Origin of the sequence: Nonomuraea monospora, from assembly GCF_039531895.1 — a bacterium.
In the GTDB taxonomy this organism is placed as follows: domain Bacteria; phylum Actinomycetota; class Actinomycetes; order Streptosporangiales; family Streptosporangiaceae; genus Nonomuraea; species Nonomuraea monospora.
Genome location: NZ_BAAAQX010000015.1, coordinates 1 through 113,079, shown reverse-complemented (window position 1 = coordinate 113,079; position 113,079 = coordinate 1). Strand labels below are relative to the sequence as shown.

Below are 113,079 nucleotides of genomic sequence, written 5' to 3'. Positions count from 1 at the left end.
TCGGTCGCGAACGGCGCCAGCTCCTTCATGTTAGGCACGTCGACCTTCTGGAAGAGGCCGTCCTTCTGGCCGAGCGCGGCGAAGTAGTCGGAGATGAGCACCACGTCGGCCTCAGGCTCGCCCTTGGCGAGCTTCAGCTTGGACAGGCGGTCGGAGTTGGAGCCGGTGTCCAGCTCGACCTTGATCCCGGTCTGCTTGGTGAACGGGGTGACGACCGCCTGCTCGAACTCCTTGACCCCGAAGGGGAAGGTGCTGACGACGATGGTCTGCTGGTCGGCCTGCTCCTGACCGGAGCCGGAGCCGGAGCATCCGGCTGCGGCGAGCACGGTCAGGGCAGCGGCCAGTACGGCACGGCGCGTGAGCATGGGGAGGTTCCTTCTTTCAGCGGGGGAGAGGGATCAGGTGGTCGTCGGGCGCGATCACCGTGACGCGCGATCCGGGCTGCGGGGCGGGCCCGCCGCGTACGTCGGCGAGCAGCCTGACGGTGGCGCCCGACGGGTCGGCCACGTCGAGCGAGACCAGCAGGTCGACGCCGCGGAAGGCGACGTCGGCCACCGTCCCCTCCAGGCCGTCGTCACCCTGCCCGGAGATGCGCAGGTGTTCGGGCCGGATGGTCAGCGGGGTGCCGTCGGCGGCGGTGAGGAAGTTCTCGTAGCCGAGGAACTCGGCGACGAAGCGGTCGGCGGGCCGGGGGAAGACCTGCGCGGGGGAGCCCTGCTGCACGATCCTGCCCTCGTTCATGATGACCATCTCGTCGGACATCTCCAGCGCCTCGTCCTGGTCGTGCGTGACGAGGATGACCGTCAGCTCGGTCTCCGCCTGGATGCGCCTGATCTCGGCCCGCATCTGCACGCGCAGCCGCGCGTCGAGGTTGGACAGCGGCTCGTCGAGCAGGAGCAGCCTGGGCTTGATCGCGATCGCCCGCGCCAGGGCGACGCGCTGCTGCTGCCCGCCGGAGAGCTTCTTGGGCTTGCGGTCGGCCAGGTGCGCGAGCCCGACCAGCTCCAGCGTCTCCATGACCCGCGTACGTCTCTGCGCCGACGGCACCTTGCGCAGCTTGAGCCCGTACCCGACGTTGTCGGCCACCGACATGTGCGGGAACAGCGCGTACGACTGGAAGACCATCCCCAGGTTCCGCTTCTCCGGCGGCGTGCGCGTGCTGTCGGTCCCGTCGATGCGGATCGTCCCCGACGTCGGGGTGGAGTAGCCCGCGATCATCCGCAGCGTGGTGGTCTTGCCGCAGCCGCTCGGCCCCAGCAGCGTCGTCAGCTTCCCGGACGGCACGGCGAGGTCGATCCCGTCCACGGCGGTGAAGGAGCCGAACCTCTGGGTGACGTCGATCAGCTCGGCGGCGGCGGTCATTGGTTGATCCCTCCGAAGATCTTGGCGAATCCGACCGTGCGCTCGGCGATCACGGCGATGACCACGGTGGCGGCCAGAATGAGGGTGGAGGCGGCGGCGACCATCGGGTCGTACGACTGCTGCACGTAGTCGAGCATCGTGACCGGCAGCGTCCGGAAGTCGCGGCCCTGCAGCAGGAGCGAGAGCGGCACGTTGTTGAAGGACGTGACGAGGCTGAGCAGCCCGGCGGAGAAGATCCCCGGCCGCAGGACGGGCAGCGTCACGTTGAAGAACGCGCGCAACGGCGAGGCGCCGAGCCCCCGGGCGGCCTCCTCCAGGCCGGGGTCGGCCAGCGCGAGCGAGGCGCCGGTCACGCGCACCGCGTACGGCAGCATCAGCGCGGTGTGCCCGACCAGCAGGGTGCTGAAGTTGTCCAGGTCCAGGCCGACCATGAGCTGCTGGAACAGCGCGAGGCCGACGACCAGCTCGGGCACGATGAGCGGCGACAGGAACAGCCCCTCGACCAGGCCCTTGCCGGGCAGTTTGCCCCGGTGGATCGCGAGCGTGGCGGGCACGCCGATCAGCAGCGCCAGCACGGTGGCGAGCAGGGCGAGCTCCAGGCTGGAGAGCGCGGCTTGCATGAACGGCTCGTAGCCGAGCGCCTCGCCGAACCAGCGCAGTGAGATCCCCTCGGGCGGGAACCGCAGCGTGCTGCCCGCCGTGAAGGCGGTGGCGACCACGAAGACGATCGGCACGATCATGATGACGTAGCCGATGACCGCGAGCGCCGCCGTGATCGGCCGCTTCATGAGGTGGCCCCTCTCCGCCCGATCAGCGAGGACAGCCCGGAGACCAGGAAGACCAGGACCGTCATGATGAGCGCCGTCGCCGAGGCGGAGGCCCAGTCGATCGTGGTGCTCGCGTAGTTGAACAGCTGCGTGGACAACATCCGCTGGCTGGACCCGCCGAGCAGGTACGGCGTCGTGTACGCGGTGACGGACCCGGCGAAGACCAGGGTGGCGGCGACGACGATGCCCGGCATGGTCAGCGGGATGACGACGTTCCACATCGTCTTGATCCGGCCGGCGCCGAGGCCGCGCGAGGCGTCGTCCAGGCCGGGATCGACCTGGGCGACGGCGGAGTAGCAGGAGATGATGGCCAGCGGCAGGAAGAGCTGGGTCAGACCGAGGACGATCGCCAGCTTGGTGTAGAGCAGTTGCGGTGCCACGTCGACGATCCCCAGCTCGACGAGCAGCCGGCCGAGCGCCCCCTTGGAGCCGAGGATGACGAGCCAGCCGAACGTGCGCACGACGTTGCTCAGCATCAGTGGGAAGATCGCCACTGCCAGGAAGACCCCGCTCCAGCGCGACGAGGAGCGGGCGAGCCAGTAGGCGATGGGAAAGCCGAGGACGACACAGATGACCGTGACAGCCAGGGCCAGCCCGACCGTGCGTCCGATCACCTCGAGATCGTAGGGATCCGTGAGCATCTCGCCCAGCCGCGCGAAGATCTCGCCGGTCTGTACGTCCGGCGGCGCGAAGAGCATCGCGGCGGAGGGGATGAGGAAGCCCGCGAGGAGAAGGACGAGACCGGGCACCAGCAGGAGGGCCGAGTTGCGGGAGATGTCGGCGTCCTTTCTCGGTGGCGTACGCTGAGTGGAACCGGTTGCGGAACCGGTTGCATCGCCCTGACCATAGATTATGAGGGCCCTGCCGCACAAACTTCTGTGTTAACCGCCTGTAACGACTCAAGGAGCACAAGTGCCGACACTGGCGGACGTCGCCGCGCTGGCCGGGGTTTCCAAGGCGACGGCCTCCCGCGCCCTCAGCCGGCCGGACCTGGCCGCGCCGGAGACGGTGGCCCGCGTCCGCGCAGCCGCCGAGCAGCTCGGATTCGTGCCCAACAGGGCCGCCACGCAGCTCGCCGGGGGCAAGACCGGCGTGGTCGCCGTCGTGGTGCCCACGCTCGACAACACCTTCTTCACCCCCATCATCGGCGGCGCCCAGGCACGGGCGGCCGAGTCGGGCATGCAGCTCACCATCGCGGTGCACTCACTGGAGCACCAGGCCCAGCTCGCCGCCGTCGAGCAGCTCTCGCGGCAGGTGGACGGGTTCCTGCTCACCGCGCCCCGAGGTTCGGACGAGATCGTGCGGGCCGCGGCGTCGTACAAGCCGACCGTGCTGATCGACCGCGAGATCGACGGCATGACCTCGGTCGTCGCCGACACGGCCACCGCCTTCGGCGCGCTCGTCACCTGGCTCGCCGACAAGGGCCACGAGCGCATCGTCTACCTCGGCGGCCCGGCCGGCTCCTGGCAGGACCGCCAGCGCCAGGCCGCCATCAGGGCCGCGGCCGAGCCGGGCGGGGCGCGGCTCACCATGCTGGGTCCCTTCCCCTCGACGTTCGCCGCCGGGGTCGAGTCGGCGCAGGCCGTGGTGGCGGCCCGCGCCACCGCCGTGGTGCCCTACTCCACCTCGATCGGCCTCGGCCTCATGTTCGCCCTGCTCCACCGGGGGATCCGCGATGTGGTGGTCAGCTCGGAGCGCATGGTCGTCGAGAGCCTCGGGCTGACCGGCGTCCCCTCGATCGACGTGGACGGGGAGAGACTCGGCGAGGTCGCCATGGGCCGGTTGATGACGCTGCTCGGTGAGCGCGGGGAGGCGCCGCCGCCCACCACGAGCCGGCTCGCCGTCCCGATCAGCTAGGCGCCGGTGAAGGTGGCGTGGAGCGCCTTGGCCTCGGCTTCCGTGAGCAGGGCGCGGGCCGACAGCCAGGCCGCGGCACCCGCCGCGTCCAGCGCCGTCGTCACGGTCTCGCCGGACAGCAGCTCCAGCACGGCCTCCTGTACGGGGCCAGGGGTCGTCAGTACGCTGCCCGCCAGCACCACCGGGCCCGACACGTGCACCCGGCGCAGGGTCGCCACGAGATGCCCGGCCGCCTCGTGCGCGATCTTCGTCGCCAGCGGGTCGCCTGCCATGGCGGCCTGGCTGACCAGGGAGGACAGCGCGGCCAGCCGCATGTGGTCGGCCTGGGCGAGGCGGACGATGCGGGCGGCGGCGGCGCGCGGAGTGGTGGGCCGCTCGGCGCCCAGGAAGTGCTGGGCTACCAGGGCGAGGAGCAGCCCCTCGGTGCTCTCCCCGTGGGGAACGAAGAGCAGGCCCCCGGCGTTCTCCCCGCCGGAGACGTCCATTCCGTCGAAGGGCCGGAACAGGGCCGATACCGGCAGCTCGCGATCCAGCGCCGCGATCACCGCCTTGGCCGCCCGCCGCCCGATCCAGAACCCGGACCCCACGTCACCCAGCAGCCACCCCAGCGCGTCCCCGACCCGCTCCAGCTCGTACCCCACGACCCGGGCCGCCCCCGCCCCCGTCCCGGACAGCAGCAACGTGCCGTCGGGCTCGGCGGAGCCGGCGGCGTAGGCGATCGTCAGGTCGCCCTCGTACCGGGGCGGCGCGGCGATCCCGTGCTCGGCCCAGACCCTGGCCAGCTCGGGCACCATCTCGGCGACGTCCCCCGCCATGCCGACCCTGGAGGCGACCACCCGCGGCCCGCCGCCGGACGGGAGGGCCGCCGACAGGGCCTCGCCGACGGCCGCGGACGCCTTGCGCAGCCCGTGGGCGGTGGGATTGCCCGCACCGGCGCGCGCGTACCCGACCCGGGTGCCGTCGAGTGCGTGCACGGCGACGCGCGTGGAGGTGGCGCCGGCGTCGACGCCGATCACCAGCCCCGGCTCACTCATGACCGGCAGCCCGCGGCCGGCCTGGGCTGTGGCGGGCGGGACTAGCGATTGCGTCACGGTCCGAGTCTGGGGGTTGACGCGACCAGGAAGCAAGAATAATTTTCGCCAGAAGACCGAGTATTCGGAAGGAATATTCGTGACTTCTGGAGCGCTCGCGCGCGTCGAAACGGAACTGCCCGGCCTGCCGGAGGCTCTGCGCAGGGTCGGCGAGGTCATCCTCGGAGATCCCGCCGAGGCCGCCCGGTCGACCATCATCGCCCTGGCCGAGCGGGCGGGCAGCTCGCCCGCCACCGTGACCAGGTTCTGCCGGGCGTTCGGGTTCTCCGGGTACGCCGAGCTGCGCGTAGCGCTGGCCACCGAGACGGGCAGGGCCGCGCAGGCCGGATGGGGCGCCGGCGTCGGGCACGAGATCGGCCCCGACGACCCGCTCGACGCCGCGATCGAGGTCATGGCCGCCGCCGACACCCGGCTCATCCAGGACACCGCCGCCGGGCTCGACCTCGACGTGCTGACCCAGGTGGCCGACGCCATCGTGGCCGCCCCGCGCGTGCTCCTCGTCGGCGTCTCCACCAGCGGGATCGTCGCGAACATGCTGGAGGGCTGGCTGCGCCGCATCGGCATCCCCGGCTGGAGCGCGGGCGACGCGCACGTCGCGCTGTCGGAGGCGGCGCTGATGAAGGCCGGCGACGTGGCCATCGGCATCAGCCACCGCGGACGTACCCGCGAGGTCATGGAGACGCTCGCCGAGGCGAGCAGCCACGGCGCGCTCACCGTCGCCGTCACCTCCTTCGCCCGCTCGCCGCTCGCCGAGCTCGCCGACCTGGTGCTGACCACCGCGAGCAGGGAGACCACGTTCAGGCTCGGCGGGCTGGCCGCCGTGCACTCGCAGCTTTTCGTGCTGGACGCCGTGTACGTCGCGGTCGCGCAACGCACCTACGAACGCACGAACGAGGCGTTCGAGCGCACGATCAGCGCAGTCGAGAGCCATCGGGTGGAGAGGAGCCCATGACGTACGCAACCAAGGTCCTGGATCTGGCGCGCCAGGTCGCGGAGAGCCAGGCCGAGCCGGTGAGCCGGGCGGCGGCGCTGCTCGTCACGTCCCTCAGGGCAGGCGGCGTCGTAAACGCTTTCGGTTCCGGGCACTCCGAGGCCATCGCCATGGAGATCGCCGGCCGGGCGGGCGGCCTCGTCCCGAGCAACCGTCTGAGCCCCAGGGACCTCGTGCTGTACGGCGGGCAGCCGCCGAGCGTGCTCACCCCGGAGCTGGAGCGGGACCCGGCGGTCGCCCGGCAGATCTACGACCTGGCGCCGGTCGAGCCGGAGGACGTGTTCGTGCTCGTGTCGAGCTCCGGCGTGAACGGCACCGTCGTCGAGCTGGCCAGAATCGTCAAGGACGGCGGCCACCCGCTGATCGCGATCACCTCGGTCGAGCACAGCACCCGCATGACCTCCCGCCACCCGTCGGGCGGCAAGCTGCTCGACCTGGCGGACGTCGTCCTCGACAACGGCGCGCCGTACGGCGACGCCATCCTCGACCTGCCCGGCGGCGGCAGTTACGGTGCGGTGTCCACCATCACCTCAGCGTTGCTGGCGCAACTGGTGGTCACCGAGGCGGTGGACGCCCTCGTCGCGCTCGGCGAGACACCGCCCGTCTACCTGTCGGTCAACGTGACCGGAGGAGACGAGCACAACAAGGCCCTGGAGAGCCGCTACGCAGGGCGCATCAGACGCGGAAAATGAAAGGTCAGGAGTAGTCACCATGGCTCACACCCCCCATATCAGCAGGCGCGAACTCCTGCGCGGCGCCGCGCTCGTGCCCGTCGCGGGCGCGCTCGCCGCGTGCGCCACGCCGTCGGCCCCGCCTGCCGCCACCAGCTCGGCGGCCCCGGCCGCGACCAGCGCGGCCAACCCGTTCGGCGTGGACGCCAAGAAGCCGCTGGAGGTCTGGATCTTCGACGGCGGCTTCGGCCAGCAGTACGCCACCGACATCCACCAGCCGCTGTTCAAGAGCAAGTACGCCGGCATCGAGATCAAGCACAACTCCACCAAGGAGATCACGAAGGTTCTCCAGCCGCGCTTCGCCGGCGGCAACCCGCCCGAGGTCATCGACAACTCCGGCGCCAACAAGATGGACTTCGGCGCCCTCGCCCAGGACGGCCAGCTCGCCGACCTCGGCCCGCTGCTCGACGCCCCCTCCTGGGACGACCCCGCCGTCAAGGTGCGCGACACCATCGACCCGTCCGTCATCGAGATCGGCACCTACGACGGCAAGTTCAGCGTCGTCGGCTACGTCAACTACATTCACGGCATCTGGTACTCGCAGAAGGTCTTCAAGGACAACGGCTGGGAGATCCCCAAGACGTGGGACGAGTTCCTGGCCCTGTGCGAGACCATCAAGAAGTCCGGCAAGATGGCGCCCTTCACCTACGCCGGCAAGCACCCGCAGTACGCCTACGAGCCGCTGCTCACCATGGCCGCGAAGATCGGCGGCAAGGAGGTGCTGACCAACCTGGACAACCTGGAGGACGGCGCTTGGAAGCAGGAGGCCATCAAGACCGCGGCCGAGAACATGGCCGAGATCGGCTCCAAGTACCTCCTCCAGGGCACCGCCGGCCTCGACCACGTACAGACGCAGACCGCGCAGAACAAGTACCAGGTCGCGATGCTCCCGTGCGGGTCCTGGCTGGAGAACGAGCAGAAGTCGACCACACCCGAGGGCTTCGACTACGCGATGTTCCCCATCCCGGACATCACCGGCTCCGACGCGATGCCGTACGGCACGCTGCACACCCAGCCGGGCGAGGAGTTCATGGTCTCCGCCAAGAGCGCCCACCCGCAGGCGGGCATGGAGTACCTGCGGGCGATGCTCTCCAAGAAGGCGGCCGGCGAGTTCAGCACCCTGGTCAAGACCGTCACCGTGGTCAAGGGCGCCAGCGAGGGCCTGACCATCTCCTCCGGCGTGACCAGCGCCTCCGCGGCGGTCGCGGCGGCGGGCGCCAACACCGTCTACTACCGCGCCTTCGCCTGGTACGGCCCGCTCAACGACGAGGCCAAGGCCGCCACCGGCGAGCTGATGACCGGCGGCCTCACCCCTGACGCCTACCTCGAGCGCATGCAGAAGAAGGCCGACGAGATCAAGAGCGACTCCTCGATCAAGAAGTACAAGCGCTGATGCTGTTCAACAGATATCGCCGTGGGCTGTTCATCGCCTCGTTCCTGGCAGCCCCGGTGATTCTCTACGCCATCTACGTGATCTCGCCGAACATCCAGGCGTTCTACATGGCGATGACCGACTGGCGCGGCGTGTCCGCCACGCCCAACTTCATCGGCCTGGACAACTTCCAGCGGGTGCTCGGCGACAGCGTCTTCTGGAAGGCCGTCACCCACAACCTCGGCCTGCTGGTGCTGCTGCCGGCGATCACCATCATCATCGCCCTGTTCTTCGCCTACCTGCTCAACCTGGGCGGCGACAGGGGAGTGTCAGGGATCCGCGGGTCCACCTTCTACCGGGTGGTCTTCTTCTTCCCGCAGGTCCTCGCGGTCACCATCGTGGCCGTCCTGTTCCAGCAGGTGTTCCGGCCCGACGGCAGCGGCATGCTGAACGGGCCGCTGATGGCGCTCGGCCTCGAACCGGTCGGATTCCTGTCCAACTCCGGCATCGCGTTCTGGTCGGTGCTCGGCGTCCTGGTCTGGCAGGCCGTCGGCTTCTATGTCGTGCTCTTCTCCGCCGGGCTGGCCGGCATCCCGAGGGACGTGTTCGAGGCCGCGCAGATCGACGGAGCCAGCCGGTTCACCCTGTTCTTCCGCATCACGCTCCCGCTGCTGTGGGACACCGTCCAGGTCGCCTGGGTCTACCTGGGCATCCTGGCCATGGACGCCTTCGCGATCGTCTGGGTGATGACCCTCCAGCAGGGCGGCCCCGACTGGTCGACCACGGTCATGGCGGCCGAGATCTACCGGAACGCCTTCGGGTACTTCCGCTTCGGATACGCCTCCGCCCTCGGCGTCGTGATGTTCCTCTTCACGGTGGGCTTCGCGATCCTTTCGCTGCGCCTGTCGCGGCGCGAACGAATCGAGTACTGAAAGATGGCAACGACAACCCCAGTGGCGTCCGCGGGGACGCCGTCGAGGAGCGCCGCCCGCGCGGAGCGCAAACGGCGCCTCGGTCCGCTGGGTGTGCTGACGCACGCCACGCTGGCGATCTGGACCCTCCTCGTGATGGTGCCGATCGTCTGGACGTTCCTGGCCTCCGTCAAGAGCGAGGACGAGATCTTCGGCGCCGCGTGGTCGCTGCCGTCCACGCTGCACTGGGACAACTTCGCCAGGGCCTGGGAGCAGGCGCGCATCGGCCAGTACATGCTCAACAGCGTCATCATCGTCTCGTTCAGCACGTTCGGCACGATGCTGATCGGGTCGATGGCGGCGTACGTGCTGGCGCGCTACCCCTTCCGGGGCAACCGCGTGATCTACATGCTGTTCGTCGCCGGCATGGCCTTCCCGTTCTTCCTGGCGCTGAGCCCGCTGTTCTTCGTGGTGCAGAACATGGGCTCGGTGCCGGTGATCGGGCCGTTCATCGGGCTGAACACGTACGCGGGCACGATTCTGGTGTACATCGCGTACTCGATGCCGTTCACGATCTTCTTCCTGTCGGCCTTCTTCCGTACGCTGCCGACCGGGGTCGCGGAGGCGGCCATGGTCGACGGGGCCTCGCACACCCGGGTGTTCTTCCAGATCATGCTGCCGATGGCGAAGCCGGGCATCATCAGCATCACCATCTTCAACATCCTGGGTCAGTGGAACCAGTACCAGAAGCCGCTGATCCTGCTGCAGGACCGGGAGAAATGGGTGCTCACGCAGGGGATCGCCGACATCTCCACCGCGGCCGGCTACGACGCCGACTGGGCGGCCCTGTTCGCCGCCCTGACCCTGGCCATCCTGCCGATGCTGGTCGTCTACACCGTCTTCCAGCGCCAGATCCAGTCCGGCCTTACTGCCGGGGCCCTGAAATGACTCGTGCGCCGCGGCCGGTCCGGCCTCGCCTCGCCCCGCTCCGCCTCGCCTCGCCTCGCCCCGCTCCGCCTCGCCTCGCCTCGCCTCGCCTCGCCTCGCCTCGCCCCGCCTCGCCTCGCCTCGCTCCGCCTCGCTCCGCCTCGCCCCGCCTCGCCCCGCCCGCGAGAGTGCTGTAGGGGCTTGTGCGCCGGGGCGGGTTGGCCTCACCTCGCGAGAGAGCCGAAGTGACTCGCGCGCCTGAGTGGGCCCGGCTTCACCCCGCAAGCGCGCCGAAATGGCTCGCATGCCGGACTTCACCGGCTTAGGGTGCGGAGTGTGACTGGCGACATCCGCGCGTTGCTGGCCCGCCACTTACCCGACTACCGGGTCCGTTCCGTCAGCCGGCTCGGCCACGGCCTCGACAACTTCGTGTACGAGGTCAACGACGAGCTGCTCGTACGGCGGAGCAGAGTGGCGGACCCCCAGGCCAACCGGCAGGAGGTCGCCCGCCTGGCGGCCGTCAGAGAGCTCTCCCCGCTCCCCGTCCCCGAAGTCGTCTTCGCCGACGACGAAACCGGCACCATCGCCTACCGCAAACTCCCCGGCACCCCCCTCAACCAGCACCGCAACGGCAACCTCACCCCGGCCGCCCTCGCCGAGCCACTCGGTGCCTTCCTCAGCGCCATCCACGGCGCCATCCCCGGCACCATGCGCGACCTGGCACCCCTCGACGTCTACCCCGCACCCACGCTCCTCCAGGACGCCGAACTCGACTACCGCGACGTGGAACAACACGTCCCCGAAGCCCAGCGCCCCCTGGTGGAGCGCTTCCTGCACCACGACCCACCCGACGAACCCCCCTCCCTGCGCTTCTGCCACAACGACCTCGGCGCCGAACACGTCCTCGTAGACCCCGCCACCAGCACCATCACCGGCATCATCGACTGGACGGACGCCGCCATCACGGACCCCGCCCACGACTTCGCCCTGATCTACCGAGACCTCGGCCCGGACGTCTTCGAGCTCACCCTGGAGCACTACGAATTCACGGTGACGGAGGAGGACAGGGAGCGCATCCTGTTCTACGCACGGTGCGCACTGATCGAAGACCTGGCGTACGGCCTGAGCACCGGCCCCCGCCACTACGCCGACGCCGCCCTCACCCACCTGCCCTGGACCTTCCAATAACGCGCACCCACCCGTTGCCCGATGGGGTGGCCGGCCGTTGGGATCCCGCCCCGAAAGGTCCTCGCTGCGCTCGGGCTGTCCTCCCCAAGCCACCCACCCGTTGCCCGATGGGGTGGTTGCCCGTTGGAAGCCCGCCCCGAGCGGTCCTCGCTTCGCTCGGGCTGTTCCCCTGGGACGCACCTGCGGCGCGCAAGGTCATCACAAGCCGGCGCTTCGCGCCTCGGGGCTCAGCCGCTTCTCCCAGTCGGGGCCAGCCCCGACCCCTGTAGGTCTTCGCTTCGCTCAGGCGCCCCATACAAACCCACGCTTGCGCCCGCGCGGATCCATCGACCGGCACGTTGAGATGCCGTTCAGCCTTGGCCGCAAGCCGTGGCCGCAGAAGCCGCTCATGGTTCCTCTGCCTCGAATCCCGCAACCGCCGGTCGTTCCACCCCAGCGCGCTCCGCCAGCTCCGCCTGACTCAACCCCAACTGCCCACGCCGCAGCCTGACGGCCTCACCCAACTCGAACCGGATCCTGGCCGCTTCATACGCCGCTCCGGCCCCCGGCCGACTCATGACCTCGAATCTCTTCTCAGCCCAATTCCTACGCTCTCCCACTCCACTCACTCCCCCACCAGCAGGGGGTCCCGCTGCACACGCACGATTCCGGCCGAGTCACGCATCCGCTGCCTACGAAGGTCAGGGCGCAATGGTTGCGGACCGTCACCAGGTAACGGCCCACAACGCAAGGTAGCCCTACTCGCCGACGGTCGCCGTCCAGTTCCCCCGCTTCAGGCTGATCACCCCCGCCGGGCTGACAGCCACCCTCGCACCGCGAATCGGCAGCTCACCCTCCCTGAGCCACTGCTCCCGCACCCGATCCAGCAGGCCGTGAAGCCGACGCGGCCCACCCTGATGGACGATCACCTTCCCACCCCGCTCCTCGGCCCGAACCCACGACCCATCCTCATGAGCCATGAGCGCGACCCGATCGGCCTTGTCGTCGTAGGTGATGAACCGATGCTCGATCCCCGGCGCGAGCAGCTCCATCATCGTGTCCACATCCCAGGCCTCGACCACGTCCATCACCGGGTAGGGGCTGGCCTCGACCTGCTCGCCGTCCTCCACGCGAGCGCGGGCGAGGACGGCGAGCAACTGGCCGCGCGCCGGATAGTCGGCGCCGGACCGGGTGCGCATGAACCCGGCACGGTCCCACTCGACCCGGCCGGCCGCCCCGCCGTCCTCCTGCTTGTCGGCGGTGATGATCAGGCTCGTGCCGGCGATCGTCGTCACCAGCCGCCCGCCCGTCCGCAGCCCGTGCAGCCAGGACGCGGGGATCGGCTTCACCCCGACGGTGGCGACGATCCGGTCCCCTTTCCAGTCGATCGGGCCGGTGGCGTCCGCCGTCAGGAAGGCCGGGTGGTAGCCGATCTCGTCCAGCCGCCGGTCGGCGGCTTCTGTGAGGTACGGGTCCACGTCGATCGTCGTGACTCGCGTCTGCCCGAGGCGGGCGCACAGGAGAGCGGTGCCGTAGCCGGTGCCGGTGCCCACGTCCAGGACGGTGGAACGGGCGTCGAGGGAGGCGTGCCGGTACATGCTCACGAGCAGGCCGGGCAGGGTGCTCGACGACGTCGGCGCTCCCTGGAGGCGGGCGCCGGGTTCGGCGTGGTCGGCGTGGACGCCGGAGACCCGGGCGACGAGGGTCCAGTCGCGGTAGGCGGCGGCCAGCCAGCGTTCGTGGTCGTCGTTGCCGACGCGTAGTTCCCACCCGTCCTGAGTGCTCGCCCACCAGCGGGGGACGAACGGGTGGCGTGGGGTGCGGGCGACCAGTTCGCGCCATCGCGAGCCGGGCGGGGTCATCGTGCCGGCGAGGTGGCGCGCTTGGTCTCTCCAGGAGTGCATGGGCGAATCTTCGCTCGCCGCGTCCGTGCTGGTCACCGGTTTCCCTCCGTGGGGAGGCGAGGGGCGGGAACGGGCAGTACGAGGGCGTTGCCTTCGCAGGTGGTTTCGGCCGGTTTGCAATCATTGCTGTCTGATGACGGTTTGCAGTCGCTGCCTCGTCGTCGAGGCACTCGCGCGAGCAACTCGTGCCAGGCCGCACCGTCGAGGAGGTCGCCCAGCGGGGTGGTGCGGACGTTCCCGGGGGAGGGCAGGAAGCGGGACAGGACGCACATGCGTACGTCGCCGTCCCAGGAGACGGCGGCGCGGCCGTCGCCGCACTGGCCGCACAGCTCACCGATGTCCGGCTCCTTGCGCAGGTGGCCGGTGGCGCGGCCGACCGCACGCACCCGGTCCACGGGGCCGACCCGAGGGAGGCCGAGTGTGATCATCTCGGCGCGAGCCTCCTGGGCGCGCTGCGCTTCCTCGCCGAGATCGACGACCGCGACCTTGAGCGGGATGGCGCGTTCCAGGGCAGCCACGATGTTGGCCCTCGTCTGGGCGTGGCTGCCGGCCCGGCCGGTGATCTTGTCGTGTTCGTCGGGCATGTCGCTGTAGTACGACGTCGCCAGCGTCACGTTCGGGTGTGAGTACAGCTCCCACAGAGGGGCGGTGACGCGGATCAGGTTGGAGTAGACCTGGACGCGCAGCCCCACGCCGAGGGCATGCTCGGCCAGGCGCAGGAAGTCCGGATGCAAGGTCGCCTCGCCGCCGATGAACTGGATCGTCGTGATGCCTGCGGCCGGGGCGGTGTCGATGAGGTGCTCCCAGTCAGCGCGGGTCATCGTGCCGTGGCCCTTGGTGGGGCCGGCGTCGGCGTAGCAGAGGCTGGGGCACCGCATCTGGCATCTCTGGGTGAGTTCCAGTTCGAGGAACCACACGGGGGCCAGGCCGGACCTGGTCGTGATGGCCGGGACAGCCGTCATGATGGCGCTCTTTCGTGAGACGGGTCTGGTTCAGGAGGCGACTGACCGCCGGGAGGCCCGGGGCGGTCTGCCTCTTCTCAGCCATGGGATCGTCACATTGGGTTACCGTGGGAGATGTTGCCTGTTGCCTCCGGTCGGTGGGCAACAGCGGTCAACAGGTCAACACGCTCTCGGACACGGGCAGGCAATGACGACCTTCGGCGAGAAGATGCGGGCGCTGATGCAGGAGCGCGGCGTCTCGTTGCGCCAGTTGGCCAAGCTCATTCACTATGACGCCGGATACCTGTCGAAGGTCGCGAGTGACGTTAAACGCCCGTCTTCGTCAGTGGCTCATCGGCTCGAAACGGCCTTGGACGCTGAGGGCGAGCTCGTGAAGCTGGTGCCGAAGCGCGCAGTTGCGGAGCCCCGGGTGCCGGAGGCCGGAGCACCGATCCAGGCGTCGGGCTCTCTGCCTGCGCCGGTTGTGGACCCACTGGTCGACCGCCGCATGCGGCGCCTGTCCGCAGGCCAGACCGAGGAACTGCTCTCCGACATGAGGGAGCAGTGGCACGTGCTCGTGCGGACGGACAACCTGCTGGGATCGCGCCATGCCCTTGGCGGCGTCTGCACTCAGCTCGCCATCCTGGTGGCCTTGCTCTGCCACATACGCCCACCGCTCCGGCGGGCAACCCTCCGCCTCGCCGCCAGATACGCCGAGTCCGCAGCATGGCTGTATGGGGATGCCGGGGATCCCGCCGCCGGCCGCCGCTGGGCGCGGACCGCGATGGAATGGGCGCTGGAGGCCGGTGATCGACCGATGATCGCGTGGGCGCTCTTCCGCCGTAGTCAGCAGGCACAATCCGAGGGCAACGGGGCGCAGGTGGTCGGCCTTGCCGAGGCGGCATGTCGCGAACAAGGCGATGCGGCGGGCCCGATGATGGCTGCGATCCTGCAACAGCAGGCACATGGATGGGCACTGGACGGGGCCGAGGCGGCGTCTCATCGGCTGCTCGATCGCGCGCACGAGTACGCGACCACCGGCGACGCGGGAGACGCGCGGTCGGGCCACGGCTCCTTCTGCACGCCCGCCTATGTCGAGATGCAGCGCGGGTGGGTCTGGCTCACGCTGGGGGGACACGAGCGAGCCGTGAAGGCGTTCGAGGCTGCGATCGCAGATCTGTCGCCGACATATCAGCGTGATCGTGGCCTGGCTCACGCCGGACTGTCGATCGCCCTAGCCGCGGAGGACAAGCCGGAGGCCGCAGCCCTGGCGGCTGCGCAAGCGCTGGCTGTCGCCCAGGACGGCGGATCGACCAGAATCTTCTCCATGGTCACTTCGGTCGCGCCTCGACTTGTACGCCATGCTCACCTGGACCCGGTCGCGGAGTTCCTGGCCGAGCTGAACGCCACCTCCGCGCTCTGATGGCGTCGTCGGCGGAGATGGTGGCGATGCGACGTGCGATCGCCCTGTCCGCGATGGGACTCGGCACGACGAGCCCGAACCCGCCGGTGGGGTGTGTGATCCTCGGGCCGGACGGCCGCGTGACCGGCGAGGGCTTCCACCGGCGTAAGGGTGAGGCGCACGCGGAGGGCAACGCCCTGGCCGCAGCCGGTACGGCGGCGCGCGGCGGAACCGCTGTGGTGACCTTGGAGCCTTGCAACCATGTGGGCCGTGCTCCGGCCTGCCGGGCGTTGCTGATCGAAGCTGGGATCACGCGCGTGGTGGTCGCGTTGATCGACCCCACGTCGCGAGGTGAGGGCGGTGTGGCCGAACTGCGCCGGGCGGGGGTGGACGTGGAAGTCGGCGTTCTGGCCGATGAGGCGGAGCTGGTGCTGGGGCCCTGGCTGACCGCGTTGCAGCGCGGTATGCCGTTCGTGACATGGGCGTACGGCGACGACCGCGAGGTCCCCGGCCTGGACTCGCGCGGATACGACGCTGTGCTGGGCCCGGATGGGCAGTTGCGGGAGGGGGCGCCTGGTGGACATGGCGACGCGTTCGCTCTACCTGATGAGTTGCCGCAGGGCGAGCCCGGCGAGGGGCTGCAGAACCTCTATGCGGCCGGGGTCCGATCGCTGCTCCTACTAGGCAGCCGTGAGCTTGCAGAGTCGTACGCCGCTGGAGGGCTGGTCGACGAGGTGCTCGTGTGGTTGCCCGGACCTGAGGCCTCCTCGCAGGGGGAGGAGCCGACTCCTCCGGCGGGCTTCCGCGTCACGGCCGTGCGGCGCGTGGGAGATTACGTGCTGCTGCGGGCACAGCGTCAGGGCGGAGAACCCATCCCTCTGTAGTCATAGGACGACTCCGAAGCAGTCCGGAAAAGCGTTCGCGGAGCGCTCGGCTGGTCTGCTTAGCTCCCTGCCATGACATCGTCCACCTGGGTAGGAGACCGCGTCCGGCTGCGGGCCAGGGAGCCCGAGGACTGGGAGGCGTTCCACGCCTTCGACGAGTACTCCGACGCCGTCAGGAACGGCTGGCGGCTGTCGCCGCCGAAGTCGGTCGCCCGGGCGAAGAAGGAGATGGCCGAACGCGCGGAGCAGGAGCTGGATCTCGACGAGTTCTCCCTGGTGATAGCCACGAAGCAGGACAACGAGGCGGTCGGGTCGATCAACACGCACGAGGTGGACCGGGTGCACGGCACCTTCTGTTACGGGATCGCCGTCGGGACGCCGCACCACCGCAAGGGGTATGCGAGCGAGGCGGTCGTCCTGCTTCTGCGGTACATGTTCTTCGAGCGGCGGTTCCAGAAGGCCGAGGCGCGGGTGTACAGCTCCAACGAGGCGTCGCTGGCGTTGCATCGGCGGATCGGGTTCGTGGAGGAGGGCCGCCGGCGCAGGTGTCGCTACGCCAACGGCCGCTACGACGACGAGTTCCTGTTCGGGATGACAGTCGAGGAGTACACCGAGCGTTACGGCTGATGGGTCAGCCCGCCTGCCCGGCCTGCGGGCGGGTGCCGACGGTCCAGACGGGGGTGCCGTCGACGTGGGAGACGCGCCAGCCTTCGGGGGTGCGGACCGTCTCGTAGTGGAAGCGCTCGCTCAGCGTGTACTGGGGTGCCGGGGCGTGTTGTCCCTCCGGAGTGAAGGTGACAATGACGTCGGCTCGGACGGTGGCGTGGTCGCCGTCCAACCGCACGATGGGGTTGTGGACGAAGTGCTGGACCCGGTGGCCGGTCGAGTGGCCGCGGGTGGCCTGGGCGACGACGGCGTCGCGGCCGGAAGCGAGGCCGCCAGGGGTGCGGACGCTGATGTCGTCCGCGAAGACGGAGTGCAGGTCGGCGAAGCGGCTCTCGTCCATGCAGGCGTAGAGGCGGTAGATGAGCTCGGTGACGTCCGTGCGTTGGTCTGTGGTCATGATGTCTCCATAACGTTGGCGGAACCAATGTTCGTCATACTAACGATACTCCGAGATTGTTGGATGCGCCAATGGAGTGGGTAACCTTGATCGGGTGGAGAGAGCTCAGGACCCGATTCCGCATCGGCTGCGTGGCCTGCCGAGTCGGCTCATCAACGGGGTCGCGATGTCCGCCAACCGGCTCGTCGACCAGGCGCTCGGCGGGGCGGGGCTACGCCGGTACCACTACTCGCTGCTGGCCGCGCTGGAGGAGTTCGGGCCCGCCAGCCAGGCCGCGCTGGGGCGGCGTACCGGCATCGACCGCAGCGACATCGTCGCGACCGTGAACGAGCTGGCCGGGCGGGGGCTGGTCGAGCGCAGCCCCGACCCCGACGATCGGCGGCGCAACGTCATCACCGTCACGGCGGCGGGGGCGCGGCAGCTTGAGGAGCTTGACGGGTTGCTGGCCGAGGCGCAGGACGCGTTGCTCGCGGCACTGACGGCGGGTGAGCGTGAGCAGCTTGTCGGGCTGCTCACGCGGGTGATCGACCACCACACCGCCCCGCATTAGCTTGGGGAGACGGGCTTCCATTCGTGGACGAGGAGGCCGAGCAGCACCTCGTCCAGGAACTCGCCCATCACCCAGGCCGAGGAACGCAGCACGCCCTCCCGCACGAAGCCGTTGCGCTCGGCGGAGCGCAGCATCGCGAAGTTGTCGGCCAGCGTCTCGATCTGCAGCCGCCGCAGGCCGCGCACCACGAACCCGTACTGGCACAGCACCGCGACCACGTCCGTGCCGTAGCCCTTGCCGCGGGCGGACGGCCGCAAGCCGAGCCCGATGTGGGCGGAGCGGTTGTGGGTGTCGATGCCCCACAGCACCGCCGTGCCCACCAGCGTGCCGCCCGCCAGCTCCACCACGGAGAACGGCACGTGTCCCTGCTCCTTGTCGTCCACCAGGAGCGGCGAGTCCTTGGAGCCCGGCGTGATCGGACGCCATGGCGTGGCCTGGGCCCGGGAGTGGGTGACCGGGTCGTCGTAGAGCTCGGCTTGCAGGATCGGGATGTCGTCCTCGTGCCGGGCCCTGAGCCCGACCTTGTTGCCCCTCAGCATGCAGGCCTTCCTATCCGACCGGGCCGACGGGCGGCAACCGCATTCCGGTCCATCCTGAGGGTGTCGGGGCGTCGGGGGCGTAGGCGTGTCGGGTGTGGCCGGGGCGTCAGGGCGCCAGGGGCGGGCAAGGGCGGGCGGCAGACCGACAGGGCGTCAGGTTGTGAGGGTGGACCGCAGGCGGCGCGTCGCCGTGACGACGTTGGCGAGCGACGCCTCGACCTCCTCGTACGTGCGCGTCTTCAGCCCGCAGTCCGGGTTGACCCAGACCCGCTCCACCGGCAACGCCCCCAGCGCCCGCCCCAGCAGCGCCTCCACCTCGTCGGCCGACGGCACCCGGGGTGAGTGGATGTCGTACACGCCGGGCCCGAGCCCCCGCCCGAACGCCGACACCGCCCCCAGGATCCGCGCCCCCGACCTGGCCGACTCGATGGTGGTGACGTCGGCGTCGAGGCCGTCGATGGCGGCGAGGATCTGGTCGGCGTCCGAGTAGCACAGGTGCGTGTGGATCTGGGTGCGGTCGCCCGCCCCGGAGGTGGCCCGCCGGTAGGCCGCCACCGCCCACTCCAGGTAGTCGGCCTGGGCGGCCCGCCGCAGGGGCAGCAGCTCGCGCAGGGCGGGCTCGTCCACCTGGATGATCGACGTCCCGGCCGCCTCCAGGTCCCGCACCTCCTCCCGGATGGCGTCGGCGACCTGGAACACCACGTCCCGAAGCGGCAGGTCGTCGCGTACGAACGACCAGGCGACGATCGTGACGGGGCCGGTGAGCATGCCCTTGACCGGCTGGGTGGTGAGCGACTGCGCGTACGTGGCCCACCGCACGGTGATCGGCGCGGGACGGCTGACGTCGCCGTGCAGGATCGGCGGCCTCGTGCAACGGGACCCGTACGACTGCACCCAGCCGTTCCTGGTGACCGCGAAGCCGTCGAGGTGCTCGGCGAAGTACTGCACCATGTCGTTGCGCTCCGGCTCCCCGTGGACGAGCACGTCGAGGCCGAGCCGTTCCTGGACCCGGATCACCCGCTCGATCTCCGCCTCGACGCGCCGCTCGTAGTCGGCCTGCGAGAGGGCGCCCGAGGCGACGGCGGCGCGGGCCGCGCGCAGCTCGCCGGTCTGGGGGAAGGAGCCGATCGTGGTGGTGGGGAGGGGCGGCAGGCGCAGGTGGCCTGCCTGGGCGGCGGCACGGACGGGGTAGGGGGAGCGCTCCTCCACCGGCACCGGCTCGGGCAGCAGCGCCACGGAAGGCTCGTGCTCGTCGTGGTCCAGCAGCACGCCGGCGTGCTCGACAGGGCCGGGAGAAGCGCCGCCGTGTTCGGCGGTGCCGCGCAGGCGGGCCTCGGCCAGGGCTACCACCTCGGCCACCTTCTCCTCAGCGAACGCCAGCCGCCCCCGCAGCCCCGCCTCCAGCTCAGCCTCATCCGCGAGCGAGTAGGGCACGTGCAACAACGAACAGGACGTGCTCACCACCACCTGCGAAGCACGCAAGGCACCCAGCGCGGCCAGCGCCCGCTCAGGGGAGGTCCGCCACACGTCCCGCCCCGACACCACCCCGGCGACCACGATCTTGCCGCCGAGGCCCCCGAGGTCGGCGACGGGGACGGAGCCCCGTACGAGGTCGAGCCCGATGGCCTCCACCGGCGTCCCGGCCAGCACCGGCAGCGACTCCCCGAGCTCGCCGAAGGAGGACGACACGAACAGCCCAGGCCGCTCAGCGACGGCCCCCAGCCGCTCGTAGGCGACGCGAACCGCCGCCAGCTCCTCCGCCGTGCGGTCGCCCACCAGGGCGGGTTCGTCGAGCTGTACCCATGCGACCCCTTCGGCGGCCAGCGCGCCGAGCAGCTCCTCGTAGCAGCCGAGCACCTCGTCCAGCCGGTCAAGGGCCGACCCGAGCAGCAGGAACGTCACGGGCCCGACGACCACGGGCCGCGTCTCGAAGCCGAGCGCCCGCGCCTCCCGCACCTCGCCCAGCGGCTTGCTCGCGTCCAGCTTGAACACGGTGTCGGCGTCGATCTCGGGCACCAGGTAGTGGTAGTTCGTGTCGAACCATTTGGTCATCCGCAGCGGCGCCAGCCCGTCGGTGCCCCTGGCCATGGCGAAGTAGGGGTCGGGGGCGTCGCGGTAGCGGGCGGGCACCGCCCCCAGCAGCACCGCGGTGTCCAGCACGTGGTCGTACAGCGAGAAGGTGTTCGACGGCAGCCCGGCGAGGCCCAGCTCGGCCAGCTGGCGCCAGGTCTGCTCCCGCAGCCCGGCGCCTGTCCGGTCGAGGTCCGCGCGGGTGGAGCGCCCGCTCCAGTACGACTCCAGCGCCCGCTTCAACTCCCGCCGCGGCCCGATCCGCGGATATCCGAGCACGGTGGAGGCGGGAAACGACGTGGGAATGGAGGACATCTCTTCAGCTCCCTAGATCTGTTCAGGTCGCTGGCATCCTGCCGACCACCCTCGACGTGGTGCACGATGTATTGGTGCTGCTTATGCTCAGGGAGCTCCACTGCTTCACCAGAGTCGCGGAACGGCTCAGCTTCTCGACGGCCGCCGCCGACCTGGGGATGTCCCAGCCGGCCATGAGCCAGGCCATCACCCGCCTTGAACGGGCCACGGGCACCAGGCTGTTCGAGCGCTCCGCCCGCGAGGTGCGGCTCACGGCCGAGGGCAAGGCGCTGCTGCCGCACGCCGAGCAGGTGATCGAGTCGGTGCGGGCGTTCGAGGCGGAGGCGGCCCGGCTGGCGAGGCCGACCATTCATCTGGCTTATCCACCGCTGGTGGGCACGCTGGCGGCGCGGATCGTCAGGCGGCTGGCGGGCCGCACCCCGGCGATCGGGGTGGAGCTGCGCGCGGCCGGCCGGGGTGAGGCGGCGCGGGCGTTGTCGGACGGCGAGGTGTCGGCGGCGATCCTGGCCACGCCGGCGCCCGCGCGGTTCGTGACGGCGGCCAGGTTCCACGTCACCGTCGATCGGCTGGCCGTCCCCGCCGGGCACCGGCTGGAGTCGCGCCCGCGGGTGACGGCGGACGAGCTGGGCGGACACGTACTTCTCACCCCGGGCACCCGCCCCTGGCCCGGGCTGCCCGGCCGCTCCCGGCTGGTGGCCGACGACGACTTCGGCGCCGCGCTCGACCTGGTGGCGGCGGGCGCGGGGCTGCTGCCCATCCCGCAGCTCCTGGCCAGGACCGTCAGGCGGGAGGACGTGCGGTTCGTGCCGCTGGAGGCGGGGGACCTGCGCATCACGTACGCGCTGGCGTGGTCGAGGGAGCGGGTCACCCCGGAGCTGATGGCCCTGGTGCAGGCCGTTCAGGACGCCCTGTGGACCAGGTGAGCGGCAGGCCCGTCACATGGACTGAACTACAGGCACGTCACTGGGTGACCGGCAGGTTCTTCAGTGCCTCGCGGCGGCTGAGGCCCGAGATGCCCTTCGCCTTGACGTAGCGCACCACCTCGCCCGGGTTCGTCTTGGCGTATTCGCGTAAGGCCCACCCGATGGCCTTGCGGGCGAAGAAGTCGTTGTCGGACAGGCTCGGCTCGATGCACGCGTACAGCAGCGCGGTGTCCGTGCGCGACTTGAACCGGTTCTGGCACAGGATGGAGGTGCGTCGCTTCCACAGGTCGCCGTCGTGCGCCCACTCCAGCATGAGTGGCCGCATGGAGTCGGGGAAGGTGGCCAGCAGGCCGCCGATCCGGTGGGTGGCCAGCTCGTCCACCAGGTCCCACCAGGCGCCTGAGACGATCATCTCCTCGTACATCGGCACGGTGTAGAGGGTTTGGAAGTCGCGGTAGAGGTGGTAGCCGGACAGCTCGATGGCGGCGTAGCGCTCCTCGCGGTACTCGGCGTCCCGCCACAGGGTCAGCACCGCGCGCCGCCACTCGGGCGCGCTGTAGAGCCGGTGCTCGGCGAAGACCCGGCGCAGGGCAGTCCGCCTGGGCACGGCCTGCACGCCGAGGAACGGCATCGCCGACTTCATGTAGGCCTTCATGGCCTCGGCCTTGCCCGGCTCGGCCGCCTCCTGCAGTGCCAGCCGCACCGCCTTGCCGAGGCTCATCCCTGCTGGGTGGTGCGCTCGCCCGTCGCGAGCCCGTCGAAGAGCACCGTGATGTAGTGCTCGGCCAGGCCCGTGGTGTTGAGCCTGCCGCCGGGGCGGAACCAGCGCACGGCCACCCAGATGGTGTCGCGGATCATCCGGTAGGTGAGCTTCGGGTCGACGTCGGACCTGAACAGCCCGGCGGCCTGCCCGGCCTTGATCTGCGAGACCCAGATCTGCTCGACCTCGTCCTCGGCCTTGACCAGGTAGTTGAAGCGCTCGAACTGGCGCAGGTAGTTCCAGTCGTTCTGCATCACCGTGATGGCGGCGCGGTGCGGCTCCAGCGTGCCGAAGCCGATGCGGACCATCTCCGACAGCACCGTGCGGGCGTCCGCGCTGGTGTCGAGGGCGGCGCGGTAGCGGGCGATCAGGTCGTCGAGGAAGGTGGAGAGCACCTCGTCGACGATCGTCTCCTTGGAGTCGAAGTGGTGGTAGAGACTTCCTGAGAGGATGCCCGCCTCGTCGGCGATCTCGCGTACTGTCGTGGCTTGGAAGCCCTTGCGCGCGAAGAGCTCCGCGGCGAGCTTGACGAGGTGGTCACGGCGCTCGGACGCCGACCCCGACGAGGTGGTGCGCTGGCGTTTCGCCGAGGTGGTGGTCGTGCCGGAGTTCTTTCGCGTGGTCACGTTCCCATTATGGGCCCTAGGACAATCGCTTGTTCGCCTAACTGGCCCAGCTCATGCGGCGTTCCCGTAGAGACCAAGCGCTTGCTACGATGCGTGGATGAGTGAGGCGTACATCGTCGGCGCCGTCCGCACCCCGATCGGGCGCAGGAACGGCGGCCTGGCCGGAGCCCACCCCGCCGACCTCGGGGCGCACGTGCTCAAGGAGCTGATGTTCCGCGCCGACGCCGACCCCTCCGCCGTCGAGGACGTGATCTTCGGCTGCGTGGACACCATCGGCCCGCAGGCGGGGGACGTCGCCCGCACCTGCTGGCTGGCCGCCGGGCTGCCGGAGGAGGTGCCGGGCGTGACGATCGACCGCCAGTGCGGCTCCTCCCAGCAGGCGCTGCACTTCGCCGCCCAGGCCGTGCTCTCCGGCACGAACGACCTGGTGGTGGCCGGGGGAGTGCAGAACATGTCCATGATCCCCATCTCCTCGGCGATGCTGGCGGGCCGGCCGCTCGGCCACGACAGCCCCTTCTCGGGCTCCAAGGGCTGGACGGAGCGGTACGGCACGCAGGAGGTCTCCCAGTTCGCCGGCGCCGAGATGATCGCCGCCCGATGGGGCATCTCCCGCGAGGAGATGGAAGCGTTCGCGTACGAGTCGCACCGCAGGGCGCTGCACGCCATCGACGCCGGCCACTTCCACCGCGAGATCGCCCCGTACGAGGGCGCCACCACCGACGAGGGCCCGCGCAGGGACACCACCCGCGAGAAGATGGCCGCGCTCAGGCCGCTCACCGAGGGCGGCACCCTGACCGCCGCCCTGGCCTCCCAGATCTCCGACGGCGCCGCCGCCCTGCTCATCGCCTCGCCCAGGGCCGTACGCGAGCACGGCCTGACCCCGCGCGCCCGCGTGCACCACCTGTCGGCACGCGGCGACGACCCGATCATGATGCTGTCCGCCCCGATCCCGGCGACCGTGCACGCGCTCGGCATGACCGGCATGTCCATCGACGACTTCGACGCCGTCGAGATCAACGAGGCGTTCGCCCCTGTCGTGCTGGCCTGGATCAAGGAGACCGGCGCGAACCCGGCCAGGGTCAACCCGAACGGCGGCGCCATCGCGCTCGGCCACCCGCTCGGCGCGACCGGCGCCGTGCTGGCGGTCAAGCTGCTGCACGAGCTGGAGCGCACGGGCGGCAGATACGGCCTGCAGACCATGTGCGAGGGCGGAGGACAGGCGAACGTCACCGTCATCGAGCGCCTGACTCCCGCACCATGAAGACATGGCGAACCCGTTCACTCTCGGCGTCGCCTCCGGCGAGCCGCTGCCCGACGGCGTGGTGCTCTGGACGCGATTAGCCGTCGACCCGCTCGGCACCGACCCCCGGCGCCCCGGCGGCATGGCCCCCAAGGCGGTCGAGGTGAGCTGGCAGCTCGCCGAGGACGAGCGCTTCACCCAGGGCCTGCGCCGGGGGATCGCGCAGGCTCTGCCGGTGTGGGCGCACAGCGTGCACGCCAGGGTCGCCGGGCTCAAGCCGGGCACCGACTACTTCTACCGGTTCAAGGCCGGCAGCCAGCAGAGCCCGGTGGGACGCACCAGGACGGCCGACGACCCGGCCTCGACCCGGCCGGTGCGGTTCGCGGTGGCCAACTGCCAGCGCTACGAGCACGGCTTCTACACCGCCTACCGGCATCTCGCGGCCGAGCGGCCCGACGTCGTCTTCCACGTCGGCGACTACATCTACGAGTCGCGGCAGTCGGCCCGCGTGGTGCGCGCGCTGGGGCCGCTGCCGGGTGAGACGAGCCGGCTGCACGAGTACCGCCAGCGTTACGCCCGCTACCGGACCGACCCCGATCTGCAGGCCGCGCACGCCGCCGCGCCCTGGGTGCCGACCTGGGACGACCACGAGGTGCTGGACAACTACCGGGGCCGGGGGGACGGGTCGGCGGCGTTCCTGCGCCGCAGGGGGGCGGCGTACCAGGCCTACTACGAGAACCAGCCGATCAGGGTGCGGCCCGAGGACGGGAACCTGCAGATGTACCGCAGGCGCACGTACGGGACGGTCGCCGACTTCATGGTGCTCGACGCGCGGCAGTACCGCGACGCCACCACCATGCTGGGGGCTGCGCAGGAGCAGTGGCTGCTGTCGCGGCTGGTCACCAGCCCGGTCAGGTGGCGGGTGCTGGTGCAGCCGCTGTTCTTCGCCCGCCGGCTCGTGCCGGGGCCCGCGCCGAACCTGCGCCCCGACTCCTGGGACGGCCATCCGGCGCAGCGCGCCCGCATCCTGGGGGTGAACGCGCCGGGGCTGGCCGTGTTCAGCGGCGACGTGCACAACGCGTGGGCGGGGGAGCTGAAGGCGGACTTCCTTGATCCGGGGTCGGCCACGGTCGGGGTGGAGTTCGTGGGCAGCTCGATCACGAGCCAGCCGCCCGAGACCGACGGGCCCGCCGTGCTGGCGGCCAACCCGCATCTGAAGTTCTTCGACGACCGGCGCGGTTACCTGTCGTGCACGGCCGGCCCCGAGGAGCTGCGGGTGGCCTTCCGCGCGGTGGACTTCGTGGACCGCCAAGGGGCTCCGGTGCGTACGGTGGGAGAGTTCGTCACGAAGGGGAGCGGGCTGACATCTGAAAATGCCTCTAGCAAATAGGAAACTTTCCTATTAGATTTCGGGTCATGCCCATGAGCGGTGACCTGCTTCGCCTTGCCGACGCCGTCCTTTTCCCCGGCTTCCCCGGCCACACGCCGCCCGACTGGCTGCGCCGCCGGCTCGGCGACGGGCTGGCGGGCGTCGCGCTGTTCTCGCGCAACATCGCGGACCCCGGCCAGGTGGCCGAGCTCACCGCCGCGCTGCGCGCCGAGAACCCGGCGGTGCTGGTCGGCACCGACGAGGAGTCGGGCGAGGTCACCAGGCTGGAGGTGGCGACCGGCAGCAGCCGCCCCGGCGCGTACGCGCTCGGCGTCGTGGACGACGTGGTGCTCACCGAGTCGCTGGCCAGAGACCTGGGAAGCGAGCTGGCCAGGGCCGGCATCACGATCGACTTCGCGCCCTCCGCCGACGTGAACTCCAACCCGGACAACCCGGTCATCGGCCTGCGCGCGTTCGGCTCCGACCCGTCGCTGGTCGCCCGGCACACCAGGGCGTTCGTCCGCGGGCTCCAGTCGGCCGGGGTGGCCGCCTGCGCCAAGCACTTCCCCGGGCACGGCGACACCGCGGTGGACTCCCACCACGGCGTGCCCGTCGTCGCCGAGAGCGGGATCGAGGACGCGCTGCACCCTTTCCGCGAGGCGATCGAGGAAGGCGTCAAGATCATCATGACGGGGCACCTCCTCGTGCCGTCGTACGACGCCGAGCGGCCCGCCACGCTCAGCCCCAAGGTGCTCACCGGGCTGCTGCGCGAGGAGCTGGGGTTCGACGGGCTGATCATCACTGACGGCATCGAGATGGCCGCGGTGTCGGGGGCGTACGGGATCGGGGGCGCCTCCGCCCGCGCCATCGCCGCGGGCGCGGACGCGATCTGCGTCGGCGGCGAGCGTGCCGACGAGGCCACCGCCGCCGGGATCCGCGACGCGATCGCGTCCGCGGTGACCACCGGACTGCTGCCCGAGGAGCGCCTGGCCGACGCCGCTCGAAGGGTCCGCGAGCTGGCCGCATGGGCCGCCTCCTCGGGCAGCCAGGCACCCTCCGGCGGCCGGATCGGCCTGGACGCGGCCCGCCGGGCGATCCGGGTGACCCGCCGCTCCACCGCGCCCGTCCTGCCCATCGCGGGTCAGCCGTACGTGGTGGAGCTGGTCCCGGTGATGAACCTGGCCATCGACAAGAACACCCCCTGGGGCGTCGGCGAGCCGCTCGCCCGCCTGCTGCCCGGCACGCAGGTCACCCGCCTGGCGTCCGGGGAGGCCACGGGGCCGGAGCTGGAGCGCCTGATCGGCCTGGCGGAGGGGCGTCCCCTCGTCGTGGTGGTCAGGGACGTGCACCGCTACGCCTGGCAGTCCGAGGCCCTGCGGCACCTGCTAAGCGCCCGCCCCGACGCCGTGGTGGTGGAGATGGGCCTGCCCGTCCGCTCCGACCTGGGCGCCGTGCACGTCGCCACCCACGGCTCCGCCGTCGTCTGCGGGCAGGCCGCCGCGGAGGTGCTGACCGGTAGGCTCTAGCCCGTGAATTTCGACGGCGAGGATCTGTCCCGCAAGGCCCTGGGCGACCGGCTGCCGCCGGGGGAGATCCACGTGTTCCGCGAGTGCGACCTGACCGAGACCGACCTGTGGGGCGCCTCGCTGGCCGGGGCGCGCTTCGAGTCGTGCGTGCTGGAGCAGACCGACTTCCGCAAGGCGGACCTCGACGGCGCGGTGTTCACCGGCGGGGGCGGGATGCGCACCAGGTTCAACGACGCCGACCTCATCGACGCCGCCTTCACCGACGTGGACCTGTCGTCGGCGCAGTTCGCCGGGGCGCTGCTGACGGACGTCTCGTTCGCGGGCTGCCGCATGATCGGTGCCGCGCTGACCGGGTCGCGCGGCACCGGGTTCAAGCTGAGCCGCTCCAACCTGACGCTGGCCAACCTCGGCGGCTGCTCGCTGCGCAAGGAGCACGTCGAGGGCGTGCGCTTCGACGACGCCGACCTGTCGGGCTGCGACTTCACCGAGGCCGTGCTGGACGACTGCCGCCTGCGCGGCACCCGGCTGCTGAACACCAAGTTCACCAAGGCCGACCTGCGCGGGGCCGACCTGGGCGAGCCCGGCGACGACAAGCTGCGCGCGTTCGCGGGGGCGATCATCAACCAGACGCAGGCCAACGCCATCCTCGCGGCGCGCGGCATCACCGTCCTGTGAGGTCCAGGCGGTCCAGGGCGGCGCTCGCCTCCGCCATGATCCGTTCGATCAGCTCCTGGCAGGACGGCAGATCGTCCAGCACCGTCACCACCTGACCCGAGGCCATCACGCCCAGGTCCACCCGCCCCTCCACCATGGCCGCCCGCAGCAGCACCGGCGTGTTGGCCGCCTGCAGCACCTGCGCCCAGGTCAGCTCACGGCCGCGCCGCATCCGGCGTCCCTCGCGCAGCATCGAGCGCCACGACAGGCCCGACAGGCGCTTGAATCGCGCCCCGTTCACCACCGCCCTGACCAGCCGCGCACGCTCCAGCGAGGCCACGAACGGCGTGCTCAGCACCCGGTGCGGCACCCCGTCCACGTTCCTGGTCACGACCGTCTCCCGCGCCGCCAGGTAGAGCTTCTTCACCTCGTCGGGCACCGGCGAGTCGCTGGTCAGCAGGAAACGGGTGCCCATCGCGATCCCGCACGCCCCGTACGCCAGCGCCGCCACCAGCCCCCGGCCGTCGAAGAACCCGCCCGCCGCGACCACCGGGATGTCCACCGCGTCCACCACCTGCGGCAGCAGCAGCGTGGTCGCCACGGGCCCGGTGTGCCCGCCGCCCTCGCCGCCCTGCACGATGACCGCGTCCGCGCCCCACCCGGCCACCTTCTCCGCGTGCCGCCGCGCCCCCACCGACGGGACGACCAGCACGCCCGCGTCCTTGAGCCGGGCGATCAGCTCACGGCGCGGCGCCATCGCGAACGACGCCACCCGCACACCCTCGGCGACCAGCACCTCCACCCGCTCGGCCGCGTCGTCGGCGTCGGCCCGCAGGTTCACGCCGAACGGGTTGCCCGTCCGCTCCTTGACCCGCCGGATCGCCGCTCGCATCTCGGGCACCGACATGGTGGCCGCGCCGATCACGCCCAGCCCGCCCGCCTGCGACGTGGCCGCCGCCAGTCGGGCGCCCGCGACGTACCCCATGCCGGTCTGCACGATCGGATACCGGCAGCCGACCAGCGCGGTCAGCGCGGTTCGCACGCCGTCACCTCAGACCACGCAGTGCGGTCCTCGCGCCGCCACTTCAGGCCACGTAGTACGGCCCTCACGCCGCCACCTCCCGGTCGCGTAGCCGGTCGGGGTCGAGGCTGTCCAGGACGCGCAGCTCCTCGCCGGTCGGCTCCCGCGTCTGGGCGACATTTCCGGAAATGTCGTGCAGCTCGAAGTCCGTGGCCGCCACCACGTCGTCCACGCTCACCCCGGGATGCACGGACACCAGGCGCATCGACCCGTCAGCCGTCCCGAAGTCCAGCACGGCGAGGTCCGTCACGACCCGCCGCAGCTCGAACGCACCCCGGTCGGTGCCGAGCCCGCTGACCATGTCCACCTGGGGGACGAACACCCGCTTCGAGTGCCGGGGGATCCAGTAGCTCGTCGGATCGCACCGGGTGTTCCCCGGCGCGCCGCGCACCCCGAGCAGTTGCGCCCTGGGCCGCGCCCAGTCGCCGATGCAGGAGATGTTCGTGTTGCCGTACCGGTCGATCTGACTGGCCCCGAGCATGACGTGCCGCCGCCCGTTCAGCACCAGCCACAGGTGATCGCGGAACGGCAGCCACCCCTCCACCACCTCCGGCGGCTGCCCCAGCGCCGGCACGTCGCCGGTGAGCAGGCAGACGCCGTCGTGGGTGAGCAGGTCCGGCTCGAACGTCAGCCGCGCCAGCCGCGCCGCCAGCACCGTGATCGCCCCGCCGATGCCGGCGGCCAGGATCTCCCCGTCGCCCCTGAACGCCTCCGCGCACGCCACCACACAGATGTCAGCCCTGCTCACGGAAGCCCTCCACGTACCGCCGCTGCGCCGCCTCGTCACGCCCGTAGTCGGGCTCGCACGCGGTGAACCCGGCCCCGCCCGGCGCCTCCACCACGCCCGTCACCATCGACCGGCTGATCAGCAACGACTGCACAGGGCCCTCCTTGAGCAGATCCGCCGTGTCCACCAGCCGCTCGCACGAGACGTAACACCGCCCGGCCGCCTTGGCGTACAGGTCGTCGAAGTACGGGTCGGGCCCCAGGTACTGGGCGTTGCCCCTGGCGTCGGCCCTGTTGAGGTGCACCAGCGCCACGTCCAAGGTCAGCGCGGGCACCGCCACCAGCTCCTCCCCGTCCCCGTACGGCGAGCGCACGGTCCGCAGCTCCGGGTTGACGCGCAGCACGTCCGAGCCCAGCCCCGCCCGCGTCGGCAGGAACGGCAGCCGGTGCGCCGCCGCCAGCAGCCCGAACATGAACATGCCCTCGTCGTACTCGGTGAACTCGATCTCCCCCGCCTGCCTGGCCCGCCTGAAGCCGGGCTCCAGGGGGATGGAGTCGAGCGTGACGAACGGGGCCACCACCCTGCGCACCTTTCCCGCCGCGCACAGCACGCCGACGTCGGGCCCGCCGTAGGAGACGATCGTCAGGTCGCGCGCGGGGGACTCGGCCAGGGCCTGGACGAGGGCCATCGGCTTGCGGCGCGAGCCCCAGCCGCCGATCCCGACCGTCATCCCGCTCTCCACCGAGGCGGCCACCTGCGCGGCCGTCATCACCTTGCCGCTCACTCGAAGCGCTCCCGGTGCTCGTCGCCGATGCCCATGAGGTTCAGCTCGAAGGTGAAGCCCTGCTCGAAGCGGTAGCTGCGGTGGACGTCGACCGGGTCGATGCCGTTGAGCGACTCCTTGGCCCGGCGGATCACGTACGGGTCCTTGGCCGCGATCTGCTCGGCCACCTGCAGCGCCGCCTCGCGCAGCTTGTCGCGTGGCACCACCTCCAGCACCGAGCCGAACGCGTGCAGTTCGGCCGCGGTGACGTTCCTGCACGTGTAGACCATGGCCCTGACGAGGTGCTGCGGCACCAGCCTGGCCAGGTGGGTGGCCGCGCCCAGCGCGCCCCTGTCCACCTCGGGCAGCCCGAAGTAGGCCTCCTCGGCGGCCACCACGATGTCGGCGTTGCCCGCCAGCCCGATGCCGCCGCCCAGGCAGTAGCCGTGCACGGCCGCGACGACGGGGACCGCGCACTCGTAGACGGCGGCGAAGGCCGCGTGACACGCCCGGTTCGCCCCGACGAGGGCGGTGAAGCCCTCGGTCCGCCGCATCTCCTTGATGTCCACCCCGGCGTTGAAGCCGCGCCCCTCGGCCCTCAGCACGACCACCCTGGTCGCGGGGTCGTCGCCGGCCTGACGCACCGCCCGGGCCAGCTCCTCCCAAGCCCGCACCGGCAGGGCGTTCACCGGCGGCACATCCATGATCACTTCGGTGATCGGCCCCGCCCGCAGTGAGATCCCCAATGTACCTCCCTAACGCTTGCTTGGTACGGTAGCAAACGTGACCGTGACTTACGACTACACGGGCAGGTCCGTCCTGGTGACGGGAGGCACGAAGGGGATCGGCGCGGGCATCGCCGCGGCGTTCCAGGCGGCGGGCGCCGAGGTGACCGTCTGCGCCCGCACCGAGCCCGAGCACGTCGCGCACCGGTTCGTGCGGGCCGACGTGCGCGACCCCGACCAGGTCGATCGGCTGATCGGCGGGCTCGGCCGGCTCGACGTGGTGGTCAACAACGCCGGCGGGTCGCCGCCCGCCCCGGTGGACGGCACCTCGCCGCGGCTGCACGCCCGCGTCATCGAGCTCAACCTGACGGCGCCGCTGCTGGTGGCGCAGCGCGCGTACCCGCTGCTCGCCGAGTCCGGCGGTGCGGTGGTGATGATCGGCAGCTCCAGCGGCGCCCGGCCGTCCCCCGGCACGTCCGCGTACGGCGCCGCCAAGGCGGGGCTGCACCACCTGGCCCGCTGCCTGGCCGCGGAGTGGGCGCCGCTGGTCCGGGTCAACACGGTCGTCGTCGGCCTGGCCGCCACTCCCGATGCCGCCGCGCACTACAACGGGCGTTCCGAGCTGGACGGCAGGGCGATCCCGGCGGGGCGCATGGCCACGCCTGACGACGTGGCCCAGGCCTGTCTGTGGCTGGCCGCGCCCGGTTACGTGACGGGCGCCGAGGTGCGGGTGGACGGCGGCGGCGAAGTCCCCGCCTGGCACCACCTGGTCTCTTGAACGCTGTCACCGCAGGGCTGAGCGGGCCGTCGGTTGCAGCCGCAGTCGCTCGGTGGGTGCGGTGAAGCGGTGCTCCAGCATCGGCAGGTCCACCTCCCGCTCCTCCTCCGCCGTCTCGAACCGGGCGAACCACACGAAAACCTGCACCCCGGCCCTCACGGGCAGTCGCGGAAAGGTGTTCTCCGCGTCCTCGGTCTCCAGGCAGGCGACCGGCTCGACGCCCGCCTCGGCGAGCGCGGGCCTGGCCTTTCGGTGGAAGAGTTCGGCGAAGTCGTCCCCCTCAACGTGGTGGATGGTCGCTACGTAGAGTGACGACGGCGGGGTGGCCCCGACCGGCGGACGCTCCCACGAGGGGAAGTCCGGACCCGCAGACCGCAGCAGCAGCACGTCGTCGGAGTCGATCATGGTGGCGTTGGCGGCGTCGCGGTTGGCCTGCCACACGGGCCCGCCGTAGAAGGCCTCCAGCGCCGCCTTCCTGCTCGCCATGTCGGGGAAGGCGCGCAGCCAGGGGAAGGTGTCCGGCTCGCCGACCTCGCGAAAGCTTCCGGTGATGCGCATCCCGGCGGCTTCCTGCGTCTCGATGAACTCCCGCTCGAACAGCGAGATCAGCGTGTCCCGGCGTCCCGGCAGCAGGGTGTAGCGCCGTAGTTCGTGGATCATGCGGCGACGGTAGGCGCGGGTCACTGACACCTCGTGTCAGCGTAAGTTCCGAACTATGTTCTGACTACTCACTGCTACCAATTGACCACGAGAGGTTATATGCTCGCACTGACCTTGATCCGCTGAGGTCAAAGAAGCCCCAGGGAGCGGTGGTGCGTCAGGGCCCGGCCGCCGCCATCCCGCGGAGCTTCTCCCGGAGGCGAAGGAGCAGAAGTGATCAGAAAGGCGTGCGCCGTCGCGGCCGTGCTGGCGGCGGTGGCCGGTGGCGCACTACTTGCGGTTCCCGCTCACGCTGATGACGACTGGGCCGGTCCCCTGACCGGTGACACCTGGTCCGCCAACCAGAGTGGCAACAGCGACTCGTCCCAGTCGGGCAACAACTTCGGTGACGTCCTCGGCCGCAACCACGGCGAGGGTTACTCGACGAACGTCAACAACGTCAACGGCTTCGCCACGACCGCCACCAACGGCGGCATCGCGGTGACGTACGTCTTCGACTGACCGGCTGACGTCCGAGCACAGCATTCGGAAAGGACATCGACATGATGAAGAAGCTCTGCATGACCGGCATCGTCGCCGCCGCGGCGGGCGTGACCTTGCTGTCGGCCCCCGCCTACGCCGACACGAACGCCGGCAACTCCAGCTCCAACAGGGACTCCTCGCAGTCGGGCAACAACTTCGGCAACGTGCTCAACGCCAACGTCAACGGCCACGGCGCGACCGGCGTCAACAACGTCAACGGCAACTCCGTCACCGGCACCAACGGCAGTGACGTGGTCGTCGACGACGTGCACGACTAAGCGCGGCCCCGGTTGACCGGGCGGGCGCGCGGCGCCGCTGAACGCCGCTGAACGTCGCAGCGCGGCGCGCCCGTGACGCGTGCGAGCCGGGTCAGAAACGGCCCGGCTCGCGCCCCCTTAACATCTCTATGTGACTATTTGTGCCTATGTGACCAGTGCTGATGCCGACGCCGACGACGAGCAGGAGCCGATGCTCGCCGCCTGGCGGGAGGCCGGCATCGAGGGGCGCGTCGAGCGCTGGGACGACGCGGCCGTCGACTGGAGCTCCTACGACGTCGTGGTCGTCCGCTCCGTGTGGGACTACGTCCTGCGGCGCGCGGAGTTCCTCGCCTGGGCGCGCCGCGTGCAGTCCGTCACGAGGCTGCTGAACCCGTACACCGTGCTCGAATCCAACACCGACAAGACGTACCTGCGGGACCTGGGCGTGCCGATCGTGCCCACCCACTGGTCCTCGCGGGAGCTGCCCGACTGGCCCGAGTACGTCGTCAAGCCGTCCGTCTCCGGCGGCGCCCGCGACACCACCAGGACCGCCGACCGCGCCGAGGCCGCACGGCTGGCGGCGGAGCTGGAGGCCGCGGGGCGCACGCCGATGGTGCAGCCGTACCTCGACATGGTCGAGTCGGAGGGCGAGACCTCGCTGCTGTACTTCGGGGGCCGCCTCAGTCACGCCGTCCGCCGCAGCCCCATGCTCGCGGCCGGGGCGACGGACGCTGACAACGCGCGGGCGCAGTTCCGCACCCCAGCCCCGGACCAGGTCGAACTAGCCGAGAAGGTGCTCACCGCCATACCCCATGTCCTTCTCTACGCCAGGATCGACCTGGTCCGGCTTCCCGACGGCCGGCCCGCCGTCATCGAGGCGGAGCTGACCGAACCGTACCTCTACCTGAGCCACGAGCCGGGCGCGGCGGCCCGCTTCGCCGCCGTCCTGCGCGAACTCCTCTAGATCAGCAGGAGATCCCGCCGTCCACCGGGATGACCGTGCCGGTGAGGTACGCGCCCGCCCGCGACGACAGGAAGATCGCGGCGCCCGCCATGTCGTCGGGCCTGCCGATGCGGCCCAGCGGCACGTTGCCCGCGATGACCTCGCGCGTGCCGGGGTCGTCGAGCGCGAAGGCCATCATCTTGGAGTCGAACGGCCCGGGGGCGATGGCGTTAACCGTGATGTGCTCCTTGGCCAGGCGCTTGGCCAGGTGCCGGGTGAGCATGTGCACGGCGGACTTCGTCGAGGAGTAGGCGAAGCTCTCCAGCGCGGGCACCTTGATGCCGTCGATCGACCCCACGTTGATCACGCGGGCCGGGTCGTCCGCGCTGGCCGCCTCCCTCAGGCGCGGCAGGAACCGCTGGGTCAGGTAGAAGACGCCCTTGACGTTGATGTTCCACAGCTTGTCGAAGGCGTGCTCCGGATATTCCTCCAGCGGGGCGCCCCAGGTCGCGCCCGCGTTGTTCACCAGCACGTGCACGGGGCCGTCCACCGCCGACACCAGCCGCTCCAGCCCCTCGGGCGTGGACAGGTCGGCGGGGACGGCGAAGCAGCCCAGCTCGGCGGCCGTCTTCTCGACCTCGGCCGTCTTGCGGGCGGAGATGTAGACGGTCGCCCCCGCCTCCATGAACCCGGCGGCGATCATGCGTCCGATGCCGCGCGACCCGCCCGTGACGACGACGGTCTTGCCTTCCACTGAGAACAGAGTCATGTTCTGGGAGCATGCCATACCGACTGGTCGGTTGCCATCTCTCAGACGCCCGGCAGCCGCCCGTTGCGGAACAGGTCCACGAACCGCTGGTGATCGTCCCTGGCCTGCGCCCCGTACCGGTGGGCGAAGTCCACCAGCGTCCCGACGAAGCCCGCCCTGTCGCCGTCGATCACCGCCACGATCGCCTCCTCCGTCGAGAAGTCCACGAGATCGTGGCTGGACTCGTCGTCGGCCACCGAGTGCATGCGCGCCACCGCCCGCCCCAGGTCCTGGATGATCGAGCGCAGCTCGTCCGGCTCGTTGACGTCGTCCCAGTCCAGGTCGGCCGAGTACGGCGACACCTCGGCCACGAGCTGCCCCACCCCGTGCAGCGTGGTGTAACCCAGCCACGGATCGGCGTAGGCCTGCAGCGCCCGCTGCGACTCGGCCGTGCGATGCCCCTGGTGACGGAAGTAGGAGGCCACCTTCTCGTCGGTGACATGCCGCGCCACCGCCGGCACCGCCGCCTGCTTCATGTACAGGACGACGTCGTTCTCCAGCGCCTGCGAACGCCCTTCGAGCAGCAGGTTGTACGACGGCAGCCCCGCAGACCCGATCCCCACGCCCTTGCGCAGCGCCACGTCCTTGATCACGTGCTCGACGGGGCTGACCGTCACGGGCAGCGTGGTCAGGTAGTCGGCGAACGCGTCCAGCACCGACTGCCGCGTCGCCGCGTCCACCGGCTCGCGCCCCTCCATGAGCGCGAAGCGCCGGTCGTAGTCGTCGATCACGGTCTCGGCGTCGAGCAGGGCCACCCGGGTGCTCAGCCGGGCGCGCTGGAGCACCCGGTGCAGCGTCCCGCTGGTGGTGGCCAGCGTCAGCGCGCCGATCGCGTCGTCCCCGCCTGCCGCGATCGCGGCCAGCTCCACCAGGTACGCGCCGGCGAAGTCGGTCACCAGCACGCTGATCGAGTCGTCGGACAGCGCCTTGGCGTACCCGAGCAGCGCCACGCTGGCCGCGAACCGCTTGAGGTCCCAGACGTACGGCCCCACGTACGCCTCGTCGAAGTCGTTGACGTTGAAGACCAGCTCGCCGGAGGCGTTCATGTACGTGCCGAAGTTCTCCGCGTGCAGGTCGCCGTGGATCCAGACCCTGCTGGTCGGGCCGTCCAGGTAGGACTCGTCGGCGTACGCGCCGACCATGTCCGCGTAGAACAGGCAGGCGCTGCCCCGGTAGAAGGCGAACGGCGAGGCCGCCATCTTCCGGAACTTGCGCCTGAACGCCGCGGGGTCGCGCTTGATCGACTCGCCGAACTCCGTCATCAGGACATCGAGCAGGAATGAGGAGCGTGTGCCCATGTTTCGGACACTAGATCCGGAATCCCCTGCCGCATACCCCGATCTTTCCCTGACAGGTGCTAGTCAGGGTCGGGCCACCGGGCGGGCGCTGCGCGACAAAGCCCAGGTCCCCGCTGTGCCGAGCGCCATCGTGAGCGTTCCGAGCAGCGCGCATTGGACGACCGCTGTCGCCCACATCACGTCGGGCAGGTACGCCAGCATGGGCAGCCGGGTCGCCAGCAGGACCAGCCCGGCGGCCGACAACGCCAGCGCCCGCGACGGGGCTTGGCGGCGAGCCAGCACGACCGCCGAGGCCGCCGCCCACGCGGGGATCGCCGCGCCGTAGTCCAGCCACAGGTAGTAGCCCATCGGCTCGGGCGAGCCCGCCGCGATGGCCGACATCGTCAGGCCCATCAGCGCCGCGCCCGCCACCAGGGGCGACAGCGTGAGCGGCCACGAATGGCGGTGCGGGGTGACGTCGCTGTGGAAGCCGATGAGCAGCGCGAGCGGCGGGGCCAGCAGGAACAGCAGGTTGCCCAGGTCGTGCAGGGGTGTGAGGGCGGCGGAACCGTTCTGCGCGAGCGAGAGGGCGTAGCTCGTCAGCGAGGGCACGAGGCTGACCAGCGCGGCCACCTTCGCGGTGCGGACGTGGCCGCGCATGAGCGTCACGAACGCGACGATCGAGCAGCCGGCCGCCGCCAGCACGCCGATGAAGGCCAGCCGGGCGGCCGACTCCGGCGCGCCGATCAGGGCGGGCTCCGAGCCGAGCAGGGCGGCGCGGACCAGATCGACCATGGAGAAGGCGGCCGTCGCGCCCATCCCCAGCAGCGCGAACAGCCGGACCGCTGCCCCGCGTGCCACCTGACCGGGAGTCGCGCCGGCGGCGCCGAGGCGCACCCGGGCGGACAGGGCCAGGACGCTGGCAATCTCGCCCCACCTGGGGCGCGGGTCGTCCTCGTCGGGGACGTCGCCCGACAGCTCCATGAACGCGGCCACCATCTCCTCCTCGCGGCCGGCGCGGTAGGAGGCGGGAAGCAGGCGCAGGGTCGAACGGTAACGCCGCTCCAGCAGACTCATGCGCTGCGCCTCGCCGCCGTCGCGCCCGCTCGCGCGCTCCACCTCGCCGCCGTCGCGCCCGCTCATGCGCTGCGCCTCGTCGGCGTCGCGCCCGCTCGCGCGCTGCGCCTCGTCGGCGTCGCGCCCGCTCGCGCGCTGCGCCTCGCCGCCGTCAGGCCCGCGCCTGCGGCCCGACTCGCCGTCATGGGGCACGCTCGCGTGGACCGGCACGTCTTCGGGGGGCGCGCTCGCGTGGGCCTGCGCGTCTTCGCGGGGCGTGCTCGCGTGGGCTGGCTCGCCATCACGAGGCCCGCTCGCGTCGTGGCGCTCGTTCGCGTGCTCGCTCATGCGGCTCCTCCCGCCGTCCTGGCCCGCAGGCGGGTGGTGGCCGCGGCGGCGGTGGCGGCCATCCTGGCGGCCTCCGCCTGCAGCGCCGCGGCGCCCTCGTCCGTCAGCCGGTAGTAGCGCCGCAGCCGCCCCTGCTGCGCCTCCTCACGATCCAGCACCACCAGCCCCGCGGCCGACAGCCGGTCGAGCACCCCGTACAGGGTGCCGATCTTGAGCTGGACGCGCCCCTCGGACAGCCGATCGACCTCCTGGACGATCCCGTACCCGTGCCGGGGCTCGTCCACCAGCGCGGTGAGCGCCAGGAACATGGGCTCCGTCATATTCATGAGCCCACCATATCTTGTGAGACAAGATATCGTCAGGGGTGCTGCGAAGAAACCGAGACGACCTCACCGGTCATGTACGACGCGTACTCGCTTGCCAGGAAGACGATCACGTTCGCCACCTCCCAAGGCTCCGCCGACCGCCCGAACGCCTCCTTGGCCGCCAGCTCCGCCAGCAGCTCCTCACTCGTCACCTTGGCCAGGAACGGATGCACGGCCAGCGACGGCGCCACGGCGTTCACCCGGATCCCGTGCTCGGCGGCCTCCAGGGCGACGCACCTGGTCAGCGCCATCACTCCCGCCTTGGCTGCCGCGTAGTGCGCCTGCCCGTGCTGGGCCCGCCAGCCGATCACGGAGGCGTTGTTGACGACGGCGCCGCAGCCTCTGGGGATCATCAGGCGCAGCGCCTGCCTGGTGCAGCGCATGGTGCCGTTCAGGGTGACGTCGATGACGGCTTGCCACTGCTCGTCCGTCATCTCGGCGAGCGGCGCCGTACCGCCGAGGCCGGCGTTGTTGACCAGGACGTCCAGCCGCCCGTGCGCCTGCTCCACCGCCTCGAACAGCGACTCCACCTGCGCCTGCGATGTGACGTCGCATGGGACGGCGAGCGGTTTGACGCCCGTCAGCTCGGCGAGCGACTCGGCGGCGGCAGCCAGGCGGCGCTCGTGCTTGTCCGAGACGACGATCGTGGCGCCCTCCTCGGCGCAGCGCCTGGCCGTGGCGTAGCCGATGCCCGCCCCCGCCGCGGCCGTGACCAGCGCGACCTTGCCGTCGAGCAGGCCGTGGGCCTTGGGGTAGGACGGTGACATGGGCGACTCCCATCAGCGGGTCCAGGCGGTCCAGGCGGGTCCAGGCGGGTCCAGGCGGGTCCAGGCGGGTCCAGGCGGGTTCAGGCGGGTCCAGGCGGGCGGCCGATCAGCGGGGCAGGCCGAGGGTCCGTTCGGCGATGACGTTGCGCTGGATCTCGCTGGATCCGGCGTAGATGGTGTCCGCGCGGCTGAACAGGTAGAGCCGCTGCAAATCGCCCAGCTCCCCGCCCGCGCCCGCGACCAGCCCCGCCCTCCCCTGGACGGCCTGAGCCAGCTCGCCCAGCCTGCGGTGCCACTCCGACCAGTACAGCTTGGCGATCGACACCTCGGGCCCTGCGCCGGGGCGGAGCATCCGCAGCGCGTTGAGCCGCATGACGCGCAGCTCCAGCCACGACCTGACGAGCCGGTCGCGCAGCACGGGGTCGTCGATCGCGCCGGTCCGCTTGGCGGTCGCGACGACCGCGTCCAGCTCCCGCGCGAACCCGATCTGCTGCCCGAGCGTGGAGACGCCGCGCTCGTACCCGAGTGTGGCCATGGCGACCCGCCACCCGTCGCCGGGGGCGCCGAGGAGGTTGCCCGCCGCCGTGCGCGCGCCGTCGAAGAACACCTCGTTGAACTCGGAGGTGCCGGTGAGCTGCACGATCGGCCGGACCTCGACCCCGGGCCCGCGCATGGGGACCAGCAGGTACGACAGCCCGTGGTGCCGCCGCGAGCCCTCCTCCGTACGGCACAGCACGAAGCACCAGTCGGCCCACTGCGCGAACGACGTCCACACCTTCTGTCCGGTGATCACCCAGTCGCCGCCGTCGAGGCGGGCCCTGGTCTGGACGTTCGCCAGGTCGGAGCCGGCCTCCGGCTCGGAGTAGCCCTGGCACCACAGCTCCTCGCCGCGCTGGATCGGCGGCAGGAAGCGGTCCTTCTGCTCGTCGGTGCCGAAGTCGAGGAGGGTGGGGCCGATGAGGCCCTCGCCGATGAGGCCGAGCCGGGCGGGGGCGCCGGCTCTGGCGTACTCCTCGTGGAAGGCGACCTGGTCGTCGAGGGAGGCGGCGCGCCCGCCGTAGCGGCGGGGCCAGCCCAGGCAGGTCCAGCCGTGCGCGCCGAGGTGGCGTTCCCAGGCCCGCCGCAGCTCGTACGCCTCGTGCTCGCGCCCGGGGCCGCCCAGCCCCCTGGCGCCGGCGAACTCGCCGGTCAGGCTCTCCTCCAGCCAGGCCCGCGCCTCCTCACGAAGGCTCAACGAACCCCCCGTAGCCGCCCTGGAAGAACACCAGCGGCCCGCCTTCGGCGTGCGTGTCGAGCTGCAGCACCCTGGCCACCACGATCACGTGGTCGCCGGCCGGGTGCTCGGCCTCGATGGCGCAGTCGAGCCAGGCCAGCGCGCCTTCGAGTACCGGGTTGCCGCCGGGGGAGACCGTCCAGGACAGGCCGGCGAACTTGTCGCCGCCCTTGGTCGCCATCTGCGCGCACACGGCCTGCTGGTCCTCGGCCAGCACGTTCACGGTGAGCGCCTTGGCGCCGCGCAGCCTGGGCCAGCTCGTGCTGGTGTAGGCGACGCAGAACGCCACGAGGGGCGGGTCCAGGGAGACGGAGGTGAAGGAGTTGGCGGCCAGGCCGCACGGCTGCCCGTCCATGGAATCGACGGCGGTGATCGCCACCACGCCGGTGGCGAACCTGCCGAGCACCTGCCGGAAACGGCGGCTGTCGAGGTGGCCGTTCTGGCTGTGGTGCGGCTGCCCCGTCGGCATGGCGGCTCCGTTGCGAATCCTGCTGCGCTGGTGGGGCGCCGGAAGGCTGCGGCAGCCGTCCGGCGCGATGAGCCGGGCAGCGTGTGTGCTCATGGTCCGCCTCCTCGGTGCGCCGACGACGTCATCATACCAAGCGCTTGCTTGGACGGTAGGGGGAAGCGGGAAAAGGTGTCAAGTCGCACTACCGGACCTGCGTTGACAGGCTGGAAAGAGCCTGCCTACCGTGACGCATGTGCCCAAGCGCTTGCTTGAATTCCCGGATCGCACCGCCATCGCCGGCATCGGCTGGACGCCCTTCTCCAAGAACTCCGGCGTCAGCACCCTGACGCTGGCCTGCCGCGCCGTGCTCGCCGCGCTGGAAGACGCCGGGCTGACCCCCGGCGAGGTGGACGGCCTGGCCACCCACCGCGTCGGCGACTCGGCCCCGCCCACCCTGGTCGCCCCCGCGCTGGGGCTGACCGACCTGTCCTGGCACCTCGACCAGTTCGGCGGCGGCAGCGTCTCCCACGCCGTCGTCGGCCAGGCCGCGCTCGCCGTGGCCGCCGGCATGGCCGAGACCGTCGTCTGCTACCGGGCCATCAACGCCCGCTCGGAGTTCCGCATGGGCGGCACCGGGCGGGGTCTGCCGGTCAGCCCCGAGGTGCAGTACCAGGCCCCCTACGGGTACGTCGCGCCGCCCCAGCAGTTCGCCATGTACGCCCGCGCCCACATGCTGCGCTACGGCACCACGGCCGAGCACTTCGGCGCCCTGGCCGTCACCCAGCGCGCCAACGCCGCCAAGAACCCGCGCGCCCTCATGCGCGACCCCATCACCCTCGACGACTACCTGGCCAGCAGGTGGATCGCCGAGCCGTTCCGCCTCCTGGACTGCTGCCTGGAGACGGACGGGGCCTGCGCCGTGGTGGTCACCACGGCCGAGCGTGCCCGCTCGCTGCGCCGCCACCCGGTGCTCGTCTCGGCCGCGGCCTGGGGCGGCGGCACCTCCCACCTGGCGTGCGACGACCCCACGGTGACGGCCGCCGCCGCCCTCGCGCCCCGCCTGTACGCGCAGGCCGGGCTCGGGCCGCCGGACATCGACGTGGCGGAGCTGTACGACTGCTTCACCTACTCGGTGATCGTGCAACTGGAGGACTACGGGTTCTGCCCCAAGGGCGAGGGCGGCCCGTACGTGGCCTCGGGCGCCACCGCGCCGGACGGCGAGCTGCCGGTCAACACGCACGGCGGCTTCCTGTCGGAGGGCTACGTGCACGGCGTCAACCACATCGCCGAGGCCGTCTCCCAGCTCAGGGGCGAGGCGGGGGACCGCCAGGTGCCGGGCGCCGAGGTGGCGCTGTCCACGGCGCAGCCCGGCTACATCCTGCCCGCCACCTCGGCGCTGATCCTGAGGAGAGCCTGATGCCCGGTTACCGTCCCGAGCCCGACCGCGACTCCCGGGAGTGGTGGGAGCGGGTCGCCAGGCGGGAGTTCGCGGTCCAGGAATGTGACGCGTGCGGCACCCTCCGGTTCCCGCCGCGGGCGTTCTGCGCGGCCTGCCGTACGGAGGGGTGGACCTGGCGGGAGATGACCCCGGAGGGAAAGGTTGAGAGTTGGATCGTCAGCCGTCAGCCCTTCGTTCCCGGGGCCCGCGAGCCATACCTAGTGGTAATGGTTCGTTTGAAGGCCGTTCCCGGCTGTCTGGTGTACGGAAACTGGCGCGCGGCGCGGCAGCCCGAGGCGGGGGAGCGGGTTCGCGGGGTGTTCACGCAGGTGGACGAGGAGTTGACCTTGCTCGACTGGATGCCGGAAAGCTTCAGCTCGATCCACTCCGGTGAAAATCCGCCCGCCGGTTGACCTTGCTCCGGAAATTGGATTGGTACCGGAAAATCCCACCAGTCCCACCATCACGAAGCTGCCCCCGGGTTGGCCCTCCAGGGTTGATGATGTGTGGCAAGCAGGCCGTCGTCGGAGCGGACGACCCGGACTTGGTGGCAGACGTGAGCGATTCGGAATCGGCGGGCTCGGCCGGAAGGTCGCGCGGCCCGCCCCGCGGGCAGAGAAAAAGCCCCCATCGGGACGATGGAGGCGGCGGTCGCTCGGCTGGTCCTCGGAGGAAAACGCGTCCTGGCGGGCGTGGGGGACCCGCCAGGACGCGTTTCCTGCCCCGCGTACGACGGCGCCAGGACTCCGGCGAGGGATGGAGTCCTAGACCGTTGACTCGCACACGGAGTCGATGGGGGAGCGCGAAGGTCCCTGCTGCCGGCAACGTGCGGCGATGCGTTGAGCTGCTCCAACCGGGTCATCGATGCGAAGCGCGACGGGGGCGCCACCCTCCTTGTTCCCGACTAAGGATCCGTCGTCGCAGCGCACGGTCAGCTCAGTCAACGCCGATGGCGCGGGCATGCCGTCGCCAAAGCTCTGGTAGGTGTGGGTGAACCCCTGGCGAGTCAACGCGTAACGCAGTAAACGTGTTGCTTCGCGGGGGTCATGCCAGGGCAGGTATGGCGTACCCGTGCGGACCGGCAACACTGGCCTTCACCCCCTCACCGGCCTTTAGATGGATTTGTACCAACGAATGGATGATGGGCCGGTGGAGGCGGTTCGGTCAAGGGGTTGTGGCCTGCTAGAACCAGATCGTCTAAATTGTTGGAACAAAAGGGGTGAAAGTGGCAAGGTCGGTGCTGTATCAGCAGGTGGCTTCGGAGTTGCGACGAGCCATCTACTCGGGTGTCCTCGGCCCCGGGGCACAGCTACCGACCGAGGCGCAGCTCATGGAAGACCATGGGGTGAGCAGGAACACGGTGCGGCTGGCCCTCGGCGAACTCGTCAACGAGGGTCTGGTCACGCGTACGCCGCGGCGCGGCACCGTGGTCCGCGACAGAAGGCCGCTGCTGATCTATCCGCAGCGGGAGCTGGAGCCGCAACCCAGCGGGGAGTTGCGCGAGGCGTTCGCCTACGCCGTCGCGCAGGAAGGCCGAGCCCCCAGCCAGTACATCGAGGTGCTGACGGTGTCTCCCGTCGAGGAGATCGCCAGCAGGCTGGAGTTGGCCGACGGCGAATTGGCGGTGGTGAGACGCCGTCTGCGTTTCGTGGACGGACAGCCGTACAACACCAACGATTCCTACTACCCCCGCGATCTGGTTGCCGACTCCGAGATCGCCAGGCCCGGAGACATCGCGCGAGGGGCGAACCGGGTGCTGGAAGAGCTGGGACATGCGCAAGTCCGCGTTGTGGACGACATCTGGGCCCGCATGCCCAACCAGGAGGAAGCCGAACGCCTCCAACTTGAACTCGGTACACCAGTAATGGTGTACGTCAGAGTGGGGTACGACGGGGCAGACATGCCAGTCCGTGTCGCCGTGTCGGTTTTGCCAGCCGACAAACATCTGATCAGATACGAGCTCGATCGCCGCTGACGAGCTCGTGGGTGAAGGGGTGATCCCGCCGGCCGGGCGCAGCGAGAAATAGCCGCCTCGCTGGCCTGGGGGAGTCGTGCATACTCCCCTAAATCGCCATTTATCCATATATATCGGATAAAGGCCCCATTTCGCCCTTGTGCACCGTGGTGTCATCACGCTGTGCGCAGGAGCGGACACCCAAGGCAATGAAGGGTACGGCTATGCACACGAACACTCTCCTTCACCCGCTCTCACTGCGCAGAGCGGAACCCGCGGACCTTTCCGGCGTACTGACGCTGCTCGCCGACACCGCCGAGTGGCTGCACACGCAGGGAGTGCGGCAATGGCCTCGCGGAGGGTTCGGCGCCGAGCGGATCGAGCCGCTCATCGAGGAACGCGTGCTGTTCCTCCTGGACGACGAGCTCAGATATCTGGACCCCGACGAGTCGGCTCCGCCGGTGGCCACCATCGCCCTCGACGATCACGCGGACCCGGAGTTCTGGACCCCTGCCGACGATCCGGGGGCGGCGCTCTACATCCACAAACTGGCCGTCGCCCGGCCGTGGTCGGGCTCCGGCCTCGGAGACGCCCTGCTCGACTGGGCCTGCGCCGCCGCCTTCTCGGCGGGCCTGCCCTGGCTCCGGCTCGACTGCGCCAAGGGCAACCCACGGCTGCAGGGCTACTACCGTGAGCGCGGCTTCCGCCACGTCCGCACGGTGGACCTGCCTCACCGATCATCGGGAGCGCTCTTCCAGCGTCAGTCGGAGGACGTGTCGACCACGGTCTTCCGCGATCTCACGGTGGCAGAGCTGATCAGCGCGTGACCCCGCACGAGTGAGGCCCGGCCCGTCACGGCCGGGCCTCACCCGTCACGCTTCGAGCCCCAGCAGGCGGCCGAGCAGGTCGTCCATCATGTTCTCGAACAACGGCAGCGGGTCGTCGAAGGCGAACGCCTGGTGGGCGTAGACGGCCATGCAGAGCAGCCCGTAGATCTGCCGCCAGCAGGCGAACATGAGGAACACCACGCCGAGCGGGAACCGCAGCCCCACGTGGGAGCGGTAGGTCTCCAACTGCGCCGCCAGGGCGGGGTCGAGGTCCTCGTCCGCCGGATACGTCAGCCGCCCCTCGCGCCAGAGCCGGTCGAACAGCGCCCCGAACATGCCGCCGAGCTCGCGCGCGATGACCACCGGGATGTCGTCGTGCGAGGCGGAGATCTTCGGGAAGTGGGCGCCCATGAGCAGGTCGAACTCGACCTTGTTGGCCATCGACCAGTCGAGCACGGCCCTGGTGGCGGCGTAGAGCTGGGCGCGGACGTCGTCGGGGCCCTGCCGCCGCACAGCCGAGCGGACGACGTCCATGAACTCCGCGTTGACGTCGTCGTAGAGGGCGCGCAGCAGGCCGGGCCGGCCGTCGAAGTAGCGGTAGAGGGCCGGAGGCGTCACCCCGATCTCGCGTGCCACGGCCGCGAGCGTGAGGCCCTCCACGCCCTCCTCGGCGGCGATCCGCCGGGCGACGGCCTTGGCGTCGCGTTCGAGCTCGGCCCTCAGTCGTTCCCTCCGCGTCAACGCTGCCACCCGCCCATCTTGGCAGGCCCGCGGCCACCTTGCGGTGATGGAGCAATACATGGTTAATAGTATTCACTCTTTTAAGATCCATCATTGTGGAGGCGTGCATGGGTATGTGCGGACGCGGCGGCCGGCGGGCGGCGGCGGTCATGGTCCTTCTGGCGATCACCGGCTGTACGGCGCCGTCCACCCCCGCGGCCCCACCGGCCCCGAGTGACAGCCCCACGGTGGACGTGCGCAAAGCGGCTCTGGCGGAGACCGCCAAGAGCCTGCCCGCCGCGCTCACCGCCACCGGGTACGTCGTCTGCTCGCGCAAGGGCGACGACCACTGGCAGGTGGCGGCCTACAGCGACGACTTCCGCAGCCGCACCGCGTACTTCGCCGGTGACACGCTCGACCCCCTCCTGGCCGCGATCGTGGCCGAGCTCGGCCAGGGCGAGGCGGTGGTCCGCAACCCGTGCGGGGACGACGGCGACCCCGGCGTCAGCCCGCTCTCGCCGGACGGCCGCAGGCTCGCCGTGCAACTGAACTTCCCCGAGACCAGCGACCCGTCGCACGTCGGCTGGCTCGACCTCGGCACGGGAGCGTTCACCGACATCACCGAGAGCTCGAACAAGAAGGGGTACGTCAAGGAGACCTTCTCCGACAAGAATCCCGGATTCGCGGCGGACGGCTCGCTGTGGTTCCTGCGCGACTCCCAGCGGTACTTCTCGGCGGACGCGAACGGCCTGCTCACCCAGCGCCGGCTCAGCCTGGCCTGCTTCAGCCACGGGAGCGAGGAGAACAAGTACCGCGTCGTGCGGTCGGTCGCCGTCCTGTGCCCCGCCACCGTGCACCCCTCGGGCAGGTTCGCGGCCGACCCCCGGCGGGTGTCCGCCGGGCTGAGCACGGCCGCGGGCTTCGAGCTCGACGTCCTGGCCGACACGGTCGAGTCGTACAGCGACGCCCCCGACTTCAGCGCGTTCTCCATGCAGATCGCCGTGCGCGGCGCCGGCGGCCTGCGCGACTGCGCCCCCGAGGCCTGGATCGACGCCACCGAGCTGCTCTGCTCGGGAGCGGGCAACAGCTACTACACCGTGGCGATCGACGGGCGGCTGGCCCGCGGCGACCTCGAGTACGCGCAGGACACCAAGGTCGCACCGAAGACCGAGATCGCCCCGGCGACCGAGACGCAGATCTACTCCACGGCCCTGACCAGGGACCGCGGCTCCCTGATCGTCGCGGCCGGCGACGACGACGGCCCCGCCACGCTCTACCGCCTCGACCTGACCACACCAGGGGACCCGGTGGAGATCGGCCCCGTCCCGGCCGAGTCGAGGGACGGCTTCACCCTCATGGACAACTACCAGCAGCCGGTCGGTGGCAGCGGCCTCGCGGATCGTGACCAAGGAGCAGGGGCTCGGACGTAATGACACAAGGGGTCAGACCGCCATATAACCTCTCCTGCATGACCGGATCCCTGCTCGAGGTGATCGCGCTCAACGTGCGCGACGCCGTGGCCGCCGAACAGGGCGGCGCCGACCGGCTCGAGGTCGTGGCCGACATGGCGGCCGACGGGCTGACCCCCGCCCCGGAGACGGTCGCCGCGATCGCCGCCGAGTGCCCGCTCCCGCAGATGGTGATGCTGCGCTGCGACGCGAGCTTCACCGCCGACCCCGACGTCGTCGAGCGGCTCAGCCGCGACGCCAAGGCGCTGAAGCAGGCGGGCGCGGCCGGGTTCGTGTTCGGCTTCCTCGACGGCGCGGGCGCCGTGGACCTGACCGCCACCGAGGCGCTCATCCACGCCGTCTCGCCGCTGCCGTGGACGTTCCACCGCGCCGTCGATCACGCCGCCGACGTGCAGGCCGCCTGGCGGGCCGTGCGGCTGCTGCCGAACCTGGCCACCGTGCTCACCTCAGGCTCGCCCACCGGCGTGGGCGACGGCCTGCCGGTGCTGAAAACGCGTGCCGACGCGGGTGACGGGTCGATCGTGCTGGCCGGCGGCGGGCTGCGGCCCGCCCACGTGCCCGCGCTGCTCGACTACGGCATCCGCGCCTTCCACGTCGGCTCGGCCGTGCGGGCGAGCTGGTCGGACCCGGTCGAGTGGCGTCTCGTACGCCAGTGGCGGGCCCTGGTAGAGCGCGACTGACAGGCAGGTCAGGGCAGGGCGGCGTCCGCGCGGCGCAGGGCCGCCGCCAGGGTGCGGATCGTGGCGGGCTCGTCCATCACGCCGCCACCGGCAGACCGCCGCTCCTCCCACGCCAGCACCCGCTCCCGGTACGACTCGTACCGCGCCAGGTGGAAGGCGTACACGGTGGCGAACCGGCTCACCAGATGCGACGGATGCATGTCCCACCCCTGGTAGAAGCCGTGCCGCAACGAGTGCCTGACCAGCTCGGCGTGCCGCCGCCACAGCCCGTGCACGTCCACCGCGCGGTCGGAGGCGGGCGAGGCGGCCAGGGAGCCGTCCGACAGCTCCACCCCCGTCCCCGCGAAGGCCGTCTGCATGACGTGCCGCGCGTGGTCGCAGGCGGGATGGTCGAGCCGCTGCTCGTGCGGCGGCAGCCCCAGCGCGGCCGTGTAGTCGAAGACGCCGAAGTGCGCCGCCGCCAGCCGCCCGCCCAGCGACTCGTTCAGGTCGCCGCGCAGGAACGGCAGCGTCTGCGGCGCCTCCACCTGCATCTCGAACCGCAGCCGTGTCCCGAGCCCGCCCTCCAGCTCCTCCAGCACGCTCACGAACTGCCCGAGGTAGGCCTCCATCAGCACCTTGGGGAAGGTCACCGTGAACCCGCCGGGCAGCTCACCGACCTGCCCGGCCACCCCGGTGACGAACCCGTGGAGCGTGCGCGCCGACCGCTCGGGGTCGCCGTCGGCGAACGACTTCACCCGGGGCCCCCACCGCCTCGGCAGCGTCCCCGCCGCGTGCATCGCGGCGATCGCCTCGACGGCCTGCGTGACGTGGCCGTCCTCGACGGGGCCGGGCCGCACGCCGTAGCCGTCCTCGAAGTCGACGCGCAGGTCCTCGACCGGCTCTGTGGACAGCTTGCGCAGCAACATCTCGTGCACCACGGCGGCGAGCCCGGACGGCACGCCGAAGACCTCGGCCACCTCGTCGGGCCCGGCCAGGTGCGCCTTGAGCAGCGACAGCGCCTGGTCGCCCCACTCGGTGACGGTGCCGGCGGAGAAGCGGTCGGCCGGCACGTACACCGTGTGCACGGGCTGCCAGCCGGGCCGGGCCTCGGGGTAGCGGGACTGCTGCAGCCGGTACGCCTCGGCGAAGCCCTCAGGGACGGCAGGCACGGAGCATGGCCTCCAGTCCGACGAGCTTGACGCGTTCGCCCCGGTTGAGCGACTGGGCGAGCCGCGCCTCTGCCGCCTCGATGGCCTGCCACTCCTCGTAGGTGATCGGCCGGACGCCGCGCTCTGCGAGCAGCGCGTCGATGCCGCCGGAGCCGACGCGCTCGCCGCCGTCGAGGTCGGCCAGCAGCGTGCGTACGGTCTCCGCCGCGTCGGACTTGTTGGTGCCGATCACTCCGGTGGGCCCGCGTTTGAGCCAGCCCGCCACGTACTCGCGGTCGCGCACCCGCCCGGCCTCGTTCGGCACGGTCATGCTCTTCTCGGAGAACGGCACCCCGGGCAGCGGCACGCTCTGGTAGCCGACCGAGCGCAGCACCATGCCGACCGGCAGCGTCTCGTACTCGCCGGTGCCGACCACGCGGCCCTCCTCCGACAGGCGGGTGCGTTCGAGCTTGAGCCCCTCGACCCGGTCGGCGCCGAGTATCTCGACGGGCCGCATCCAGAAACGCACGTCCAGGCGGCGCGGGCGGCCCACCGGCTCGCGGCCGGCCCAGCCCTGCAGCACCTTGATGTTGCCCTGCACCTGGCGCGGGAAGTCGCCGCCCAGCACGACGGCCTCGTCGGGGCGCACGCACACGTCGGCGTTGGCCAGCTCGCCCAGCTCGCGCAGCTCCTTGAGGGTGAACTTGGCGTGCTCGGGGCCGCGCCGGCCGACCATGTGGATGGCCTTGACCTCGCTCTCGCCGAGCCGCTGCAGCACCTCGTGCGGCACGTCGGTGGCGCGCAGCTCGTCGGCCGTCTTGGCCAGGACGCGCACGACGTCCACGGCGACGTTGCCGACGCCGATCACCGCGACCTCGGAGGTGTCGAGCGTGAACCGGCCGGGATCGACGTCGGGGTGGCCGCAGTACCAGTTCACGAAGTCGGTCGCGGCGACGCTGCCCGGCAGGTCCTCGCCGGGGATGCCGAGCTTCCTGTCGACCATCGCGCCCGTGCAGTAGACGACCGCGTCGTAGACGCCGAGCAGGTCCTCGACCGACACGTCGGAGCCGAGGCGGACGCCGCCGAGGAAGCGCACCTGGGGCAGCTCCAGCACCTTGCGCAGGTAGTTCGCGATCGACTTGATCGAGGTGTGGTCGGGCGCCACGCCGTACCTGACCAGCCCGTACGGGGTCGGCAGCCGTTCGACGACGTCGACCTCGACCGGCTCCGCCGACTGTTTGACCAGCGCCTCGGCCGTGTAGATCCCGGCGGGGCCCGACCCGATGACCGCCACGTGCAACGTCACGCCGCCTCCCTATGCCGGTCTACGTGCGACACGTCCCACCAGACGTAACCGGCCAGTGTGATCGATGTATCCCCGGTCGCCGGTGCGGATGAACCCGTCCTTGGCGAATACCGCATGATCGGTGCTCCTGCCAACGTAACCGCTCATGACGGCTTCCGAGCGGAGAAGCACCTCTCCGTGGTCCTCGTCGGGCAGCGCGCGGCCCTCCCCGTCCCTGATGGAGACGTTCACGCCGGCGCGCGGCCTGCCCACGCTGAGCTCCGCGTCCTCGGGCGGGTCGTCGGGCGCGGTGCCGAGCCCGAGCCCGGCTTCCGTGCAGGTGTAGCGGTTGCAGACGGGCACGCCGTACCTGGTGCGCAACGCCCTGATCAGCGCCGGGGTGGCGGGGGCGCCGCCGGCCAGGATGAGGTTCAGCGCCGGCAGGTCCTCGCGCAGGTCGAGGATGCGCGACAACTGGTACGGGGTGCCCTGCAGCACCCCGATCTTGTGGTCGCGCAGCACCCGCATGGCCGCGTCGGGGCTCCACTGGGGCACGACGTGGCAGGTGCGCCCGGTCTGCAGGACCACCGGCAGCCGGGTGACGAAGCCGAGCTGCCCCAGCGAGTGCGGCACCAGCCTGGCGTCCCCGGTGCCCCACCGGAGCCCGGCCCCGTGGGCGCGGATCGCTTCGAGCTGGCGGTTGCCGAACACGACCCCCTTGGGCGGCCCCGTCCTGCCTCCGGTGAACGTGATGACCACCGGTCGCGCGGGGTCCGGCGGGAACGGCGGCGGTGGCGGCTCGGGCCTGCGCAGGCCGGTGAGACGGACGGGGTCGTAGGTCAGCGGCGAGCGCCGGCCCCTGTCGATGGGCAGCGTCACCACGTCCAGCCCGGTCAGCGGCGGCAGCACGCTCGGCGCGGTGATCACGATGGCCGGGTCCAGGCTGGTCAGCAGCCCCAGGCGCTCCACCCCGATCCCGGCGGTGACCGCGCCGATCTTCGCCGCCGCCACGTAGCAGATCACGAACTCGGGCCCGTCGGGCAGCGCCAGCACCACGACGTCGCCGATGCGGGCGCCACGATGGGCGAGCCCGGCGGCGACCTGGTCGGAGAGCCGGTCGAGGTCGGCGAAGGACAGCAGGGCAGAGCCGGTGACGACGGCCGCGCGCCCCCCGAACCTACGTGCGGCCTCACCGGCGAGCAGGCGCAACATGGCGGCTCCCGGACGAGGGCGTGCCTCCACGCTACTCCGCTACGCCTGGTGACGGCGCAGGGTGACCTTGTCCACCTTGCCGTTGGCGTTGGTCGGCAGCGCGTCCAGCACGACGATCCGCCGGGGCACCTTGTAGCCGGACATGTTGGCGCGCGCCCACGCGAGCAGAGCCCCGGGGTCGGCCGTCATGCCGGGCCTGGGCACCACGTAGGCCAGCCCGGACTCGCCGGAGACCCTGTCGGGCACGCCCACCACCGCGACCTGCGCCAGCGAGCCCTCCCGCAGCAGCAGCGACTCGACCTCGGCGGGGGAGACGTTGAACCCGTTGACGATGTAGAGGTCCTTCTTGCGGTCCACGATGGCCAGGTTGCCCGCCTCGTCCAGCACGCCGACGTCGCCGGTGTGCAGCCAGCCGTCCGCGTCGACCACCTCGGCCGTCCGCTCGGGCTCGTCCCAGTAGCCGCGCATCACGCCGTAGCCGCGCTGCAGGATCTCGCCGCGCTCGCCGGGCGCGACCGGCTTGCCGTCGTCGTCCACGACCGCCACCTCGATGCCCGGTACGGGCCTGCCGGTGGTGTTCGCGATCACCTCGATGGGGTCGCCCGCCCTGGTCATGGAGACGACCGTGCCCTCCATCAGCCCGTACGCGTTGATCATGCGTTGCAGCCCGGCCTGCTCGACCAGCCGCCTGATCAGACTGGCGGGCACGGCGGCGGCCCCGCAGATGGCGACCCGCAGCGACGAGACGTCCCAGGAGCCGCGGTCCAGCTCGTCCAGCATGCGGTGGAACAGCGTGGGCGGCCCGGCCAGCACCGTGACCCGCTCCTCGGAGATCAGCGACATCAGCGCGTCAGGCGTGAAGACCGCGACCGGGATCATCGTGGCGCGGCGCAGCACGCAGGCGACGAGCCCGGCGTTGAGCCCGAACCCGTGGCTGAACGGCGCGATCACCGGGTAGCGGTCGTGCTCGTCGAGGGCGACGATCTCCGACCAGTCCCAGTAGCCGCGCAGCACCTGGGAGTGGTCGATCATCACGCCCTTGGGCGTCCCGGTGGTGCCGGAGGTGGACATGATCTCGCACAGGTCGTCAGGCCGTACGGCCAGCGCCCGCTCCTCGGCCTCCTGGACGGGCGCCGGCGCGCCGCCCCCCACCTCGGGCACGACGTGCCGCAGGCCGGGCAACTCGGGCAGCAGCGCCGCCAGGGAGTCCTCCGCGACCAGCACCTCGGCGCCGGTCTTGGTGAGGAGCTGGGCGGCCTCGATGCCCTTGTAGCGGGGCGACAGCGGCACGATCACCGCTCCCACGTCCCAGATCCCGAACGCGTGGACCACCCAGTGGGACGAGTTCACCCCCCACAGCGCCACCCTGTCACCCGGCCGCACGCCGAGCGCGATGAGCCCGCGCGCGACCCGCGAGGCCGCCTCGCGCAGCCCGGCGAGCGTCAGCCGCGGGCCCGCGGGATCGGCGATCACGACCTGGCCCGGATGGCGTCCGGCCTGGTCGCGCAGCATGCGGGGGAGCGTCCCCCAGTCCGGCATCGATCCCATCGGCTGCCCCTTAGGTGATGAGCGCTCGGTCCCTTCCGAGGTGGTGGCCGCGCAGGTCGTTCACGGTGCCCGGCGCGGGCGTCTCGGAGACCTCCTGGGCGATCTCCACGGCGATCGACACGGGGGTCAGCGCCCGCACGGCCTGCTCGATCCGCGCCTTCCACATGGGGTTGCCGACCAGGCTCCGCCGGGCGAACGTCACCGTGAGCGCCGCCGTGTCGAGCGTCCCCTGACGGCTGATCGCCAGCTCCCACCCCGCCACGCCGTCGATGCGCGACAACGCCTTGTCGATGCGCGGCAGCGCCAGCCACACGCCCCTGACCAGCACGTGCTCGCCTGCCGTGTGAGCCGGAGCGGGGACGCCCTCGGCGTCCGTGACCCTGGCGACGAGCCCGATGCGCAGCACGGCGTCGCCGAGCGTCGAGTGCGCCGTCGGGGTGACGACCAGCTCGGCAAGCCCGTCCCCGTCCGGGGGGCCGTCCTTGGCCAGCGCGGCCAGCCCCAGCACGCCGTCCGCCAGCGGGCGCAGCGGCTCCTCCTCGGAGCCGCGCCACGCCAGCGCGCCGCCGCTGAACGGGCTGGCCAGCACCTCCGTGACCGTCGCGCCGAACTCGCCGGCCAGGTGCCCGAGCGTGCGCTTGGCGGCGATCTCGCCGGTCAGCACGATGTTCCTGAGCCCGAGGTCCAGCGGGTCCAGCAGGAACTCCAGATGCAGGCGGGCCAGGAAGTCCATCGCGCCCGTCGGGGTCGCGACCAGCGTGGTGGCCTTCAGCGCGCTCAGCGCGTGGTGCAGGCGCATCCGGCCGCGCGGGCCCACGCAGGCGGCGGCCCCTGCCACGTCCGCCGCCGCCGACGTCCACAGCGCGCCGGCCGGCTCGGCGAGGGCCACCACGACGCGGTCGCGCTCGCCGACCCCCGCCTCGCGCAGCGCCGCCCCCGTCAGACCCGCCGCCGCCGTACGGTCGGCGGGGGACAGCGGGAAGACGCTGGACACGTCGGGGGAGACCAGCAGCAGCCCGGTGGCCGAGCCCGCGGCGGCCCCGAGGTCGTCCCGGGTCAGCCAGCGTGCCATCAACGCATCACGTCCTTCATGAACAGGGAGATCGACTCGCACACCCGCTCGTGCGCCAGGCCGCCCACCTGCGCCTGGATGATCAGGTCGGTCGCGCCCGCCTCGGCGATCCTGGCCAGGGCCTTGCGCGAGCCCTCCACGTCGTCCACGACCACCATCAGGTGCTCGCGCAGCGTGGCCATCGCCTCCTCCGGCGGCAGGCCGGCGGCGAGCTGGCCGAGCACGCGGTGGGTGGCGTGGCGGGCGTCGTAGTAGTCGGGCGGGGTGACGAGGTTGACCTGGCGGCGGATGTACCACAGGACGGGGTCGGCGGCCGTGGCGGTGGCCTCGTCGCGGGTGGGGGCGACGTGCCAGGGGATCATCAGCGCGACGCGGCGGGTGGCGGGGTCGTAACCGTGCTCGGCCAGGCACTCCCGATATCGCGCGATGTCGGCGGCGACGTCGTCGATGCCCTTGAGCATGGTCATGCCGAGCAGGTTGTAGCCGTGCCTGGCGGCGGCCAGATACCCCTCCAGCGAGGTCGAGGCCACCCAGACGGGCGGGTGGGGCCGCTGGGCCGGACGCGGGTAGACGGCCACGTCGGGGATCTCGAAGAACTCGTTGGACCGGCTGACGGGCTCGCCGTCGGCCTGCCAGATGGCCAGCGTGGCCTCCAGGGAGTCCTCCCAGATCTGCCGCGACTTCTCGAACGGCCGCTGGAAGGCCTGGTACTCCAGGGGGGACGCGCCCCGCCCGGTGCCGAACTCGACCCGGCCGCCGCTCAGGACGTCGAGGGTGGCGACGCGCTCGGCCGTGCGGATCGGTGACTGGAACGGCAGCAGCACCACGCCGAGCCCCAGGCGGATGCGCTCGGTGCGCTGCGAGATGGCGGCCAGGACCAGGTCGGGCGCGGAGGAGTGGGAGAAACCCCTGGTGAAGTGGTGCTCCACGAACCAGGCGGCCTCGCAGCCCAGCCGGTCGCCCAGGACGACCTGGTCGATCACGTTCTGGAACGCCTGCTGCTCGACCTCGCGGGTGCGACCGCGTACCTCCAGCTCATACCCCAGGCTGATCCGTAGGGACGACGTCATCGCGCCTCCGGCGAAATAGGAAACCAAGCGCTCGCTTGGTAGAGCGTATCAGCGGCAAAGACTTGCGGGAAGGGCGCGGCGGCGATCAGAGTGGATGCCTGTGAAGCGAAAGCACGCGTTGCGGCGGCCGAAGAGCGGCACGTCTCCGGACCAAGGCGACGACCTCTCGCTCACCAGCGCCCGCCGGTACGAGGCGTTCGGCCGCGTGATGGCCGCGCTGGCCTCCGAGGCCGAGTTCATCGAGTCGTGCCGCGACCTGACGTGGTGGCGCGGCGCCGACCACAGCTGGCACATCGAGTGGCGCGACGGGCCCTTCGCCTCGGAGGTGGCCGCCCTGCTGGCCGACCAGGTCCGCGACCCCGACTACGACGGCTCCCTCGTCACCCGCGCGGGGCCCTCCGACGGCGGGTCGGCGGTGCTCGACGTGATGGGCGTGCGGTTCGAGCTGCGGGCCGTCGATCCGATGGGGCGGGCGGGGGTCCGCGCGCGGCCGGGCCTCTGGCGGCTGGCCGAGGCCCTCGACACCACCCGCCGCACCAACACCCGCCACCCCTGGGAAGAGCTCCTCGGCGGCTGACCCACCCACCCCGGCCCGGGCTCACGTCACGCGCCTCACGTCACGCGCCTCACGTCACGCGCCTCACGTCACGCGCCTCACGTCACGCGCCTCACGTCACGCGCCTCACGTCACGCGCCTCACGCCACGCGCCTCACGCCACGTCGTGCCCGCCTCGCCGTCGTGCCCGCGTCGCGTCGTGCCTGTGCCGGTGAATCGGCCGGGCTCGGCCTTCACTGCCTTCGTCGTCCAGAAGGACCTCGCCGGAGTACGGCGGGGGCGTGGGCCAGGAGTCCTCAGCCCGTCCCGAGGGCGTGCGCGGCCAGCCGGGCGCGGTGGCCCTGCGGCGGCCCGAAGAGCTGCGCGTCCGAGGTCGCCCGCTTGAAGTACCGATGAGCGGGATGCTCCCAGGTGATCCCGATCCCCCCGTGCACCTGGATGTTCTCCCCGGCCGCCATCAAATAAGCCTCCGTGCAGTACGACCCCGCGACGGCCGCCGCCACCTCGTCCTCGGAAGCCGCCCCCGCCGCCGACCGCGCCGACTCCACCACCAGCAGCAGATCGGCCAGCTTGTGCTTGATCGCCTGGAACGACCCGATCGGCCGCCCGAACTGGTGCCGCCGCTTGGCGTGCTCGACCGCCATCTCCAGGCACCGCCGCGCCCCGCCCGCCTGCTCGGCCGCCAGCGCCGCGATCCCGAGGTCGCGCACCCGGCTCCACGACGCCGCGTCGCCCAGCCGCCGCACCGGGACGCCGTCGAAGTCGAGCCGCTGCAACGGCCGGCTCTCGTCCATGGTGACGTGCCGCGTCCGCCGCGTGGGTGCGGCCTGGACCAGCGCCCCGCCGGCGTAGGCGAGCACCAGCTCCCCCTCCAGCGCGTACGGCGCCACCCCCGTGAGCACGTCCCCGTCGAGCCGCAGCTCCCCGTCGCCCGGCAGCACCACGGTGGCGCTCGCCCCGCCCGCCAGCTCCTCCAGCAGCTCGTCCGCCCCGCAGGCCGCGGCGGCCTCCACCGCCATGACGGCCGACTGCAGGAAGGGGTGCGGTGACAGCACCCGCCCCAGCTCCTCCGCCACGGCCGCCATCTCGGCAGGCCCGCAGCCCGCGCCGCCGTGCTTGGCGGGCACGAGCAGCCCGGCGATCCCCACGTCCCGGGCGAACGCCTGCCAGGACGCGCCGGGACGGCCGGCCAGATAGTCGCGGACGGCGGCGCGAAGCTCATCGGCGAGTGCCACGCGACAGATCATAACCAAGCGGTTGCTTGTTTTTGAATGGACATGACCGAAATTTGCCTTTTTTGTATGGTCACATAATCTGGATGTGGTCATCCCCAGACAATTCACGGGGAGGGGTTGACCAGGGAAATGGACATGAACAACACCACCATCGACTACGCCGACTTCGCCGAATACGACCGGCGGCAGCGCGCCATCGAACGCCATTTGCTGGCGGCCTTCGCCGGCGGCCTGGCCGTCGGCTTGACCGGCATGCTCATTTCCGGGAACGGCCCCGCCTGGCTCGGCCAGGTCTACGACCCCTACGCCTATCTCGCCCTCTCGCTGATCGTCGGCGCCACCGCGTCCGGGTTCGGCTGGGCGCTGGTGACGACGTTCCTGGCGGCGGTGTCCACGCTGGTCGCCGCGATGGGCACGGGCGCGCTGCGCGGCGACGAGGCCTTCGACGTGATCGGCGGCAGCGCGGCCGGGCTCAACTGGACGCTCGCCCTGCTCGTGGGGCTGGGGCTGCTCGCGTACGCCACCCGCAGGAACGACGGCTGGGGCGACGTGGCGGCGGGAGCGGTCGGCGCGGCACTGATCGCCGACGTGGTGGACCGGGCGACGCCCGGGTTCATCGACAGCGACCAGTCGTTCTGGCCCGGCCCCGCGGTGGCGGTCGGGCTGGCGTCCGTGGTGCTGGTGCTGGGGCTGCGCAGGAACGCGCGGGGACGGGTGCGGGCGCTGGCGGTGTCGGCGGTGTTCGCGGGGCTGTTCACGGTCTGCCTGGCCGCCTTCGTCGCCGGCTGGATCCCCCTGGCCGTCTGAGCCCGCCAGGATAAGCCCGAGCGCGGGGCTCCTCCGACTCGATAGCCTGTAGACCTCTGCAGTCCTCTGTAGTCCTCTGCAGTCCTCCACATCCAGGTTCGAGCAAGGAGTAGCCGTGTTGCTGCGCATGTCGTCGTTGTTTCTTCGCACCCTGCGGGACGACCCGGCAGACGCGGAAGTGCCGAGCCACAAGCTCCTCGTCCGAGCCGGCTACGTCCGCCGCGTCGCGCCCGGGATCTACTCCTGGCTCCCCCTCGGAAAAATGGTCCTGGAGAACGTAGCCAAGATCGTCCGCGAGGAGATGAACCGCATGGGCGGCCAGGAAGTGCTCTTCCCCGCCCTGCTGCCCCGCGAATACTACGAGGCGACCGGCCGCTGGACCGAATACGGCGACACCCTGTTCCGCCTTCAGGACCGCAAGGGCGCCGACTATCTCCTCGGCCCCACCCACGAGGAGCTCTTCACCGACATGGTCAAGGGCGAATACTCCTCGTACAAGGACTATCCGGTCACGCTCTACCAGATCCAGACCAAGTATCGCGATGAGGCGCGGCCCAGGGCCGGCATCCTGCGCGGCCGTGAGTTCCTGATGAAGGACTCCTACTCCTTCGACCTCGACGACGACGGGCTCAAGCGCTCCTACGAGCAGCACCGCGAGACCTACATCCGCACCTTCGACCGCCTCGGCATCACCTACAAGATCGTCTTCGCGACGTCGGGCGCGATGGGCGGCTCCGCGTCGGAGGAGTTCCTGGCGCCCACCCCCACCGGCGAGGACACGTTCGTCGCCTGCCACTCCTGCGGCTACGCGGCCAACGCCGAGGCCGTCGTCACCACCGCCCCCGCCGCGCGCTCCTTCGACGACCTGCCCGCGCAGCAGGTCATGGACACCCCCGACACCCCCACCATCGAGACGCTGGTGTCGTACGTCAACGAGCACCACGGCCTGTCCGTCACCGCCGCCGACACGCTCAAGAACGTCGTCGTCAAGGTGACCACGCCCGGCTCCGACAAGGTCGAGACGCTCATCGTCGGCGTGCCGGGCGACCGCGAGGTCGACTTCAAGCGCCTGGAGGCGTCACTGGCGCCCGGCGAGCCCGCCATCTTCGAGGCCGCCGACTTCGCCAGGCACCCCGGCCTCGTCCGCGGCTACATCGGCCCGCAGGTCCTGCGCGAGCTGGGCATCCGCTACCTCGTCGACCCCCGCGTCGTCACCGGCACGTCCTGGGTGACGGGCGCCAACGAGCCCGGCAAGCACGCCGCCAACGTGGTCGCGGGCCGCGACTTCACCCCCGACGGCACCATCGAGGCCGCCGAGGTCCGCGCGGGCGACCCCTGCCCCCGATGCGGCTCCGAGCTGTCCATCGACCGCGGCATCGAGATCGGCCACATCTTCCAGCTCGGCCGCAAGTACGCCGACGCCGCCGGCCTCGACGCGCTCGGCCCCGACGGCAAGCCCATCCGCATCACCATGGGCTCCTACGGCATCGGCGTCTCCCGCGCCGTGGCCGTCATCGCCGAGCAGGCCCACGACCAGCTCGGCCTGGTGTGGCCGCGCGAGGTCGCGCCCGCCGACGTGCACATCGTCGGCACCGGCAAGGAGAACCAGGTGGAGGCCGCCCTGGAGCTGGGCGCCGAGCTGGAGTCGCGCGGGCTGCGCGTCCTGGTCGACGACCGGCCGCAGGTCTCGCCCGGCGTCAAGTTCAAGGACGCCGAGCTGCTCGGCCTGCCGACGATCGTGGTCGTCGGGCGCGGGCTGTCGCAGGGGGTCGTGGAGCTGCGCGACCGCGTCTCGGGCGAGAAGTCCGAGATCCCCCTCGCCGAGGCCGCCGACCGCGTCCTGGCCGCCGTCAACGCCTGACCCTCCCGTACGGACGGAGCCCTTCCTGCCCGGGGAGGGCTCCTTACCGGCGAGCTCACGGCGGGCTCACGGCAGGCCCAGCCGCGAGCTCACCGGCGGGCGAGGATCGCGGCGAAGAAGTCCTTGACCGGCCCGAGCAGCAGCATCGGCTCGTGCCCCACGCCCGGCACCACGTCGAACCGCACGCCGATGCCGTGCTCCTCGAAGTTGTCCCGCAACGCCATCAGCCGCTCCACCCGCGTCACCCCGAACGCGTCGGCGCCCTCCATCCAGTTGGAGTCGCCCGGGTTGTTGATCTCCCAGGTCTCGACGTCCGCACTGCCGACGACCATCTGCACGGGCACGTCCCGAAGCTCCGCCACCCCCGGCGCACGCCCGAACTCCTCCTCGAACCCCAGCAACCCCACCCACCACGGGCTGTCCCGGTCGATGTAGGTGATCCGCCCTGGCGCCCCGATGGACACCCCGGCCAGCCGCTCGGGATGCAGATAGGCGAACCGGTGCACGAACTGCCCGCCGCCCGAGAACCCGTGCAGCAGGAACCGTTCCGTCCGGACGTTGAAACGCTCGCCCACCTCCTCGACCATGGCCAGCAGGGCCAGATCGAAGCGGATGTCGCCGTAGCGCAGGAACTTGAAGTTGTGCAGGTCCTCCGGGTCCTGCCCGATGCCGGCGGGGAACAGCGGCGCCAGCACCAGGCAGCCGTGCTCCTCGGCCCACCTCGCGAAGTGGTCCCGGTACTGCGGGCCGCGCCGCCCCGTCCCGTGCTGCAGGACGACCAGGGGGAGGGGCTCGCCGCCCGGGGCGTGCGCGGACGGCACGTACAGGCAGTAGGAGAACCTCTGGTCGTGCCGGGACGCGAAGACGGTCGTGGCGCCCGCCGAATAGAAGCCGGTCGGATGTCTGACGACGTGCAGTTCCTCAGCCATGAGGCGACAGCCTGCGGGAACGCTGGCCGGTCCACAAGCGGATTGACGCCTGCGCGGTAATCTGCAGGGTGGCCGTCACGCTCATCGTCGACACCCCCGGCTCATCGAACATCCGCGACCCATCGGACGCCGCCTCCCACAGCACCGTGCCCATCGCCGTGCAGCAGTCGCCGCTGGCCGAGCTGTGCGCCTGCCTGCACGCCCTCGACGAGCCCGGCCACCACCCCCTCAGCGCGGGCTGGGTGGCCAGGGCGCACGCGCGGCTCGGCGCGGGCCTGCTGGCCACCGCCGCCGGCTGGGCGCCGCTCTACGGCGCCTTCCGCGCCCGCTATCTCCTCCCGCTGTCCGCCGGTCACCGGCGCACTCTGGAGGACGAGCTGCGCGAGGTGGCCGAGCTGCCCATCGGCGACTTCGTGGCCATGACCGTGCAGGCGCTGATCGGCATGAACGAGACCGAGCTGGCGCCCCGCCTCAGCGACGAGACCCTGCACAGGCTCCGGCTGATCTCCTCCAGCCGCCAGGAGATCGGCGGCCGGCTGCGCGCCGACCCGCACGGCGTACGCGCGGAGCTGCTGGACTTCCTGGCCGCCTTCGCCCGCGCCGCCTTCTCCGCCGAGTGGCCCGCCCTGCGCCGCACCCTCGGCCACGACGGCGCCCTGCGCGAACGCGACCTGCGCAGAAGAGGCGCCCTGACCCTGTCCGGCCTCCCGACCGCCACCCTGTCCGACTTCCCGACCGCGACCCTGTCCGGCTTCCCGGCCGCCACGGCGGGCGCCCCGTCGGGGCGGCGCCTGCGCGTCGTCTTCGACAAGCTCTACAACGCCACCGCCCGCGTCACCGCCGCCCGCCCCTGCCTTCTCGTCCCCACCGTCCACGGGCGGCCGCACTTCGTCATCAAGCACTACCCGGGCTATCCGGTCGTCATCCAGTACAGCGTCGACGCCGCGGAGACCCCCAGCCTGGACACCGCCCGGCGCCGCCTGGCCGCCCTCCAGGACCCGACCCGGCTGCGGCTGTGCCACGCCATCCTGCGCAACCCGGTGGCCACGTCCGAACTGGCCACTCAGCTCGGGATGACGGCGCCGCAGGTCTCCCGGCACCTGCGGCGGCTGCGGGAGGCGGGGCTGGTGCACACGCACCGTCGCGGGCCGGTCGTCTACTACCAGCTCGACGCCGACGCCGTGCAACGCCTCGGCCGGGACCTCCTGTCGGTCCTGTACCACTGACCGCCGCACACACCGCTCAGCCGCCGGCGGACCCCGCCGACGGCGAGGCGGGCGGCGATGCCGCCACCGGCATGCCGGGGAAGGCCGCCGGCGGATCGGGCTTGAAGCTGTACGCCCGGGTCACCGCCTGCTGCATCGCCACCGCCGCGTGCTCCCGCACCTTCACATCCCGCGCGGACACCAGCTCCAGATAGGCCGCCGCCACCCCGTTCTCCAACCGCACCGCCAGCTTGACGGCCAGCTTGGCGTCGGAGGGGAAGAACGGCAGCGCGTAGGAGGCGTCAGGCTCGGCGGGCCGCCCGCCCCGGGTCGTGATGAGCGTGCGGAGCCGATCGCGCTGCGCCCGGTGCGCGTCGTAGGCCGCGCTCATCCGCCGCCGCACCTCCCCCGAGGTGCGCGCCGCCAGCAGCCCGTACGCGAACACCGCCGCGTGCTCGGCGGCCAGGGCCTTGCGCAGCTTCTCCATGTCGTCGGCAGAGCTCACCGAGAACCTCACAGGGACTTAGGAAGGGCGACGGCGTGGGCGGCCTCGCAGGCCCCGATGCTGGCGATGAGCTGGGCCACTCCGGGCGAGACGCCGCCGAGCTGGCGTGGCCGCGCGGCGGCGGCCTTGCGCTCCAGCTCCCGCAGCCGCGACAGCGACGCCTTGACCGGCGAGGCAGTAGGGGAGGGAGAGGCCGAAGCCGAGGCGGCGGGGACGTACTTGCGCAGCTCGTCCAGATGCGCCTGGTGCCGGTCGCGGAACGGCCCCAGCTTCTCGGCTCCGTCGCTGATCAGCGACGAGTAGAGCGCGATCGTCCGCTCCTTCTCCGCGATGAGCCCCTTGAGCAGCACGGTCTCGGGCGAGTCGGGCGGCGGGGAGGCGGCCGGCCGCGCGGGCCCTGAGTCGCTGCAGCCGGTCAGCCCGGCTGCCCCGCCCGTCAGCAGGGCCCCGCCCGCCAGCAGGACCCGACGGGAGAGCTGACGCGCGCGCACGGACTCGAACCTCCAGGTGTCACCGGCCCGTTGAGGCCTCGGTAGCATCGTACGGCCAGTGCCCGCGATCGCCGTCCGGCGACGCTCCGCCATTCGACCGTGACGAGTGGCGCTCTCTCCGTGCCCTCATACGGATAGGGTGTCAACTGTCGTCGCTGGCTGAGCGGCCAGACGGCGGGAGAGCCAGAGGCGAGGTCCGCCCGGCTGAGACATGACAATAGGGGAGGTCGATATGGGCAGCGCATCACCCCGCGACCACCTGATGAAGCTCCTGGAGCCCGTGGTCAGCGCGGAGGGCCTCGACCTGGAGGACATCACGGTCACCCAGGCAGGCAAGAGACGGCTGTTGCGCGTGATCGTGGATCGTGACGGCGGCGTGAGCCTCGACGACGTGGCCGACGTGAGCCAGGCCGTCTCCACGGCGCTGGACGACGACGACGCGATGGGCCAGGCGGCGTACACGCTGGAGGTGTCCTCGCCGGGCGTCGATCGCCCGCTCACCGAGCCGCGCCATTGGCGGCGTGCCGCCAAGCGGCTGGTGAAGGCGGAGCTGAGAGACGGATCCGTGGTGGAGGGCCGCATCGTGGCCGCCGACGAGAGCGGCGTCGACCTCGACGTCTCGGGCGCGCCGCGCAGGCTTGTTTTCGAGGACCTGACCCGCGGACGGGTGCAGGTGGAATTCCGCCGAATCGACGACGTCGACGGCGACGAAGGCTAAGGGGGAGCCGTCGTGGACATCGACATGAGCGTCCTGCGCAGCCTGGAGCGGGAGAAGGACATCTCCTTCGACCTGGTCGTCAAGGCGATCGAGGACGCGTTGCTGATCGCGTACTTCCGCACCGACGGCGCCGCGTCCAAGGCGCGGGCGGAGCTCGACCGGGGCAGCGGTCACGTCACGATCTGGGCGGCCGAGCTCGACGAGGACGGCGAGGTCGTCAGGGAGTTCGACGACACGCCGAACAACTTCAGCAGGATCGCCGCGACCACCGCCAAGCAGGTCATCCTGCAGCAGTTGCGCGACGCCGAGGACGAGATCAACTTCGGCGAGTTCGCCAGCCGCGAGGGCGAGCTGGTCTCCGGCGTGATCCAGCAGGGCAAGGACCCTCGCGTGGTGCTGGTCGACCTCGGCAAGATCGAGGCCGTGCTGCCGCACGCCGAGCAGGTGCCGGGCGAGGAGTACGTGCACGGCGAGCGCATCCGCGCCTACGTGGTGCAGGTGAAGAAGGGCCACAAGGGCCCGTCCGTCACCCTGTCGCGCACGCACCCCGGGCTGGTCAAGAAGCTGTTCGCGCTGGAGGTGCCGGAGATCGCCGACGGCACCGTGGAGATCGCGGCGGTGGCGCGCGAGGCGGGCCACCGGACGAAGATCGCCGTCAGGTCGCGCAAGCAGGGCGTGAACGCCAAGGGCGCCTGCATCGGCCCGATGGGCTCGCGGGTGCGCAACGTGATGACGGAGCTGCACGGCGAGAAGATCGACATCATCGACTGGTCGGAGGATCCGGGCGAGTTCGTCGGGAATGCGCTGTCGCCGGCGCGCGTTTCCCACGTCGAGGTTCTCGATCTCGACGGCCGGGTCGCGCGGGTGACGGTGCCCGACTACCAGCTCTCGCTGGCGATCGGCAAAGAGGGACAGAACGCCCGGCTGGCCGCGAGGCTCACGGGGTGGCGGATCGACATCCGGCCCGATACACAAGCCGAGGACGCCGCCGGTTCCGTAGATGCGTCAACACGGTAAGCTGGAATATGGTGGCCGAGCGGTCCCACAGCGCACCTGTGTGGGCTGCCGGGCTCGCGAGGCTAAGTCCGAGCTGCTCCGTCTGGTGCGGGTCGAGGGCCAAGTGGTCCCTGACCTGCGCGGACGGCTCCCGGGTCGAGGTGCATCGCTGCACCCGGCCCTGAGCTGTCTGGAGCTTGCCGAGCGGCGCCGAGCGTTCCCGCGCGCGTTCCGCGTGCCGGGGCCGCTTGACAGCTCGCCCGTGCGAGCGCACCTGGAGGGAGACCAAGAAATGTCATGTAGGACGCCGAGTTGATGGGCGGAGTCAGATTGCTATGAGCGCCTGATGAGCACGCGGCGATGAAGACGTCAAGGTAGCGACGGTCCGGACGGCACAGCCAGCCTCCCGGGCCGAGTAAGGGAGTGCAGTGGCGAAGGTCCGGGTATACGAGCTCGCTAAGGAGTTCGGCGTAGAGAGCAAGGTCGTCATGGCCAAGCTCCAAGAGATGGGAGAGTTCGTCCGTTCGGCGTCCTCGACCATCGAAGCGCCGGTGGTCCGCAGGCTCACCGAAGCGCTAGGGGTCTCCAAGGGAGGCTCCTCGAGGGGCGGCGGTCAGTCGTCCAACAAGCCGCAGCCGCCAAGGGCTGCGCCCCGGCCGGCCGAAGGCCAGGCCGGTAACGGTGCCGGGCAGGCACCGGTTCCCGCTCCACCGCGTCCGGGCCCCAAGCCCGGTCCGCGTCCCGGCCCGCAGGGCGGCGGTCAGCAGGGCGGCCAGCAGGGTGGTCAGCAGGGTGGCCAGCAGGGCGGCGGTCAGCCGCGCCCGCCGGTGCCGATGCCGCACCAGCAGCCGCAGCAGGCCCCCGAGGCCGCTCGCGGCGAGACCTCCGGTGCCCCGCAGGCGCGTTTCGAGAGCGGTGCGCCCGCTCGGCCGACCCCTGGCCCGCGTCCTGGCGCGCCCGCCGGTGGCGGTCCGCGTCCCGGTCCAGGCCCCAAGCCCGGCCCGCGTCCCGGCGGCCCCGGTGAGCGTGGCGGCGAGCGCGGTGGTGAGCGCGGCGACCGTGGTGACCGCGCTGAGCGTGGCGACCGCGGCGACCGTGGTGGCGACCGCGGCGGTTCGGCGCACGCGCCGCGTCCCGGCGCGCCCGCCGGTGGCGGTCCGCGTCCCGGCCCCGGTCCGCGGCCTGGTCCGCGTGGTCCGCGTCCGGGCAACAACCCGTTCTCGTCCAACGCCAGCGGCATGGGCCAGTCCCGTCCGCCGCGTCCCGGTGGCAACCGCGAAGGCGGCGGTCCCGGGCAGCGCGAGCGTCGTGACGGCCCGCCGCGCGACGGCGCGATGCCGCGTCCGCCGCAGGGCCGCGGTGGCGACAGGCCCACTCCTGGCCCGCGTCCCGGCCCGCCCTCCGGTGGTGGCCCGCGTCCGGGCCCCGGCGGCGGTGGCGGCGCGGGCGGTCCCCGTCCGGGTGGCCCGCGTCCCAACCCGATGATGATGCCGCAGGGTCGTCCTGCCGGTCCCGGCGGCGGTGGCCGTCCGGGTGGCGGTGGCGGCGGTGGCGGTCGTCCCGGCGGTGGCGGCGGTGGCCGTCCCGGTGGTGGCGGCGGTCGTCCGGGTGGCGGCGGCGGTTTCGCCGGTCGCCCGGGTGGCGGCGGCGCCGGTCCGCGCACCGGCACCGGTGGTCCCGGCGGCGGTGGCGGCGGCGGTGGCTTCGGCGGCCGTCCCGGTGGCGGTGGCCGTGGCCGTGGTGGCGGCACCGCGGGAGCCTTCGGGCGTCCCGGCGGCCGTCCCGCGCGTGGCCGCAAGTCCAAGCGTCAGAGGCGCCAGGAGTTCGACAACATGTCGGCGCCGGCGATCGGCGGTGTGCAGGTCGCCCGTGGCAACGGCGCGACGATCCGCCTGCCGCGCGGCGCGTCGCTGTCCGACTTCGCCGACCGCATCGGCGCGAACCCCGCCTCGCTCGTGCAGATCATGCTGCACCTGGGCGAGATGGTGACCGCGACGCAGTCGGTGAACGAGGAGACGCTGCAGCTTCTCGGCCAGGAGCTCGACTACGACATCCAGGTCGTCAGCCCGGAGGAGGAGGACCGCGAGCTTCTCGAGGCCTTCGACATCGAGTTCGGCGAGGACGAGGGCGACGAGGCCGACCTGGCCGCGCGTCCGCCGGTCGTGACCGTCATGGGTCACGTCGACCACGGTAAGACCAAGCTGCTCGACGCCATCCGCAAGACCAACGTGGTGGCGCGCGAGGCGGGTGGCATCACCCAGCACATCGGTGCTTACCAGGTCGCCGCCGAGCACGAGGGCGAAGAGCGGAAGATCACCTTCATCGACACCCCGGGTCACGAGGCGTTCACCGCCATGCGTGCCCGAGGCGCCAAGTCCACCGACATCGCGGTGCTGGTGGTCGCGGCCGACGACGGTGTGAAGCCGCAGACGATCGAGGCTCTCAACCACGCCCAGGCGGCCGAGGTGCCGATCGTGGTCGCGGTCAACAAGGTCGACAAGGAGGGCGCAGACCCGAACAAGGTCCGTGCCCAGCTCACCGAGTACGGCCTGGTGGCCGAGGAGTACGGTGGCTCGACCCTCTTCGTCGACATCTCGGCGAAGAACGGCACGGGCATCGACAACCTCCTCGAGGCCATCCTGCTGACCGCGGACGCCGAGCTCGACCTGCGGGCCAACCCGACGATGGACGCCCAGGGCATCGCGATCGAGGCGCACCTCGACCGTGGCCGCGGCCCCGTCGCGACCGTCCTGGTCCAGCGCGGCACGCTGCGCGTCGGCGACTCGATCGTGTGTGGCGAGGCCTTCGGCCGCGTCCGCGCGATGCTCGACGACAACGGCGAGCCGGTCGAGGAGGCCACGCCGTCGCGTCCCGTCCTGGTGATGGGTCTGACGGCGGTGCCGAGCGCCGGTGACAACTTCATCGTGGTCACCGACGACCGGATGGCCCGGCAGATCGCCCAGCAGCGCGCGGCGCGCAAGCGCAGCGCCGACATGGCGAAGTCGAGCCGTCGCCGCACCCTCGAAGAGCTGTTCAGCGACCTTGAGAAGGGCCGCGTCGACGAGCTCAAGCTCATCATCAAGGGTGACGTGTCCGGTTCGGTGGAGGCCCTGGAAGACGCCCTGCTCAAGATCGACGTCGGCGACGAGGTCAGGCTCCGTGTCCTGCACCGCGCGGTCGGCGCGATCACCGAGTACGACGTCAACCTGGCCGTCGCCGACGACAACGCGGTCATCATCGGCTTCAACGTCCGGCCCGAGCCCCGGGCGCGCGACCTGGCCGAGCGCGAGGGCGTCGACATCCGCTACTACTCGGTCATCTACCAGGCGATCGAGGAGATCGAAGCGGCGCTCAAGGGCATGCTCAAGCCCGAGTTCGAAGAGGTCCAGATGGGCACCGCCGAAGTCCGCGAGGTCTTCAAGGTGCCGAAGATCGGCAACGTCGCCGGTTCGCTGGTCCGCTCCGGTCTGATCGTCCGCAACAGCAAGGCCAGGGTCATCCGCGACGGCGTCGTCATCGCGGACAACCTGACCGTCTCGTCCCTGCGTCGCTTCAAGGATGACGCGACCGAGGTCCGCGAGGGCTTCGAGTGCGGTATCGGTGTCGGCTACAACGACATCAGGATCGACGACGTGATCGAGACGTTCGAGATGCGGGAGAAGCCGCGCGTGTGACGCGCGGCCGGGCGCCCGGCGGGACATCCGCCGGGCGCCTCTCGCACGCCCGGGCCTGGTCCCCACCGCAGCAGGCCCGGCGTGCTCACACACCCAGGCAAGCGGTGGTGACCAACGATGTATGTGGGTGCTCTGACCCTGGACATCCTGCTCGGCGACGTCAGATCGCTGAAGCAGAAGCGCTCTGTCGTACGGCCGCTGATCGCCGAGTTGCAGCGCCGTTATCCCAGCATCGCGGTGGCTGAGACCGGCCATCTCGACCTGCATCGCAGAGCGGAGGTCGGCGTGGCGGTTGTCTCCGCCTCTGCGGGTAACTGCAAGGAGGTGCTGGACGCCTGCGAGCGCATGGTGGCCTTCCGCCCCGAGATCGAGCTCCTGTCGGCCCGGCACCGGCTCTACAACGATGAAGAAGATTGAACGACTGCACGGCCAGGTCGTGCGTGAGGGGGAGCGAACATGGTGGATGCAGCACGAGCACGCAAGCTCGCCGACCGCATCCAGCAGATCGTCGCCGAGATGCTGGAGCGCCGGATCAAGGATCCGCGTCTGGGCTTCGTCACCGTGACCGACACGCGCATCACCGCTGACCTGCGTGACGCCACGGTGTTCTACACGGTGTTCGGCTCCGATGCCGAGCGGGCCGACAGCGCCGCCGCCCTCGAAAGCGCCAAGGGGATCATCCGCTCCGAGGTGGGCCGCCAGACCGGGGTGCGGTTCGCCCCGACGCTGACGTTCAAGCACGACCCGCTGCCCGACAGCGCCCGGCACCTCGACGAGCTGATCAACGCCGCCAGGGCGCGGGACGCCGAGGTGGCGCGGCAGGCCGAGGCCGCCTCCTACGCCGGGGAGGCCGACCCCTACCGCAAGCCCGACGACGAGGAAGACGCCGAGGTGAGCAGGGACGATCAGGCGTGACGCCCGACGTACGCGACAGGACCGACCGCCCGGCGAACCTCGGGCGGCTTCCCGGCGAGGGCTGCCCGATCCCCGATTCTTCGTGGGATCGGGCGCTGCGGCTGATCGGCCAGGCCGACGAGGTCGCGCTGGCCTGCCACGTGAACCCCGACGGCGACGCGCTCGGGTCGATGCTGGCCGTGGCGTTCGTGCTGCGCTCGATGGGCAAGCGGGTGGTGGCCTCCTTCGGTGACCGGATCTTCGCGGTGCCGAGGCTGCTGGGGTTCCTGCCGGGGCAGGAGATGCTGGTGCCGCCGGAGGAGTACCCTGCGGCGCCCGACCTGATGATCGTGTTCGACTGCTCGACGTTCGAGCGGGTGGGGCTGCTGGGCGCCAACGCCGCCTCGGCGCGCGAGGTGATCGTCGTCGACCACCACCCGTCCAACACCGGGTTCGGCACGCTCGACCTCATCGACGCCGACGCGGCGGCCACGGCCATGCTGGCCGAGCAGCTCGTCTACCGGCTCGGCGGCCGGCTCGACCGCGACATCGCCACCTGCCTGTACGCGGGGCTGGTGACCGACACCGGGTCGTTCCGCTACTCCTCGACCACGCCCGCCGTGCACCAGATGGCCGCCAGGCTGGTGGCGACCGGGCTGCGTACCGACGAGATCGCCCGCGAGCTGTGGGACCGTTCCCCGTTCGGCTACCTCAAGGTGCTGGCGAACGCGCTGGAGCGGGTGACGCTGGAGGGCCGGCTGGTGTGGACGTACGTCTCGCGGGTCGACCGGGCCGCGTACGGGCTGCCGTACTCCGAGCTGGAAGGCATCATCGACATCGTGCGCCGCGCCGACGAGGCCGAGGTGGCGGTCGTGCTCAAGGAGGACGACCACGGCGACTGGCAGGTCTCGACCCGGTCCAAGGGCACGATCGACGTGGCCGCGGTGTGCGCGGCACTCGGCGGCGGCGGCCATCACAACGCGGCGGGCTACACCTCGTACGAGACCGTGGAGGAGACCATGGCGAAGTTCCGGCGCGAGCTGCGGAGGGTTTCCTGAATGGCCGAGAGCGGTCTGATCATCGTCGACAAGCCGGCGGACTGGACCTCCCACGACGTGGTGGCCAAGATGCGGCGCATCGCGGGCACCCGCCGGGTGGGCCACGCGGGCACGCTCGACCCGATGGCGACGGGCGTGCTGGTGGTCGGCGTGGAGAAGGCGACCAGGCTGCTGGGGCACCTGACGCTGACGGAGAAGGTGTACGAGACCACCATCCGGCTCGGCGTGAGCACCAACACCGACGACGCCGAGGGCGAGGTCGTCGCCACGGCTTCGGCGTCGGAGGTCACGGCGGCGGAGATCGCCAAGGGCGTGGCCGCGCTGACCGGTGAGATCATGCAGGTCCCGCCGCAGGTCAGCGCGATCAAGGTGAACGGCGAGCGGGCCTACAAGAAGGCCCGCGCGGGCGAGGAGGTCGCGCTGGCGGCCAGGCCCGTCACGGTGCGGCAGTTCGACGTGCTCGGCGTCAGGCACGGCGGCGACGTCGTGGACGTGGACGCGGTCGTGACCTGCTCCAGCGGCACCTACATCCGCTCCCTGGCCCGCGACCTGGGCGCCGGGCTCGGCGTGGGCGGCCATCTGACGATGCTGCGGCGCACCCGGGTGGGGCCGTACGACCTGTCGCTGGCCAGGAGCATCGAGCAGCTCGCGGGGGAGTGCGTGATCCTGCCCATCGGCGAGGCGGTTGCGGCGGCGTTCCCGCGCCGCGACGTCACGGCCGACGAGGCCCGCGTCATCGGGCACGGCGGGCGGCTGCCCTCCGTGGGGCTCGGCAAGGGGCCGATCGGGGTCTTCGGCCCGGAGGGCGAGCTGCTGGCGCTGGTCGAGGAGCAGGGCCGGGTGGCCAAGCCCCTCGCGGTGTTCGTCGGGTAGGGGGTGCGGGCGCGTCACTCGTCCGACGGCTCTGTCGAGGCGAGTGAGCGTGCGTCTAGTCGGCTGCCGACAGACGCACCGCCCGGGCCGCGACGAGTGCGATGAGCGCGACGAGGACGATGGAGACGATCTCCCGGAGCTGGTCGGGGCTGTATCCGGCGTGGAACCCGATGACCAGCACGAGAACGATGACGATCACCGGCTGTGGAGCCCGGGACGCCGGTGATGACCGCTGTGTGCTCATGGTTGTGTATCACCCTTTCCGGTATGCGAGTCGCAGGAGGAGTGTCACCGCCGGGCGCCGCTCGTAAAGATGGCGGGGCCCTGTTGGCAATTGCCACTTGGCGGTGCCCGGCATCTTCGGCAGGAAGACCGGGGATAAGGGGGGCATCGCCGATCCTCGGGGTGACATGTGCCCACATCGAACCTGACGCTGCGCAGACGTCAGCTTGCGAGCCAGTTACGCAAGATGCGGCAGGAAGCCGGGATGACCATCGAAGAGGTCGCCGGTCGGCTGCCGGCCAGCGCCACCAAGATCAGCCGCATGGAGAACGGGCGGCGCGGGGCCAGCCCGCGCGACATCCGGAACCTGAGCGAGATCTACGGCGTCGATGACGAGCGCGTGGTGGACACGCTGATCGCCCTGGCGTCGGAGTCGCGGTACCAGGGGCTGCGGCAGGAGTTCGGGGATCTCGGGCACGCCGTCATGTACACGCACATGGACATCGAGGCTGCGGCGTTCGCGATCACCGAGGTGCAGATCTCCTACCTGCCCGCGCTGCTGCAGGTCGAGGAGTACGCCCGCTCGCTCATCCGGGGGATCCAGCCGGGGCTGGCCACGGAGATGCTCGAACGGCGGGTGCAGGCCCGGATGAAGCGCCGCGCGCGGCTGTGGGAGGAGCCCGCGCTGCCGTACTGCGCCCTTGTGGACGAGGCGGCGCTGCGCAGGGAGGTGGGCGGCACGCGCGTCATGCGCCGGCAGCTCGACCACCTGCTGCGCATGACGGCGGAGCGCCGGGTGACGCTGCAGGTGATGCCGTTCTGCGGCGGCGCCTACAGGGGGATGGACGGCTCGTTCATGTTGTACGAGATGCACGAGCCGATGCCGACCCCGGTCGTCTTCGTCGAGGCCATGGACTCGGTCGAGTACCTGGAGAAACCCGCCACAGTCGCGATCTATCGTGACGCGATCAAGGATCTGAAGAAGGTCGCGCTGTCCCCTGCGGCCTCGGCGCGGCTCATCGACCAGTATGCTTCACGCAGAGTAGCCATCTGACTGCGGAGGAGCATCGTGGACCTTGCCTGGCAGCGCGCGTGCAACGGCGGCAACTGCGTGGAGGTGGCCATGCACGAGGGGCGCGTCAAGGTCAGGGACAGTAAGGGGGGAGACGACGGCCCGATCCTCGACTTCAGCCGCGAGGAGTGGAGCCGCTTCCTGGAGACGGTGCGGGCTTACGGGCCACGATGATGTCGCGGACGATCGCCTGATCCACCCAGTGCTCGAAGTCCGGGTACTCCAGCACCTCCAGCCCCGCGTCCGTGAGGATCCTGCCCAGCTCCGCGCTCTTGCCGCCGTAGGTGTTCCAGGAGATCCCCATCGCCCCGCCGGGCCGCAGCAGCTCGGCCCAGCCGGGCACGGCCTTGGCCAGCAGCTCCAGCGGGCTGCGTGACAGCCCGCCGCCGCCCTTGCTGCCGTGCTGGACGCCGTAGGGCGCGTCGGTCACCAGCAGGTCGAACGAGCGGGGCTTGAAGAACTCGCGGCTGCGCAGCGTGTCGGCGTTCACCACGGCCAGGTGCTGGACGTCGCCCGCCTTGACGGCCTCCTTCGACAGGCCGAAGGTGACGTTGAGCCGCCGCCCGGCCAGCGCCCGGTCGCGGCGCACCGGCACGGTCTCGGCGGTGTGCTTGAGCCGCTTGTTGCGCAGCCAGGTCTTGATGAAGCCGCTGTAGGCCTCGAAGTCCTTGCCGTCCACGTCGATGCCGTAGGCGTCGTAGCCGTACATGAGAGCCTGGTTGAGGGTGGTGCCACGGCCGCAGAGCGGGTCGAAGACCTGCAGCCCGTCGCTCAGGCCCTTCTCGCCCGCCAGCGCGGTGACGTTGAGCAGCAGCTTGGTGAAGTGCTCGTTGGTCTTGCCGGCGTACTTCTGGATGGTGAGCAGGTCGCTGCTCAGCCGGTCGCGCGGGCTCATGGTGAGGGGCCTGAGCAGGTCGCCCTCGACGCCGAACACCGCGTAGACGGACGACAGGTTCGACAGCAGCCGCACGTCGGGTTCGCTCAGCGGGCGGGCGGTCTCGAACGTCACGTAAGGGACGCCGCCGATGCGGGTCTCCTCGCTGTCCAGGACGTCGCCGTCGAGGGCGCGCGTGCTGAAGACGGCCAGCTCGGCGCGGGTCAGCCGGATGGAGCTCTCGCCGTAGACCCGGTTGAAGGCAGGCAGGATCAGAAGCGCGTAACGAGGCATGATGCCCGATGATAACCCCCTCGATTGGAGGGAAGGGCGCGGCGCATGGCAGGCTTGTACGGGTTGATCCGGGGACAAGCGAATGGGGCCTAGCGTGCAGGGTTCGGAGAGGTCTGTCGTCACCATCGGCGTGTACGACGGGGTCCACCGCGGGCACCAGCGGGTGGTCGAGCGCACGGTCGCCGTCGCCAGGGAGCGGGGCCTGCGCAGTGTGGCCGTGACGTTCGAGCCGCATCCGGAGGAGGTGGTGCGGCCCGGGTCGCATCCGTTCCGGCTGAGCAACGCGCGGCGCAGGAGCGAGCTGCTGGTGGAGCTGGGCGTGGACGAGGTCGACGTGCTGGAGTTCACGCTGGGGCTGTCACGCACGCCGCCGGAGGAGTTCGCGCACAGCGTGCTGGCCGAGCGGCTGCGGGCGGCGGTCGTGGTGGTGGGGGAGAACTTCGCGTTCGGCCAGGGCGCCAAGGGCGATGTCGAGACTTTGCGGACGCTGGGCGAGATGTACGGCTTCGAGGTGGAGGCCGTGCCGCTCCTCGACGGCGTCTCCTCCAGCTCGATCCGCGACCTGCTGGTGGACGGCGACGTGGCGCGGGCCAGGGAGTGGCTCGGCCGGCCGCACCGCGTGGAGGGCGTGGTCGTCCGCGGCTACCAGCGCGGACGCCAGCTCGGCTTCCCCACCGCGAACGTCGAGACCCCGCAGTACACCGCGATCCCGGCCGACGGCGTCTACGCGGGCTGGATGGAGTGCGTCCCGGTGGCCAACCTGCCCGCCGTCTACGCGGGTGAGCGCTGGCCGGCCGCGATCTCGGTGGGCACGAACCCGACGTTCGAGGGGGTGCCGCGCACGGTCGAGGCGTACGCGCTGGACCGGGACGACCTGGAGCTGTACGGGGTGCACGTGGCGGTGGAGTTCGCGGCGCGGCTGCGCGGGAACACGCGGTTCGAGTCCATCGACGCGCTGATCGCCCAGATCCACGCCGACGTGGACGCCACCCGCCGGGTCACGCGCTGAGAGCCGGCGGGCAGGCCCGTTTCGCGTGCGTCCGTGCATCGGACATGAGGTGGTAACCTTGCATGTCGGCTCTGTAGCGGTGGCGCTGCGCGCTGCCCATGAAGGCCTTCACGCGGCGACTGTAGGCACGCACGGTCGTTCGCGCTTCCATCTCATTCGCGCGTGTCCGTAGATCGAAGGAGAGCCGTGTCCCTCGACACCGCTGCCAAGAAGACCATCATCACTGAGTACGCGACGGCCGAAGGCGACACCGGTTCGCCCGAGGTGCAGATCGCGCTGCTCAGCAAGCGCATCAGCGAGCTGACCGAGCACCTGAAGACGCACAAGCACGACCACCACAGCCGTCGTGGTCTGCTGCTGCTCGTGGGTCGCCGGCGCCGCCTGCTGAAGTACCTGCAGAAGGTCGACATCCAGCGCTACCGTTCGCTCATCGAGCGGCTCGGTCTGCGCCGATAGCGTGAAAAGGGAGCGGCGTCCGCGCCGCTCCCTTCTCATATGGGGTAGGACCCCATACGGTCGGACGCGTGGCGGCGTGAATCGCCCCCGCGCCTGACGTACAACTGAAGATCCGAGACACAGCCCCCGCGTCCGTTCAGCACCATGCGACCCGCGACGCCTGCGGGCCGGTCCTCGGTAGTGGCTTCCGGTAAGAACGCACTTGACCGGGCGCTTCGATCGAAGACCGGCGCTGCACCTAACGAGGGTGCCGGTGAGAAGAGGGCGCGGGTGACCGACCACAAGGAGGTCCCCCGTGGAGGGTGTCCACACTGCTGAAGCCGTCATAGACAACGGCTCATTCGGCACGCGCACGATCCGGTTCGAGACCGGTCGTCTCGCGCGCCAGGCGGCGGGCTCCGCCGTCGCCTATCTCGACAACGACACGATGGTGCTCTCGGCGACCACCGCCTCGAAGACGCCGAAGGAACAGTTCGACTTCTTCCCGCTGACGGTGGACGTCGAGGAGCGCATGTACGCCGCGGGCCGCATCCCCGGCTCGTTCTTCCGCCGTGAGGGCCGTCCCTCCGAGGACGCCATCCTCACCTGCCGCCTGATCGACCGGCCGCTGCGCCCGTCGTTCGTCAAGGGCCTGCGCAACGAGGTCCAGGTCGTCGCCACGGTCATGGCGCTCAACCCCGACCACCTCTACGACGTGGTCGCGATCAACGCCGCGTCGCTGTCCACCCAGCTCGCCGGGCTGCCCTTCTCGGGCCCGATCGGCGGCGTCCGGGTGGCGCTGATCGACGGCCAGTGGGTGGCCTTCCCGACGCACCCCGAGCTGGAGCGCGCCACGTTCGACATGGTCGTCGCGGGGCGGGTGCTGGAGGACGGCGACGTCGCGATCATGATGGTCGAGGCCGAGTCCACCAAGGACACGCTGAAGCTGGTCGCCGAGGGCGCCGTCGCGCCCACCGAGGAGACGGTCGCGCAGGGCCTCGACGCCGCCAAGCCGTTCATCAAGGTGCTGTGCGAGGCGCAGTCGCGCATCGCGCGGGTCGCGGCCAAGGAGACGGCCGAATACCCGGTCTTCCTCGAATACCAGGAGGACGTCTACGCCGCCGTCGAGGCCGCGATCAAGACGGAGCTGGCCGCCGCGCTGACCATCGCCGGCAAGCAGGAGCGCGAGAACGAGCTGGAGAAGGTCAAGGCGCTGGCCGCCGAGAAGCTCCTGCCCGAGTTCGAGGGCCGCGAGAAGGAGATCTCCGCCGCGTTCCGCTCGGTCATGAAGAAGCTCATGCGCGCGCGGGTCGTCAACGAGGGCGTCCGCATCGACGGCCGCGGCACCAAGGACATCCGCGCCCTGTCGGCCGAGGTCCACGTGGTGCCCCGGGTGCACGGCTCGGCGCTGTTCGAGCGCGGCGAGACCCAGATCATGGGCATCACCACGCTGAACATGCTGCGCATGGAGCAGGTCATCGACACGCTCAACCCCGAGCGGACCAAGCGCTACATGCACAACTACAACTTCCCGCCCTACTCCACCGGTGAGACCGGCCGGGTGGGCTCGCCCAAGCGCCGCGAGATCGGTCACGGCGCGCTGGCCGAGCGGGCGCTGATCCCCGTGCTGCCCACGCGCGAGGAGTTCCCGTACGCGATCCGGCAGGTCTCCGAGGCCCTCGGCTCCAACGGCTCCACCTCGATGGGCTCGGTCTGCGCCTCCACGATGGCGCTGCTCGACGCCGGTGTGCCGCTCAAGGAGATGGTCGCGGGCATCGCGATGGGCCTGATCGGCGAGGGCGACACCTACGTCACCCTGACCGACATCCTCGGCGCCGAGGACGCCATGGGCGACATGGACTTCAAGGTCGCCGGCACCAAGGACGTCATCACCGCCCTGCAGCTCGACACCAAGCTCGACGGCATCCCCGCCAGCGTGCTGGCCGGCGCGCTCAAGCAGGCCAAGGGCGCCCGCCTGGCGATCCTCGACGTGATGCAGGAGGCCATCGACTCCCCGGCGGAGATGAACCCGACGGCGCCGCGCATCATCACCATCAAGGTCCCTGTCGACAAGATCGGCGAGGTCATCGGCCCGAAGGGCAAGATGATCAACCAGATCCAGGACGACACGGGCGCCGAGATCACCATCGAGGACGACGGCACGATCTACATCGGCGCCACCGACGGGCCCGCCGCCGAGGCCGCCCGCTCGGCGATCAACGCCATCGCCAACCCGCACATGCCGGAGGTCGGCGAGCGTTACCTGGGCACGGTCGTCAAGATCGCCGCCTTCGGCGCGTTCATCTCGCTCATGCCCGGCAAGGACGGCCTGCTGCACGTCTCCCAGATCCGCAAGCTGCACGGCGGCAAGCGGATCGAGAACGTCGAGGACGTCATGAGCGTCGGCGAGAAGATCCAGGTCGAGATCGCCGAGATCGACGGCCGCGGCAAGCTCTCGCTGGTGCCGGTCGAGGTCATCGAGAAGGAGGCCGCCGAGAAGGCCGCTTCCGGCGACGCGACCCCGGCCGAGTCCGGCGACCAGCCGGAGTCCGCCGCCCCCGCCGGCGACGACAAAGGCGAGCGGCCCCGCCGCACCCGCACCCGCGTGCGCACCCGCGGCTCCGAGGGAGACGACCGGAACTCGTGACGACGACCACGCTGCACCCCGGCAAGGACGGAGCCGGGGTGGTAAGGCGCACCGTCCTCCCGGGTGGGCTGCGCGTGGTGACCGAGACCATGCCGACCGTGCGAAGCGTCGCGGTCGGCATGTGGGTCGGCATCGGCTCGCGTGATGAGGCCCCCGAGCACATGGGGGCCACCCATTTCCTCGAACACCTGCTGTTCAAGGGCACGCCCACACGCGACGCGATGGAGATCTCCGCCTCGATCGAGGGCATCGGCGGTGAGATCAACGCCTTCACCGCCAAGGAGTACACCTGCTACTACGCGCGGGTGCTCGACGAGGACCTGCCGATCGCGGTGGACGTCCTCGCCGACGTCGTGACCAGCTCGCTGGTGACCGAGCAGGACGTCGAGTCCGAGCGGGGCGTGATCCTGGAAGAGATCGCCATGCACGACGACGACCCGTCCGACGTGGTGCACGAGCAGTTCGCGGCGGCGCTGTACGGCGACTCGCCGATCGGCCGGCCCATCCTGGGCACGGTCGACTCGATCAACGCGCTGGCGCGGGAGCGGATCGCCGAGTACTACCGGTCCTACTACCGGCCTCGCACCACGGTCGTGTCCGTCGCGGGCAACGTCCGGCATGAAGCGGTCGTCGAGCTGGTGACCAGGGCGTACGAGCGGGCGGGCATGCTGAGCGGCCCCGCCGAGTTCGCGCCGCCGCGCACCAGCGGCCCCGGCGCCGCGACACGTTCCGGCGTCGCGGTGCTCGACCGGCCGACCGAGCAGGCCAACCTGGTGCTCGGCACGACCGGCCTGGCCCGTACCGACGACCGCAGGTTCGCGCTCGGCGTGCTTAACGCGGCGCTGGGCGGCGGCATGTCGTCCAGGCTCTTCCAGGAGATCAGGGAGAAGCGCGGCCTGGCCTACTCGGCCTACAGCTACACCTCGGCCTACGCCGACACCGGGCAGTTCGGCATCTACGTGGGCTGCCTGCCGTCGAAGATCGACGACGTGCTCAAGATCTGCCGGGACGAGGTGTCCAGGGTGGTGGCCGAGGGCCTGAGCGCCGACGAGATCATGCGCGGCAAGGGGCAGATGCGCGGCGGGCTCGTGCTGGGCCTGGAGGACACCGGCTCGCGCATGTCCCGCATCGGCAAGAACGAGCTGGTCTACGACGAGCTCATGTCGGTGGACGAGGTGCTGGCCCGCATCGAGGCCGTCACCCCGGACGAGATCTCCGAGGTGGCGCACGACGTGCTCAACCGGCCGCTCACGCTGGCCGTGATCGGCCCGTACGGCGACAAGGACTTCTCCGACGCCGTTCGATAGGGTCTCCCTGTGATCAGGGTAGGTGTGCTCGGCGCCCAGGGGCGCGTGGGCGTCGAGGTGTGCAAGGCGGTCGAGGCGGCCACCGACATGGAGTTGGTGGCCGCGCTCGACAAGGACGACCCCATCGAGGGGCTCGAAGGCGCCGAGGTGGTGGTCGACTTCACCCATCCCGATGTGGTGATGGGCAACCTCGAATGGATGATCGGCCACGGCATCCGTCCGGTGGTGGGCACGACGGGGTTCGACGAGGGGCGCCTGGAGAGCGTGCGCGGCTGGCTGGCGGCCAACCCGGGCACGAGCTGCCTGATCGCGCCCAACTTCGGCATCGCGGCCGTCCTCATGATGCACTTCGCGCAGCAGGCGGCCCGTTACTTCGAGTCCGTCGAGATCGTGGAGCTGCACCACCCCAACAAGGCCGACGCGCCGTCCGGCACGGCCCGGCGCACGGCCGAGCTGGTGTCCGAGGCGCGCGCCAAGGCGGGCCTGGCCGCGATGCCCGACGCGACGAGCACCGCGCTCGACGGGGCTCGCGGCGCCGACGTGGGCGGCGTGCACGTGCACGCGGTGCGCCTGTCCGGGCTGATCGCGCACCAGGAGGTGCTGCTCGGCGGCGACGGCGAGACCCTCACGATCAGGCACGACACGATGAGCAGGGCGGCGTTCACCCCGGGCGTGCTGCTCGGCGTGCGCAGGGTGCGCGAGCTGCCCGGCCTCACGGTCGGCCTGGAGCCGCTGCTCGACCTGTGAGACGCACACGACGTGCCCACACCCCGAGGGCGTGGGCACGTCGTGAGGAGAGGGTCCCGGCTCCGCACAGCCGGGCCTACGATCATCAACCCTAATACGGGCGGCGAGATCCGCCTGAACCATGAGATCGTGTCGCCATGGTGCGATGGGCGCGCGAGAGCGAGCTGCCCGGGCTGGTCGCGATCGAGCTGGCCGCCGACGGGCTCTTCGAACAGGTGGGCATCGTCTTCCCGCCGGGCACGACGCAGATCGAGGAGGTCGGAGACCCTGACGTGGTGCTCGTCGAGGGCGAGCCGCCGGCCGGGTTCGCGCTGATCGGCTGGGTGGACGGCAACCTGCACCTCGAACAGCTCGCCGTGCGTCCCGGCGACATGCGCCAGGGCATCGGCGGGCGGCTGATGGCCGCCGTGCTCGACCACGCCAGGGCCGCGGGCGCTCCCCGGGTGACGCTGACGACCTTCCGCGACGTGCCATGGAACGCGCCGTGGTACGAGCGGCACGGCTTCTTCAGGATGCCCGAGGCGCAGTGGGGGCCGCAGTTGCGCGACCTCGTGCGGCAGGAGCGCGACCTGGGGATCGAGGTTGCCCCCCGCGTCGTCATGCACCGCGTCCCCTGACCTATTTCCCCCTCCGACGGGTGGGTTTGACCGGCGATGCCACCAGCGAATACTCTCATGAGCCAGTTGGATGATTCCGGTAGACACTGCAGCTAGGCGGGTTGCCGGTAGGCGTGAAATGAGGATCCCCCGGTGGCCGAACTGCCCCTCTCCCGGCGTTCACTCCTGCGGGCCGCCGCGCTCGTCGCGGCGCTCCCCGCACTCGCGACCGCCTGCGGCTCCGACGACCCCGCCACGCCCACCGCCCAGGGCGGCGGCGCCCTGGACACGCTGCGGGTCGCCCTCCCGTCCTCCATCGGCTCGCTCGACGCGGCCAAGGAGGCGGGCATCATGAACTACGTGGTCGCCCTCCTCGTCCAGGAGGCCCTGGTCGGCGTCGGGCAGGACGGCAGCCTCCAGCCCTCCCTGGCCGAGTCGTGGGCCAGGAAGGACGCGACCACCTACGTCTACAAGATCCGCTCCGGCGTGAGGTTCTCCGACGGCGCGCCGCTGACCGCCGCCGACGTCGTCGCCAGCCTGAACCTGCACGCCAAGAAGGGCTCCACCACCGCGTTCGCCTACGCCTACGCCAACGTCAAGAGCGTCGAGACCACCGCCGACGCCGAGGTCACGATCAAGCTCAAGGAGCCGGATGCGTCCTTCGCCTGGACGCCCTCCCCTGGCACGCTGCTGGTGACCAGCGAGAAGTTCATCGAGGCCACCGGCGAGCGCATCGGCACGCCGGAGGGCAAGCTGCTCGGGACGGGGCCGTACAAGGTGGCGGAGTTCGCCCCCGACTCGCACGTCACGCTGCAGCGCAACGACGCCTGGTGGGGCGGCAAGGCGCCGTTCGCGCAGATCAGGATCGACTTCATCCCCGAGGAGTCCACCCGGCTGCTGGCCATGCGCGGCGACTCCGTGGACGTCGCGCTCAACGTGCCCGCCGAGCAGCTCGACCAGTGGCAGGCCATCCCCGACGTGCAGGTCAAGACCGCGGGCGACCGGTCGCTGGTCACGCTCGCGTTCAACACCGCCAAGAAGCCGTGGGACGACGTGCACGTCCGCAAGGCCGTCGCGCACGCCGTCGACAGGGAAGGCATCGTCAAGAGCGTCCTGCGCGGGCACGGCAAGGTCGCCGCCACCATCCCCGACCCCGCGCAGTGGGGCGGCGTGCTCGACTCCGCCGCCGTCACCGACCTGTACTCGGCCATCCCCCAGTACGGCTTCGACCTCGCCGAGGCCAAGGCCGAGCTGGCCAGGTCGGCCACCCCGCAGGGCTTCTCCGACGTGCTCACCTACCCCGGCAGCGGCCCTCAGCTCGGCCGCGCCGCCCTCACCCTGGCCGAGAACCTCAAGGGCATCGGCATCGACCTGGAGGTCAAGGAGGTCCCGCTGGAGCAGTGGATCGCCGACCTCGGCAAGCACGCGTCCGGCATCTACCTGGGCTGGTACTTCGCCACCACCGGCGACCCCGCCGAGTACACCCAGCAGCTCCTGCACGGCGGCGCCACCGGCGAGAACGGCACGAACATCGCCGAGTACGACGACGCCGAGGTCACCCGGCTGCTCGACGAGGCGAAGGCGAGCACCGACGAGGCCGCCAGGGGCGAGCTGCTGGGCCAGGCTCTGGTGAAGGCGGCGGCCGACGTGCCGTACCAGCCGCTGTGGTGGGGCGAGGCGGCCACCGCGTTCGGCAAGGCCGTCACCGCCGGCGAGTTCGGGCCCTACTTCTTCGTCGGCCCGTGGGCCGCGAAGACGACCACCCGATGACGCGCGACCCCCTGGAGGTGCACGCGGCGCTGGCCGGGCTGCGCTACCCCGAGTCCGTCGCGCTGCACCCGGACGGCGACCGCGTGGCCTGCGTGATCGAGGGCGTGGCGCACGTGGCCCCCCTTGACGGCACGCTGACCGCGCTTCCCGGTGGCGAGCACGCGCTGACCCGGTGGCTGCCCGACGGGCGGCTGCTGCTCGCGTCCGGCTCGAACGAGGTACAAGTGCTGGACGCCGGCCTGCGGCCCGTCTGGCGGGCCGAGGTGGACGGCGAGATCGAGGACCTGATCCCCGCGCCCGACGGCACGCTGCTCATCCGCCACGCCGACCACGGCAGCGAACGCGACGGCAGCCACCTCGGCCTGCGCGTGCACGACCCCGGCGACCCGTTCGTCAGAACCCCCGGGGGACGCCTGCGCCGCCTGTCCTGGACGCACGTCGGCGACGACCGGCTCAGGGAGATCGAGCTGCCCGGCCTGACCGTGTGGGACGCCGACTGGCGCGACGGCCGCGCGCTCGCCGTCACCTCCGCCGACGAGACCCCCGCCGGTTTCTACCGCCCCCGTCTCGACCTCGCCGACGCTCGCACCGGCGAGGTCAGATCGCTCTACCAGGCCCCCTGGCAACTCAGCCGCCCCCGCCTCGCGCCGGGCGGCAGGGCCGCGGTCGTGGTCGAGGGCCTGTCCATCGTCTCCGGCCGCGTCATGCACGCCGACCTGGTGACGGGCGACGTCCGCCCGATCCCCGACCTGGACGACGTCACCGACCTCGGCTGGCTGGACGAGCGCACCCTGTGGTTCACCGGCTGGTCGGGCACCGGCGTGCACGGCGGCGTCATCGAGGACGGCCGCGTCACGAGCCGCTGGACCGCGTGGGGCACGCTGGGCGGGCGCGACGGCCAGCCCTCGTTGTCCGTTGCGGGACGGCTGGCCGCCGCCACCTGGGAGACCGCCGGGCAGCCGCCCGAGCTCGCCGTCGCCGCGCTGGACACCGGCGACTGGCGCCCGATCACCGCGCTCAACGCCGAACTGGCGCCGCTGGCCGTGCACCAGGAGGAGATCACCTGGTCGGGACACGACGGCCTGCCCGTCTCCGGCCTCCTCCTGCGCGCCGACCCGGACCGTACGGGGCCGCTGGTGGTCATCGCGCACGGCGGCCCCACCTGGCTGTGGTCCAGCTCGTTCGCGCCCGCCGAGTCCAACCAGCTCGCCCTGCCGCTCGCGCACGCGGGCGCGACCGTGCTGCTGCCCAACCCGCGTGGCAGCAGCGGGCGCGGCCAGGCGTACGCGCGGGCCGTCATCGGCCTGGTCGGCGACGCCGACCTCACCGACGTCCTGCGGGGGGTGGACCACCTGGTCGCGACCGGCGTCGCCGACCCCGCCCACCTGTCGGTCATGGGCCTCAGCTACGGCGGCTACCTGACCGCCTGGGCCGTCACCCGCACCGGCCGCTTCCGCGCCGCCGTCGTCATGTCGGGCGTGAGCGACTGGCTGAGCTTCGCCACCGCCAGCAACCTGGCGGGCGGCTTCGACCCGCTCTACCACGCGGGCGCCGACCCCGCGACGCCCGAGGGCAGGGAGAGCCTGGCCGCCCGCTCGCCCGTCTACCACGCCGCCCAGGCCGCCACGCCGACCCTCATCCTGCACGGCGACCAGGACAGGACCACGCCGCTCGGCCAGGCGGAACAGCTCTACCGCGCCTGGTCCGCCGCCGGCGTACGCACTGAGCTGGTCGTCTACCCTCGGGAGGGGCACGAGCTGGTCGAGCCCGCGCACCGGGCCGACGCCGCGCGGCGGGTGATCCACTGGCTGGGGGTGTCGTGAGTTTCCTGCTGCGCAGGCTCGCGGGCACCGCCGTCGTCGTGCTGCTGCTGTCGATCGGCGTGTTCTGCCTGCTGTACCTGGCCCCCGGATCCATCCAGCAGACCCTGCTCGGCACCCGCCCCGCCACCGCCGAGACCATCGCCGCCATCCAGGCCCGCTACCACCTCGACGACCCCGCCGCCGTCCAGTACCTGCGCTGGCTCGGCGGCGTGCTCGGCGGCGACCTGGGCACCTCCATCAGGACCGGCGCGCCCGTCGCCGACATGCTCGGCCAGCGGCTGCCGCTCACGCTCGGCCTGGTCGGCTACGGCACCCTGCTGGCCGCGCTGGCCGGGCTGCCGCTCGGGGTGCTCGGGGCGGTGCGGCGCGGCCGGATCGCCGACCGGCTCGCCGTCACCGCCGGCGTCGTCGGGCTGAGCGCGCCGCCGTTCGCGGTCGGGCTGCTGCTGCTCGTGGTGTTCGCGCTGTGGCTCGGCTGGTTCCCCGTCTACGGCACCGGCGGCCTGTGGCACCTCACGCTGCCCGCCGCCGCGCTGGCGGCCGGCGCGGTGGGCATGCTCGTCAGGTTCAGCAGGGCCGCGCTGGTGCGCGAGCTGGAGCAGGACTACGTCGTCTTCGCCCGCGCCCGCGGGCTCAGCGGGCCGCTCGTGCTGTACTACGCCGCCCGCAACTCGCTGGTGCCCGTGCTCACCGCCACCGGCCTGGTCGTCACCGGCATGCTGGCCGGGACCGTGCTGGTGGAGGTCACGTTCGCGCTGCCGGGCATGGGGTCGCTGCTGGTCGACTCGGTGACGTTCAAGGACGTGCCCGTCGTGCAGGCGCTCGCGCTGCTGCTCACCCTGCTCATCGCCGCCGTCAACCTGCTGGTGGACGTCGGCTACTCGCTCGTCGATCCCCGGGTACGGCTATGAGGCGGCCACCGTACGCCGCGCTGGCCGTGCTCGCGGTCGTCGGCATCGCGGCGGCGTTCTCGCCCTGGCTCGTGCCCGGCGCCACCGCCCAGGACCTCATGACCGGCATCACCGGGCCAGGCCCAGGGCACCCGCTCGGCACCGACGACCTCGGCCGCGACGTGCTGCAACTACTGGTCGCCGGAGCCCGCACCGCCGTGCCAGGCGCGCTCGCCGTGGCCGCCGGCTCGATGCTCATCGGCAACCTCGCCGGGCTCGCCGCCGGATACTTCGGCGGCTGGGTCGACACCCTGGCCATGCGCTGGGCCGACCTGATGTTCTCGCTGCCCGCGCTGCTCGTCGCGATCGTCGTGGCGGGCGTGCTCGGCGGCGGGTACGCGCTGGCCATCGCCGTCCTGGTGGTGCTGTTCGCGCCCACGGACACGCGGGCCGTGCGCGGCGCCGTACTGGAGCAGCGCCACCGCCCCTACGTCGAGGCCGCCCTGCTCAAGAACCTCTCCTCCTGGCGGATCATGACCAGGCACATCTGGCCCAACATCGCCTCCGTCAGCCTCGCGGGGGCGTTCGTGAACTTCGCGTACGCGCTGGTCTCGCTGGCCTCCCTGTCGTTCCTCGGCCTCGGCGTGCCCGCCGGGTCGCCGGACTGGGGGCGGACGCTGGCCGACAACCGCACGCAACTGCTGGCCAACCCGTGGGCCGTGATCGCCCCCGGCCTGGCCGTGATCGCCACCGCCGTCGCGCTCAACGTCGTGGGCGACTGGCTGCACGAGCGCGTCGAGCGGCGCGGAAGGGCACGCTGACATGCTGAGCGCCAACGGCCTGACCGTCCGGCAGCCCGCGACCGGGCGCACCCTGCTGTCCGGCGTGTCCTTCGAGGCCGCGCCGGGCGAGTCGGTGGCCATCGTGGGCGAGTCCGGCTCGGGCAAGTCGCTGACCGTGCGGGCGCTGCTCGGGCTGCTGCCCGCCGGGCTGGAGTCGTCCGGCGAGGTGCGCGTGGACGGGCACCGCGTGGACGACGACCCCCGGACCCTGCGCGGGCTGCGCGGCGGCACCGTGTCCCTGCTCATGCAGGACCCGTTCACGCTGCTCAACCCGCTGCGCAAGGCGGGCAGGCAGATCGCCGACGGCCTGCCGCGGGGCGCCGACCGCACGGCCGAGGTGACCAGGCTGCTCGCCGAGGTCGGGCTCGGGGCCGAGGTGGCGGGGCGGTACCCGTTCCAGCTCTCCGGCGGCATGCGGCAGCGCGTCGGGCTCGCGGCGGCGCTCGCGGCCGGGCCCCGCGTCCTCGTCGCCGACGAGCCCACCACCGCGCTGGACGCCACCACCCAGCGGGAGGTGCTGGCGCTCATCCGGCGCGTGCAGCGGGACAGGGACATGACGTTCCTGCTGATCACGCACGATCTGCGGGTGGCGTTCTCGATGTGCGACCGGGTCGTGGTGATGTACGCGGGGCGGGTGGTGGAGGCCGGCACGGCGGCGGAGCTGCGGGCCCGGCCGCGGCACCCGTACACGCGGGCGCTGCTGGCCGCCGAGCCGCCCGCCGACCGGCGCCTGGCGGTGCTGCCCTCGGTGCCGGGGTCCGTGCCGGCGCACGACGCGGTGGCGGGGCGGTGCGGGTTCGCCGACCGGTGCGCGCACGCCGACTCCCGGTGCCTGGCGGGCACCCCCGAGCTGAAAGCCGCCCCCGCCCCCGAGCCCGCCCCCGAGCCCGCGCCTTCGTCCCCGCCTGCACGAGGCCTCTGGTTGACCGCCTGCGTGCGCGCCGATGAGCTGCCCGTCCCGGCCCCGCCCCCACCGGCCGTGACCGCCCCCGTACGGGCGCCCGCCGACGCGATCCTCGACGTCCGCGACCTGCGCAAAACGTACCGGGGAGCGACCAGACCGGCGCTCAACGGAGTGAGCCTGACCGTCGCCCCCGGCGAGATCGTGGCCGTCGTAGGAGAGTCGGGATCGGGCAAGACCACGCTGGCCCGCTGCGTGACCGGCCTGGAAAACCCGGACTCCGGCACGATCCTGCTCGGCGGCGAGGACTGCTCCGACTACACCCGGATGTCCCGCCAGGCGGTCCGCCGCGCCCGCCGTACAGCACAAATGATCTTCCAGGACCCGTACTCCACCCTCAACCCCGCCCGCACCGTCCGCGCCACCCTCAAGGAGGCGCTGGAGGCCGACGGCCGCCCGCCCGACGTGGCCGCACTGCTGGAACTGGTGGGCCTCGACCCCGCGCTGGCCGCGATGCGCCCCGCGGGCCTGTCGGGCGGCGAGCGGCAGCGGGTGGCCATCGCCCGCGCCGTCGCGGGCGAGCCGCGGCTGCTGGTCTGCGACGAGCCCGTCTCGGCGCTGGACGTGTCGGTGCAGGCCCAGGTGCTCACCCTGCTCGCCGGGCTGCGCGAGCGGCTGTCGATGGGCCTGCTGTTCATCACCCACGACCTGGCCGTGGTGCGCCAGCTCGCCGACCGGCTCTACGTGCTGCGGGCCGGCGAGTGCGTGGAGAGCGGCGAGGTCGGGCAGGTGCTCGACGACCCCGCGCACCCCTACACGCGCGACCTGCTGGCCAGCGTGCCCGACGGCTCGCGCGCCTGGCCCTAGTCCTCTGAGAAGGAGATCAGCGTCAGCACCCGGCAGCCCGCCCCGCCGGTGACGTAGACGTGGTCCAGCTCGGCCGCGAACCGCACCGCGTCGCCCTCGCCCAGCCGCACCGTCCACGCGTCGGTCTCCACGCTCACCTCGCCCGCGACGACGTACGCGTGCTCGATCGAGCCGCGCCCGTGCGCGCTCTTGGCGCTGCGCGTCATCGGCGGCAGATCACCCTCGGCCAGCTCGAAGCGCCGCCGGTCGGCCGCCGCGAACAGGCTGCGCACCGTCGTGTCGCCGACCACCTCGGTGGCGCCTTCGCCGCGCCTGATCACCTCGGGCTCCAGCAGGTGCGTCCTGGTCAGCTCGGCGAACGTCAGCTCCAGCGCGCCCGCCAGCCTGGTCAGCACCTCGATCGTCGGATTGGCCACGCCCCGCTCGATCTGCGAGATGAGCGCCTTACTCACCCCCGTCAGCTCGGCCAGCTCCCGCACGCTGTGGCCGCGCGCCAGGCGGGTGCGCCGCAGGTTGCCGGCGATCGCCCCCCTGACCCCCGCGCCCGGCCCCGGGGTCACCGCCAGGACGGGGCTCTTCTCGTGCCGCACGTGGTCAGGTTCCTTCCTCGGGTCGCTCACTCCATGATGCCCGTACGGCCCTCGGCCGGGCCGTCCACCCCTTGAGACGCGGCAGCGCGGACGAGGCCCGCAGCGGCGTCCTGAGCCGGGCACAGGGGCCATTATGTCCTGCGGCCGGCGATGCGCTGCGGCGGTTCCTCGAAGCGCGAACGCTGCGGCGGCTGCCCGCTGACCTTCTCCACGATCGAGGCGGCGAGCTGGTGCAGCTTGACGTTCCTGTCCTGGGAGACCTGCCGGAGTATCTCGAACGCCTCCCGCGCCGTGCACCGCCGCTGCGCCATGACGATGCCGAGCGCCTGATCGATGATCGCCCGGGTGTTCAGCGCCTCCTTGAGCTGCGCCGCCACCTCCCGCATGCGGGCCGCGTCCAGCGCCGTACGGAACAGCACAGGCACGTGCGAGGCCGTGACGCGCAGCGCCACCCACGCCTCCTCAGGTAACCCCTCGGCGTCGCAGGAGTAGACGCTGAGCACCCCGAGCAGCACGCCGTCGTACTCCAGCGGCTCGCAGTGCACCACCCGCACCTCGGGCGCCCCGGCCGAGAAGCGCGGCCACCGCGTGTCGGAGGCCAGGTCGAGCACCGTCACCGGCTTGCCGGTGTCGAGCGCGTCGAGCAACGGCCCCTGCCCGGTGGCCTGCTGCAGCCCGTCGAGCAGCTCCGCCCGCGCGTGCGAGCAGGCCGCGGTGTGGAGGTCGTCCTCCCCGCACAGGGCGATGCTGAGCATCGCGCAGTCGGGCATCGCCCGGTCGGCGATGGTGACACAGTCAGTGAGCGCCCGCTCGAACTCCTCGATGTCGGTGGGCATGCTCGGCCGGTTCACCACGATCCCTCGCGATCGCTCGGAGTACTTCCAGGCTAGCCGTTCGACGCCGCACTCACGAGATGTAGGCGTCGACCTCGGCCAGATAAGCATCCTTGAGATGCCTGGGCAGCCAGGTGATCTCGAAGGCGTTGCGCTGGAGCTGGGCCAGCTCCTCGGGCGAGAGCTGCAGCGTGTCCTGCAGGGCGACGAGGTTCTCCAGCACGTAACCGTCGAAGTAGGCCGGGTCGTCGGAGCTGACCGTCACCCGCACGCCCAGGTCCATCAGCTTGCGGATGCCCTCGGCCTTCATCGACTCGGTGACGTAGCCGTTGGAGATCGGGCAGCAGGTCAGCCCCATGCCGCGGGCCAGCACCGCCTCCACCAGGCGCTGGTCCTCCAGGATGTTGACGCCGTGGTCGATCCGGTCGACGCCGATCTCCTCGATGGCCTGCCTGATGTGCTCGATCGCGTCGTCCTGGTCGACGTCGCAGTGCATGGTCAGCAGGTAGCCCTCCTGCCTGGCCCGCTCGTAGACCGCGGCGAACTTGCGCGGCGGGTTGCCCCGCTCGTCGGAGTCGAGCCCGACGCCGGCGATCCACTCCTTGTACGGCAGCGACTCCAGCAGCGTCGCCATCGCGTACTCGGCCTGGAAGTCGCGCAGGAAGCACATGATGAGCTGGGCTCGCACCCCGAGCTGCGCGTGCGCGTCCATCAGCGCCCGCCGCAGCCCCCTGATCACCACGTCGAACGGCACGCCGCGCGACGTGTGCGCCTGCGGGTCGAAGAAGATCTCCGCGTAGCGGACGTTCTGCTCGGCGGCCCTGCGGAGATAGGCCATGGCCAGGTCGTAGAAGTCGGGCTCGGTGCGCAGCACCTTCATGCCCTCGTAGTAGATCGTCAGGAACGAGGACAGGCTGTCGAAGGTGTACGCCGCCCGCATCTCCTCCACGGAGGAGTAAGGCAGCTTCAGGCCGTTGCGCGCGGCCAGCTCGAACTTCAGCTCGGGCTCCAGCGTGCCCTCGATGTGCAGGTGCAGCTCGCACTTGGGCAGACCGGCGATGAAATCCTTCACCGTCCCACCCTAGAAGATGATCGCGAGCCCCACCGCGAAGAGTGTCCCGTAGGCCAGTTGGAGCTTGCCCGTCTGCTGCAGCACCGCGATCAGCGCGGGGCCCACGGCCTTGCCCAGCACCGCCCTGATGGGGGAGATCGCCAGCGGCGCGGCCAGCAGCACCAGCGCGGCCCACGGCGTGATCGGCACCATCGCCAGCGCCACTGCGAACGGCAGCACCTGGCAGGCCACGTAGAGCGTACGGGTGCGCTCGGGCCCCAGCAGCACCGCCAGCGTGCGCTTGCCCGACTGGCCGTCCGTGCCGACGTCGCGCAGGTTGTTGACCACCAGCATCGAGCAGGACAGCAGCCCCACCGGGATCGAGGCCAGCAGCGCCGCCCAGCTCAGCTGCTCCGTCTGCACGTACGCCGTGCCGACCACGGGCACGACCCCGAAGAACACGAACACGGCCACCTCACCGAGGCCGCGGTAGCCGTACGGGCGCTTGCCGCCGGTGTAGAACCAGGCGGCGGCGATCGCCGCCGCGCCCACCAGCAGCACCCACCACGCCCGCGTGACCAGCACCAGGACCAGGCCGAGGACGGCGGCGAGCGCGAAGCAGGCCAGCGCGGCCGTCAGCACCTCGCGGGGCGTCGCCGCGCGCGAGCCGACCAGCCGCATCGGGCCGACCCGCTGGTCGTCGGTGCCGCGGATGCCGTCGCTGTAGTCGTTGGCGTAGTTGACGCCGATCTGCAGCGACAGGGCCACGAGCAGCGCCAGGACCGCCCGCCACCACACGAAGCCGCCTTCGCCGATCGCCACGCCGGTGCCCACCATGACGGGCACGACGGCGTTGGGCAGCGTGCGCGGGCGGGCTCCGGCGATCCACTGGGCGGGGGTTGCCATGTTGTCGTTCTACCTCTAGCTGATGTCGGTCGTGAGCCTGATCATCCGGACCGGACGGCCCATGTCGAGGACGCGCTCGGCCATGTCCTCGCCCCAGCCGGCCGACTCCAGGAAGCCGAGCATCGCGTAGTTCTCCGCGAACACCCAGGTGACGATCTGGCGGAAGCCGTCCTCGCGCATGTAGTCGACGGTGGCGTTGAGCAGGCGGCTGCCGTGGCCGCGCCGGACGAAGTCGGGGTCGACCAGCAGCGTCAGCATCTCGGCCACCCGCCCGGGGTCGAGATCGGGGTCCTCGGCGGGCGCATGCGAGACCAGCCCGACCACGCGCTCCCCGCCGCGGGGCGTGACCAGGGCGGCGCTGCCGCCCGCGCCGAGGGCGGGAAAGCCCTCGGTGTCGAGGATGGTCTCCACCGCCACCAGCACCCGGTGCATGGGGCTGGGCGGGGCGACGATCGCCTCGTCCCACTGGCGCAGCCACATCTTCTCGGCCGCCGCGCCAGTCATCTGCTCGAGAGGACCTTCCGGGAGGAAATCCCGATAGCCGTAGCGCCAGGCGCGGATCTGACAATTCGCAACCTGGAGTACATCCTCGCGCCGGGCCGCCCGGACGCCTACGTCTGCCATCTCGGCCCGCTCCTTCGCCTGCCGTCCATGCCACAAGGCACGAGTTACACCGTATCGGTGTTTGAGCCTTGCAGACGACGCGAACCCCGCTTCCTCGCCCGGTAAGCCCGTGTCTTGGTGCGGTTGCCGCATACCCGCATGGAACACCACGAGCGGGAACGGTTCTTCGACAGATCGATGAACGCCTGCTGACAGGATCCCTCCGCGCACACCTTCAGCCGGTCCCACGCCGCGCCCAGCGCCGCCGCCGCGATCCGCGCCAGCCCGCCCCGCACCCCGTCGGCCTCCGGCACCAGCTCAGGCCCCTCCGCCCGCATCGCGACCCGCAGCGGCAGGTCCGGAAGGTCGGCCCGATCGCGCCGCAACGCGGCCCGCAGGCCCTCGCGCAGCGCGTGCGCGATCTGCAGGTCGTCGTCGGTGGCGCGGTCGCGCGGGCCGATGAGGTCGTGCTCGCGCAGCCACACCGCCAGCTCGGCGGGGGAGGCCAGCTCGTCGGCCTGGGCCTCGACGTCGAACGTGTTCACGAAGTCTCGTACGAGCTCCGCGGGGAACAGCATGCCCGTCACTCTACTTGCCCGTGATCGCCATGGCTTGCCCACGCCTCCCCAGCCGTGACGTGCGTCGCTTCGGCGTGTCTCCTCAGCCCGTGACCGCCCTTCTTCGCCGCTTCTTTGCCGCGCCTCCTCAGCTTCCCGCGATCGTCGCCATCGCCTCGGCGAGCCTCCTGACCCCCTCACGCAGCTCCGACACGTGCGCGGCGGCCATGTGCGTGAGCCGCATCCGCGGCCCCGGCGGCTCCGACGGGTAGTACAGCCTGCCGGGGCTCACCAGCACCCCGTTCCGCCTGGCGGCCTCCACCAGGGCGGTCTCGTCCACGTCGGCGGGCAGCCGTACCCACAGATGCATCCCGCCCGCGGGCAGCAGGTGCGGCTCGGCCTCCGGCATGCGCTCGGCCAGCGCCGCCGCCAGCGCGTCTCGGCGCGCCGCGATCTCGGCGTGCACCGCCGCCAGATGCCGCCGCCACGCCGGCGACCCCACGAACTCCAGCGCCGTCTCCTGCAAGGGCCGCGCCACGAAGAACGACTCCACGAGCTGGCTCGCCCGCAGCCGGTGCGCCGCCGGCCCCCTGGCGATCACGGCCGCCACCCGCATGCTCGGCGAAAGGATCTTCGTCAGCGACACGATGTGCACCACGGTGCCGTGCCGATCCATGGAGGCCAGGGACGCGGGCGGCTGCGGGGTCAGGTACCGGGCGAAGTCGTCCTCCACCACGAACGCCCCCGCCGCCCTGGCCACCTCCAGCACCTGCTCCCTGCGCTCCGGCGGCAGCGTGGCGCCCGTCGGGTTGTGCAGGGTCGGCTGGCAGAAGAACACCCGAGCCCCGGTCACCGCGAACGCCTCCGCCAGCAGCTCGGGACGGACGCCGTCACGGTCCATGGGCACCGCCGTGGCCCGCAGCCCGGCAGCCTTGGCCGCCGACAACGCGCCCGGATACGTGGGCGTCTCGACCAGGATGGGCGTCCCCGGGGCCGCCAGCGCCCTGAACGCGTGCGTGAGCGCCGCCTGGCCGCCGCTCACCACGAGCGCGTCGGCGTCCGTCACGTCGCCGCCCGCCTGTGTCGCGAACCACCGCCGCAGCTCCCGCAGGCCCGTCAGCGGCGGCATCGCCCAGGCGTCCGGCCTGCGCACGGCCCGCGCCGCGGCGGCGGCGAGCTGCTTGTCCGGGCGCAGGCCCGGCCGCAGATACCCACCGGTCAGCGGCACCACCCCCTCGGGCGCCGCGCCCAGCAGCACCGACACGGGGCCCTCGTCCACCACCCGGTCGCCCAGCGCGACGGTCTGCCAGGACAGGTCGGGCACGTCCTGCGTACTGCCCGCCCGCCCCGTCACGAACGCCCCGCTGCCCGGCCTCGTCACCACCCGGCCCTCCGCCGCGAGCTGGCCGATGGCCCTGGAGACAGTGACGGGGCTGACGTTGTGGCGGCGCATGATCTCCCGGCTGGACGGGAGCCGGGCGCCAGGGCCGAGGCGGTCGGCCTCTTCGCGCAGTATCGCGGCGATCTGGACGATACTGCTATCGTTGTTCATGAAAGTCCAGAATAGCGCTACTGACGTCAGGGGAGTAGCGGTCCCGCCTCCTGTCCGGCCGGGCGGTGGCACCGGGTTGGCGTTCCTCGGCGTCCTGGCGTTCTCGGGGTCCATGCCGGCCACCGTCTTCGCGATCCGCGGCTTCGACCCCTGGCTCGTGGCGATCGGCCGAGCCGTCATCGCCGGATTTATCGCCATAATCTGCCTTAAAGCCGCCCGCCAGCCCCTCCTCCCACCCCGATCCCAGTGGCCCGCCTACGCCCTGATCATCCTGGGCGTCGTCCTCGGCTTCCCCGTCTTCAGCAGCCTCGCCCTCGGCCTCGGCGCCAGCACCGCCCACTCCGCCGTCATCGTCGGCCTCCTCCCGGCCGCCACCGCCATCTGCGCCGTCCTGCGCGCCGGCGAACGCCCCCGCCCCCTGTTCTGGGCAGCTTGTACGGCCGGAGCCGCCGCCATCACCGCCTTCACCCTCATCCAGCACCAGGGCACACCCTCCTGGCCCGACCTGCTCCTCCTCGGCGCCCTCGTCTCGGCCGCCATCGGCTACACGGAAGGCGGCCGCCTCGCCAAACACACCCCCGGATGGCAGGTCATCTCCTACGCCCTCGTCCTCTCCCTCCCACTCACCATCCCCGTCACGACCGCCCTCTCCTTCACCACCCCCATCACCCTCACCTGGGATGCCGTGGCCGGCTTCGCCTACGTGTCGGTGATCTCGATGTTCGTGGGGTTCATTCCTTGGTACGCGGGGCTTGCCAAGGGCGGGATCGCCCGGGCGGGACAGACCCAGCTCACCCAGCCGTTGATGACGATCGCCTGGGCGTGGTTGTTGCTGGGGGAGCGGTTCGGGGCGCTGACGGTGGTGGCGGCGCTGGCCGTCCTGGTGTGCGTGGCGGTCACCCAGCGCGCTCGTACGTGAGCAGCGGCCGTTGTGGCGTGCTTGGTCGTCACCCCAGCGCGCCTGCGCCCTAGCGGCGTCCCGCGCGGCTGCACTTGGGCAGCGCCGGGCACAGCCTGTATTCGCTTAGTGCCCGGCACGCCTGCCCTTGTCCGGCACGGCCTGCACTTGCCCAGCGCCTGGCGCACCTCGCCCTTGAGCGGCGTCCAGCACGCCACCCTTGCGTAGCGCCCGGCGCACGCGCACTTGAGCAGCGCCCGGCGCACGCGCACTTGAGCAGCGCCCGGCACGCCTGCGCCCTAGCGGCGTCCCGCGCGGCTGCACTTGGCCAGCGCCTGGCACGCCTGCACTTGAGCAGCGCCCAGCACTCCTGCACTTGACCAGCCTCCAGCGCGCCTGTACTTGAAAGCCGTGACGCCGCCCCGCAGGATGACAGTGGAGGTGTCACAACCATGGCGGACCTCACCATCCCAGAAGGCGGCTTCTGGCCGGCGCCGGAGATCCCGCAGCCCAACATCTATCCCATGGAATGGCGGGTGGAGACGGAGAAACTCGCCGCCATCTACGAGAAGTCCAAGCGCGAGCTCTGGAACCCGGCCGACCTGCCCTGGGACGGCCTCAACCCGGACGACTTCACCAGAGAACAACGCCTGGGCATCATGTACTGGTTCGCGGTCCTGGCGAACTTCGACGCCTCAGGGCCGGCCGTGTTCGCCCGCGCCACCATCCAGGCCTTCGAGAAGCACGAAGAGGACCCGGTCAGGAAGTGCTTCTTCTCGATCACCCGCGACGAGATGAACCACGAGGAATGCTGCCAGCGCACCATCGCCAAGCTCTGGCCGGGCGGCCCCCTCGACTGGACCCCCTCCGACGACCTCGAATCAGCCGCCCACAACAACATCGGCTGGCTCTACCACAACGGCGGCCGCTACTGGACCGGCTACAACTCGGCTGTCGGCAAGTACTCGCTGCCGGTACTGTTCACCAGCTTCATGATGGGCGAGATGGCGGCGTCCACGCTGTTCAGAGGCATGTCGTCAGGCACCCGGCATCCGGTCTTCAGCAAGATGTTCGAGCGCATCGGACGCGACGAGTCCCGCCACCTCAAGATCTGCATGACGATCCTCGAGAACGAATGGCCGGGCCTCACCGACGAGACCCGCTCCCTCATCACCCGCCAGCTCAGGGCAGGGTTCGTCTTCCTCAGCATGATCCTCTGGGAGCCGCCCGAAGGTTTCTGGGAACTACCGCCGTACTTCCTCGCCAACCACCGGGTGCTCATGGATCATGCCCGGCAGGCGGGCCTCGGGGTCCTCTCCACGGAGGAACAGGCGGAGAACTGGCGGGTGGCCATGGCGCACATCCGGGCCATCGTGGAGCGGTGGGGGATCGCGTTCCCGGCTATTCCCGAGTTGAATCTCGAAGGCGTCCGGGTGGACTTCATCGATCCCGAAGAGATAATTCCGGTCTTCTAACGCTCGAGATTTGAGGTCTACCGGGCAGGCAACCCGACGCGTTTTCCCGCCAAACAACAGCCGATTCAGAACCCAGTCCTTTATACCTTCGGCCACATTCAGCAGTCCGCATTACGGCGAGCAGCCGTCGCTCCCCTCGCCCGCGCTCCCCGCCACCGCAATCCAACCACACCCGCATTTGTCACTCACGCCCACACCGGGTCACTCACGCCCGCACCAGGTCGCTCACGCCTGCACCAGGTCGCTCACGCCTGCACCGGCCCGCTCACGCTCGGCACCAGCTCGTCCGTGCCGCCACCGGCTCGGTCACACTCGACTCGGCTGGGCCACGCCTCACCAACCCGCAGACGCCCGCTTCCCACCTCAGCCATGCCTGCACCAGCCCAGCCATGCCCCGCACCAACTCAGTCACGCCCGCATTGGCCCGGTCCCGCTCGCATGACGTGGCCTTCGCTAACCTCTCCCCGGCCACCGCCCGCTCCCGCGCCCGCTCCCTCTACCTCAAACCTCGTACTCTTGCCCGCGCCTCTTGCTCATCCCTGCGGCCCAGCCCCGGACCACTACCTCGGCCGGCCACCACCTCAGCCAGGCCACTGCTCCTCAGCTGGGCCACCACCTCAACCAGGCCACTGCTCCTCAGCTGGGCCACCACCTCAACCAGGCCACTGCTCCTCAGGCGACACATAACTCCCTCGATGCGGGATGCTGTACACCCACCCCTCATCACGCAGCAGCGAGATGGCCCGCCGCACAGTCTCCCGAGCGGCCCCATACTGCCGCACCAGCTCAACCTCACTGGGAATCTGCTGCCGTGACACGAACTCATGCCGCCTGATCCGCTCCCGGATCTCCCCGGCGATGTGCCGATAAAACGGGGCCTGCCGCCCAGCGGGCCCCAACTGCCCAGGAGCGTTGACGAACGTCCCCTCGCCCTGCCGTGTATGCACCAGCCCTTGGTTCCGCAGCACGCGGATCGCGCGGCGCGCAGTTGTCCGCGCGACCTTGAACTCCCGCTGGATCTCCGCCTCGCTGATCACGGGGTCTCCTGGCGCGAGTTCCGCGCGGATACGCGATCTGAGGACCTCGCTGATCTGGAGATATAGATAGGTGTCACCCTCGCGATTCAGCACGCTCCAAGGATATCCAATGGTGCGGTCAAACGAAGGGAAATTAAGAACCCTGATTCTTGGGCCATTTTTCGCGCTCAGTCACGTATGTGCCCCGATATGGCACCGTGAACACCCACCCCAGCTCCCTGAGATGCGCGACGGCCTGCCGCGCGGTCACCTTTGCGACGCCATATTGCCGCATCATCGCTTTCTCGCCGGGAATGGGCCTGTTGGACGGGATCTCGCCACGCTGGATCCGTTCGATGATCTCTGTGGCGATCTTCTGATAAATGGGCAGCTTCCTGGGCGATCGAGGCGTCCCGGGAGGCCCCACGAACGTACCCTCGCCCTGAATCGTGTACGCCAGCCCCTGCTCCCGCAGCTCCCGCGCCACCCTGCGGGCGGTCGTCCGGGCGATCTCGTACGTCTTCTCGAGAGTCGCCTCGCTGGGCACAGGATCGCCGGCTTTCAACTCGCCGCGTTCGATCTGATCGCGGACCAGGTCAGCGACCTGCTTGTAGATGGGCACGGGGCCTTCGCGATCTAGCACGCCCGGATTATAGACGAAACCGTACATGCTCGCTCAAAGCAGACGCCTTACGAGCGTACGCATACGGTCTCTAGACCTAAAGAGACGCTCGATATATAGTCGCGCTAGCAAGCCACGCAGGGTCACTGAAAGAACGAGCCCCACAGCGGGGCGAAACCCCTGATCGATCCGGGGGCCGGACCCTTCCTGCCGCCAGACCGGCCCCCGGATCCCACCTGCTCTCCCAAGCTCCCGGCACCACGGCCCGCGGCCCCTCATGCCCACCGCGTAGAGGAATCGCAAGGTGCCCGGCCGTTTGGCGATGGCAGACGCAGAGACCGAAGCCATCCGCCCCCCACGGACCCCGCCTCCCGCTGCACCAGTTGCCCAGCCATAATTGCCACGACCTCCGCACTCCGACACAGCGAACGTCACACGCACCCCCACATCCCGCCTGGAGCCCACCCCTGCACCGCCCCAAGCAGCTCCGGTGACCTCGACAGGATCGCAGCCGCTGCCCGCACGTTCTCTCCCATCACGTAAACACCTCGATCGCCCCACTCCTCCTGCACGCCCCGACTCCCGACAATCCCGGCTACATCGCCGACTCCGGAGCCGACACCCGAGTGCTGTGAGGCGCGTTCCTGGAGGGCGTCCTCGCCATCGTCGGCACTGCGCTCGCACTGTTCTTTGTCGTCAAGAAGCAGTAGGAGAGCACCGCCCTCGGCTACGACGGCCTCCGTCGCGTTGAGTCGCCACCATCACCGCCGGCATCGTCACGCTCCGCTAACAACCGACGGAACGCTCGCAATCACCCTTGCCCCAGTCGGCAGAGCACTCGTAGCGATCCACAACTGAACGCTCTTACTCAGCCCTCTGGCTCATCGTGAAGGGGTTCCGTTCAGCGGCCGGCACAGCTTCGGGCTGGCCACCAGGTACGCGGCAGAAGCCTGGCTCACCCGCACCCAAGGCCGGGGCCCGACCTGCCCCATCCCCGGTCCAAGTCGGACCCAGGCCCGTGCGCTCTGCGCCGAGTCGCCAGCCAGCCCACGCTCGGACCGATCCCAGAATCAACGCTCGCCCTGCACCGAAACCGCGACCAAAGCCGCAAGCCGTCCAATAAACCAAGCCTCAGCCGACGAGCACAACAACCCCGAACCCCAGCACCAGCTTGAGAAGTCGGAGTTCCCGATACCACATTCCCGCACCAGCGAGATCCTCAGCCACCAGAATCAAGTCCGACGGCCATCGCCTTGCATCGCTATTCTCTTCGATCTCAACCAGACCCTCGAAGGAAAGCTCGGAAAGCGCGATGGCCGTCACCATTTGGCCATCGCCCGCGAAATGCCGCGACTGGCTCGTGCGCCTGCGGTGCCGCTTCCGCAGGCGCACGCTCTCCTCACATCATCGCAGGCCGGTCTCGCCGTAACCATGCGATGCCGCCACCGCGCACACTCCTTCAAAGCAGTAACTCAGAGAGAAGGAGAATGGCGGCGGCCTCAGACCAAGTTTGATGCCTGCGCAGGGTCCGGCGCAGCAGATCTACCAAAAACCTGCCACCCACTTGCTCCGGCAGCCACAAACCAGCCGATTATGCGCAACCCATCGAAGGTCAGACATAAGAGCAACTGCCCCCGCCACAGCATATATATCGATAACTGAAGCCATCAGAGGACAAGTCTCACGACAACCCGGATCGCGTAACATCTGCACGACACAAAGAAAGAGGCTCAAGCGCGCGAAAATGGTGACGGCCATCGCGATCCTCCGAAGACGCAGTTCTGGAGGACTCCGAGTGCGATGGCCGCAAACAACAGTCTGCCGCCTACAGGCCGCTAAGTGAAGAGTTTCATGACCAGTGGCTCCGACTTTGTCGGAACACGATCGTCAAGAGAGGAACGCGTTGTCGCCGGACGGGTGTTGCGCCCCGTCCGGCGACAAAGGTGCCCCGAACACCCTGTTCGTGCCATGCCACCGCTCATGCGAACCGGACACCGCTGGCGACAACGCGAACAGGGCATCGCGGTCGGCGCACCCTGCGTTCGCGCAGGACCCTGGATGGCACGCCTGCCCACAACCTCAAAGGCATGGGCCCCACCCTGGACCTACGCGAGACCATGGACGTGGCCCCCTGCTTCCACGAGGCATGGGGACCACGTCATGACGAGTAGTTGCCGGCTGACGTCCGTTACGGCCTACCCGCGCCATTAGGTTCTCATGGCCGTCTCTTGGAAAACCACGGTTCGGCGCTATAAGCGGGATGATGCCTTTTGTGATTCGCTGCGGTCATAATCCGCCATGGAATGGATTTACAGCGGAATCCGCCTCCAAGACTCGTCCGCGATGATGAGGTGATCGAGCAGCCGCAATTCGACCGTCTGCGCGGCCTCGAGAAGCCTGGCCGTAGCCTCCAGATCCTCCGGGCTCGGATCGAGCGACCCGCCAGGATGATTGTGAGCCAGCCCGAACAGCGCCCCGCCGGCTGTCAGCACCTCCGTGATCACCTCCCGTACAGGCATCGGAGTGTGATCACTCCCACCCTCGGTCAGCACCGCCCGCTTGAGGATCCGCCCGCGCGTGTCGCACACCACCATCACCAACCGCTCGTGCTTGCGATCACGCAGCAGCGGCGCACACGCATGAGCCAGATCGGACGTGCTGGTGATGCGCTCACGCTCGGGCCACTCCTCCGCCCGGCGAACGAGATGAAACGCCGCAGCCACCCGAGCAGCCTTGGCGGGACCGATGCCACGCATGGTGAGTAACCGGTGCGGGTCGGACCGGCTCAGCCCATCGAGGTCTCCACAGGTCTCGATCACCTGCGTGGCCAGGTCGAGGGCGCTCGCCCCACGAAACCCCGAGCCGAGCAGCACGGCCAGCAACTCCCGATCCGCCAGCGCGGCGGCACCGCTGGACATGAGCCGTTCGCGCGGCCGGTCACGTTCGGACAGGTCTTTGACTCGCATCGGCAACCTCCGCAACCGTTGTATCAACGCGCACCGACAATCTCTGACCTGCGGATTCATGGCCGCGGTCGGCGTCCCATGCGTGGTTGTATGTGCGCCTTTGGCGCAGCGGAATGTGCCCACGTTGCAACGGCGCGCGGGACGGCGGCGACCCTGCACTCGCGAAGGACGCACCACCCCGCGATGACCGATGTGGCCTACGCCCTGCCTGAGGCCTCGCTTGCCGTACCCCTCGCAAGGCCACCGAGTCCGCCACTACGGCTGAATCCGCATGCGCGCCGGCCGGGAGGCGACAGGGGGACGGTCTCGTAACGGCACGCGGCGTTGCGCGTGGCCAAGGAGCTCTTCACCAAGAAGTACGCCGCTGGACGCGGCCAGATGGTCCTTTTTTGGACGCAGACACCATGGGGCACTCTCATCAGGGCGCCACACCATGGCCTGTAATCAGATGATCCTCAGCAGAAGTGCCCCTGCGGCAAGGTGGCTGCGACCGCGTACCCAAGCACAAGCAGCCATCCCCGCCATCTCAACCTTCGCAGCCGCGTCAGGTCGGGAAGCTCCGGGCAAGGTAACGCTCACCCGGAGCCTCCCGTCCTAAACGGGCATGCTGTACGTGATGCGGAACCGATCACCCGGAATCACGATGTCGCTGGTCTCCACCGGACGATCGCCCGCCCAATGGGTACGTTCCACATGCAGAACATGCACACCCGCCGCGAGATCCAGCGCATCGCTCTCCACCGGCCGGGGGATGCGGGTGTGGACGCTCTCCACGATCTCCGTGATCTTTATGCCGTGCGCGTACATACGCGCCACGATGCTCCGCCGCTCCTCCTCCGTGTGAGGAGTGAACTCCCGCAGTTCGTACGACGTCGCAAGCTGCAGCGGCCTGCCGTCCCCGCGGAAGACGTAATGCGTCTTGGTCAGCGTGGCGGACTCGGGCAGCCGCAGCCGTCTGCCGATGTCGGGGCCCGCTTCGGTGGGCTCGCTGTGCCAGTCCCATGTCACTCGCCTGCCTTGGGACTGCAGATCGGCGGCGAACGGGGCAGGGTGATCGAGAAAACGCCATCGGTACAGCGGTGTTAGATCGGGGCGTTCCCTTACGTAATGACCCGAGCCCACGCGTCCGATGATGAGGCCCTCACCCGCGAGCACGCGTAGCGCGTGGCGGGCGGCGGTCTCACCGACCTGATACTTGCGGGTCAGCTGCGCGCGTGAGGGGATCGGCGCGCCGGGGGGAAGGGTGCCGTCGGTGATCTGTCGCCGGATGTCTTCGACGACACGCAGGTAGACCGGATCTGAGGTGGCCACTAGTCCATCCCTGGGGGTTCGTGTGAGGCGTTGCCCCATGTTGCCGTATTCGGCAGGTAACCGACCGTCATCGATGACCGCTGGAGCCCCAACTTTGCGATGGCGGAAAATTATCGGAGAAACCTTGTAACGCAGATGTAAGGGGTCGCGATTCTCCGGTAGAGGTCGTCGATGTGTGTACCCCCGAGCACATATCGGCGACCTCTTCCATGCCCGCCCACCGCACCCGCCGCCTCCAGGACCTACGAAGATCCAGGCCAGACGCGGGCCAGCTGCGGATCCCGAAGCTCCCTTCGGTGCGTGTCACGTCGTCCCACCAGCTGGCTAGCCCCGTTCCATCGGGCCGCCACGCCGCTGCCCGCTCGCTGCTGGGCGTCCGTGCAACAGCCGAGTCCGTGCGTGTCGCCACCTTCAATACGCGCCGTCCACGCGCGTCCCACCGTCACAACGATCACCTGTGAACGACGTCGCGGGGACGTGTCTTGAAACGGCCTGGTCTAGGCCTCTTACGAGGTGAATGGGACGCCGACCAGGTCTCCTCCCAGCTCAGCGGTCGGCTGAGTCTCGCCTCGCAAGTTGATCCGCGGTCTGCTGGAGCGCCCCGATCCGGTGCACCATTTCGTAGTACAGGATGCTCAGGTGCTCGTCCATATGCCGACGGAGCCCGGCAAGCTCATCGCCGAGGGCGGCGATGTCCTGTCTCATCTCGGTGCGCAGGTCGGCGAGTTCACTCAGCACCAGCAGGATGCCGATCGCGGTGATGTCCACGCCCGTGCAGGCGCTCTTCTCGGGCGTCCGGATGCGCAGCATCAGGTCGAGGATCAGTGCCTCTAGGTTCACGCACTGCCTGCCTTTACCAGGGGAGAAGGGAGATCCCGTGCCGGCTGGCGTCGGGGTCTGTCGATGAGCACAGTGACATACCCGGGCGCGTACGGCTGCGCAGGAGGCGGCGGCGGGTGTGAATCTTTCTCCCGGTCCTCGGCGTGTTTCCTCCCCGGGTTTTGTTCTGCCACAGAGAGATGCGCAGGTGAATCAGGCCAAGCGGGGGTGAACCGGAGCAGAGCGCCGCACGCCCGTTGTGCGACAGCGAGGCGGATCCCTACGTCTCCAGCGCCCAAAGTGGACGCCTCACCGACGCGTAGCAGACGTCCTGCAGTCGCACCTGCCGACGGTTCAGGCAGACGGGCGTACGTCGAAGTGGACGACCGCTCTCACGACAAGACCTGCCTTGCCTGTGAGCAGGGCCGCAAGTCGCTGGCCGTGGTGGCAACCACCAGGCAGCGGGGACAACAAGGCGCAGCGCCGAATGGTGCTCAATACGTACATGCCGAGCAAAGTCGACAGGAGACCCATTGGCGGACTAAGCAGCAGAGAAGTAAGGCGACTGCCCGCCTTCGACCTCATGCTTCGTTGGCTGCTTGACCCCTGGAGTAGGGCCTCCCGCCTTGTCGACTCCGCGAAATACGGGCATCAACCTGCTCATACGCAAGCCATCCAGAGCAGCCGCTGCGATGAGCCAGCTGTCCGCCACGAAGCAACTCTCCCCATCGCGGTGATCAACCAAGCGGCCCAACTCCGGGCTCTCACCTCTGCGGCCTCTCCACACGCCAGTGCCCTCACCCAGCGCAAGCCCTCAGACCACCAAGCGTCTAAGTGGTCACCAGGTATCGCAGCCGATTGGCCGTACCCCGGACAGACACCTCTTCCTAGGTTGTGACAGCGAACCCTTTCATCCTCCACCGGATCTCCGTACACGTCCTGCACCGCGCTGGGCTGCACCACCAAGAGGGCCTACATGATCGACATCGGCAAGCTCCTCCCCTCCGACCGGAATGTCTGGGAGGGCTTGTTCCGCGCGTACATCGACTTCTACGAACGCGTCGAACCGGACGAGATGTACGAGCGAGCGTGGCAGGAATTCCAGGCGGACACCCGCCTGCACGCCCTCGGCGCGAGGTTGGACGGCCGGCTGGTCGGCATCACCCACTTCCTGACCCACGGAAGCACTTCCGCGCCCGACACCGATGTCTGCTACTTGCAGGATCTGTTCACGGCGGGTGACGTCCGAGGCAAGGGCGTGGGGCGTGCGTTGATCGAGGCCGTCACCGACTGGGCTCGGCAACGCGGCTGTTCTCGCGTGTACTGGAACACGCACGAGTCGAACAGCACGGCACGACACCTGTACGACAAGGTCGCGGAGAACCGGGGTTTCATTCGCTACCAGATCGAACTGCCCCGATAAGGATCTTCCGGCCGATGTTCGATGACGTCGGAGGTGGCCGAGCCGCGCAGGTGACCTCCATGCCATACGCGTGTTGTTTATGTGACTTCGGCGACAGGAGATTCGGTCGGCTTGGCCATGCAGGACACCCCTGAAATCCGGGGAAGAGCGCCTTGGCCCGGCCAACGCCGCACATCGGCTTGATCCGTCCGGCTCGCGCAGGTCGATCCGGACGATGCGGCCTGGCAACCAGGGGCCCGTGGAGGTGGGCAAAAAGCGGCTCCAGGCAGGCGAAGCGGGGTGGCGACGTCCAATGGATTTCCGAATCCAGGTAGCGTTCGCACTATGGCATCGCCAACTGGAACCACCGACGCGCCCTTCGGCCGTATGCTGACCGCGATGGTCACGCCGTTCACCTCCGACGGCGAGGTCGATTATGTGGCTGTGCGACGTCTTGCCGCCTATCTGGTGGACGAGCAGCGCAATGACGGACTGATCGTCAACGGGACGACCGGGGAGTCGCCCACCACCTCGGACGAGGAGAAGCAGCGCATCGTCAGCGCCGTCCTCGATGCGGTCGGCGACCGCGCTACTGTGGTGGCGGGGGCGGGCACCAATGACACCTGCCACAGCGTCGAGCTCGCGAAGCAAGCGGCACGCGTTGGCGCGCACGGCCTGCTGGTGGTGACGCCTTACTACAACAAGCCTCCGCAGGAGGGTCTGTACCAGCACTTCACCGCAGTTGCCGATGCAACCGACCTTCCGGTGATGCTGTACGACATTCCCGGACGTAGTGGCGTGCCGATCAAAACTGAGACCTTGCTGCGGCTGGCGCAGCACGAGCGCATCGTGGCCGTGAAGGACGCCAAGGGTGACCTGTTCGCCGCCAGCCAGGTGATGGCCGCGACCGATCTCGCCTTCTACTCCGGCGACGACCTGCTCAACCTGGCCTGGCTGTCTCTCGGCGCGGCCGGGTTCGTCAGCGTGGTCGGGCATGTGGTGGGCGCCGAGCTGGCCCGCATGATCCACCTGCACAAGAACGGCGACGTCGCCCAGGCCCTGGCCGTGCACACTCAGGTGACCCCCGTGGTGGACGGGATCATGTTGCGGGCGGGCGGCGCAATCATGGCGAAGGCGGCACTGGGCATGGTGGGAGTACCGGTCGGTCCGGTACGACTGCCGCTCGTGGACGCCACAGAGAAGCAAATCGCCGAGCTGCGTGCTTGCCTGGTAGCCGGCGGGGTGAAGTTGACAGACGCATAGGAACGGGGAGGAACCGGGAGTTTTGAGAACAAGATCTGACCGTGGGGGCCAGGCATGAGCCATCCGCATCCTGAGCTTGGCCCCCCGCCGGTGCTGCCTGAAGGCGGCCTGCGCATCGTCGCGCTGGGCGGGCTGGGAGAAATCGGCAGAAACATGGCCGTCTTCGAATATGACGGTCGCCTGCTGGTCGTCGACTGCGGGGTGCTTTTCCCCGAGCCCGACCAGCCGGGTGTCGATCTCATCCTGCCTGACTTCGAATACATCAGGGACCGGCTCGACGACGTCGAAGCCGTGGTCCTGACGCACGCCCACGAAGACCACATCGGGGCGGTGCCGTACCTTCTGCGTGAGCGGCGCAATATTCCGCTCATCGGCTCCAAGCTCACGCTTGCCCTGATCGAGGCCAAGCTGACCGAGCACAGGATCCAACCGACCAAGGTCGAGGTCATCGAGGGCGAACGGCACGTGTTCGGGCCGTTCGACTGCGAGTTCCTCGCGGTCAACCACTCCATTCCCGACGCCTTGGCCGTCGCCATCAGGACGCCTGCGGGCATCGTCCTGCACACCGGCGACTTCCGGATGGACCAGCTGCCGAGCGACGGCCGCCTCACCGACCTCGGTGGGTTCGCCAGGCTCGGCACCGAGGGCGTTGACCTGCTGATGTCCGACTCCACCAACGCCGAGGTGCCGGGGTTCGTCACCAGCGAGCGGGAGATCGCGCCGGTCATCGACGAGGTGATCCGCACCTCCGAGCAGCGCGTCATCGTGGCGAGCTTCGCTTCGCACGTCCACCGCATCCAGCAGGTCATGGACGCCGCCGCCAGGCACGGTCGCAAGGCCGCGCTGGTCGGCCGGTCCATGGTGCGAAACATGGGCGTGGCCCGCGACCTCGGCTACCTGAAGGTCCCGCCGGACCTGATCGTCGACTCGCGCGACATCGAGGAGTGGCCGCCAGAGGACGTGGTGCTGATCTGCACCGGCTCCCAGGGCGAGCCGATGGCCGCGCTGTCGAGGATGGCCAACCGCGACCATCCGATCCGCATCGCCGAGGGCGACACCGTGCTGCTGGCATCGTCGCTGGTGCCGGGCAACGAGACCGCGGTCAACAAGGTCATCAACGGCCTGACCAGGTGGGGCGCCCGCGTCGTGCACAAGGGCAACGCCAAGGTGCACGTCTCGGGGCACGCGGCCGCGGGCGAGCTGCTCTACGTGCTCAACCTGACGCGTCCCTCGAATTTCATGCCGGTGCACGGTGAATGGCGCCACCTTCGCGCCCACGCCAAGCTGGCCGCTCTCACCGGCGTGCCCGACGACCACATCGTGATCGCCGAAGACGGCGTCGTGGTGGACCTGGTCGACGGTCGCGCGCGGATCGTCGGTGCGGTTCACGCCGGGTACGTCTACGTCGACGGCTCCTCGGTGGGCGAGATCACCGACACCTCCCTGAAGGACCGCAGGATTCTCGGGGACGAGGGATTCATCTCCGTGGTCGTCGTGGTCGACTCGAACACGGGCAAGCTCACCGCCGGCCCCGAGATCCACGCCCGTGGATCCGGCATTGATCCGGCACAGTTCGACGAGTTCATCCCGCAGATCGAACGGGCCCTCGCGGAGAAGGCCGCGGACGGTGTGGTCGACATGCAGGAGATCCGTCGGGTGGTACGTCGTACGGTGGGGCGCTGGGTGAGCGACACCTACCGGCGCCGGCCGATGATCATTCCGGTGGTGGTCGAGGTCTGAGCCTCTTACGGAAGGTACGGCAGGTGCTTCCGCCTGCCGTACCTGCGGAGGTTCAACCTGTAGTCGCTGGGGTCGTTCCGGCCTGGGGCCTGGCCGGGCTGCTTTTTGCGGTTTCTGTGGGAGTTCGGCCTGTGCCTCCTGCGGACGTTCGGCGCGCGGGTCTTGCGCCGGGCGATGCCGGACTCGTGGCCTGTGATGACTGGTCAGGGCGGTTCGCCGTTCGGTTCTGTGAACCGATGAGAGGCCGCCGCCAGGTGCTTCCAGCGTCATGTCAGCGCCAGAACTGACAGTGGTCGGTCTGCTGGCGCCTGTCTCGTGTCGCCGCGTTCTCACACGGCACTTCTGTCCGCGTTCGTCACGGCTCCTTCGTCTGAGCCGACGGGCCATGGCGTCCCGCGTGCGTGCGAAGACATCGCGCAGCCGTTGGAGTGAGGTTTTCAGAGACGGCACGTCACGCGTCCCTGCGGCGGAGTAGCAATACGGCGGCGCACAGGGGGATGGCCGCGTACGCGAGCATGACTGTTGCGGCTGCCAGTGGTGACAGAAGTGAGCCGTACACCGAGGTGGTGATGATGTCACCGGTGATCTGGCGGGGCAGGGCGCCGATCATGAGGGAGCCGAGGCGTTCACTCCATGGCTCCGGGATTCTGCCGATGATCATCGGGATCACGTAGACGAGACCGACGATGATGGCCGTCGTGCCGGCCACGGAGCGGAGGATCGCGCCCAGTCCTACGCCGAGCAGTGCGAACACAGGCACCGTGAGACTCAGCGCGAGCAGCAACGGCAGCCGGTCACTGAAGGCGGTGGTGTAGGCACCGGAGAAACGGTCGCCGACTGCGGCGCGGGCCACGAAATAGGTGCCGAAGACCGCCACCACACCGACGAGCAGGCCCAAGCCGCCCACGACCACGGCCTTGGCGGCGAGAACGGGCCAGCGCCGTGGGACGAGGGCCAGGCTGGTTCTGATCAAGCCTGTCGTGTACTCGGACGTGATGGCCAACGCGCCCAGGATGCCCATGCAGAGCTGAGGGATGATCGTGAACACTTCCTCCAGGTCCGCGATCCGGGCACGTGCTTGCTGCTCGGGCGAAGCGGTGTCGTACATGCCGGCCGCCGCTGCGGCGAGGGCAAGGCCGAGGAGGACGGTGCTCAGACCGAGCCCGAGGATCAAGTAGGTCGAGCGGACAGAGCGGATCTTCAGCCACTCGGAGGTGAGGACGGTCATATCCGCGTTCCTTCAGGCGAGAGATTCGGACGAGTGCGTGTGCGGCGGAGAACTGAGTGTTGTGCCGCGTCAGCCGTTGCGGTTCGGGGACGTTCGTGCGGTCGGCCTGGCGAGCCAGCGGATGTGCTCAGCATGGGGATGGAGACGTATCTCGGGTGCGTCGGTTCGGATGTCCGGGCGCATCCATGTGACAGAGGGGCGTCCGGGTGAGCTGAGTGAGGTCTGAGAGTGCGTACGGTCATGCGTCTCTTCGCTTCAGTTGGTAGTAGCCGACGGTGAGGGCGACGAGCGGGTACGCGAGGAGCACGAGCAGCGCGGCCCAGGGAGGTAGGAGGCCTTCTCCTAGACGGGAGGAGAGCCGTTGGCCTGCCATCTGGGGGACGAGGTTCGGCAGGAGGAACGTGGCGATACGCGTGTTCCACGGTGCCGGCAGGTAGGTGGCCACGCCGGGAAGGACGAACAGCAGGGCGACGACCGACATGATGGCGCCTGCTGTGGATCGCATGGCGGTGCCCAGGCCGAGGCCCACCAGAGCCAGGGCGGACACCGACAAGCCCGAGGCGAGCAGCATGGGCAGCCCGTCGGTGAACGAGACCTGGTTGAAGCCCAGGTGATGGCCGTTCGCGAGTAGACGGCTGGTCGCGTACGTGAGGAAGAGGATCACGTTGGCGGCCACGAAAGTGACCGCGGCGACGATTCCTGCCTTGGACAGAAATAAGGTGCTGCGCCGTGGGACGGTGATCAGGGCGGTGCGGATCATGCCTGTGGCGTACTCGGAGGTGATCGCGAGCACGCCGAGCAGTGCCAGGCTCATCTGGACGAGCGGCAGGAATCCTTGCTCGGGGGCCGCCGCGCGTAGTGTGCCGCGTTCGTCGGCGAGGGCGGCCACGTACAGCGTCCAAACGATGCCCAGGAGCACTGTCAGGGCCGCTGCGCCGATGGTGTGAAATGTCGAGGTCACTGAGCGGAGCTTCAGCCATTCGGAGGACAGGACCGTCTTCATCGGGCCGCTCCGTACTGCACGCTGTCGGCAGTCAGAGCCATGTAGGCGTCCTCAAGAGATGGATAGCGGGCCGTCAGCTCCGCGACGGTGGCCTCGGCGATGAGCCGGCCACGGCCGACGATGATGATGCGCTCCGCGGTGAGGGCCATCTCGCTCATCAGATGACTGGAGAGCAGGATCGTGCGGCCTTCGGCGGCCAGCGAGCGCATCAGATCGCGGATCCAGCGCACACCGTCGGGGTCGAGCCCGTTGACTGGTTCGTCGAACATCAGGATGCCGGGATCTCCCAGCAACGCCGCCGCGATGCCGAGCCGCTGTTTCATGCCCAGAGAGAATCCGCTCACCCGTTTACGCGCCACACTCGCCAGCCCGACCTGATCGAGCACCTCGAAGACGCGTTTGGGACCGATGCCGTTGGTGCGGGCCAGGCACAGCAGGTGGTTGTAGGCGCTGCGGCCACCGTGGACGGCGCCCGCGTCCAGAAGCGCCCCGACCTCGCGCATCGGCTCGCGCAGTGAGGCGTATCGCCGGCCGTTGACCAGCGCCTGGCCCGACGTCGGCGCGTCCAGGCCTAGGATCAGGCGCATCGTGGTCGACTTGCCTGCGCCGTTGGGGCCGAGGAACCCGGTCACATGGCCGGGCTCGACCTTGAAGGAAAGGCCGTCTACGGCGACGGTGGCGCCGTAGCGCTTGGTGAGATGGTGGAGTTCGATCACGCGGTAAAGGATGCGGGGAAGTGGGGCGGCGGCGCGTCGGACCACGGTTCGAACTTCAAGGTCAGACCCTGGGTTGACGTGCGAAGCCCACTTCAGCGACTACGGTTCAACGCGTGAACGACACCCACCCCTTCTACGCCAGGCGCATGAGCCGTCGCCAGCTGGTCATGCTCGATGCGGCGGCGGGCGCGTGCGCGGCGTTCATCTTCTTCACCGTGACGGTGCATGCCGAGGCGCTGCCACCATGGATGCGGCTTGCTCTTCCCGCCGGCCTGGGCCTGCCACTGGCTCTGCGAAGACTCTGCCCCCTGCCCGTCTTCTGCTTCACCCTGGTGGTCGCCGTCTACGCCGCGCTGATGGGTGCGGCGGGGCTCGTGTACCTCGCACCGGCGTACGCCCTGTACATCGTCGCGTTGTCCGACAGACTCGGCCCTGCGGTACCGACGTCGGCCATCGCGGTGGTGAGCCTGGTGACCATCGTCGGCATGACGGTGGCGGGTACGCCTCGCGACGTGGCCCCTGACTGGCTCTTGCACCTCGACCAGCCGCTCCTGGGCATCGCGGCGCTGGGAGGGGCGTGGACGATCGGCCGGGCCGTACAGGAGCGCAGATCCTATGCCGTACGTGACGCGGAGCGGATGGCGGCGCAGGCCGTGGCGGATGAGCGGTTGAGGATCGCTCGTGAGCTGCATGACGTGGTCACACACAGCGTGGGGCTGATCGCGGTCAAGGCCGGGGTCGCCAATCACGTCATGGCGACCAGGCCGGAAGAGGCGCACGACGCCTTGCGCGTGATCGAGACCGCCAGCCGGAGCGCTCTGGTCGAGATGCGGCACCTGCTTGGTGTGCTCAGATCTACGTCGGTGCCCGACGGCGTGCCCATGCCTGGCCTGGCGGGGATCCACAACTTGGTGGAGCAGGCTCGGCTGGCCGGGGTTGAGGTGAAGCTCGATCTTCGCGTGGAGGCCGGCGAGAGAGCAGGCGCTGGGGCGCTACCGAAGGAGGAAGCGGCAGGGCTGCAAGGGGAGTTTCTCGGGGAGGAGCTTGCATCTGGACGTGCGGGTGCGCGGCAGAGGGAGGCGGAACCGGGGAGAGCGGATTCGGCTCGGGAGCGGGCGGCGCCGGGGCGGGCAGAGGTTTCGCGCGCAGATGCGGCGCTAGGGAGAGCAGAAGCAGGGCGGCGAGCGGCGGCGCCGGCATGGGCGGACGTCGTGCGGCGGCAGGAAGGGGGAGAGTCGTCTGCTGGTGCGGTGTCGCAAGGGCGGACGGCTGCGCGACAAGAGGAGGAAGAAGCCTGGGAACGGCTGCCTGACGGCGTGGGCTTGGCGGTTTATCGCATCATGCAGGAGGCGCTCACCAACGTGGTCAAGCATGCCGCGCCGACTCGCTGCCGCGTGTCGCTCGTCATCGGGCGCGAGGAGGTTGGAATTGAAGTGGTCGATGACGGGCCGGGGCGGCGCACGTTGCCTGGTGACGGTGCTGGACATGGTCTGATCGGCATGCGAGAGCGGGTCACGATGTACGGCGGTGCGTTCGAGGCTGGGAGTCTGCCTCAGGGTGGGTTTCGCGTGTTCGCCACATTGCCGTATGAGGAGGTCTCGTGATCCGAGTGGTCATTGCCGATGATCAGGCGTTGCTCAGGGGGAGCTTCAAGGTGCTGGTCGACTCCGAGCCCGACCTGGAGGTCGTGGGAGAGGCGGCGACTGGGGCCGAGGCTGTTGACGTCGTGCTGGAACGGCGGCCGGATGTCGTACTCATGGACGTGCGCATGCCGGGAATGGATGGAATCGAAGCGACTCGTCGTATCAAGGATGTTGCTCGGGTACTCGTGGTGACGATGTTCGACCTCGATGCTTATGTGTACGATGCGCTCAGGGCCGGAGCGAGTGGATTTCTCTTGAAAGATACGCCGCCCGCCGATCTGCTGGCCGCTGTACGGGTGGTGGCCGGGGGAGAGGCGCTGCTGGCGCCTACAATCACGCGTAGACTGATCGAAGAGTTCACACGTACTCCCGTTCTGCCTCAGGTTAAAGGGCTGGAGGGCGTAACGGAGCGGGAACGGGAAGTTCTGCTGTTGATTGCGCGGGGGCTGTCCAATCGGGAGATTGCTGCTCACTTGCAGGTCAGCCCGGCTACAGTGAAGACGCACATCACGCGGCTGTTGTCCAAGCTGGAGGCCCGGGATCGGGCGCAGCTCGTTATTGCGGCATATGAGAGCGGGCTGGTTTCGGCTGCCGCGTGATGGCGCTCGGATCGGCGTGCTGCTGGCCGGTCTCGTGTTAGAATGTGTTCACCTTAGAGTGTTTTTGATAGCCATTCCATGTGTGCGCCGCCGAACGGGCCTTTTCTTTCGCCTACTGCATCGAGTAGCCAGTGTGCGGTCTCTTCTGCTTGTGTGATTAATTCAGGTGGGTAGCGCAGTAGAATCTGATGCTCTGCGAATTCGTCTACGTCGTCCAGGATGAGTCGCCCGTCTCTCATGCGAATCACGTCTAGGTCGAGGTCGAGCATCGTGATCTCGTCGTCGTTCCATTCCGGGATTGTTGTGACGTCGACGTAGATTTCGCTTTTGTGGGGTGGGCTGTTGAAGGACGCCGTCCACCAGGCGTCCCGGGGGAACAGCATGATTGCGGTTGTCTCCCAGGTCACAGGTGGGCCTTCGCCCTTGCGGGCGACCGTGCCACCTGGGACTTCGGCCCAAAGGCCGTGCTCGTCCTCACCAAGTAGTCGAGCGCGATGGTTCCAGTGCAATGCGCCGCCGTATTTTCTGAAGACGATTCGCACGTCGGTCATATGAAGAGACATATCCCTGCTGAGTGGTCGTCACACGTGACGCTTGTGGTGGGTTGACCGGGCTTGATGGCGTGGGCCCGGATGGCGGATGGCGGGTGGTGGGACGTGCGGGATGGCTGGTCGGCTCTCGGCGACGTCGGTCCCTGCGTAAGTGCACGTCGGACGAAGCGAGGGCCTCACCGGTCGGCGGGGAGGTGCGTGAGGAAGGCGTGAAGGTCTCAGCGGGCCGGTGAGGCAGTCGCGGGGTGAGGCGCTGTTGGGCGGTCAGGTAGGTGGGGTTAGGCGGCGAGGTAGGTGGGTTGGCGGTCAGGAAGCGCGGTTGGGCGGTCAGGTAGGTGGGGTTAGGCGGCGAGGTAGGTGGGTCAAGTCGGAGGCCAAGCGGTCTTAGGAAGACAAGATCCGACGTCAACTCCTTGGGTCACAGAACGACAC

112 protein-coding genes and 1 pseudogene (1 of these 113 only partly in view) are annotated in these 113,079 nt (G+C 70.4%); 58 read left to right on the top strand and 55 right to left on the bottom strand.

The genetic code is table 11. The features are described 5' to 3' along the window. The 4 genes in view from ABD331_RS27915 to ABD331_RS27900 are tightly spaced (at most 16 nt apart) and all read right to left on the bottom strand, a layout consistent with a single transcriptional unit that may run on beyond the window. Nucleotides 1–365, bottom strand: partial view of an ABC transporter substrate-binding protein gene (locus tag ABD331_RS27915; RefSeq protein ID WP_344480664.1) — the 5' portion only. Its footprint begins 688 nt before the window's first position; only the first 365 of its 1,053 coding nucleotides appear in the window; its start codon is at nt 363–365; the stop codon falls past the left edge of the window. A gap of 16 nt (nt 366–381) precedes the next feature. Next, nucleotides 382–1,362 (bottom strand): ABC transporter ATP-binding protein, encoded by a 981-nt coding sequence (locus ABD331_RS27910; RefSeq protein WP_344480661.1) that lies wholly within the window; start codon nt 1,360–1,362, stop codon nt 382–384. Then, a complete protein-coding gene (locus tag ABD331_RS27905) occupies nt 1,359–2,150 on the bottom strand; it encodes an ABC transporter permease (RefSeq protein ID WP_344480658.1) in 792 nt (263 codons plus the stop codon). Before ABD331_RS27905 ends, ABD331_RS27910 begins: the two co-directional genes overlap by 4 nt. Beyond that, on the bottom strand, nt 2,147–2,938 hold the full coding sequence (locus tag ABD331_RS27900) for an ABC transporter permease (RefSeq protein ID WP_344480653.1): 792 nt from the start codon (nt 2,936–2,938) through the stop codon (nt 2,147–2,149). The genes ABD331_RS27905 and ABD331_RS27900 overlap by 4 nt, the downstream gene beginning before the upstream one ends. A 163-nt stretch (nt 2,939–3,101) precedes the next feature. On the opposite strand from ABD331_RS27900, the gene ABD331_RS27895 reads away from it, so the two are divergent. After that, nucleotides 3,102–4,046 (top strand): LacI family DNA-binding transcriptional regulator, encoded by a 945-nt coding sequence (locus tag ABD331_RS27895; RefSeq protein WP_344480650.1) that lies wholly within the window; start codon nt 3,102–3,104, stop codon nt 4,044–4,046. Here ABD331_RS27895 and ABD331_RS27890 read toward each other — a convergent pair. Further along, nucleotides 4,043–5,137 (bottom strand): N-acetylglucosamine kinase, encoded by a 1,095-nt coding sequence (locus ABD331_RS27890; RefSeq protein WP_344480647.1) that lies wholly within the window; start codon nt 5,135–5,137, stop codon nt 4,043–4,045. The genes ABD331_RS27895 and ABD331_RS27890 overlap by 4 nt on opposite strands. A gap of 79 nt (nt 5,138–5,216) precedes the next feature. On the opposite strand from ABD331_RS27890, the gene ABD331_RS27885 reads away from it, so the two are divergent. The 6 genes from ABD331_RS27885 to ABD331_RS27860 all read left to right on the top strand — a co-directional run bounded on the left by ABD331_RS27885 (nt 5,217) and on the right by ABD331_RS27860 (nt 11,257). Beyond that, the gene (locus tag ABD331_RS27885; RefSeq protein WP_344480644.1) at nt 5,217–6,089 is read left to right on the top strand and encodes a MurR/RpiR family transcriptional regulator; all 873 of its coding nucleotides are present in this window, start codon (nt 5,217–5,219) and stop codon (nt 6,087–6,089) included. After that, nucleotides 6,086–6,820 (top strand): sugar isomerase domain-containing protein, encoded by a 735-nt coding sequence (locus tag ABD331_RS27880; protein WP_344480641.1) that lies wholly within the window; start codon nt 6,086–6,088, stop codon nt 6,818–6,820. The genes ABD331_RS27885 and ABD331_RS27880 overlap by 4 nt, the downstream gene beginning before the upstream one ends. Before the next feature lie 19 nt (nt 6,821–6,839). After that, complete coding sequence (gene ngcE, locus ABD331_RS27875; RefSeq protein WP_344480638.1) at nt 6,840–8,252, top strand: N-acetylglucosamine/diacetylchitobiose ABC transporter substrate-binding protein; 1,413 nt, start codon at nt 6,840–6,842, stop codon at nt 8,250–8,252. Next, nucleotides 8,252–9,163, top strand: coding sequence for a carbohydrate ABC transporter permease (locus tag ABD331_RS27870; protein ID WP_344480636.1), 912 nt, complete (start codon nt 8,252–8,254; stop codon nt 9,161–9,163). The genes ngcE and ABD331_RS27870 overlap by 1 nt, the downstream gene beginning before the upstream one ends. 3 nt (nt 9,164–9,166) lie before the next feature. Next, nucleotides 9,167–10,090, top strand: a complete 924-nt coding sequence (locus tag ABD331_RS27865; protein WP_344480633.1) for a carbohydrate ABC transporter permease — start codon at nt 9,167–9,169, stop codon at nt 10,088–10,090. Between the two features lie 315 nt (nt 10,091–10,405). Continuing rightward, nucleotides 10,406–11,257: a phosphotransferase family protein gene (locus ABD331_RS27860; RefSeq protein WP_344480630.1), complete on the top strand. Its 852-nt coding sequence runs from the start codon at nt 10,406–10,408 to the stop codon at nt 11,255–11,257. Nucleotides 11,258–11,643: 386 nt separating this feature from the next. Here ABD331_RS27860 and ABD331_RS27855 read toward each other — a convergent pair whose 3' ends face one another. The 3 genes from ABD331_RS27855 to ABD331_RS27845 form a co-directional block, all read right to left on the bottom strand. Continuing rightward, a complete protein-coding gene (locus tag ABD331_RS27855; RefSeq protein WP_344480627.1) occupies nt 11,644–11,814 on the bottom strand; it encodes a helix-turn-helix domain-containing protein in 171 nt (56 codons plus the stop codon). 180 nt (nt 11,815–11,994) lie between these two features. Then, entirely contained in the window at nt 11,995–13,140 is a 1,146-nt protein-coding gene (locus ABD331_RS27850; protein ID WP_344480624.1) for a methyltransferase domain-containing protein, read from the bottom strand. Between the two features lie 32 nt (nt 13,141–13,172). After that, nucleotides 13,173–14,102, bottom strand: coding sequence for a radical SAM/SPASM domain-containing protein (locus ABD331_RS27845; RefSeq protein WP_344480621.1), 930 nt, complete (start codon nt 14,100–14,102; stop codon nt 13,173–13,175). A gap of 187 nt (nt 14,103–14,289) precedes the next feature. On the opposite strand from ABD331_RS27845, the gene ABD331_RS27840 reads away from it, so the two are divergent. The 3 genes from ABD331_RS27840 to ABD331_RS27830 all read left to right on the top strand — a co-directional run bounded on the left by ABD331_RS27840 (nt 14,290) and on the right by ABD331_RS27830 (nt 16,994). Beyond that, complete coding sequence (locus tag ABD331_RS27840; protein ID WP_344480618.1) at nt 14,290–15,504, top strand: helix-turn-helix domain-containing protein; 1,215 nt, start codon at nt 14,290–14,292, stop codon at nt 15,502–15,504. Between the two features lie 26 nt (nt 15,505–15,530). Then, nucleotides 15,531–16,367 (top strand): bifunctional diaminohydroxyphosphoribosylaminopyrimidine deaminase/5-amino-6-(5-phosphoribosylamino)uracil reductase RibD, encoded by an 837-nt coding sequence (gene ribD, locus ABD331_RS27835; protein WP_344480615.1) that lies wholly within the window; start codon nt 15,531–15,533, stop codon nt 16,365–16,367. Nucleotides 16,368–16,439: 72 nt separating this feature from the next. Further along, a complete protein-coding gene (locus ABD331_RS27830) occupies nt 16,440–16,994 on the top strand; it encodes a GNAT family N-acetyltransferase (RefSeq protein WP_344480612.1) in 555 nt (184 codons plus the stop codon). 4 nt (nt 16,995–16,998) lie between these two features. Here ABD331_RS27830 and ABD331_RS27825 read toward each other — a convergent pair whose 3' ends face one another. Further along, nucleotides 16,999–17,430: a nuclear transport factor 2 family protein gene (locus ABD331_RS27825; protein ID WP_344480609.1), complete on the bottom strand. Its 432-nt coding sequence runs from the start codon at nt 17,428–17,430 to the stop codon at nt 16,999–17,001. A 94-nt stretch (nt 17,431–17,524) separates the two neighbouring features. On the opposite strand from ABD331_RS27825, the gene ABD331_RS27820 reads away from it, so the two are divergent. Beyond that, nucleotides 17,525–17,980 (top strand): MarR family winged helix-turn-helix transcriptional regulator, encoded by a 456-nt coding sequence (locus tag ABD331_RS27820; protein WP_344480606.1) that lies wholly within the window; start codon nt 17,525–17,527, stop codon nt 17,978–17,980. Here ABD331_RS27820 and ABD331_RS27815 read toward each other — a convergent pair. Together ABD331_RS27815 and metE are read right to left on the bottom strand one after the other, a co-directional pair. Further along, nucleotides 17,977–18,519 carry a GNAT family N-acetyltransferase gene (locus tag ABD331_RS27815; RefSeq protein WP_344480603.1) on the bottom strand — a complete coding sequence of 181 codons (543 nt, stop codon included), beginning with the start codon at nt 18,517–18,519 and terminating at the stop codon, nt 17,977–17,979. The genes ABD331_RS27820 and ABD331_RS27815 overlap by 4 nt on opposite strands. Before the next feature lie 153 nt (nt 18,520–18,672). Beyond that, entirely contained in the window at nt 18,673–20,904 is a 2,232-nt protein-coding gene (gene metE, locus ABD331_RS27810; protein ID WP_344480600.1) for a 5-methyltetrahydropteroyltriglutamate--homocysteine S-methyltransferase, read from the bottom strand. A gap of 83 nt (nt 20,905–20,987) precedes the next feature. Between metE and ABD331_RS27805 the strand changes: the two genes are divergently transcribed. Next, nucleotides 20,988–21,827, top strand: a complete 840-nt coding sequence (locus ABD331_RS27805) for a LysR family transcriptional regulator (protein ID WP_344480597.1) — start codon at nt 20,988–20,990, stop codon at nt 21,825–21,827. Nucleotides 21,828–21,864: 37 nt separating this feature from the next. Here the strand turns inward: ABD331_RS27805 and ABD331_RS27800 are convergent, their stop codons facing one another. Continuing rightward, complete coding sequence (locus ABD331_RS27800) at nt 21,865–22,548, bottom strand: DNA alkylation repair protein (protein WP_344480594.1); 684 nt, start codon at nt 22,546–22,548, stop codon at nt 21,865–21,867. Continuing rightward, the gene (locus tag ABD331_RS27795; protein ID WP_148437739.1) at nt 22,545–23,213 is read right to left on the bottom strand and encodes a TetR/AcrR family transcriptional regulator; all 669 of its coding nucleotides are present in this window, start codon (nt 23,211–23,213) and stop codon (nt 22,545–22,547) included. The genes ABD331_RS27800 and ABD331_RS27795 overlap by 4 nt, the downstream gene beginning before the upstream one ends. Nucleotides 23,214–23,310: 97 nt before the next feature. Here ABD331_RS27795 and ABD331_RS27790 point away from each other — a divergent pair, with 97 nt between their 5' ends. From ABD331_RS27790 to ABD331_RS27775, 4 genes are read left to right on the top strand one after another with little or no spacing between them, the layout of a single operon-like run. Next, the gene (locus ABD331_RS27790; protein WP_344480590.1) at nt 23,311–24,474 is read left to right on the top strand and encodes an acetyl-CoA C-acetyltransferase; all 1,164 of its coding nucleotides are present in this window, start codon (nt 23,311–23,313) and stop codon (nt 24,472–24,474) included. A gap of 4 nt (nt 24,475–24,478) precedes the next feature. After that, nucleotides 24,479–25,843, top strand: a complete 1,365-nt coding sequence (locus ABD331_RS27785) for an alkaline phosphatase D family protein (protein WP_344480587.1) — start codon at nt 24,479–24,481, stop codon at nt 25,841–25,843. Between the two features lie 26 nt (nt 25,844–25,869). Beyond that, entirely contained in the window at nt 25,870–27,348 is a 1,479-nt protein-coding gene (locus ABD331_RS27780; protein WP_344480585.1) for a glycoside hydrolase family 3 protein, read from the top strand. Between the two features lie 3 nt (nt 27,349–27,351). Then, entirely contained in the window at nt 27,352–28,023 is a 672-nt protein-coding gene (locus tag ABD331_RS27775; protein WP_344480583.1) for a pentapeptide repeat-containing protein, read from the top strand. On the opposite strand, the gene ABD331_RS27770 is transcribed toward ABD331_RS27775, so the two are convergent. The 4 genes from ABD331_RS27770 to ABD331_RS27755 all read right to left on the bottom strand — a co-directional run bounded on the left by ABD331_RS27770 (nt 28,010) and on the right by ABD331_RS27755 (nt 31,319). Then, the gene (locus tag ABD331_RS27770; protein ID WP_344480580.1) at nt 28,010–29,044 is read right to left on the bottom strand and encodes an NAD(P)H-dependent flavin oxidoreductase; all 1,035 of its coding nucleotides are present in this window, start codon (nt 29,042–29,044) and stop codon (nt 28,010–28,012) included. The two genes, ABD331_RS27775 and ABD331_RS27770, sit on opposite strands and share 14 nt — an antisense overlap. Nucleotides 29,045–29,108: 64 nt before the next feature. Further along, nucleotides 29,109–29,831 (bottom strand): CoA-transferase subunit beta, encoded by a 723-nt coding sequence (locus ABD331_RS27765; protein WP_344480577.1) that lies wholly within the window; start codon nt 29,829–29,831, stop codon nt 29,109–29,111. Then, nucleotides 29,818–30,579 (bottom strand): CoA transferase subunit A, encoded by a 762-nt coding sequence (locus ABD331_RS27760; RefSeq protein ID WP_344480954.1) that lies wholly within the window; start codon nt 30,577–30,579, stop codon nt 29,818–29,820. Before ABD331_RS27760 ends, ABD331_RS27765 begins: the two co-directional genes overlap by 14 nt. Nucleotides 30,580–30,590: 11 nt before the next feature. Beyond that, nucleotides 30,591–31,319, bottom strand: a complete 729-nt coding sequence (locus tag ABD331_RS27755; RefSeq protein ID WP_344480574.1) for an enoyl-CoA hydratase family protein — start codon at nt 31,317–31,319, stop codon at nt 30,591–30,593. 37 nt (nt 31,320–31,356) lie between these two features. Between ABD331_RS27755 and ABD331_RS27750 the strand changes: the two genes are divergently transcribed. Continuing rightward, on the top strand, nt 31,357–32,076 hold the full coding sequence (locus ABD331_RS27750) for an SDR family oxidoreductase (RefSeq protein WP_344480571.1): 720 nt from the start codon (nt 31,357–31,359) through the stop codon (nt 32,074–32,076). A gap of 6 nt (nt 32,077–32,082) precedes the next feature. Here the strand turns inward: ABD331_RS27750 and ABD331_RS27745 are convergent, their stop codons facing one another. Continuing rightward, entirely contained in the window at nt 32,083–32,736 is a 654-nt protein-coding gene (locus ABD331_RS27745; protein WP_344480569.1) for an NIPSNAP family protein, read from the bottom strand. Nucleotides 32,737–32,949: 213 nt separating this feature from the next. Between ABD331_RS27745 and ABD331_RS27740 the strand changes: the two genes are divergently transcribed. The 3 genes from ABD331_RS27740 (at nt 32,950) to ABD331_RS27730 (ending at nt 34,479) form a co-directional block, all read left to right on the top strand. Beyond that, complete coding sequence (locus ABD331_RS27740) at nt 32,950–33,237, top strand: hypothetical protein (RefSeq protein WP_344480566.1); 288 nt, start codon at nt 32,950–32,952, stop codon at nt 33,235–33,237. A 41-nt stretch (nt 33,238–33,278) separates the two neighbouring features. Next, nucleotides 33,279–33,536 carry a hypothetical protein gene (locus tag ABD331_RS27735; RefSeq protein WP_344480564.1) on the top strand — a complete coding sequence of 86 codons (258 nt, stop codon included), beginning with the start codon at nt 33,279–33,281 and terminating at the stop codon, nt 33,534–33,536. Nucleotides 33,537–33,684: 148 nt separating this feature from the next. After that, entirely contained in the window at nt 33,685–34,479 is a 795-nt protein-coding gene (locus ABD331_RS27730; protein ID WP_344480561.1) for an ATP-grasp domain-containing protein, read from the top strand. A gap of 1 nt (nt 34,480) precedes the next feature. Here ABD331_RS27730 and ABD331_RS27725 read toward each other — a convergent pair whose 3' ends face one another. The 7 genes from ABD331_RS27725 to ABD331_RS27695 form a co-directional block, all read right to left on the bottom strand. Beyond that, nucleotides 34,481–35,227 carry an SDR family oxidoreductase gene (locus ABD331_RS27725; RefSeq protein WP_344480559.1) on the bottom strand — a complete coding sequence of 249 codons (747 nt, stop codon included), beginning with the start codon at nt 35,225–35,227 and terminating at the stop codon, nt 34,481–34,483. A gap of 41 nt (nt 35,228–35,268) precedes the next feature. Then, entirely contained in the window at nt 35,269–36,564 is a 1,296-nt protein-coding gene (locus ABD331_RS27720; protein WP_344480558.1) for a DUF2252 domain-containing protein, read from the bottom strand. A 63-nt stretch (nt 36,565–36,627) separates the two neighbouring features. Beyond that, complete coding sequence (locus tag ABD331_RS27715; RefSeq protein WP_344480556.1) at nt 36,628–37,947, bottom strand: hypothetical protein; 1,320 nt, start codon at nt 37,945–37,947, stop codon at nt 36,628–36,630. Then, on the bottom strand, nt 37,944–38,273 hold the full coding sequence (locus tag ABD331_RS27710) for a PadR family transcriptional regulator (RefSeq protein ID WP_344480554.1): 330 nt from the start codon (nt 38,271–38,273) through the stop codon (nt 37,944–37,946). The genes ABD331_RS27715 and ABD331_RS27710 overlap by 4 nt, the downstream gene beginning before the upstream one ends. A gap of 32 nt (nt 38,274–38,305) precedes the next feature. After that, entirely contained in the window at nt 38,306–39,079 is a 774-nt protein-coding gene (locus ABD331_RS27705) for an SDR family oxidoreductase (protein WP_344480552.1), read from the bottom strand. Nucleotides 39,080–39,185: 106 nt separating this feature from the next. Then, nucleotides 39,186–40,313, bottom strand: coding sequence for an acyl-CoA dehydrogenase family protein (locus tag ABD331_RS27700; protein ID WP_344480549.1), 1,128 nt, complete (start codon nt 40,311–40,313; stop codon nt 39,186–39,188). Next, nucleotides 40,300–40,914 (bottom strand): flavin reductase family protein, encoded by a 615-nt coding sequence (locus ABD331_RS27695; RefSeq protein WP_425566058.1) that lies wholly within the window; start codon nt 40,912–40,914, stop codon nt 40,300–40,302. The genes ABD331_RS27700 and ABD331_RS27695 overlap by 14 nt, the downstream gene beginning before the upstream one ends. Before the next feature lie 139 nt (nt 40,915–41,053). Between ABD331_RS27695 and ABD331_RS27690 the strand changes: the two genes are divergently transcribed. The 4 genes from ABD331_RS27690 to ABD331_RS27675 all read left to right on the top strand — a co-directional run bounded on the left by ABD331_RS27690 (nt 41,054) and on the right by ABD331_RS27675 (nt 45,019). Next, a complete protein-coding gene (locus ABD331_RS27690; protein ID WP_344480547.1) occupies nt 41,054–42,217 on the top strand; it encodes a thiolase C-terminal domain-containing protein in 1,164 nt (387 codons plus the stop codon). Then, on the top strand, nt 42,217–42,651 hold the full coding sequence (locus tag ABD331_RS27685) for a Zn-ribbon domain-containing OB-fold protein (protein WP_344480545.1): 435 nt from the start codon (nt 42,217–42,219) through the stop codon (nt 42,649–42,651). The genes ABD331_RS27690 and ABD331_RS27685 overlap by 1 nt, the downstream gene beginning before the upstream one ends. Nucleotides 42,652–43,475: 824 nt before the next feature. After that, nucleotides 43,476–44,213 (top strand): GntR family transcriptional regulator, encoded by a 738-nt coding sequence (locus tag ABD331_RS27680; protein ID WP_148437720.1) that lies wholly within the window; start codon nt 43,476–43,478, stop codon nt 44,211–44,213. Nucleotides 44,214–44,416: 203 nt separating this feature from the next. Beyond that, entirely contained in the window at nt 44,417–45,019 is a 603-nt protein-coding gene (locus ABD331_RS27675) for a GNAT family N-acetyltransferase (RefSeq protein WP_344480542.1), read from the top strand. Between the two features lie 45 nt (nt 45,020–45,064). Here ABD331_RS27675 and ABD331_RS27670 read toward each other — a convergent pair whose 3' ends face one another. Continuing rightward, nucleotides 45,065–45,769 (bottom strand): TetR/AcrR family transcriptional regulator, encoded by a 705-nt coding sequence (locus ABD331_RS27670; protein WP_344480540.1) that lies wholly within the window; start codon nt 45,767–45,769, stop codon nt 45,065–45,067. A 98-nt stretch (nt 45,770–45,867) separates the two neighbouring features. On the opposite strand from ABD331_RS27670, the gene ABD331_RS27665 reads away from it, so the two are divergent. Together ABD331_RS27665 and ABD331_RS27660 are read left to right on the top strand one after the other, a co-directional pair. After that, nucleotides 45,868–47,169 (top strand): hypothetical protein, encoded by a 1,302-nt coding sequence (locus ABD331_RS27665; RefSeq protein WP_344480537.1) that lies wholly within the window; start codon nt 45,868–45,870, stop codon nt 47,167–47,169. Nucleotides 47,170–47,207: 38 nt separating this feature from the next. Further along, nucleotides 47,208–47,888: a copper homeostasis protein CutC gene (locus ABD331_RS27660; RefSeq protein ID WP_344480534.1), complete on the top strand. Its 681-nt coding sequence runs from the start codon at nt 47,208–47,210 to the stop codon at nt 47,886–47,888. A gap of 8 nt (nt 47,889–47,896) precedes the next feature. On the opposite strand, the gene ABD331_RS27655 is transcribed toward ABD331_RS27660, so the two are convergent. The 6 genes from ABD331_RS27655 to ABD331_RS27630 are packed head-to-tail and all read right to left on the bottom strand — an operon-like array spanning nt 47,897 to nt 55,205. Further along, complete coding sequence (locus ABD331_RS27655; RefSeq protein WP_344480531.1) at nt 47,897–49,039, bottom strand: DUF6986 family protein; 1,143 nt, start codon at nt 49,037–49,039, stop codon at nt 47,897–47,899. After that, nucleotides 49,023–50,324 (bottom strand): FAD-dependent oxidoreductase, encoded by a 1,302-nt coding sequence (locus ABD331_RS27650; protein WP_344480528.1) that lies wholly within the window; start codon nt 50,322–50,324, stop codon nt 49,023–49,025. The genes ABD331_RS27655 and ABD331_RS27650 overlap by 17 nt, the downstream gene beginning before the upstream one ends. 9 nt (nt 50,325–50,333) lie before the next feature. Beyond that, nucleotides 50,334–51,515, bottom strand: a complete 1,182-nt coding sequence (locus tag ABD331_RS27645) for a class I adenylate-forming enzyme family protein (protein ID WP_344480525.1) — start codon at nt 51,513–51,515, stop codon at nt 50,334–50,336. A 39-nt stretch (nt 51,516–51,554) separates the two neighbouring features. After that, nucleotides 51,555–53,063, bottom strand: coding sequence for an AMP-binding protein (locus ABD331_RS27640; RefSeq protein WP_344480522.1), 1,509 nt, complete (start codon nt 53,061–53,063; stop codon nt 51,555–51,557). 10 nt (nt 53,064–53,073) lie between these two features. After that, nucleotides 53,074–54,135 (bottom strand): hypothetical protein, encoded by a 1,062-nt coding sequence (locus ABD331_RS27635; protein ID WP_344480519.1) that lies wholly within the window; start codon nt 54,133–54,135, stop codon nt 53,074–53,076. Continuing rightward, nucleotides 54,135–55,205, bottom strand: coding sequence for an LLM class flavin-dependent oxidoreductase (locus tag ABD331_RS27630; RefSeq protein WP_148437705.1), 1,071 nt, complete (start codon nt 55,203–55,205; stop codon nt 54,135–54,137). Before ABD331_RS27630 ends, ABD331_RS27635 begins: the two co-directional genes overlap by 1 nt. Before the next feature lie 94 nt (nt 55,206–55,299). On the opposite strand from ABD331_RS27630, the gene ABD331_RS27625 reads away from it, so the two are divergent. Further along, the gene (locus ABD331_RS27625) at nt 55,300–55,782 is read left to right on the top strand and encodes a hypothetical protein (RefSeq protein WP_344480513.1); all 483 of its coding nucleotides are present in this window, start codon (nt 55,300–55,302) and stop codon (nt 55,780–55,782) included. 275 nt (nt 55,783–56,057) lie between these two features. Here ABD331_RS27625 and ABD331_RS27620 read toward each other — a convergent pair whose 3' ends face one another. Further along, nucleotides 56,058–56,996 (bottom strand): acyl-CoA dehydrogenase family protein, encoded by a 939-nt coding sequence (locus ABD331_RS27620; RefSeq protein WP_344480510.1) that lies wholly within the window; start codon nt 56,994–56,996, stop codon nt 56,058–56,060. 135 nt (nt 56,997–57,131) lie between these two features. Between ABD331_RS27620 and ABD331_RS27615 the strand changes: the two genes are divergently transcribed. After that, a complete protein-coding gene (locus tag ABD331_RS27615) occupies nt 57,132–57,803 on the top strand; it encodes a hypothetical protein (RefSeq protein ID WP_344480507.1) in 672 nt (223 codons plus the stop codon). A gap of 115 nt (nt 57,804–57,918) precedes the next feature. Beyond that, nucleotides 57,919–59,664, top strand: a complete 1,746-nt coding sequence (locus tag ABD331_RS27610; protein ID WP_344480504.1) for a proline--tRNA ligase — start codon at nt 57,919–57,921, stop codon at nt 59,662–59,664. Between the two features lie 89 nt (nt 59,665–59,753). Here ABD331_RS27610 and ABD331_RS27605 read toward each other — a convergent pair whose 3' ends face one another. Beyond that, nucleotides 59,754–60,593: an alpha/beta hydrolase family protein gene (locus tag ABD331_RS27605; protein WP_344480501.1), complete on the bottom strand. Its 840-nt coding sequence runs from the start codon at nt 60,591–60,593 to the stop codon at nt 59,754–59,756. A 68-nt stretch (nt 60,594–60,661) separates the two neighbouring features. Between ABD331_RS27605 and ABD331_RS27600 the strand changes: the two genes are divergently transcribed. Further along, nucleotides 60,662–61,819, top strand: a complete 1,158-nt coding sequence (locus ABD331_RS27600) for an ArsR/SmtB family transcription factor (RefSeq protein WP_344480498.1) — start codon at nt 60,662–60,664, stop codon at nt 61,817–61,819. A gap of 16 nt (nt 61,820–61,835) precedes the next feature. Here the strand turns inward: ABD331_RS27600 and ABD331_RS27595 are convergent, their stop codons facing one another. Beyond that, on the bottom strand, nt 61,836–62,303 hold the full coding sequence (locus tag ABD331_RS27595; RefSeq protein ID WP_344480494.1) for a ferritin-like domain-containing protein: 468 nt from the start codon (nt 62,301–62,303) through the stop codon (nt 61,836–61,838). An 8-nt stretch (nt 62,304–62,311) separates the two neighbouring features. Further along, nucleotides 62,312–62,794, bottom strand: a complete 483-nt coding sequence (locus tag ABD331_RS27590; RefSeq protein ID WP_344480492.1) for a hypothetical protein — start codon at nt 62,792–62,794, stop codon at nt 62,312–62,314. Nucleotides 62,795–63,026: 232 nt separating this feature from the next. Between ABD331_RS27590 and rimP the strand changes: the two genes are divergently transcribed. From rimP to truB, 8 genes are all read left to right on the top strand, one after another. Beyond that, nucleotides 63,027–63,512 (top strand): ribosome maturation factor RimP, encoded by a 486-nt coding sequence (gene rimP, locus ABD331_RS27585; RefSeq protein ID WP_344480489.1) that lies wholly within the window; start codon nt 63,027–63,029, stop codon nt 63,510–63,512. A 12-nt stretch (nt 63,513–63,524) separates the two neighbouring features. Then, nucleotides 63,525–64,529, top strand: a complete 1,005-nt coding sequence (nusA, locus tag ABD331_RS27580; protein ID WP_344480486.1) for a transcription termination factor NusA — start codon at nt 63,525–63,527, stop codon at nt 64,527–64,529. Beyond that, nucleotides 64,513–64,824 carry a YlxR family protein gene (locus ABD331_RS27575; RefSeq protein ID WP_344480483.1) on the top strand — a complete coding sequence of 104 codons (312 nt, stop codon included), beginning with the start codon at nt 64,513–64,515 and terminating at the stop codon, nt 64,822–64,824. Before nusA ends, ABD331_RS27575 begins: the two co-directional genes overlap by 17 nt. 172 nt (nt 64,825–64,996) lie before the next feature. Beyond that, nucleotides 64,997–68,182, top strand: coding sequence for a translation initiation factor IF-2 (infB, locus tag ABD331_RS27570; protein ID WP_425566057.1), 3,186 nt, complete (start codon nt 64,997–64,999; stop codon nt 68,180–68,182). Between the two features lie 117 nt (nt 68,183–68,299). Further along, nucleotides 68,300–68,599, top strand: coding sequence for a DUF503 domain-containing protein (locus tag ABD331_RS27565; protein ID WP_344480477.1), 300 nt, complete (start codon nt 68,300–68,302; stop codon nt 68,597–68,599). A gap of 39 nt (nt 68,600–68,638) precedes the next feature. Further along, nucleotides 68,639–69,097 (top strand): 30S ribosome-binding factor RbfA, encoded by a 459-nt coding sequence (rbfA, locus tag ABD331_RS27560; protein WP_344480474.1) that lies wholly within the window; start codon nt 68,639–68,641, stop codon nt 69,095–69,097. Beyond that, on the top strand, nt 69,094–70,134 hold the full coding sequence (locus tag ABD331_RS27555) for a DHH family phosphoesterase (protein ID WP_344480471.1): 1,041 nt from the start codon (nt 69,094–69,096) through the stop codon (nt 70,132–70,134). Before rbfA ends, ABD331_RS27555 begins: the two co-directional genes overlap by 4 nt. Then, nucleotides 70,135–71,007, top strand: coding sequence for a tRNA pseudouridine(55) synthase TruB (gene truB, locus ABD331_RS27550; protein ID WP_344480468.1), 873 nt, complete (start codon nt 70,135–70,137; stop codon nt 71,005–71,007). A 55-nt stretch (nt 71,008–71,062) separates the two neighbouring features. On the opposite strand, the gene ABD331_RS27545 is transcribed toward truB, so the two are convergent. Further along, the gene (locus ABD331_RS27545) at nt 71,063–71,251 is read right to left on the bottom strand and encodes a hypothetical protein (protein ID WP_344480465.1); all 189 of its coding nucleotides are present in this window, start codon (nt 71,249–71,251) and stop codon (nt 71,063–71,065) included. A 168-nt stretch (nt 71,252–71,419) separates the two neighbouring features. Between ABD331_RS27545 and ABD331_RS27540 the strand changes: the two genes are divergently transcribed. Together ABD331_RS27540 and ABD331_RS27535 are read left to right on the top strand one after the other, a co-directional pair. Next, the gene (locus tag ABD331_RS27540; protein ID WP_344480462.1) at nt 71,420–72,283 is read left to right on the top strand and encodes a helix-turn-helix domain-containing protein; all 864 of its coding nucleotides are present in this window, start codon (nt 71,420–71,422) and stop codon (nt 72,281–72,283) included. A 15-nt stretch (nt 72,284–72,298) separates the two neighbouring features. Next, entirely contained in the window at nt 72,299–72,475 is a 177-nt protein-coding gene (locus ABD331_RS27535; protein ID WP_344480459.1) for a DUF397 domain-containing protein, read from the top strand. Here the strand turns inward: ABD331_RS27535 and ABD331_RS27530 are convergent. Continuing rightward, nucleotides 72,417–73,469: a TRM11 family SAM-dependent methyltransferase gene (locus ABD331_RS27530; RefSeq protein ID WP_344480456.1), complete on the bottom strand. Its 1,053-nt coding sequence runs from the start codon at nt 73,467–73,469 to the stop codon at nt 72,417–72,419. The genes ABD331_RS27535 and ABD331_RS27530 overlap by 59 nt on opposite strands. Before the next feature lie 82 nt (nt 73,470–73,551). On the opposite strand from ABD331_RS27530, the gene ABD331_RS27525 reads away from it, so the two are divergent. The 11 genes from ABD331_RS27525 (at nt 73,552) to ABD331_RS27475 (ending at nt 87,303) form a co-directional block, all read left to right on the top strand. Further along, nucleotides 73,552–74,478: a bifunctional riboflavin kinase/FAD synthetase gene (locus ABD331_RS27525; protein WP_344480453.1), complete on the top strand. Its 927-nt coding sequence runs from the start codon at nt 73,552–73,554 to the stop codon at nt 74,476–74,478. 186 nt (nt 74,479–74,664) lie between these two features. Continuing rightward, the gene (gene rpsO, locus ABD331_RS27520) at nt 74,665–74,934 is read left to right on the top strand and encodes a 30S ribosomal protein S15 (protein WP_344480450.1); all 270 of its coding nucleotides are present in this window, start codon (nt 74,665–74,667) and stop codon (nt 74,932–74,934) included. Between the two features lie 295 nt (nt 74,935–75,229). Further along, nucleotides 75,230–77,560, top strand: coding sequence for a polyribonucleotide nucleotidyltransferase (locus ABD331_RS27515; RefSeq protein ID WP_344480447.1), 2,331 nt, complete (start codon nt 75,230–75,232; stop codon nt 77,558–77,560). After that, entirely contained in the window at nt 77,557–78,867 is a 1,311-nt protein-coding gene (locus ABD331_RS27510; protein ID WP_344480444.1) for a M16 family metallopeptidase, read from the top strand. The genes ABD331_RS27515 and ABD331_RS27510 overlap by 4 nt, the downstream gene beginning before the upstream one ends. A gap of 9 nt (nt 78,868–78,876) precedes the next feature. Beyond that, complete coding sequence (gene dapB, locus ABD331_RS27505; RefSeq protein ID WP_344480441.1) at nt 78,877–79,614, top strand: 4-hydroxy-tetrahydrodipicolinate reductase; 738 nt, start codon at nt 78,877–78,879, stop codon at nt 79,612–79,614. Nucleotides 79,615–79,751: 137 nt separating this feature from the next. Continuing rightward, nucleotides 79,752–80,231 (top strand): GNAT family N-acetyltransferase, encoded by a 480-nt coding sequence (locus ABD331_RS27500; protein ID WP_344480438.1) that lies wholly within the window; start codon nt 79,752–79,754, stop codon nt 80,229–80,231. 132 nt (nt 80,232–80,363) lie between these two features. Continuing rightward, nucleotides 80,364–81,980: an ABC transporter substrate-binding protein gene (locus tag ABD331_RS27495; protein WP_344480435.1), complete on the top strand. Its 1,617-nt coding sequence runs from the start codon at nt 80,364–80,366 to the stop codon at nt 81,978–81,980. Next, complete coding sequence (locus ABD331_RS27490) at nt 81,977–83,803, top strand: alpha/beta hydrolase family protein (RefSeq protein ID WP_344480432.1); 1,827 nt, start codon at nt 81,977–81,979, stop codon at nt 83,801–83,803. Before ABD331_RS27495 ends, ABD331_RS27490 begins: the two co-directional genes overlap by 4 nt. Next, entirely contained in the window at nt 83,800–84,714 is a 915-nt protein-coding gene (locus ABD331_RS27485) for an ABC transporter permease (protein ID WP_344480429.1), read from the top strand. The genes ABD331_RS27490 and ABD331_RS27485 overlap by 4 nt, the downstream gene beginning before the upstream one ends. Further along, the gene (locus tag ABD331_RS27480; protein ID WP_344480426.1) at nt 84,711–85,514 is read left to right on the top strand and encodes an ABC transporter permease; all 804 of its coding nucleotides are present in this window, start codon (nt 84,711–84,713) and stop codon (nt 85,512–85,514) included. Before ABD331_RS27485 ends, ABD331_RS27480 begins: the two co-directional genes overlap by 4 nt. Before the next feature lies 1 nt (nt 85,515). Further along, nucleotides 85,516–87,303, top strand: coding sequence for an ABC transporter ATP-binding protein (locus ABD331_RS27475; protein WP_344480423.1), 1,788 nt, complete (start codon nt 85,516–85,518; stop codon nt 87,301–87,303). Here the strand turns inward: ABD331_RS27475 and ABD331_RS27470 are convergent. The 7 genes from ABD331_RS27470 to ABD331_RS27440 all read right to left on the bottom strand — a co-directional run bounded on the left by ABD331_RS27470 (nt 87,300) and on the right by ABD331_RS27440 (nt 93,395). Beyond that, nucleotides 87,300–87,893 (bottom strand): helix-turn-helix domain-containing protein, encoded by a 594-nt coding sequence (locus tag ABD331_RS27470; RefSeq protein ID WP_344480420.1) that lies wholly within the window; start codon nt 87,891–87,893, stop codon nt 87,300–87,302. The genes ABD331_RS27475 and ABD331_RS27470 overlap by 4 nt on opposite strands. Nucleotides 87,894–88,024: 131 nt before the next feature. After that, nucleotides 88,025–88,729 (bottom strand): GAF and ANTAR domain-containing protein, encoded by a 705-nt coding sequence (locus ABD331_RS27465; protein WP_344480417.1) that lies wholly within the window; start codon nt 88,727–88,729, stop codon nt 88,025–88,027. Between the two features lie 70 nt (nt 88,730–88,799). Further along, complete coding sequence (locus ABD331_RS27460) at nt 88,800–89,798, bottom strand: adenosine deaminase (RefSeq protein ID WP_344480414.1); 999 nt, start codon at nt 89,796–89,798, stop codon at nt 88,800–88,802. A gap of 9 nt (nt 89,799–89,807) precedes the next feature. Continuing rightward, nucleotides 89,808–90,683: a 1,4-dihydroxy-2-naphthoate polyprenyltransferase gene (locus ABD331_RS27455; protein ID WP_344480411.1), complete on the bottom strand. Its 876-nt coding sequence runs from the start codon at nt 90,681–90,683 to the stop codon at nt 89,808–89,810. Nucleotides 90,684–90,698: 15 nt separating this feature from the next. Further along, complete coding sequence (locus ABD331_RS27450) at nt 90,699–91,187, bottom strand: GNAT family N-acetyltransferase (protein WP_080042081.1); 489 nt, start codon at nt 91,185–91,187, stop codon at nt 90,699–90,701. Between the two features lie 164 nt (nt 91,188–91,351). After that, nucleotides 91,352–91,864: a CGNR zinc finger domain-containing protein gene (locus ABD331_RS27445; protein ID WP_344480406.1), complete on the bottom strand. Its 513-nt coding sequence runs from the start codon at nt 91,862–91,864 to the stop codon at nt 91,352–91,354. A gap of 127 nt (nt 91,865–91,991) precedes the next feature. Next, complete coding sequence (locus tag ABD331_RS27440; RefSeq protein ID WP_344480403.1) at nt 91,992–93,395, bottom strand: aminotransferase-like domain-containing protein; 1,404 nt, start codon at nt 93,393–93,395, stop codon at nt 91,992–91,994. Nucleotides 93,396–93,471: 76 nt separating this feature from the next. On the opposite strand from ABD331_RS27440, the gene ABD331_RS27435 reads away from it, so the two are divergent. Continuing rightward, complete coding sequence (locus tag ABD331_RS27435; protein ID WP_344480400.1) at nt 93,472–94,314, top strand: DMT family transporter; 843 nt, start codon at nt 93,472–93,474, stop codon at nt 94,312–94,314. Nucleotides 94,315–94,745: 431 nt separating this feature from the next. After that, nucleotides 94,746–95,768 carry a hypothetical protein gene (locus tag ABD331_RS27430; RefSeq protein WP_344480397.1) on the top strand — a complete coding sequence of 341 codons (1,023 nt, stop codon included), beginning with the start codon at nt 94,746–94,748 and terminating at the stop codon, nt 95,766–95,768. A 653-nt stretch (nt 95,769–96,421) separates the two neighbouring features. On the opposite strand, the gene ABD331_RS27425 is transcribed toward ABD331_RS27430, so the two are convergent. From ABD331_RS27425 to ABD331_RS27400, 6 genes are all read right to left on the bottom strand, one after another. Further along, nucleotides 96,422–96,898 carry a GntR family transcriptional regulator gene (locus tag ABD331_RS27425; RefSeq protein ID WP_344480394.1) on the bottom strand — a complete coding sequence of 159 codons (477 nt, stop codon included), beginning with the start codon at nt 96,896–96,898 and terminating at the stop codon, nt 96,422–96,424. A 40-nt stretch (nt 96,899–96,938) separates the two neighbouring features. Next, nucleotides 96,939–97,454, bottom strand: coding sequence for a GntR family transcriptional regulator (locus ABD331_RS27420; protein ID WP_344480391.1), 516 nt, complete (start codon nt 97,452–97,454; stop codon nt 96,939–96,941). A 1,083-nt stretch (nt 97,455–98,537) separates the two neighbouring features. Continuing rightward, on the bottom strand, nt 98,538–98,798 hold the full coding sequence (locus ABD331_RS27415; protein ID WP_344480388.1) for a hypothetical protein: 261 nt from the start codon (nt 98,796–98,798) through the stop codon (nt 98,538–98,540). Nucleotides 98,799–99,715: 917 nt separating this feature from the next. Next, entirely contained in the window at nt 99,716–100,372 is a 657-nt protein-coding gene (gene radC, locus ABD331_RS27410; protein WP_148443256.1) for a RadC family protein, read from the bottom strand. A gap of 594 nt (nt 100,373–100,966) precedes the next feature. Next, a complete protein-coding gene (locus ABD331_RS27405) occupies nt 100,967–101,683 on the bottom strand; it encodes a GntR family transcriptional regulator (protein ID WP_344480385.1) in 717 nt (238 codons plus the stop codon). A gap of 546 nt (nt 101,684–102,229) precedes the next feature. Next, on the bottom strand, nt 102,230–102,523 hold the full coding sequence (locus ABD331_RS27400) for a hypothetical protein (protein WP_344480382.1): 294 nt from the start codon (nt 102,521–102,523) through the stop codon (nt 102,230–102,232). 955 nt (nt 102,524–103,478) lie between these two features. On the opposite strand from ABD331_RS27400, the gene ABD331_RS27395 reads away from it, so the two are divergent. From ABD331_RS27395 to ABD331_RS27385, 3 genes are all read left to right on the top strand, one after another. Further along, complete coding sequence (locus tag ABD331_RS27395; protein WP_344480379.1) at nt 103,479–103,925, top strand: GNAT family N-acetyltransferase; 447 nt, start codon at nt 103,479–103,481, stop codon at nt 103,923–103,925. A 324-nt stretch (nt 103,926–104,249) separates the two neighbouring features. After that, nucleotides 104,250–105,167, top strand: a complete 918-nt coding sequence (gene dapA / locus ABD331_RS27390) for a 4-hydroxy-tetrahydrodipicolinate synthase (RefSeq protein WP_344480376.1) — start codon at nt 104,250–104,252, stop codon at nt 105,165–105,167. 54 nt (nt 105,168–105,221) lie between these two features. Then, nucleotides 105,222–106,907 carry a ribonuclease J gene (locus tag ABD331_RS27385; RefSeq protein WP_344480373.1) on the top strand — a complete coding sequence of 562 codons (1,686 nt, stop codon included), beginning with the start codon at nt 105,222–105,224 and terminating at the stop codon, nt 106,905–106,907. A 451-nt stretch (nt 106,908–107,358) separates the two neighbouring features. On the opposite strand, the gene ABD331_RS27380 is transcribed toward ABD331_RS27385, so the two are convergent. From ABD331_RS27380 to ABD331_RS27370, 3 genes and pseudogenes are all read right to left on the bottom strand, one after another. Next, nucleotides 107,359–108,135, bottom strand: coding sequence for an ABC transporter permease (locus ABD331_RS27380; protein ID WP_344480370.1), 777 nt, complete (start codon nt 108,133–108,135; stop codon nt 107,359–107,361). 238 nt (nt 108,136–108,373) lie between these two features. Further along, the gene (locus ABD331_RS27375; RefSeq protein WP_344480367.1) at nt 108,374–109,138 is read right to left on the bottom strand and encodes an ABC transporter permease; all 765 of its coding nucleotides are present in this window, start codon (nt 109,136–109,138) and stop codon (nt 108,374–108,376) included. A gap of 62 nt (nt 109,139–109,200) precedes the next feature. Next, nucleotides 109,201–109,854: pseudogene (locus tag ABD331_RS27370) on the bottom strand (ABC transporter ATP-binding protein); the annotation flags it as partial. Between the two features lie 113 nt (nt 109,855–109,967). Between ABD331_RS27370 and ABD331_RS27365 the strand changes: the two are divergent. Beyond that, complete coding sequence (locus ABD331_RS27365; protein WP_344480361.1) at nt 109,968–111,458, top strand: sensor histidine kinase; 1,491 nt, start codon at nt 109,968–109,970, stop codon at nt 111,456–111,458. Next, nucleotides 111,455–112,096, top strand: coding sequence for a response regulator (locus ABD331_RS27360; protein ID WP_344480358.1), 642 nt, complete (start codon nt 111,455–111,457; stop codon nt 112,094–112,096). The genes ABD331_RS27365 and ABD331_RS27360 overlap by 4 nt, the downstream gene beginning before the upstream one ends. Before the next feature lie 53 nt (nt 112,097–112,149). Here the strand turns inward: ABD331_RS27360 and ABD331_RS27355 are convergent, their stop codons facing one another. Continuing rightward, nucleotides 112,150–112,647, bottom strand: a complete 498-nt coding sequence (locus tag ABD331_RS27355; protein WP_344480355.1) for a DUF402 domain-containing protein — start codon at nt 112,645–112,647, stop codon at nt 112,150–112,152. Between the last annotated feature and the right edge of the window lie 432 nt (nt 112,648–113,079).

Bases quoted from the DNA above. Each gene is read 5' to 3' on its own strand.
- ABD331_RS27910 (WP_344480661.1), bottom strand. From the start codon at position 1,362: ATGACCGCCGCCGCCGAGCTGATCGACGTCACCCAGAGGTTCGGCTCC.
- ABD331_RS27375 (WP_344480367.1), bottom strand. From the start codon at position 109,138: ATGAAGACGGTCCTGTCCTCCGAATGGCTGAAGCTCCGCTCAGTGACC.
- ABD331_RS27385 (WP_344480373.1), top strand. From the start codon at position 105,222: ATGAGCCATCCGCATCCTGAGCTTGGCCCCCCGCCGGTGCTGCCTGAA.
- ABD331_RS27525 (WP_344480453.1), top strand. From the start codon at position 73,552: ATGGGGCCTAGCGTGCAGGGTTCGGAGAGGTCTGTCGTCACCATCGGC.
- ABD331_RS27645 (WP_344480525.1), bottom strand. From the start codon at position 51,515: ATGTTGCGCCTGCTCGCCGGTGAGGCCGCACGTAGGTTCGGGGGGCGC.
- ABD331_RS27605 (WP_344480501.1), bottom strand. From the start codon at position 60,593: ATGGCTGAGGAACTGCACGTCGTCAGACATCCGACCGGCTTCTATTCG.
- ABD331_RS27355 (WP_344480355.1), bottom strand. From the start codon at position 112,647: ATGACCGACGTGCGAATCGTCTTCAGAAAATACGGCGGCGCATTGCAC.
- ABD331_RS27760 (WP_344480954.1), bottom strand. From the start codon at position 30,579: ATGACGGCCGCGCAGGTGGCCGCCTCGGTGGAGAGCGGGATGACGGTC.
- ABD331_RS27380 (WP_344480370.1), bottom strand. From the start codon at position 108,135: ATGACCGTCCTCACCTCCGAGTGGCTGAAGATCCGCTCTGTCCGCTCG.
- metE (WP_344480600.1), bottom strand. From the start codon at position 20,904: ATGTCCTCCATTCCCACGTCGTTTCCCGCCTCCACCGTGCTCGGATAT.
- ABD331_RS27500 (WP_344480438.1), top strand. From the start codon at position 79,752: ATGGTGCGATGGGCGCGCGAGAGCGAGCTGCCCGGGCTGGTCGCGATC.
- infB (WP_425566057.1), top strand. From the start codon at position 64,997: ATGGCCAAGCTCCAAGAGATGGGAGAGTTCGTCCGTTCGGCGTCCTCG.
- rbfA (WP_344480474.1), top strand. From the start codon at position 68,639: ATGGTGGATGCAGCACGAGCACGCAAGCTCGCCGACCGCATCCAGCAG.
- ABD331_RS27825 (WP_344480609.1), bottom strand. From the start codon at position 17,430: ATGACCACAGACCAACGCACGGACGTCACCGAGCTCATCTACCGCCTC.
- ABD331_RS27455 (WP_344480411.1), bottom strand. From the start codon at position 90,683: ATGGCAACCCCCGCCCAGTGGATCGCCGGAGCCCGCCCGCGCACGCTG.
- ABD331_RS27685 (WP_344480545.1), top strand. From the start codon at position 42,217: ATGCCCGGTTACCGTCCCGAGCCCGACCGCGACTCCCGGGAGTGGTGG.
- ABD331_RS27695 (WP_425566058.1), bottom strand. From the start codon at position 40,914: ATGAGCACACACGCTGCCCGGCTCATCGCGCCGGACGGCTGCCGCAGC.
- ABD331_RS27905 (WP_344480658.1), bottom strand. From the start codon at position 2,150: ATGAAGCGGCCGATCACGGCGGCGCTCGCGGTCATCGGCTACGTCATC.
- ABD331_RS27720 (WP_344480558.1), bottom strand. From the start codon at position 36,564: ATGGGCACACGCTCCTCATTCCTGCTCGATGTCCTGATGACGGAGTTC.
- ABD331_RS27785 (WP_344480587.1), top strand. From the start codon at position 24,479: ATGGCGAACCCGTTCACTCTCGGCGTCGCCTCCGGCGAGCCGCTGCCC.
- ABD331_RS27615 (WP_344480507.1), top strand. From the start codon at position 57,132: ATGAACAACACCACCATCGACTACGCCGACTTCGCCGAATACGACCGG.
- ABD331_RS27705 (WP_344480552.1), bottom strand. From the start codon at position 39,079: ATGTCACCGTCCTACCCCAAGGCCCACGGCCTGCTCGACGGCAAGGTC.
- ABD331_RS27420 (WP_344480391.1), bottom strand. From the start codon at position 97,454: ATGTACGGTTTCGTCTATAATCCGGGCGTGCTAGATCGCGAAGGCCCC.
- ABD331_RS27445 (WP_344480406.1), bottom strand. From the start codon at position 91,864: ATGCTGTTCCCCGCGGAGCTCGTACGAGACTTCGTGAACACGTTCGAC.
- ABD331_RS27675 (WP_344480542.1), top strand. From the start codon at position 44,417: ATGCACACGAACACTCTCCTTCACCCGCTCTCACTGCGCAGAGCGGAA.
- radC (WP_148443256.1), bottom strand. From the start codon at position 100,372: ATGCGAGTCAAAGACCTGTCCGAACGTGACCGGCCGCGCGAACGGCTC.
- ABD331_RS27745 (WP_344480569.1), bottom strand. From the start codon at position 32,736: ATGATCCACGAACTACGGCGCTACACCCTGCTGCCGGGACGCCGGGAC.
- ABD331_RS27780 (WP_344480585.1), top strand. From the start codon at position 25,870: ATGCCCATGAGCGGTGACCTGCTTCGCCTTGCCGACGCCGTCCTTTTC.
- ABD331_RS27710 (WP_344480554.1), bottom strand. From the start codon at position 38,273: ATGAATATGACGGAGCCCATGTTCCTGGCGCTCACCGCGCTGGTGGAC.
- ABD331_RS27440 (WP_344480403.1), bottom strand. From the start codon at position 93,395: ATGAACAACGATAGCAGTATCGTCCAGATCGCCGCGATACTGCGCGAA.
- ABD331_RS27815 (WP_344480603.1), bottom strand. From the start codon at position 18,519: ATGCTGAGGGGCAACAAGGTCGGGCTCAGGGCCCGGCACGAGGACGAC.
- ABD331_RS27430 (WP_344480397.1), top strand. From the start codon at position 94,746: ATGGCGGACCTCACCATCCCAGAAGGCGGCTTCTGGCCGGCGCCGGAG.
- ABD331_RS27625 (WP_344480513.1), top strand. From the start codon at position 55,300: ATGCCTGTGAAGCGAAAGCACGCGTTGCGGCGGCCGAAGAGCGGCACG.
- ABD331_RS27575 (WP_344480483.1), top strand. From the start codon at position 64,513: ATGCGTCAACACGGTAAGCTGGAATATGGTGGCCGAGCGGTCCCACAG.
- ABD331_RS27465 (WP_344480417.1), bottom strand. From the start codon at position 88,729: ATGCCCACCGACATCGAGGAGTTCGAGCGGGCGCTCACTGACTGTGTC.
- ABD331_RS27635 (WP_344480519.1), bottom strand. From the start codon at position 54,135: ATGGCACGCTGGCTGACCCGGGACGACCTCGGGGCCGCCGCGGGCTCG.
- ABD331_RS27565 (WP_344480477.1), top strand. From the start codon at position 68,300: ATGTATGTGGGTGCTCTGACCCTGGACATCCTGCTCGGCGACGTCAGA.
- ABD331_RS27830 (WP_344480612.1), top strand. From the start codon at position 16,440: ATGACATCGTCCACCTGGGTAGGAGACCGCGTCCGGCTGCGGGCCAGG.
- ABD331_RS27395 (WP_344480379.1), top strand. From the start codon at position 103,479: ATGATCGACATCGGCAAGCTCCTCCCCTCCGACCGGAATGTCTGGGAG.
- truB (WP_344480468.1), top strand. From the start codon at position 70,135: ATGGCCGAGAGCGGTCTGATCATCGTCGACAAGCCGGCGGACTGGACC.
- ngcE (WP_344480638.1), top strand. From the start codon at position 6,840: ATGGCTCACACCCCCCATATCAGCAGGCGCGAACTCCTGCGCGGCGCC.
- ABD331_RS27450 (WP_080042081.1), bottom strand. From the start codon at position 91,187: ATGACTGGCGCGGCGGCCGAGAAGATGTGGCTGCGCCAGTGGGACGAG.
- ABD331_RS27530 (WP_344480456.1), bottom strand. From the start codon at position 73,469: ATGCCTCGTTACGCGCTTCTGATCCTGCCTGCCTTCAACCGGGTCTAC.
- ABD331_RS27475 (WP_344480423.1), top strand. From the start codon at position 85,516: ATGCTGAGCGCCAACGGCCTGACCGTCCGGCAGCCCGCGACCGGGCGC.
- ABD331_RS27660 (WP_344480534.1), top strand. From the start codon at position 47,208: ATGACCGGATCCCTGCTCGAGGTGATCGCGCTCAACGTGCGCGACGCC.
- ABD331_RS27735 (WP_344480564.1), top strand. From the start codon at position 33,279: ATGATGAAGAAGCTCTGCATGACCGGCATCGTCGCCGCCGCGGCGGGC.
- ABD331_RS27480 (WP_344480426.1), top strand. From the start codon at position 84,711: ATGAGGCGGCCACCGTACGCCGCGCTGGCCGTGCTCGCGGTCGTCGGC.
- ABD331_RS27630 (WP_148437705.1), bottom strand. From the start codon at position 55,205: ATGACGTCGTCCCTACGGATCAGCCTGGGGTATGAGCTGGAGGTACGC.
- ABD331_RS27880 (WP_344480641.1), top strand. From the start codon at position 6,086: ATGACGTACGCAACCAAGGTCCTGGATCTGGCGCGCCAGGTCGCGGAG.
- ABD331_RS27845 (WP_344480621.1), bottom strand. From the start codon at position 14,102: ATGACGGCTGTCCCGGCCATCACGACCAGGTCCGGCCTGGCCCCCGTG.
- ABD331_RS27490 (WP_344480432.1), top strand. From the start codon at position 81,977: ATGACGCGCGACCCCCTGGAGGTGCACGCGGCGCTGGCCGGGCTGCGC.
- ABD331_RS27715 (WP_344480556.1), bottom strand. From the start codon at position 37,947: ATGAGCGAGCACGCGAACGAGCGCCACGACGCGAGCGGGCCTCGTGAT.
- ribD (WP_344480615.1), top strand. From the start codon at position 15,531: ATGCGACGTGCGATCGCCCTGTCCGCGATGGGACTCGGCACGACGAGC.
- ABD331_RS27545 (WP_344480465.1), bottom strand. From the start codon at position 71,251: ATGAGCACACAGCGGTCATCACCGGCGTCCCGGGCTCCACAGCCGGTG.
- ABD331_RS27640 (WP_344480522.1), bottom strand. From the start codon at position 53,063: ATGGGATCGATGCCGGACTGGGGGACGCTCCCCCGCATGCTGCGCGAC.
- ABD331_RS27840 (WP_344480618.1), top strand. From the start codon at position 14,290: ATGACGACCTTCGGCGAGAAGATGCGGGCGCTGATGCAGGAGCGCGGC.
- ABD331_RS27800 (WP_344480594.1), bottom strand. From the start codon at position 22,548: ATGAGCCTCGGCAAGGCGGTGCGGCTGGCACTGCAGGAGGCGGCCGAG.
- ABD331_RS27865 (WP_344480633.1), top strand. From the start codon at position 9,167: ATGGCAACGACAACCCCAGTGGCGTCCGCGGGGACGCCGTCGAGGAGC.
- ABD331_RS27850 (WP_344480624.1), bottom strand. From the start codon at position 13,140: ATGCACTCCTGGAGAGACCAAGCGCGCCACCTCGCCGGCACGATGACC.
- ABD331_RS27665 (WP_344480537.1), top strand. From the start codon at position 45,868: ATGGGTATGTGCGGACGCGGCGGCCGGCGGGCGGCGGCGGTCATGGTC.
- ABD331_RS27870 (WP_344480636.1), top strand. From the start codon at position 8,252: ATGCTGTTCAACAGATATCGCCGTGGGCTGTTCATCGCCTCGTTCCTG.
- ABD331_RS27805 (WP_344480597.1), top strand. From the start codon at position 20,988: ATGCTCAGGGAGCTCCACTGCTTCACCAGAGTCGCGGAACGGCTCAGC.
- dapA (WP_344480376.1), top strand. From the start codon at position 104,250: ATGGCATCGCCAACTGGAACCACCGACGCGCCCTTCGGCCGTATGCTG.
- ABD331_RS27855 (WP_344480627.1), bottom strand. From the start codon at position 11,814: ATGAGTCGGCCGGGGGCCGGAGCGGCGTATGAAGCGGCCAGGATCCGG.
- ABD331_RS27790 (WP_344480590.1), top strand. From the start codon at position 23,311: ATGAGTGAGGCGTACATCGTCGGCGCCGTCCGCACCCCGATCGGGCGC.
- rimP (WP_344480489.1), top strand. From the start codon at position 63,027: ATGGGCAGCGCATCACCCCGCGACCACCTGATGAAGCTCCTGGAGCCC.
- ABD331_RS27725 (WP_344480559.1), bottom strand. From the start codon at position 35,227: ATGACTCTGTTCTCAGTGGAAGGCAAGACCGTCGTCGTCACGGGCGGG.